Origin of the sequence: Cohnella caldifontis, assembly GCF_029360585.1 — a bacterium.
Classification (GTDB): Bacteria; Bacillota; Bacilli; order Paenibacillales; family Paenibacillaceae; genus Cohnella; species Cohnella caldifontis.
Genome location: NZ_JAQZSJ010000008.1, coordinates 115343 through 210294, shown reverse-complemented (window position 1 = coordinate 210294; position 94952 = coordinate 115343). Strand labels below are relative to the sequence as shown.

Annotated in this window: 92 protein-coding genes, 1 tRNA gene and 1 pseudogene (1 of these 94 cut by a window edge); 24 read left to right on the top strand and 70 right to left on the bottom strand. The window is 59.0% G+C overall.

The window, feature by feature from the left end; translation table 11 throughout:
* Positions 1 to 32: 32 nt before the first annotated feature.
* The 15 genes and pseudogenes from PTZ19_RS13890 to PTZ19_RS13820 form a co-directional block, all read right to left on the bottom strand.
* Complete coding sequence (locus PTZ19_RS13890; RefSeq protein ID WP_276355429.1) at positions 33 to 503, bottom strand: hypothetical protein; 471 nt, start codon at positions 501 to 503, stop codon at positions 33 to 35.
* Positions 504 to 518: 15 nt separating this feature from the next.
* On the bottom strand, positions 519 to 1094 hold the full coding sequence (locus PTZ19_RS13885; RefSeq protein WP_276355427.1) for a YmfQ family protein: 576 nt from the start codon (positions 1092 to 1094) through the stop codon (positions 519 to 521).
* Positions 1084 to 2196 (bottom strand): baseplate J/gp47 family protein, encoded by a 1113-nt coding sequence (locus PTZ19_RS13880; protein ID WP_276355425.1) that lies wholly within the window; start codon positions 2194 to 2196, stop codon positions 1084 to 1086. The genes PTZ19_RS13885 and PTZ19_RS13880 overlap by 11 nt, the downstream gene beginning before the upstream one ends.
* Positions 2196 to 2654 carry a DUF2634 domain-containing protein gene (locus PTZ19_RS13875; RefSeq protein ID WP_276355423.1) on the bottom strand — a complete coding sequence of 153 codons (459 nt, stop codon included), beginning with the start codon at positions 2652 to 2654 and terminating at the stop codon, positions 2196 to 2198. Before PTZ19_RS13875 ends, PTZ19_RS13880 begins: the two co-directional genes overlap by 1 nt.
* Positions 2647 to 3066, bottom strand: coding sequence for a hypothetical protein (locus PTZ19_RS13870; RefSeq protein ID WP_276355421.1), 420 nt, complete (start codon positions 3064 to 3066; stop codon positions 2647 to 2649). The genes PTZ19_RS13875 and PTZ19_RS13870 overlap by 8 nt, the downstream gene beginning before the upstream one ends.
* Positions 3059 to 4018 carry an XkdQ/YqbQ family protein gene (locus PTZ19_RS13865; protein WP_276355419.1) on the bottom strand — a complete coding sequence of 320 codons (960 nt, stop codon included), beginning with the start codon at positions 4016 to 4018 and terminating at the stop codon, positions 3059 to 3061. The genes PTZ19_RS13870 and PTZ19_RS13865 overlap by 8 nt, the downstream gene beginning before the upstream one ends.
* Positions 4015 to 4644: a LysM peptidoglycan-binding domain-containing protein gene (locus PTZ19_RS13860; protein WP_422615000.1), complete on the bottom strand. Its 630-nt coding sequence runs from the start codon at positions 4642 to 4644 to the stop codon at positions 4015 to 4017. The genes PTZ19_RS13865 and PTZ19_RS13860 overlap by 4 nt, the downstream gene beginning before the upstream one ends.
* Positions 4645 to 4660: 16 nt before the next feature.
* Positions 4661 to 5932: a hypothetical protein gene (locus PTZ19_RS13855; RefSeq protein ID WP_276355415.1), complete on the bottom strand. Its 1272-nt coding sequence runs from the start codon at positions 5930 to 5932 to the stop codon at positions 4661 to 4663.
* A 4-nt stretch (positions 5933 to 5936) separates the two neighbouring features.
* A complete protein-coding gene (locus PTZ19_RS13850) occupies positions 5937 to 6086 on the bottom strand; it encodes a hypothetical protein (RefSeq protein WP_276355413.1) in 150 nt (49 codons plus the stop codon).
* Positions 6087 to 6109: 23 nt separating this feature from the next.
* The gene (locus tag PTZ19_RS13845; RefSeq protein WP_276355451.1) at positions 6110 to 6508 is read right to left on the bottom strand and encodes a phage tail assembly chaperone; all 399 of its coding nucleotides are present in this window, start codon (positions 6506 to 6508) and stop codon (positions 6110 to 6112) included.
* 26 nt (positions 6509 to 6534) lie between these two features.
* Positions 6535 to 6942 (bottom strand): phage tail tube protein, encoded by a 408-nt coding sequence (locus PTZ19_RS13840; RefSeq protein WP_276355411.1) that lies wholly within the window; start codon positions 6940 to 6942, stop codon positions 6535 to 6537.
* A 13-nt stretch (positions 6943 to 6955) separates the two neighbouring features.
* Positions 6956 to 8379 (bottom strand): annotated as a pseudogene (locus PTZ19_RS13835) (phage tail sheath family protein).
* 1 nt (position 8380) lies between these two features.
* A complete protein-coding gene (locus tag PTZ19_RS13830; RefSeq protein ID WP_276355408.1) occupies positions 8381 to 8572 on the bottom strand; it encodes a YqzN/YkzM domain-containing protein in 192 nt (63 codons plus the stop codon).
* A gap of 8 nt (positions 8573 to 8580) precedes the next feature.
* Complete coding sequence (locus tag PTZ19_RS13825) at positions 8581 to 9432, bottom strand: hypothetical protein (protein ID WP_276355406.1); 852 nt, start codon at positions 9430 to 9432, stop codon at positions 8581 to 8583.
* A gap of 58 nt (positions 9433 to 9490) precedes the next feature.
* Positions 9491 to 10060, bottom strand: coding sequence for a sigma factor-like helix-turn-helix DNA-binding protein (locus PTZ19_RS13820; protein ID WP_276355404.1), 570 nt, complete (start codon positions 10058 to 10060; stop codon positions 9491 to 9493).
* A gap of 245 nt (positions 10061 to 10305) precedes the next feature.
* Here PTZ19_RS13820 and PTZ19_RS13815 point away from each other — a divergent pair, with 245 nt between their 5' ends.
* Both PTZ19_RS13815 and PTZ19_RS13810 read left to right on the top strand, forming a co-directional pair.
* Positions 10306 to 10698 carry a helix-turn-helix domain-containing protein gene (locus PTZ19_RS13815; RefSeq protein ID WP_276355401.1) on the top strand — a complete coding sequence of 131 codons (393 nt, stop codon included), beginning with the start codon at positions 10306 to 10308 and terminating at the stop codon, positions 10696 to 10698.
* A gap of 76 nt (positions 10699 to 10774) precedes the next feature.
* A complete protein-coding gene (locus PTZ19_RS13810) occupies positions 10775 to 11326 on the top strand; it encodes an ImmA/IrrE family metallo-endopeptidase (RefSeq protein ID WP_276355399.1) in 552 nt (183 codons plus the stop codon).
* A 78-nt stretch (positions 11327 to 11404) separates the two neighbouring features.
* Here the strand turns inward: PTZ19_RS13810 and PTZ19_RS13805 are convergent, their stop codons facing one another.
* Positions 11405 to 11893, bottom strand: a complete 489-nt coding sequence (locus PTZ19_RS13805; RefSeq protein ID WP_276355397.1) for a WGxxGxxG family protein — start codon at positions 11891 to 11893, stop codon at positions 11405 to 11407.
* A 206-nt stretch (positions 11894 to 12099) separates the two neighbouring features.
* Here PTZ19_RS13805 and PTZ19_RS13800 point away from each other — a divergent pair, with 206 nt between their 5' ends.
* Entirely contained in the window at positions 12100 to 12444 is a 345-nt protein-coding gene (locus PTZ19_RS13800; protein WP_276355395.1) for a DUF2512 family protein, read from the top strand.
* A 53-nt stretch (positions 12445 to 12497) separates the two neighbouring features.
* Here PTZ19_RS13800 and PTZ19_RS13795 read toward each other — a convergent pair whose 3' ends face one another.
* The 4 genes from PTZ19_RS13795 to PTZ19_RS13780 form a co-directional block, all read right to left on the bottom strand.
* Positions 12498 to 14333: a WG repeat-containing protein gene (locus PTZ19_RS13795; RefSeq protein ID WP_276355393.1), complete on the bottom strand. Its 1836-nt coding sequence runs from the start codon at positions 14331 to 14333 to the stop codon at positions 12498 to 12500.
* A gap of 5 nt (positions 14334 to 14338) precedes the next feature.
* Positions 14339 to 15874 carry a hypothetical protein gene (locus PTZ19_RS13790; protein ID WP_276355391.1) on the bottom strand — a complete coding sequence of 512 codons (1536 nt, stop codon included), beginning with the start codon at positions 15872 to 15874 and terminating at the stop codon, positions 14339 to 14341.
* Positions 15875 to 15983: 109 nt separating this feature from the next.
* A tRNA-Thr gene (locus tag PTZ19_RS13785) sits at positions 15984 to 16059 on the bottom strand.
* A gap of 71 nt (positions 16060 to 16130) precedes the next feature.
* On the bottom strand, positions 16131 to 17291 hold the full coding sequence (locus PTZ19_RS13780; protein ID WP_276355390.1) for an HD-GYP domain-containing protein: 1161 nt from the start codon (positions 17289 to 17291) through the stop codon (positions 16131 to 16133).
* A gap of 197 nt (positions 17292 to 17488) precedes the next feature.
* Here PTZ19_RS13780 and PTZ19_RS13775 point away from each other — a divergent pair, with 197 nt between their 5' ends.
* The 6 genes from PTZ19_RS13775 (at position 17489) to PTZ19_RS13750 (ending at position 27005) form a co-directional block, all read left to right on the top strand.
* A complete protein-coding gene (locus tag PTZ19_RS13775; RefSeq protein ID WP_276355388.1) occupies positions 17489 to 18151 on the top strand; it encodes a response regulator transcription factor in 663 nt (220 codons plus the stop codon).
* 78 nt (positions 18152 to 18229) lie between these two features.
* Positions 18230 to 20182 carry a sensor histidine kinase gene (locus tag PTZ19_RS13770; RefSeq protein WP_276355384.1) on the top strand — a complete coding sequence of 651 codons (1953 nt, stop codon included), beginning with the start codon at positions 18230 to 18232 and terminating at the stop codon, positions 20180 to 20182.
* 17 nt (positions 20183 to 20199) lie between these two features.
* Positions 20200 to 22113 carry a sensor histidine kinase gene (locus tag PTZ19_RS13765; protein WP_276355382.1) on the top strand — a complete coding sequence of 638 codons (1914 nt, stop codon included), beginning with the start codon at positions 20200 to 20202 and terminating at the stop codon, positions 22111 to 22113.
* Between the two features lie 202 nt (positions 22114 to 22315).
* Complete coding sequence (locus PTZ19_RS13760) at positions 22316 to 23263, top strand: SPL family radical SAM protein (protein WP_276355379.1); 948 nt, start codon at positions 22316 to 22318, stop codon at positions 23261 to 23263.
* Between the two features lie 273 nt (positions 23264 to 23536).
* Positions 23537 to 24763, top strand: a complete 1227-nt coding sequence (locus PTZ19_RS13755) for a nitrate/nitrite transporter (protein WP_276355376.1) — start codon at positions 23537 to 23539, stop codon at positions 24761 to 24763.
* Positions 24764 to 24833: 70 nt separating this feature from the next.
* Complete coding sequence (locus PTZ19_RS13750) at positions 24834 to 27005, top strand: molybdopterin oxidoreductase family protein (RefSeq protein WP_276355373.1); 2172 nt, start codon at positions 24834 to 24836, stop codon at positions 27003 to 27005.
* Here PTZ19_RS13750 and PTZ19_RS13745 read toward each other — a convergent pair.
* Both PTZ19_RS13745 and PTZ19_RS13740 read right to left on the bottom strand, forming a co-directional pair.
* Positions 26956 to 27909, bottom strand: a complete 954-nt coding sequence (locus PTZ19_RS13745; RefSeq protein ID WP_276355372.1) for an RNA polymerase sigma-70 factor — start codon at positions 27907 to 27909, stop codon at positions 26956 to 26958. The genes PTZ19_RS13750 and PTZ19_RS13745 overlap by 50 nt on opposite strands.
* Positions 27910 to 27912: 3 nt before the next feature.
* On the bottom strand, positions 27913 to 29211 hold the full coding sequence (locus PTZ19_RS13740; protein WP_276355370.1) for a phytoene desaturase family protein: 1299 nt from the start codon (positions 29209 to 29211) through the stop codon (positions 27913 to 27915).
* A gap of 212 nt (positions 29212 to 29423) precedes the next feature.
* On the opposite strand from PTZ19_RS13740, the gene PTZ19_RS13735 reads away from it, so the two are divergent.
* Positions 29424 to 34790 (top strand): S-layer homology domain-containing protein, encoded by a 5367-nt coding sequence (locus tag PTZ19_RS13735; protein ID WP_276355368.1) that lies wholly within the window; start codon positions 29424 to 29426, stop codon positions 34788 to 34790.
* Positions 34791 to 34840: 50 nt separating this feature from the next.
* Here PTZ19_RS13735 and PTZ19_RS13730 read toward each other — a convergent pair whose 3' ends face one another.
* The 30 genes from PTZ19_RS13730 to PTZ19_RS13585 all read right to left on the bottom strand — a co-directional run bounded on the left by PTZ19_RS13730 (position 34841) and on the right by PTZ19_RS13585 (position 59323).
* Positions 34841 to 35371, bottom strand: coding sequence for a GNAT family N-acetyltransferase (locus tag PTZ19_RS13730; protein ID WP_276355366.1), 531 nt, complete (start codon positions 35369 to 35371; stop codon positions 34841 to 34843).
* A gap of 16 nt (positions 35372 to 35387) precedes the next feature.
* Positions 35388 to 36008, bottom strand: a complete 621-nt coding sequence (locus PTZ19_RS13725) for a VC0807 family protein (RefSeq protein WP_276355363.1) — start codon at positions 36006 to 36008, stop codon at positions 35388 to 35390.
* A gap of 81 nt (positions 36009 to 36089) precedes the next feature.
* Entirely contained in the window at positions 36090 to 36677 is a 588-nt protein-coding gene (locus PTZ19_RS13720; protein ID WP_276355361.1) for a TetR/AcrR family transcriptional regulator, read from the bottom strand.
* A 243-nt stretch (positions 36678 to 36920) separates the two neighbouring features.
* A complete protein-coding gene (locus PTZ19_RS13715) occupies positions 36921 to 37223 on the bottom strand; it encodes a hypothetical protein (RefSeq protein ID WP_276355358.1) in 303 nt (100 codons plus the stop codon).
* A 572-nt stretch (positions 37224 to 37795) separates the two neighbouring features.
* Positions 37796 to 38368, bottom strand: a complete 573-nt coding sequence (locus PTZ19_RS13710; protein ID WP_276355355.1) for a dihydrofolate reductase family protein — start codon at positions 38366 to 38368, stop codon at positions 37796 to 37798.
* Between the two features lie 189 nt (positions 38369 to 38557).
* Positions 38558 to 38989, bottom strand: coding sequence for an aminoglycoside 6'-N-acetyltransferase (aac(6'), locus tag PTZ19_RS13705; protein WP_276355449.1), 432 nt, complete (start codon positions 38987 to 38989; stop codon positions 38558 to 38560).
* Between the two features lie 22 nt (positions 38990 to 39011).
* Positions 39012 to 39875: an ornithine carbamoyltransferase gene (locus PTZ19_RS13700; RefSeq protein ID WP_276355351.1), complete on the bottom strand. Its 864-nt coding sequence runs from the start codon at positions 39873 to 39875 to the stop codon at positions 39012 to 39014.
* 2 nt (positions 39876 to 39877) lie between these two features.
* The gene (locus PTZ19_RS13695; RefSeq protein ID WP_276355349.1) at positions 39878 to 40357 is read right to left on the bottom strand and encodes a DinB family protein; all 480 of its coding nucleotides are present in this window, start codon (positions 40355 to 40357) and stop codon (positions 39878 to 39880) included.
* 27 nt (positions 40358 to 40384) lie between these two features.
* Positions 40385 to 40771: a tautomerase family protein gene (locus PTZ19_RS13690; protein ID WP_276355346.1), complete on the bottom strand. Its 387-nt coding sequence runs from the start codon at positions 40769 to 40771 to the stop codon at positions 40385 to 40387.
* 14 nt (positions 40772 to 40785) lie between these two features.
* Positions 40786 to 41277: a cysteine hydrolase family protein gene (locus tag PTZ19_RS13685; protein ID WP_276355343.1), complete on the bottom strand. Its 492-nt coding sequence runs from the start codon at positions 41275 to 41277 to the stop codon at positions 40786 to 40788.
* A gap of 125 nt (positions 41278 to 41402) precedes the next feature.
* The gene (locus PTZ19_RS13680; RefSeq protein WP_276355340.1) at positions 41403 to 41912 is read right to left on the bottom strand and encodes a hypothetical protein; all 510 of its coding nucleotides are present in this window, start codon (positions 41910 to 41912) and stop codon (positions 41403 to 41405) included.
* 18 nt (positions 41913 to 41930) lie between these two features.
* The gene (locus tag PTZ19_RS13675; protein ID WP_276355337.1) at positions 41931 to 42329 is read right to left on the bottom strand and encodes an RDD family protein; all 399 of its coding nucleotides are present in this window, start codon (positions 42327 to 42329) and stop codon (positions 41931 to 41933) included.
* Between the two features lie 28 nt (positions 42330 to 42357).
* On the bottom strand, positions 42358 to 42816 hold the full coding sequence (locus tag PTZ19_RS13670) for an NUDIX domain-containing protein (protein ID WP_276355334.1): 459 nt from the start codon (positions 42814 to 42816) through the stop codon (positions 42358 to 42360).
* Positions 42817 to 42840: 24 nt separating this feature from the next.
* Positions 42841 to 43335: a GNAT family N-acetyltransferase gene (locus PTZ19_RS13665; protein ID WP_276355332.1), complete on the bottom strand. Its 495-nt coding sequence runs from the start codon at positions 43333 to 43335 to the stop codon at positions 42841 to 42843.
* Positions 43336 to 43366: 31 nt separating this feature from the next.
* Positions 43367 to 43735 (bottom strand): nuclear transport factor 2 family protein, encoded by a 369-nt coding sequence (locus PTZ19_RS13660; RefSeq protein WP_276355447.1) that lies wholly within the window; start codon positions 43733 to 43735, stop codon positions 43367 to 43369.
* A gap of 43 nt (positions 43736 to 43778) precedes the next feature.
* Entirely contained in the window at positions 43779 to 43967 is a 189-nt protein-coding gene (locus PTZ19_RS13655; RefSeq protein ID WP_276355330.1) for a hypothetical protein, read from the bottom strand.
* A gap of 188 nt (positions 43968 to 44155) precedes the next feature.
* Positions 44156 to 44806, bottom strand: a complete 651-nt coding sequence (locus PTZ19_RS13650; protein WP_276355327.1) for a ThuA domain-containing protein — start codon at positions 44804 to 44806, stop codon at positions 44156 to 44158.
* A 32-nt stretch (positions 44807 to 44838) separates the two neighbouring features.
* The gene (locus PTZ19_RS13645) at positions 44839 to 45291 is read right to left on the bottom strand and encodes a VOC family protein (RefSeq protein ID WP_276355325.1); all 453 of its coding nucleotides are present in this window, start codon (positions 45289 to 45291) and stop codon (positions 44839 to 44841) included.
* 104 nt (positions 45292 to 45395) lie between these two features.
* A complete protein-coding gene (locus PTZ19_RS13640; protein ID WP_276355322.1) occupies positions 45396 to 46541 on the bottom strand; it encodes a phosphodiester glycosidase family protein in 1146 nt (381 codons plus the stop codon).
* Between the two features lie 217 nt (positions 46542 to 46758).
* The gene (locus PTZ19_RS13635; protein ID WP_276355319.1) at positions 46759 to 47667 is read right to left on the bottom strand and encodes an N-acetylglucosamine kinase; all 909 of its coding nucleotides are present in this window, start codon (positions 47665 to 47667) and stop codon (positions 46759 to 46761) included.
* 15 nt (positions 47668 to 47682) lie between these two features.
* On the bottom strand, positions 47683 to 49242 hold the full coding sequence (locus PTZ19_RS13630) for a glycoside hydrolase family 3 protein (protein WP_276355316.1): 1560 nt from the start codon (positions 49240 to 49242) through the stop codon (positions 47683 to 47685).
* Between the two features lie 17 nt (positions 49243 to 49259).
* On the bottom strand, positions 49260 to 50399 hold the full coding sequence (locus PTZ19_RS13625; protein ID WP_276355445.1) for an exo-beta-N-acetylmuramidase NamZ family protein: 1140 nt from the start codon (positions 50397 to 50399) through the stop codon (positions 49260 to 49262).
* A 623-nt stretch (positions 50400 to 51022) separates the two neighbouring features.
* Entirely contained in the window at positions 51023 to 51727 is a 705-nt protein-coding gene (locus tag PTZ19_RS13620) for a PIG-L deacetylase family protein (protein WP_276355313.1), read from the bottom strand.
* On the bottom strand, positions 51724 to 52701 hold the full coding sequence (locus PTZ19_RS13615; protein WP_276355310.1) for a GNAT family N-acetyltransferase: 978 nt from the start codon (positions 52699 to 52701) through the stop codon (positions 51724 to 51726). The genes PTZ19_RS13620 and PTZ19_RS13615 overlap by 4 nt, the downstream gene beginning before the upstream one ends.
* Positions 52695 to 53927, bottom strand: a complete 1233-nt coding sequence (locus PTZ19_RS13610; RefSeq protein ID WP_276355308.1) for an anhydro-N-acetylmuramic acid kinase — start codon at positions 53925 to 53927, stop codon at positions 52695 to 52697. The genes PTZ19_RS13615 and PTZ19_RS13610 overlap by 7 nt, the downstream gene beginning before the upstream one ends.
* Position 53928: 1 nt before the next feature.
* The gene (locus PTZ19_RS13605; protein WP_276355305.1) at positions 53929 to 54789 is read right to left on the bottom strand and encodes a carbohydrate ABC transporter permease; all 861 of its coding nucleotides are present in this window, start codon (positions 54787 to 54789) and stop codon (positions 53929 to 53931) included.
* A gap of 21 nt (positions 54790 to 54810) precedes the next feature.
* Positions 54811 to 55713, bottom strand: a complete 903-nt coding sequence (locus tag PTZ19_RS13600) for a carbohydrate ABC transporter permease (protein WP_276355303.1) — start codon at positions 55711 to 55713, stop codon at positions 54811 to 54813.
* 106 nt (positions 55714 to 55819) lie between these two features.
* A complete protein-coding gene (locus PTZ19_RS13595; protein WP_276355301.1) occupies positions 55820 to 57268 on the bottom strand; it encodes an ABC transporter substrate-binding protein in 1449 nt (482 codons plus the stop codon).
* A 54-nt stretch (positions 57269 to 57322) separates the two neighbouring features.
* Positions 57323 to 58237, bottom strand: coding sequence for an N-acetylmuramic acid 6-phosphate etherase (gene murQ, locus PTZ19_RS13590; RefSeq protein WP_276355298.1), 915 nt, complete (start codon positions 58235 to 58237; stop codon positions 57323 to 57325).
* 222 nt (positions 58238 to 58459) lie between these two features.
* Positions 58460 to 59323, bottom strand: a complete 864-nt coding sequence (locus PTZ19_RS13585; protein ID WP_276355294.1) for a MurR/RpiR family transcriptional regulator — start codon at positions 59321 to 59323, stop codon at positions 58460 to 58462.
* A 244-nt stretch (positions 59324 to 59567) separates the two neighbouring features.
* Here PTZ19_RS13585 and PTZ19_RS13580 point away from each other — a divergent pair, with 244 nt between their 5' ends.
* Both PTZ19_RS13580 and PTZ19_RS13575 read left to right on the top strand, forming a co-directional pair.
* Positions 59568 to 60860 carry a 6-phospho-beta-glucosidase gene (locus PTZ19_RS13580; protein ID WP_276355292.1) on the top strand — a complete coding sequence of 431 codons (1293 nt, stop codon included), beginning with the start codon at positions 59568 to 59570 and terminating at the stop codon, positions 60858 to 60860.
* Positions 60857 to 61864, top strand: a complete 1008-nt coding sequence (locus PTZ19_RS13575) for an N-acetylglucosamine kinase (protein ID WP_276355290.1) — start codon at positions 60857 to 60859, stop codon at positions 61862 to 61864. Before PTZ19_RS13580 ends, PTZ19_RS13575 begins: the two co-directional genes overlap by 4 nt.
* 516 nt (positions 61865 to 62380) lie before the next feature.
* On the opposite strand, the gene PTZ19_RS13570 is transcribed toward PTZ19_RS13575, so the two are convergent.
* Both PTZ19_RS13570 and PTZ19_RS13565 read right to left on the bottom strand, forming a co-directional pair.
* Positions 62381 to 63646: an MFS transporter gene (locus PTZ19_RS13570; RefSeq protein ID WP_276355287.1), complete on the bottom strand. Its 1266-nt coding sequence runs from the start codon at positions 63644 to 63646 to the stop codon at positions 62381 to 62383.
* Complete coding sequence (locus PTZ19_RS13565; RefSeq protein ID WP_276355285.1) at positions 63643 to 64272, bottom strand: TetR/AcrR family transcriptional regulator; 630 nt, start codon at positions 64270 to 64272, stop codon at positions 63643 to 63645. Before PTZ19_RS13565 ends, PTZ19_RS13570 begins: the two co-directional genes overlap by 4 nt.
* Before the next feature lie 165 nt (positions 64273 to 64437).
* Here PTZ19_RS13565 and PTZ19_RS13560 point away from each other — a divergent pair, with 165 nt between their 5' ends.
* Positions 64438 to 65310 (top strand): aldose epimerase family protein, encoded by an 873-nt coding sequence (locus tag PTZ19_RS13560; RefSeq protein ID WP_276355443.1) that lies wholly within the window; start codon positions 64438 to 64440, stop codon positions 65308 to 65310.
* Between the two features lie 6 nt (positions 65311 to 65316).
* Here PTZ19_RS13560 and fdhD read toward each other — a convergent pair whose 3' ends face one another.
* The 3 genes from fdhD to PTZ19_RS13545 form a co-directional block, all read right to left on the bottom strand.
* Positions 65317 to 66096 carry a formate dehydrogenase accessory sulfurtransferase FdhD gene (fdhD, locus tag PTZ19_RS13555; RefSeq protein ID WP_276355283.1) on the bottom strand — a complete coding sequence of 260 codons (780 nt, stop codon included), beginning with the start codon at positions 66094 to 66096 and terminating at the stop codon, positions 65317 to 65319.
* 39 nt (positions 66097 to 66135) lie between these two features.
* Entirely contained in the window at positions 66136 to 68490 is a 2355-nt protein-coding gene (locus PTZ19_RS13550) for an FdhF/YdeP family oxidoreductase (RefSeq protein ID WP_276355281.1), read from the bottom strand.
* 145 nt (positions 68491 to 68635) lie between these two features.
* Positions 68636 to 69010, bottom strand: coding sequence for a Na-translocating system protein MpsC family protein (locus tag PTZ19_RS13545; RefSeq protein ID WP_276355279.1), 375 nt, complete (start codon positions 69008 to 69010; stop codon positions 68636 to 68638).
* A 215-nt stretch (positions 69011 to 69225) separates the two neighbouring features.
* Here PTZ19_RS13545 and PTZ19_RS13540 point away from each other — a divergent pair, with 215 nt between their 5' ends.
* From PTZ19_RS13540 to PTZ19_RS13530, 3 genes are read left to right on the top strand one after another with little or no spacing between them, the layout of a single operon-like run.
* Positions 69226 to 69627: a hypothetical protein gene (locus PTZ19_RS13540; protein WP_276355277.1), complete on the top strand. Its 402-nt coding sequence runs from the start codon at positions 69226 to 69228 to the stop codon at positions 69625 to 69627.
* Positions 69627 to 70610 carry an FAD:protein FMN transferase gene (locus tag PTZ19_RS13535; protein WP_276355275.1) on the top strand — a complete coding sequence of 328 codons (984 nt, stop codon included), beginning with the start codon at positions 69627 to 69629 and terminating at the stop codon, positions 70608 to 70610. Before PTZ19_RS13540 ends, PTZ19_RS13535 begins: the two co-directional genes overlap by 1 nt.
* Positions 70611 to 70616: 6 nt before the next feature.
* Positions 70617 to 71213 (top strand): ferric reductase-like transmembrane domain-containing protein, encoded by a 597-nt coding sequence (locus PTZ19_RS13530; protein ID WP_276355274.1) that lies wholly within the window; start codon positions 70617 to 70619, stop codon positions 71211 to 71213.
* Between the two features lie 200 nt (positions 71214 to 71413).
* Here PTZ19_RS13530 and PTZ19_RS13525 read toward each other — a convergent pair whose 3' ends face one another.
* From PTZ19_RS13525 to PTZ19_RS13500, 6 genes are all read right to left on the bottom strand, one after another.
* Positions 71414 to 72373 carry an ABC transporter ATP-binding protein gene (locus PTZ19_RS13525; RefSeq protein WP_276355272.1) on the bottom strand — a complete coding sequence of 320 codons (960 nt, stop codon included), beginning with the start codon at positions 72371 to 72373 and terminating at the stop codon, positions 71414 to 71416.
* Positions 72370 to 73386, bottom strand: coding sequence for an ABC transporter ATP-binding protein (locus PTZ19_RS13520; protein WP_276355271.1), 1017 nt, complete (start codon positions 73384 to 73386; stop codon positions 72370 to 72372). Before PTZ19_RS13520 ends, PTZ19_RS13525 begins: the two co-directional genes overlap by 4 nt.
* A gap of 27 nt (positions 73387 to 73413) precedes the next feature.
* On the bottom strand, positions 73414 to 74355 hold the full coding sequence (locus PTZ19_RS13515; RefSeq protein ID WP_276355268.1) for an ABC transporter permease: 942 nt from the start codon (positions 74353 to 74355) through the stop codon (positions 73414 to 73416).
* Between the two features lie 3 nt (positions 74356 to 74358).
* Positions 74359 to 75294, bottom strand: coding sequence for an ABC transporter permease (locus PTZ19_RS13510; RefSeq protein ID WP_276355266.1), 936 nt, complete (start codon positions 75292 to 75294; stop codon positions 74359 to 74361).
* A gap of 108 nt (positions 75295 to 75402) precedes the next feature.
* On the bottom strand, positions 75403 to 77091 hold the full coding sequence (locus PTZ19_RS13505; protein WP_276355264.1) for a peptide ABC transporter substrate-binding protein: 1689 nt from the start codon (positions 77089 to 77091) through the stop codon (positions 75403 to 75405).
* Positions 77092 to 77825: 734 nt separating this feature from the next.
* Positions 77826 to 79328, bottom strand: coding sequence for a DHA2 family efflux MFS transporter permease subunit (locus PTZ19_RS13500; RefSeq protein WP_276355262.1), 1503 nt, complete (start codon positions 79326 to 79328; stop codon positions 77826 to 77828).
* Between the two features lie 205 nt (positions 79329 to 79533).
* Here PTZ19_RS13500 and PTZ19_RS13495 point away from each other — a divergent pair, with 205 nt between their 5' ends.
* The gene (locus PTZ19_RS13495) at positions 79534 to 80166 is read left to right on the top strand and encodes a TetR/AcrR family transcriptional regulator (RefSeq protein ID WP_276355259.1); all 633 of its coding nucleotides are present in this window, start codon (positions 79534 to 79536) and stop codon (positions 80164 to 80166) included.
* A 75-nt stretch (positions 80167 to 80241) separates the two neighbouring features.
* On the opposite strand, the gene PTZ19_RS13490 is transcribed toward PTZ19_RS13495, so the two are convergent.
* Positions 80242 to 80907, bottom strand: a complete 666-nt coding sequence (locus tag PTZ19_RS13490) for a phosphatase PAP2 family protein (protein WP_276355256.1) — start codon at positions 80905 to 80907, stop codon at positions 80242 to 80244.
* A 36-nt stretch (positions 80908 to 80943) separates the two neighbouring features.
* Entirely contained in the window at positions 80944 to 82818 is a 1875-nt protein-coding gene (locus PTZ19_RS13485) for an LTA synthase family protein (RefSeq protein WP_276355255.1), read from the bottom strand.
* Between the two features lie 173 nt (positions 82819 to 82991).
* Between PTZ19_RS13485 and PTZ19_RS13480 the strand changes: the two genes are divergently transcribed.
* Positions 82992 to 83288, top strand: a complete 297-nt coding sequence (locus tag PTZ19_RS13480) for a hypothetical protein (protein ID WP_276355252.1) — start codon at positions 82992 to 82994, stop codon at positions 83286 to 83288.
* Between the two features lie 872 nt (positions 83289 to 84160).
* On the opposite strand, the gene PTZ19_RS13475 is transcribed toward PTZ19_RS13480, so the two are convergent.
* Positions 84161 to 84715: a guanylate kinase gene (locus PTZ19_RS13475; RefSeq protein WP_276355248.1), complete on the bottom strand. Its 555-nt coding sequence runs from the start codon at positions 84713 to 84715 to the stop codon at positions 84161 to 84163.
* 146 nt (positions 84716 to 84861) lie between these two features.
* Here PTZ19_RS13475 and PTZ19_RS13470 point away from each other — a divergent pair, with 146 nt between their 5' ends.
* Both PTZ19_RS13470 and PTZ19_RS13465 read left to right on the top strand, forming a co-directional pair.
* Positions 84862 to 85992, top strand: coding sequence for a permease (locus PTZ19_RS13470; protein WP_276355245.1), 1131 nt, complete (start codon positions 84862 to 84864; stop codon positions 85990 to 85992).
* A 14-nt stretch (positions 85993 to 86006) separates the two neighbouring features.
* Positions 86007 to 86471 (top strand): DUF1980 domain-containing protein, encoded by a 465-nt coding sequence (locus PTZ19_RS13465; RefSeq protein WP_276355243.1) that lies wholly within the window; start codon positions 86007 to 86009, stop codon positions 86469 to 86471.
* Here the strand turns inward: PTZ19_RS13465 and PTZ19_RS13460 are convergent.
* Both PTZ19_RS13460 and PTZ19_RS13455 read right to left on the bottom strand, forming a co-directional pair.
* Positions 86432 to 87223, bottom strand: coding sequence for a (2Fe-2S)-binding protein (locus PTZ19_RS13460; protein WP_276355241.1), 792 nt, complete (start codon positions 87221 to 87223; stop codon positions 86432 to 86434). The two genes, PTZ19_RS13465 and PTZ19_RS13460, sit on opposite strands and share 40 nt — an antisense overlap.
* Positions 87204 to 88055 carry an ABC transporter ATP-binding protein gene (locus tag PTZ19_RS13455; RefSeq protein WP_276355239.1) on the bottom strand — a complete coding sequence of 284 codons (852 nt, stop codon included), beginning with the start codon at positions 88053 to 88055 and terminating at the stop codon, positions 87204 to 87206. The genes PTZ19_RS13460 and PTZ19_RS13455 overlap by 20 nt, the downstream gene beginning before the upstream one ends.
* A gap of 258 nt (positions 88056 to 88313) precedes the next feature.
* On the opposite strand from PTZ19_RS13455, the gene PTZ19_RS13450 reads away from it, so the two are divergent.
* Genes PTZ19_RS13450 through PTZ19_RS13440 form a run of 3 tightly spaced genes read left to right on the top strand, consistent with a single transcriptional unit; the run spans position 88314 to position 91242 of the window.
* Positions 88314 to 89231 (top strand): iron-hydroxamate ABC transporter substrate-binding protein, encoded by a 918-nt coding sequence (locus PTZ19_RS13450; protein ID WP_276355236.1) that lies wholly within the window; start codon positions 88314 to 88316, stop codon positions 89229 to 89231.
* Positions 89228 to 90238, top strand: coding sequence for a FecCD family ABC transporter permease (locus PTZ19_RS13445; protein ID WP_276355232.1), 1011 nt, complete (start codon positions 89228 to 89230; stop codon positions 90236 to 90238). The genes PTZ19_RS13450 and PTZ19_RS13445 overlap by 4 nt, the downstream gene beginning before the upstream one ends.
* A complete protein-coding gene (locus PTZ19_RS13440; protein ID WP_276355231.1) occupies positions 90235 to 91242 on the top strand; it encodes a FecCD family ABC transporter permease in 1008 nt (335 codons plus the stop codon). Before PTZ19_RS13445 ends, PTZ19_RS13440 begins: the two co-directional genes overlap by 4 nt.
* A 15-nt stretch (positions 91243 to 91257) precedes the next feature.
* Here PTZ19_RS13440 and PTZ19_RS13435 read toward each other — a convergent pair whose 3' ends face one another.
* Together PTZ19_RS13435 and PTZ19_RS13430 are read right to left on the bottom strand one after the other, a co-directional pair.
* The gene (locus PTZ19_RS13435; RefSeq protein ID WP_276355229.1) at positions 91258 to 91650 is read right to left on the bottom strand and encodes a potassium channel family protein; all 393 of its coding nucleotides are present in this window, start codon (positions 91648 to 91650) and stop codon (positions 91258 to 91260) included.
* A 100-nt stretch (positions 91651 to 91750) separates the two neighbouring features.
* Positions 91751 to 94105 carry a type IA DNA topoisomerase gene (locus tag PTZ19_RS13430; RefSeq protein WP_276355227.1) on the bottom strand — a complete coding sequence of 785 codons (2355 nt, stop codon included), beginning with the start codon at positions 94103 to 94105 and terminating at the stop codon, positions 91751 to 91753.
* 177 nt (positions 94106 to 94282) lie between these two features.
* Between PTZ19_RS13430 and PTZ19_RS13425 the strand changes: the two genes are divergently transcribed.
* Positions 94283 to 94952: the 5' portion of a molybdopterin-containing oxidoreductase family protein gene (locus tag PTZ19_RS13425; protein WP_276355224.1), read on the top strand. The gene runs 1397 nt beyond the window's last position; the window shows 670 of its 2067 coding nt (coding positions 1–670); the start codon lies at positions 94283 to 94285; the stop codon falls past the right edge of the window.

Sequence of the window (94952 nt, the reverse complement as noted above, 5' to 3'; positions counted from 1 at the left end):
AAATCCTTGCTGCTACTGCATTTTTCAATTGTTCAGCAAGCCCTACCTATAAGGCCACCGATATTCACTTGCGAATTTGTGCCTAATCCATGCTTGATTTTTGCCGCAACAAGGTAATATTTGTTTTGTTCCGCGTACATTAGCTTCGACACGTATCCGTTTGTACTCGTCGTGGTGACGGATAGGCTACCCGTCGAATCGGTGCTAACAATTGCCCCAGTTAGTGTCCAACCTGTCACTGTCTTCGTCCGTCCCGCGTGGTTTACCAATGTCCGCCCCGTCATTTTCACGTTGCGGAGGCGGCCCTTGCGCGGGGAGTTAATAATCTGGGCGCCAGAAGTTAGAGATATGGCAGTCGAAGGCTTGTCGACTAATTCGCCGCCGACCTTCTCGTCAATAACATCCAACGGATCATTGATCTGCTCCTGGATGTTGAAATATTGATTTCCCTCCGTAACCGGATCACGCTTAAACAGCCCAAGGTTCGGCGTAGTTGACGGCATAAATCGGATCCCTCCCTAAATAACCGGAATAAACGGTGCGAAATCCGAAAGTCGATGGGATTGCACCTCGTTGAGAGTCATACCCTGTACCTGATCGATCAGCAAATATTTGTACTCGTATTTAACAGCAAGATGAGCCGGTTTAATTTCTTCTATTGCCGCTAAAAGATCACCCAGATTCGCGGGAACTCCAAGCGTATCAATGAATTTGACGGTAAAGCGATACTGCTCTGGCTGAGCGGTAACTTCCACCGTTCCTCCATCAAAAGCCTCAGCAACCGATTTAATTAAACTGACTGTAACGGTACCAATTCCGCGAATTTTGGATAGAACAACCGCCCGCCGCTGCTCCACCGGCTTCTCCTGATCCACGGGGATACCCAGCTCACGCTCCCAAATCTCGAGCCCCCAGCTAGCCGTCGAAACGAAGTATTGCGCCAAAATATCGTCGAGCGCGCTCCCCAACTTGTCCAGCTCGTCGCCTTGGGCGTCCATAACGGAGGTCATGATCCGGGACGTGGCGTAGAATCCGGGCAGATAGCCCATCATCTTCCGGCCGTGTTCGCTGTTCAAAGTGAGCTCAGCCAACATGCAAACTCACCGTCCCGAGTACCGCGACTTGGCCCAGCTGCATTTCCACGTTGCTTTCCCCGCCGTTGACCTTCAAATTGGCGTAATCGACGATCGGCGAGAGGTCCAGCAAAATCGCGGCGATCCGGCTGGTCCGGACCAACGAGTCGGCAAACGCCAACTGCTTGAGATATTCCTTCACGCCCGCCTCGAACAACGCCTGCACTTCGCTCAGGCTGGCCCCGCTGGCCAATGTCAGATCCACGCTGATGTCGATCGGCACTTCTACCGCAGCCGCTACGGTAACGTCCGCGCCGATCGGCGCTTTGCCTTCGCCGACGCCGGCAGCCGGTGCGATGTACGCTTGCACGGCATCTACAACTTCAACGCTTGGAGCCCGTTTCTCAGTATCCAGCAAATGAACCTTCACCGTCCCGGGACCGTTCCACAGCGGCTCAACCAGCGCTCCGCCGACACCAGGCACCTCTAGCGCCCATTGAAGATAATCCGCCTTGTTGCCGCTCGTGCCCGGCTGCCGCACTTTGACCAAATATCTCGCCAACAAAGCCTCGTCGCTCTCGGCTTCCGAACCTCCGCTAATAGCCGCCGCGTTCGTAACGCCGGTCACCCCGGCAACCGCATGGACCAGCACGTTGATCGCGCCAACCGCGACATTGCCGCTCAATCCCGCTTCCACCGCCGCGACCGGCACAACCGCCGTGCCCGATTCGCCGATCACTGCCGCTTCCGTGGTTTCGAACTCCACAGAAGGCGAAGCCGTCAGCGCATCCGCAGGCGTAGCTACCAGCGTCCCTTTCGGAATCGCCGAATCGGCTGCCCCGGCAAACGTAACCAATCCCGTCGCCTTCACCGCCGGCCGCCTCGAGATTCCTCGTTCCTCGCAGCGCAAATCCAAATACGGCCCGAACGTCGTGGATGCAAACCCGCGCCGAAGCACCTCTTGCGCCCATATCGACGCCCCATACAGCTCGAACGCGGCGGGGGACAATGCATCCCAAATCATCGAGCCCTCCGACTTGTCCACATCCGAAGGAACCCGCCCAAGCATGCGAGCGCGTATCGCCGCCTCCGTCACGTCCGCCAAATATTCCGGCAACGCCATTACCCGTTCACCACGCTTCCCGTAATCGTCCCGGATTCATCCCGGACGTTCGTAATCGTGCACGTAAAAGAACATCGCTCTCCATCCCACGCGAAAACGAATCCGTCCACGCTCGCGGTCCGCGGATCGGTCATCAGCGTCTCGACGGTGATCCTCCGAATCTCGCTTTCCACGGCCGGCCTGGACAGCCCGCCGCCGATCAGTCCTTCGTACTCCTGACCGTAATCGCGGGAGTAAATCAAATAGCGGTATCGCTCGGTCTGAAGCGCCTTCCGGCACCATTCGAGCCAGGCGTCCGTCTCTTCGGCAACGGCGATTTTGCCCGTCGGCGTCAGCACGAACTCCCCGGCATCGAAATCGAAAAGCCAACTTCGCCCGAACGCCACAGAAGCGTCATTTTCGGACGTCCCCGCTTCCGGATCCGCCGCAGCTGCCGTTCTCGGAAACAAATCAGCCACCCGAGCCCACCACCTTGCACAGAACGACGGCTTCCTGCCCGCCGTTAACCGGCACAGCCAGCACGCGATCCCCGGCCTTCAGCCCGGACCGCCAATCCAGCTGGACGTCCTCGATTTCCGCCTCCTCGAAATCGAAGCGAGCCCGAGGTCCCGGAACCGCCCCGCCCTGCGGATTACCCTCCTCATCAACCGGGGAAGTCATCATCCCGATCAAGGAAAATGCCGGAAAATGAAGCTTGGCCGACCAATCCGCCACGAGGAACTCCGGGATTTCGTGCGGGAACGAGTCGAGCTTCAGCCCCGATCCGGTAAACGTCCCCAGCTCCGAAGGCAGCCCGGACGCCGCTTTGGCGGCCATGCCGCTCAGACGGGTCTCGAGCACCGATGCGAACTTCTTGAAAGGATCAGGCAAAATAATCCCTCCTCACTTTTTCCGCTGCCGCCAGTTCCAAGTCCATATGCCCGGGCTCCCCCAGCCGATGCGTGACGCGCGTGACCAGCAGGGCGATCCCGTTCAATCGGACAAGGTCGCCCGCCCGGATGGTGCGGATGTCGGGAGCGGTGACCGCGAACGACTCCTGCAAGCCGAGCAGCAGCTTGTTAGCGGCGGCTTTGGCTTGGCCGGGCGTTTCGATTTTGCAGTCGTCTACGACTTTCTGCAGCGTGCCGTACTTGTCGGTGTCTTTCCGAACGATCGCCAGTACGGGAGACAGCTTGTTCTCGCCCGGAGAGGCACCCAATACTTTGACCTGCGTGACGGCGCCCTCCAACGTCCGCGTTTGCGACACCTGCTCGGGCGTTGCCAACTCCCACGTCTCGGCGTTCGAACCGAGCTTCACCAACCCTACGCCCTCCGGCGTCATACGTACCCGGAAAAGGCCCCCGCCCTTGTCCGCCGTCTCCCGCAAATCCTCCAAAATCATGGACATGATGGACTGCGCCCGTTTGATATTGCGAGAAAGCTTGATTTCGGTATCCGCGACGCTGCCGACCGGGATGTTCCATTCCTTCGCGTAAGCCCGAAGCCGCTGGGATGCGGTCTGACCCGCGGGCATCAACTTCTCGTCTTCGGACTTGGCCAAATAGATGCTCCGGTCATACGCCGTTACCTCCAGATGCTTGGTTCCTCCATTGTCGCTCCGGCATTCCCATACGACGCCGGGATGAAGCAAATGGTCCCGCTTCGAGCCTTGAAGATCCGAGAGGCGGATTTCTTGCCCCGGCGCGATCGACGGCAGACCATTCGCGGCCAGCAATCGGATATTGGCGCGGCAGGCGATTTCGTCGAGCGACTCTTCCAGCGTGATTTCTTCGACGAAATCGCTGATGTCGTGTTTGCCTGCAAGCACGATTTCCCAGCTCATGGCAGCACCAGCTTCTGTCCGGGGCGAATACGGTTCGGATCCGGTCCGATGACGGACTTGTTTTTTTCGTAAAGCGTCCGCCATTTGCCGCCGTCACCTAACAGCAGCTTGGCAATCGCCCACAGGGTATCCCCGGTTTTGACCGTATACACTTTCGGCACCGGTTTAGGGTCCGGCCGCGCGGACGGGCCCTGCGTTCCGGCAGTCTTCACTTTCATCTCGCGGTAGGTGCGGAAAGTCACGTCGAAATACGTATCCCCAGGTTCCCCGCCTTTAAAAGTGGAGTTGTGCGAGGTCAGAAACGTCAGTACGTTGACCGCCGTGTCGGAGATGATCAGCCGGACCGGCGTCTTGCTGTTCATGAGCGCCGTTAATCGGTTCATCGCGGCCTGCGGTTCCGGGTGGTTGCTTTCGCCGCCGCACTGGCAGTATCGGTCATCGTGGATTTTCGGAAAAAAAGAAGAGAAGGCGATTTCCCTCACCCTCTCTTGCTGCGGAACGTCCACCTCACCCAGCGGCAGCAGATTGAATGTCTCGAATTGTTTGTCCCGCCGGATCGAGATTTCCTCGGGATTGACCGGGAAGATGAATGCCTCACCGCTCGGGTATCGAAGCGAAATGTCCAACGCCATCACCTACTTTCTAGGGGCGATTCTCGTATGATTGTTGTAATTGCATCGTAAGATAATGAGTTACCCGAGCTGCGATGGCTTTATAATCTGGCTCTGAATCTTTAAAGTTTAATTGAACTGAATTTGGTGCAATTTGAATGTTTAGCGGTTGATTAACTGAAGGTGCCAGTGATGTTTGTGATTGTACACTCAAAGCAGGTGAATATTGCTTAGGCTTTGGTTCAAGTCCCGGAAAATTTTCATAAATTGTACTTAAAAAATGATCTTTCATATCACTGTACCAATATCGTTCGGGTCGGGGAGAAAGATAAGTATTTGGATAATATGTTGGATTTTCTAAGGAGTTCATAAACCTTTCTGCTCGAAGATTTTTAGCTCTTTCTTCGAGCATCGTCCATCCCCCCACAATAAACGGAATAGAAGCCAAAGCGTATGGAGTGACAGACGATGCGGCTTCAATAGAAGCAATTTCACCAGCAGTACTCGTAGCTGTACTTGTTTTTAAAGGCAAAGTATCCTTGACTACGAAATTCTTAAATCTTTTCATAAAAGTCTCATCGGAAAATAGTTTTTTTCCTTTTCCCCAGATTTCTTGCACTTTGGGCACTTTCAATAATTTTCCAAACAAGCCCTTAGCTGCATCGTAAATTGCATTTGTTCCAATGCTTGTCCAAAACTCATTATTAGCATTAGCTGTGTTCTCTACGTTTAGATTAATCGTTATGCCATTCAGTGAATTTTTAACTTTTTGAGTGAGCATAGAAGTATCGAATGCGTTTAAAAACGATTGGAGGAATGCTACCCCGGCAGTAGTACCAGCCTTATCGAAACCGTTCATTTTTGGTATCGTCTCTGCCACCTGACCGCCCTTTAACATAGATTTTCCTTCTTTTCGATCATTTGAACTGATGTCTGAGAATCCATAACCATTTGGAATATCAATTCTGCTAGTTGGCTCATTTGTTCCAGATGTTACTTTTGTCATTAGGTTGGTAATATCAAAGGCATTTGAAAATGCATCCGAAAATACCCTTCCCGAATTGGCACCTATTAATCTAAACTTTTCAACACTGGTGGTAAGTTTTAGGATTAATGTGTCGAAGGTTTGACTTGTTCTCTCACCGAACCATGTTATTGACCGAATCTGCATGAGTCCCAGTTGCTGATAACGCCGTTCTATTCTTGCCAGGTATCGTTCCAACGTCTGGAATGATTGTGTAGTATTTGATATTCCGTCGGCATCGATTACGAAATCCACGTGCGAAATGACTTCCCCCGCCACGTCCTCAACCTCCCTTCCGCCCGGCCTGCGCCCGTTCGGCTTCGGCCTCCCACTCGAGCTCCATGCTCGCCATCAGGAACAGCTGCTCCCCCCGGGGGAGCAGCCAGAACGCTCCGGGGCGCAGGTGATGGCGGACCCACATGGCATGCAGCATGCCGGCGAGCGCCCCGGATCGGATCAGTTTTTTACGTCTTCGAGCTCCGTATTGAAACCGGACAGATCGAGCACGACGTCGCCCATGGCCGACAGTTCGCCCGCCAGCAGCAGCCGCTTGATCACTTCCTCCGGCCCGCTCGCGCCGTACTTGGCCAGCAGCTTCGAATCCCCCCAGTTCGGGGTGACGGTCGAAGCCGCGATCAGCGACACGTTAAACAGCTCTTCGTCCAGGCGTTCCGTCACCTGGCCGCGCCGCTCTTTACGCTCCGTGCAGCGCTCCCGGATGCTGAACACCTGCTTGCCGGTCAGTCCGCGCAAGCGGACCGGGATGTTCAGGCGCTCCAGCCGGACCGTGCGCTCCGGCACGGCGTCCGCGTCCAGCAGCCGCTGCAGCACCTGCTCTTCGGTCAGAGACTCCATTTCCACGCGTGATCCCTCCTTCGTAATCAGCCGGCTACGATCGGATCGAGCAGCTCGTAGCCCTCGAACGTAAACGCCGTTTCTTCCGCCACTTCCTCGCCGGCCGTCCAGTTGGCCAGCTGGATTTTGTCGGCGACGCAGTTCATCAGGCGGATGCGTTCGAAGCCGTACGCTTCCGGATCGGACAGCTTATTGATGATTTCGAATTTGGCGAAGCCGCGCGAGATCATGTCGCTGGTCACCTTGTAGCCGCTCATCGTTCCCGTGCCTTTCTTCGCCCCCAGCTTATGCGTCGTCCACTCCCTGCCGGAGAGCTTCAGCTCCCGCTTCTCCACCTCGACGGACGCTTCGAGCTTGTTGATGTTCGTCTGCCATACCCCGTCGATGAACACTTGCCCGTAAGTCCCCAGAATCGCCCGGGTCGGATCCATCATGTCCTCGTCCTCCTTAACGCACCACGAAGGTGCTGAAAATTTGTTCCATGACATCCGTCAGCCGCGCTTCCCACCGGAGAAAAACCTGATCCGGCTCGGGCGTCTGATCGGGATCGACCGCTACGTCATAACCGTCCGCTTCGATCACGCCGGTCTGCGCCAACGTCGACATGTACTGCTTGCAGGCGCCGATGAGGGCGAGACGCCCCTCTTCCGTGTTGTTGACTTTGCCGATGTATTGTTCCTCCGCCGTTCGCTGCAAGTCGGCATTGATGCTGTCCATCACGCGGATGGTGCGGATCTTCTTCCAGGCGTTGTTCTGCTCGGCGCGGGGCCTGATCAAACTGTTGATTCCCCGCAGCGCTTTGACTTGACGGCCGTCATGGATGAGCAGGAAAACGCCGGAGCGAACGGCCTGCTCTTGTTCGGCGCGCGTCCAACGGCGGGTCACGTCGTCGAAGGGCGCGGAAGCATACGTAACCGATCCGTTCAGCCCTTTGCCGGCGATCAGACCGGCCACGTAGGCGGCCAATTGCGCGGAGCTGAAGCTTGTCCCGTCCAGGATCGCCCCGGTGCCCACGTTTACGATGCCTTCATGGTCGAAGCCCGCGCTTCGCGATACGGCTTTGCTCACGGCATCGGCCGCCGTATCGTCGGCGGCGCTTCCGCCGACGACGGCGATGACGCCTTTGCCTTCGTCGCGGATTCTCGCGATCCATGCCGCCAGGCTGGTCTGCAACGGCGCGTCCGACAGACCGTCAAGCGCGAACGCGTCGAATTCCCGCGTCTCGAAAGCGGAGAATGCTTCGACGTAATCGGCGTTCGTCAGCCCGGAGATGCCCGATTGGCCGCCGGCCAACGCGGTTCCCGCCGCGTTGGCGAGCGCTCCGTTTCCTTCCGCCAGCTTGACGGCTTCGATCCATACGTTGCCGGAATCGCCGTTCACCGCATCGGCGGCTTGTTGGATCGATCCGCCCGGGAACGTGAACGTACGAAGCAGCGTCGTGCCTTCGTACAGCTTCAAGTCTTTTTTCGCCGCGTCTGGAATGCGTTGCCCCGCTCGCCAGGGTATTTGGCCGTAATCTTCAGCACTTCAGCCGGAGACTCGGCGGTATCCTGCAGCGTGCCGATCGCCGCCGCTTCGCTTCCGTCCGCGAGACGGTATGCCAGCACCTTCCTGGCCCCGCCGAGCAAAGCCAATCTCACGGCCGTGTATGCCGAAGCCCCTCCTCCGCCTTCTTGCGTATAAGCATCGATCAAACCCGCTTCGTCCGCGATTTCGGCGAATTGCCGGACCGGCCCCCAGTGCGCCCTTACCGGAATCGCTACCGTTCCTCTCGCTCCCGGCTGCACGGCCGCCGCGGCCGCCGCTTGAAACGCCATGTAAAAGCCGGGCAATACCGGCTTGTCCGTCTGGCTCCAGGTTCCTCCCGCCATGTCACATCACCTTCCGTTTCATGAATTGGGACACGAAGCTCCGGGCTTCGTCCAAAGTGAATTCCGCGCCATGCCGATCGTGCAGCGCTCCGGCCGCCGTTTCCGGCTTCACGCCGAACAGCGCCTCCGCTTGGCCGACCAACAGCTCCCGTCCGTATTTCTCGGATCGGCTTTCCTTCTTTTTGCCCGCCATCCGAACGATCACCTCTCGATTTCTTCGGGATAAATGCTCACTTGCCGCATCAGCGGCGCCGTCTCCGACGCCCGACGCATCCGCCGCGACAGCGTGACCGCGGCTTGCCCGGCCGTCAGTCCGTCAACGGACAGATCCGCTTGAAAATTCTCCACGGTCAGATACACGCCGGGCTCGGAAGCCAACGGGATCTTTCGCTCGGCTTGCAGCCGTTCCGCGACCTCGCAGACGGCAGCCGCCTCTTCGGCTGGCGTGTCAGCCGCGAAATGGCCGATCACCCTTTTCTTCAGTTCATAGAAAGAGGAGTTCGCCGCTCCCGTTTCCACGTTCTGAATCCTCCATAGAACCGACGGCCTGGCGAGATCGGCGGACCACGTCCCGAGCCGAACTTGCCACCCGCTTCCCAGCCAAGCCGCCGACCGATCGCCTAACGCGGCCAGCCAACTGTCGCCGGCGTGAGCCGTCGATTCTCCGGGCTTCGGGAGTCCCCATACCGAGAACCGCAGCCCTCTCGCCACGGCTGCCCGGACTTCATTCCGCCTGTCCCCGTGGACCGATCGGTCGTACCGGCATACGAATGCGGTCCCCGTCGATTCCTCCTGTAAGGTGCATCCGTCCAGCGCTTGGACGACCGACTCGGCCAACAGGTCCACTTCGCCGAATCCGGCGTCGTAACCGGCGTAAATCCAAACCTCGTACTTCCTTCGAATCCCGAGCCAGCCGTATCCCTGCGTATCCGAGCCTTGAATGAGCAACAGATAAGGCTTCGCGGCCGCCTCCGGTTCATGGGAGAGATCGAGCACTTGCCCGTTTACCGAAGGGATCGATTGAATCAAACGCTGCCGAATCGCCTCGCGCATCCTTTCACCTCCCAGTCCCCGAAAGTGCCTTGCATCCTTAAGTGGCAACCGTATGACATCACCCTGCCCGTTTCCCCGCACGCCCGACGTACAAAGCGATTTTCCGGCTCGCCCGGGTCATGTAAGTGCCGACGCTGGATTTGCTGATCCCCAGAAAATCGGCGATTTCGGCGAACGTGAACCCTTCCCCATGAGCGAGAACGAAGCAATCCCGCTCCCGCTCGGTCAGGATCCGAAGCACCCGGTCCACTTGACTCCGGGTTTCCTCGCCGCAAGACGGACTCGAACCGGCCTTCCCGGCGGATTCCCTAAGAACTGCGATCCGATCCGCATCCATGAGCACCTCGCGCTGATAACCCGCCCTTCTCTCAATGCCCCTTCGGTTTCCCGGCATCTTTCCCTTTTCCAACCACTCGATAACGTAAGAGCAGCTCGAAATCATTTCGATGACGATCCGGCGTTCCTGTTCCAGAGCCAAGAGGCGGTTCAGCTGCTCCATCGTCCGCGCCGGCTCGAGGGACGCGATCCGCACCGTCAAATCGTCGGCCGTCCGCAAGAGCGATCTGCGCGTCGCTGCGTAATTGTCCAATGTGGCTTCCCCCAAATCCGTGATGCGATAACCGTTCAACTTCCCCATCTCCCCTCCAACAATTTTGCCAATTTGGTAAACAATCTGCAGAATCCTATTCAGACAGCCCGCTTTTCTACGTGCTGAACCACTGATTGAATTACCGAATTGGCAATTTGTTACTCTATCTTAAGCCGACATAGGCACCTAGTCAACAAGAATTTTTCCGTTTTGGCAAACTATGCTTTTACCGTTTCGTCAATTGTGGTATACTAAGGACAACCATAATACGAAGGAAGATCCCCATGACGCTTGGCGATCGCCTCCGCGAGCGGAGGGAGAAATTCGGCAAAACCCAGTTGGACGCCGCCAGAGAACTCGGGATCAGCAATGTCCAACTCTCGAGATACGAATCCGGCGACCGCAAGCCGGATCCGGGCATGCTGAGCCGATTTGCCGAGTACTACCATACGACTGCCGATTATTTGTTAGGCCGATCGGACGATGCTTCGGCGAACCGCGACCAATCCGCGCACTCGGCTTTCGAAGCATTCATCCAGAATCCGGAACATGGCGTGTTTTTCAAAGAGTACTTGGCTGCTCCGGAAGCCCGCAAAGAGGAGATGCGGCGGTTCTGGGCGTTTATTCAGGAGAAGGAACAAGGCCGGAAGCCGGGCGACCGGCAGGGAGAATCTTGAAATACGGCGGGGCCCGGGCGGGCCTTTCTTTTTCGCCTCTCATGCGAACATATATTCCCCTAGGCGGGTGAATGAATTGATTCTGAATTATGTACCGACGGCACTTGAACAGTGGACGGACCAATTGTGGAGAAAAGCCGGCATACGCGAACCCTCCCAACTGAACGTTGACGAAGTGGCTTCCAGGTTGAACGTATGGGTTCACTACTTGGACGAGACCAGCCGGGCGCTCGAATACATGGGCATGCGTTCCGTCTTGATCGACAAGCGGCTGAACGCCAGGGAACAGTGGGAAGATTTCCTCCACGAACTCTGCCATGTTCTGCGCCATGCCGGAAACCAGACGCTGATGCCGAAATCGTTCTGCGAAGTCCAGGAGGCCGAAGCCAACCGGTTCGTCCTTTACGGGGCGATCCCGGCCTCCATGTTGATGGGGATGGCGATTCCGGACCATTTGGAAGAAGGAGCCGAGCTGTTGGCCGAGCGGTTCGGCGTTACGATTCCGCTGGCGCTCCGGCGATTGGAACAGATCCGCCGCCGGATCTTCGCCCAAATCCTATGGGAAGAGGCCCTCAAATTCAGCCCCGGGAGAAGCGCGTCCAAAATGGCCATGAGCCCGGAATCCTAAACCGCGCATAAGAGCGCCCTCCTTCGTGCCATATCCGGCCGGTTGGAGGGCGCCTTTATTCCCTGACGCGAATTGGAATTAACGGTTATTCTGCGGGTTGCGGTTGCGGGCCATGCCGGCGAGTCCGATCAGGCCGAGCAGACCCAACCAGCCCCAGTCATAGTCGTTGTTGTTCGCCGCCGCGGTGCGGTAGTTGCCGTTCGTGTTGTTCGTGTTGTAACCCGTGTAGTTGTTCGTGCCGTAACGGGTACCGCCCATCAGCCCGTTATTGTTATTGTTGAACGCGCGAGCCCCGAACGTTCCGGTGCCGACCCCGGTCGTGCCGGTCCCCGTCGTGGTGCCGGTGCCGGCATACGTGCTGTAGGTGTTCGTGCCGAAAGTGCCGGTTCCGTACGTCCCCGTATTCGTGGCGGTCGTTCCGACGCCAGTCGCATTATAAGTTCCCGCGCCGGTCGTCCCGTTCGCGCCCGTCGTCCCCATTCCCGTCGTTCCCTGTGCAAAGGCCGGCACCGACAACATCAGAGATACGCTTGCGACCAATAAACCGCTGCTGATCCGCTTTTTCACTGTTGTACCCACCTTTTGAACGATTTTTTGATCCTCGCTTAAGGTTCCCCCGTCAGGGTCAACTATGCGATCTCCCCGTCGGCAAAACTCGGAAAGGACATACCATAACCGGAACCACATACGGCGCCGAATAACGCGGCACGTCCGTGGCTATCATAAGTTCGACAAGCTGCAGCGAGAATCCGACTTCAAAGGAGACCTGGGACATGATCCTGAAATTTCTCGCCAAATTGGTGATGACCGGCGCGGTTCTGTCCTTACTGCTGTACTGGTATTCCAACATCTCGTTAACGAACGCCGTCATCGTCTCGCTGCTGTTCGCGGTCGTATCCTGGTTTGCCGGAGACCAGCTCATCCTTCGGCTCTCCAACAACGCCACGGCGACGGTCGCGGACGCGTTAATGTCGGCCGTGTACTTGTGGATCGTCGGCTCCATTCTTAACTTGACTCTGAATTTCTGGGAAATCGTGCTGATCTCGGCGATCGTGGGCATCGCGGAATGGTTGTTCCACCGCTACATGCTCCGCCCGGACCGCGTTATGTCGGTTTAAGCAGCCATAAGGAAAAAGGCCGGACCCGTTGTTCACGGATCCGGCCCTTGTCGTTAATCCCCGTATTCCTCGTATTGGAATTCGGACAGCCCGTCGAATTGCGGAGGAACGACGAGCGTCCCATCCAGCGCGGCATAGCCGTATTTCTGGGACTCGTACGACTTGCCTTCGCCAATGGCGACCAAGCCGTCGTTTACGTTGGACACGCTCCCGTATTTCGGATTCAACGCGTACTTGCCGGTTTTGTCGATCAGGCCGTATTTACCCCCGACCGCTACGACCGCATAGCCGCCCGAAAAATCCGCTCCGTACTCGAATTGGGGCTCGATCGCCCATTTCCCCTGCTTATCGATATATCCGATCAGCCAACGGTCGCCGCGCTGGATGGCGGCCGAAGCCAATCCCTCGGAGAATAAATAGGCGGACGCAAACTGGGCTTTGATGACTTCCTGCCCGTTCGGATCCAGAAATCCGTACCGGTATTGGTCGCCGTCGGCGATCGCGTATGATGCCAAGCCTTCCTTATACATTCCGATGGCGCGATACTGCGGGTTCACGATATATCGTCCTTGCTTGTCGATCACGCCGTATACGGGAAATCCGTCGTCGCTTTCGAGTCCGACCGACGCCAGTCCCTCGGAGAAATCGTTAGCCGCCGCGAATTGCGGTTCGATGGCCCATTGGCCTTGCTTGTCGATATATCCCCAGTGCCCCGTTTCGCCGTTTTCTCCCGGTTCGTAAGCCAGCGCCAGTTCTTCGGAAAATTCCGAAAGATAGCCGAATTTCGGGTTGATGACGTATTTTCCGGCAGGATCGATGAAGCCGTATCTGGCTTCATCCCCGATTCCGACCTGCACGAAGGAAATTCCGTCTTTAAAACCGCCGGCCCAGTCGAATTGCGGGTTGATGACGAATTTGCCGTTCTTGTCCACGAAGCCGTATTTATAAGTACCGTCGGAATCGCCGATCGCCGCGAGCGCGAGTCCGTTCTCGAATTCCCCGGCATAGCTGAACTGGGGATTGATGACGTACTTGCCCTCCCGGTCGATGAACCCCCATTGGGGGTCATCCGTTCCGGTGCCGACGGGGGCCAAATTTTCCTGAAACGAGCCGACCCACTGAAACTGGGGGTTGATGACGATCGTCCCATCCAGCGCGGCGAATCCCCATTTGGACCCGACCTTTACCGCTTTGAGGTTGGAGATCATACCGTTCTCGTACAGGACGTACCCTTGGCGTCCTTCCCACAGCTTGCCTGCTTTCCACGTTCCCTCGGCGTCGACACCGCCGTCCGGTTTGTACGTAGTGCCTTTCCCTTCATATTGATCCTGATGCCACAGGCCGTCATATGCGAGGCGACCTTCCTTGTCGAACGACTTGCCGCTCCCTTCCCGAACGGAATTCGCGAATTGACCCTCGTAGACCAGCTGTCCGCCGACGCTCAGCTTGCCCGTTCCGGCGTATTGGCCGTTTTGAAGCCCGCCCTCGTAGACCGTTGTGCCCGCCTCGACTTTTCCTTTGCCGGTCCAGGGCTTTCCTTCCTTGAACACGCCCTGGAACCGAACGTTGCCGGATGAGTCGTAAAGGATGCCCTCGCCCTCGTATTTCCCCGACTTCCAGAGACCGTCATATTCCCGTTTGCCGGCCGGGTCGTACGACTTGCCTTTGCCGTCCTGCGAACCTTCCTTCAACTGGCCTTCATATTGAACGGCTCCGTTGGGGTAATATAACCGGGAAGGCCCTTGCGGCCGAAGCCAGAAGAACGCCGCGGCTGCCAGCAGGATGATCAGCACGCCGGCCGTTATCGCCATGATCGCGCGTTTGCCCGGCTTCCGGCCTTGCGCTTGCGGAGCCGCCGGTTGGGCGGCCGATTCCAAACCTTCCGTCATAGGCTTCACTCCGTCCCTGACCGTTTGAAATGCCAGTTGCCTTCCGGATCCTGCGCGTATTGCACGGTATAGGTTTCATCGTCTAGCGTCAATTGAAGCTTGCCGGTACCGATCTGGCGCAATCCGATGTCGAACGCCCCTTCTTCTCCCAATTCCAACCCTTCGATCTCCGGCAAAATGTCGTGCACATCGTCTCTGTCGCCGGTTACGCGGATCAAATCGACCGTGCCGCCGAATGCCGAAGCCGCCAGCAGCGTGTCGTCCGACAACCAGAAAAAGTCGCCGTACCCTCCGCCAACGTAGAGATCCTGCCGGCTGTTGTCCAGCGTGCGAATCGTGAAATATTGGGAATCGCTGTTGATCCAGTCATACAAAGCGCTGTACGTTCCTTTAGGCGACTCGAGCCCCTCTTTCGCGAAGCGGTCGTTCAGATCTTCATGGCCCAGCAAACTCCAATACATGCCGGAAATGACGTAGTCCTCGTCGAGAAATTCAACCTTGTATTTCGACTGGGCCGTCGAGGCATACAGATGACCGGCGTAATTGTTGTAAACGGTAATCGTAAGGTCATCGAACTGTTCGACGTAGAGCCCTGCCGGATTCATCCCGTAGCTGCCTCCGCCGTGGATGAAGCCGGGATCTCCGAACAGCGCGTGTCCGAACGGATCGTCGAACAAGTAGTCGTTCAGATCCGGCGTCCGGTTCACGCCTTCGATCAGCTTCTTCAGCGCGTCCGGATCGGACGGCTGAACGGGAGGCAGCGCCAGGATGAAGGCCTCGATCGCGTCGCTGCCCTGAATCCCGATGTACAGATCCGGCGTCCTGTAGAACATTTCGTCGGTATCGGAAAAGTAGAAGCTGGGGTCTCCAAGCTCTTCGTAAACCCGATCCATGGAGTCTCCTAGCTTCAAACCGCCGACCGCCGGCCCGTCGAATCGATCGGATACGATAATTTCCCCGTAACCCCCCGGAAAAAGGCCGTTTTGCCAATCCGCATCGCCATAGTCCTCCGGGTGCGCGAGCAATTCCAGCACCCGTCCGGCGACGGCGGGGTCGATCTCGCGGACCGGCACGGGATGCAGGCCGGCCGCCGATGCGGTCGCAGGCGTGGCGTAGACCGCCTTGAAGTACGTGCCCATATTGGCGTAAGCGATAGCTTTGACCTTCTTGCCGGCCTTGTCGGTCGTGACCTTCACGCTTTTCGCCCCGTCCCACATTTCGAACGGATTGTAGGCGTTCGCTTTGGCCATCTTGCCGATGAAGGCTTCGAATTTGCTTTTCTCTTGCAGAGGCGAAGGGTTCGGCAGCGTGACGTAGTACATGAGATAACTTCCGTTCACTTGCTTCAGCTGCTTGAGTTTGACTTTATTCGCCGACAGAACGGCTTTCGTCGGGTGATTCCATTTGGCGATGTCGATGAATTTGGAAGCCGCGGCCGCATTCGCGGCTGCCGGCAACAGAGCTAGTATCGCGAGCAGGACAAGCACGAAAACGGAAACTTTGCGAGGCATGGAAGTAAGGCGCGGGGAAGCTAAGCGCATGGGGGACATCCTCTCGAATTTTGTCGAATGCAGATTACCATTTTTTTCGCCTTATGGAAACAACAAAAAAACGCGACCCGAGGATCGCGTTGTTCAGTATTGTATAAAGTGGTGCTGATGAAGGGACTCGAACCCCCGACCCACGCATTACGAATGCGTTGCTCTACCAGCTGAGCTACATCAGCAAGACACTTTTATAGAATAATGATTTCGCGATAAAAAGTCAAGAACAAAACGGCTGGTTTTTTCTGGATGATCAGACCACGTGGAACACTTGATTGCTGCGGCTTTCCCGGGCTTCGCCTTGGCTCGGGGGCAGCATCCCGCCGTCCGCCGGCCTCGATCCGCCGAAGCCGCTGATCATCAAGTGAAGCTGGCGCTTGAGGTCGACCTCGTACGGACGGTCCAGAACCGCTCCATGCTCGTTGCGGATGACCCGCACGATCGGGCGCTGCTTGCTGTCCTCATGGAAACCGGACACGACGCCGATCTCCCCGGAGCTGAGCTGGACGGTGGTGCCCCTCGGGAAGAGCGCCAGGCTGTCCCGCAGCCGGCATATCTTTTCCATGTCGAACAAGGTTCCGGCATAGCCGTACAGGTATTCCAAGGCTTCATGCGGCAGCATCGAAGCCCGGCCGTTGCGCCCGTTGACAAGCGTATCGAACAAATCGAAAATGCTGACCCACTGGATCAGGGAATGGATCCGGTTGCCCTTGAGCCCGAACGGGTATCCGCTGCCGTCTACCCGTTCGTGGTGGAGCAGCGCGCATTGGGACGTCAGCGTCGGAAATCCGCTGTCCCTCAGCAGGCGGAATCCCATTTCGGCATGGTTTCCGGCTTCCCCTGGCCCGTTCTCGTCCGGATCGCCCAGGCCTCCGGGAACCAGCAGGCGCCCGACGTCATGCAGCATGGCCCCCATGGCGAACGCTTGAAGCTCTTCCCCGGCGAGTCCTTCCTCGAGTCCCAGCTTCGTCGCGCATACGCCTACGTTCAAGGCGTGCTCCAGAAAATGCTGCTTGTCCCCGTCCGTCACCATGGTGCTGAGATGAACGGGCAGGCAAAGATGGTTGCGCCGCATGCGCAGGTCGTCGATCATCATTTTGGCGGAATCGTAGCAGAACCGAACGACCGTCGGCGACAACGTTTCCTTCGGTCCGTCCGCCAGCTCGTCCATGACGTGCGTCAGCGCTCCGTGCAAAACGATCAGCGTCTCGTCGCGGATCGCTTGATCCGGCGCGATATCCTCCGTTCCCTGCTCTTCGATATGCAGGAACGGCAGCCCCATCTGGTGAAGCTTTTGGATGGCGTGATCCGTCAAAGTGAACCCCCGGCCCGCCAGCACGTGTCCTTGTTCCGTATAAATGGAGCGGCCCAGCTTCATTCCCGGTCTGCACTCGCTCGTTCTCATGATAATCATGTTCCCGGCACTTCCTTTCCGAATCTGCGGAGACCGGCGTTGCGGCCTCGTAACTAGTCCTATCGTAAGGGAGTCCCGCGTCATATGACCAGTGACACGCGTCAGGCAGGAAGTCACGAATATTCACAGAATCCGTCGAAAGCTTCATGCCTCGATGGGACCAATGCCTTATAATGGATAGAAAAGGGGGGACGCTCATGCTTCGGGTATTGATTGCCGACGACCAAACGTTAATGAGGGACGGTCTGCAGACGATTCTCCAGCTGGAGGACGACATCGAAGTCGTGGCGGCGGCCGAGAACGGCGAAGAAGCCTGCCGCCTCGCCTGGGAGCACCGTCCCGATCTCGTGCTGATGGACATCCGGATGCCGGTCATGAACGGAATCGAAGCGGTCAAGCAGATCCGGGAGAAGCTGCCGGACGCGAAGGTTCTGGTTCTGACGACCTTCGACGAGGACGAATACATCCTGGAAGCGCTGATGAACGGCGCCGTCGGCTTTCTGCTCAAGGACATCCCGACGGACAAGCTCCTCCAAGCGATCCGCGACGCGGCCCGGGGGGAGATCATGCTTCCTTCTTCCATCGCGGTCAAGCTGGCGGCCCGACTCTCCTCCCATGCCGAGCCCGCCTCCAGGCCCAGGTTCGCCGGCGACGGCAGGGCGTCCGAGCTGAAGTTCACCGAGCGGGAGATGAGCATCATCTCCCTCATGGTAGAGGGCCGGACCAACCGGGAGATCGCGCAGGTGCTGTTCATGAGCGAAGGCACGGTCAAAAACTACATCAGCGCCATCTACGACAAAATCGGAACGAACGACCGCACCCAGGCGGTCATCTGGCTCAAAGACATGACAGTCATATGACGGCAGTCACTGTGAACCCGCCGACATCCCCGGTACAATGGAAAGACGAAGTTTGTCGAACTCCGGGGAGGAACCGCAGTGGATCGCAGAGGCTGGCTCGCCCATTGGCCGTTGATACGGACGATCGCCCTCCTGACCGCGCTCGTCGCGCTGATCGGCTGGGGGCTTTCTTCGCTTAACCGAGGCTTCCCGGTCCAAGAGCCGGACCGTTCCGGCTGGCAATGGGCTCCCGCCGCGTCTTTCGAAGAATCCGCTCCCCCTTCCTCCGGATGGACTCCCTATTCTTCCTCCGAAGATCTGCATAATCGGTCCCGCTACTTTTGGCTGCGGATTCCGCTGCCGACCGACCCTCCGCGGGACGCCCAACTATGGATCATGAACATGGTGTCCGTCCAGGTGCGGGATCAACACCGTCTGCTCTACTCGTACGATCCCGCGGCCACGGGACAGCGATTGAACCTGTTTACCCATTGGAACCTGGCGCCGCTTCCGGATCCCGTTCCGCGGGAAGTGTATCTGCTCGCGGACAACCGCGGGTCTCCGCGGGCCGCTCCATGGATCCGCACGGTAAGCAAGAGCGACTTCTATATCGAGCTGCTTCGCAAAGACCTGTACAGCTTCGTGCTGGCCGCCTTATTCCTGCTGACCGCCTGCACCGCGTTGGGACTGTACCTCAAGCGGCGAAGCCGGCTCCAGCTGTATTTCGCCCTTCTGTCGTTCAGCGGCTTCTACGCTTCCTTGGTGCGGAATTACCTGCTTCAGGTCGTATGGGACCAGCCTTGGCTCGGTTATTTGGATTTCGCGGCTTTCCCGTTCGGCGTCTACGCATTCGTCGGCATGCTGGACGGGGTGTTCCCGTCCCCGAACGCGAGAATGCTGACGTTGATCCGACGCACGCTGCTCGCGGCGTCCGGGGTATTGCTCCTCGTCTCGCTCCTGCTGGACCCCTCCCGTTTCGGGTGGCTGTTCGGATATCCGCTGTTCTTGCTGTTTCTCGTGACGGCCGGCGTCATGTTCCAGACGCTCAGAAGCGCCTACCGCAAAAGCCGGGAGCCGGATTCCGTCTGGATGCTCTCCGGCTTCGTCATCGTCGTGTTTTTCGCCTTGCTTCACGTGATCCGGACCTATCTTCCCTCCTGGTTCGAAAGCATGCGGCAGATCTTTCCGGCGCTCGGCCGGTTTCCTTTCGACCTGCTCTCGGTCGGCCTGTTCCTGTTCTTGATCTGCCTGATCCGGGTCATCCTGTACCGGTTCGGCGTCATGGAGAAGCGGCTGCGGCACATCGGGGAATTTCTCGAAAACAGCGTGCGTTTGCGCACCTCCGAACTTGAGGAAAGGACGCGTCAACTGCAGGAATCCAGATCCCGGCTGGAGGAATCGACGCGGGAGACGGCGGAGACGATCGCGTCGTCGATGGTGCTGGAAGAGCGGAACCGGATCACGGGCAACATTCACGATACGGTCGGGCATGCGCTGACCGCGACGATCGTCCAGTTGGAAGCCGCCAAACGGTTGCTGGACCGGGACCCCCGGCTCGCGATGGACAAGCTGACCGCTTCCCAGGAGTTGATCCGGCGGGGGCTGGAGGAAATCCGCCAGTCCGTCCGCCTGCTGCGGCACGATACGCCCCGTTACGATTTGGCGGATGCCATGATCGGCTTGATCGGCGAGACCGAGCGGACCACCGAAGCCAAGTTCGTTGTCCGGATCGATCCGTTGCCGGAGACTCTCTCCACCTTGCAGAAACGCGTACTGTATCAAGCGCTGCAGGAAGGAATCACGAACGCGCTGCGTCATGGCGGCAGCACCAGGTTCTCGTTCTCCCTGACCGTCAGCAGCCCGATTCTTCTGTTCCGGCTGGAGTCCGACGGGGTAACCTATGCGCCTTCCTCGTTCGGCTTCGGGCTGAAAGCCATGTCCGAACGGGTTGCCCAGTTGGGCGGCGTCATGTCCGTCGAGCCGGGCCACCCCGGCTGCGTGCTCCTGCTGTCGCTGCCGTACGATGAACCGAGAATCCGAGTCTTGCCTTAGGGAGAGAGAAATTTTCGATGAGTTTTCTGAATCGGCATGGTCCTTTCATCCGCATATTCACCGTTATCCTGCTGCTATTGCTGGCGGCCGGATGGGCTATCGGCTCGGGCGAACGCGAGAGCGAAGCCGAGGTTCTGGACACCGCCGGGTGGCAGTGGGCCCCGGCCGCGTCCTGGGACGAACCGGCGCCGCCGGCGGAAGGCTGGAGCGCGTATTCGGCGCCGGTGGGCACCGAATACCCCTTCTTTTGGCTGCGCGTCCCCCTTCCCGGAACCGATTGGAAGGACCCCGTCCTTTTCATGCTGCATGCCGGCGGCAACCGCGTCATGCTGGACGACGGCAAGGTACTCTTCGAGAACGATCCCGCCCGCAAAGGGATCCGCGTCAACAACGGATTTTACTGGTACATGGCCCCTCTGCCGTCGCCCGTTCCCGCTCAAGTCGATATCCTGATGCGGAACGGGTTGTACAATCCCGCTGCGCCGGAGCTCGAGCTCGGGGAGAAATCCTCCTTCGTCAGCCGGATTCTGTTCAAGGACCTGGACAACGTCATCCTCGGCCTGCTGCTGATTTTCGGCGGGCTGGTCTCCCTTGGGCTGTTCGCGTCCCAACGGGATCGGATCTACTTGTATTTCTCTCTGCTGGCCGTTTCCGGCGGATACGGATCGCTCGCGGGAAATCAGGTGATCGGATTCCTGTGGGACAATCCCTGGGCAAGCTCCCTGCAGGAAACCGCCATGCCTTGGGGGACCCTGGCGGTCATCGGCGCGCTGGAGCAGGTATTCATCGGCATCGGCGGGCGATCCGTACGCTGGATGCGGAGATTCGTCTTCGTCTTCTGCGTCATGGCCACGATCGGAGCGGTGGCCAGCCAGCAATTCTATACGTTCTGGATTTCATATTTATACACGCCCGTCTTCCTCGCGGTTTTCGTCCAGTCCTACTGGGTCATCTGGAAAGCCTACCGGACCCGCAACGATCTGGAATCCATATGGGTCATGGCCGGATTCACCTCCCTGGTGGCCATCGGCTTCGTGCACGTCATCCGTTACTGGCTCCCGCCCGGCGTCTATGAAGGCTGGCCCGCGCTGCGCGCCTTCCTCGATCGGCTTCCCGAGGATTTGATCTATTTGGGATTGTTCGCGTTCGCCGTCTGTTTAATCCGGATCATCATCCACCGCTACACCGCCATGCACCGGCAATTGAACGAAGTCAACCGTTCCTTGGAGCGGCTGGTGGAAAAGAGAACGGCGGAAATCATCGCCAGCAACCGGCAGCTGGAGGCCGCCAACGAGCATCTCGCCGCGTCCCAGCGGGAATCCGCGGAAGCGATGGCGGAAGCCTTGATGCTGGAAGAACGGCACCGCGTCACCGGCGCCATCCACGACGCGGTCGGCCATACGCTGTCGGCGGCGATTATCCAGTTGGAGGCGGCCCGCCGGCTGCTGCCGCTGGATCGTCCGCAAGCCGAGGAGAAGCTCGCGGCATCCCAGGAACTGGCCCGGCAAGGTTTGGAGGATATCCGGCATTCCGTGCGGCTGCTGCGCGAAGACTCCGGCCATTTCGACCTTCACGGCGCCCTGGGCGCGCTGATCCGCGAAACCGAGCAAACGACGGGCTGCATCGTGGAGAGCCGGATCGAAGCGCTCCCCGATTCGCTGTCGGCCGCGCAGAAGCGAATCCTGTTCCGGACGCTGCAGGAGGGATTGACCAACGGAATCAAACTCGGCTCGGCGCGCCGTTTCCGGTTCCAGCTGAGCGCCGGGTCCGGCACCGTTCGCTTGCGCTTGTCGAGCGACGCCAAGCTGCCCTCCAGCGAACCCGGCCTCAGCCTCAGCGCCGTAATGGACCGGGTGTCCAGACTCGGCGGCGAGCTGCGCCTCGACACGACTCCCGCCGGTTGCGTGCTGACGTTGTCCCTGCCGGCTTAGAATCAGCCCCTGCGGTGATGCGGGGGCTGATTTTCGTATCCCGTTCCTCCGCCGAAATAACAGATCTCATCCACTATTCCGCACAATCCCGCTTCCATAACCCCCTGCCTCCACCCGTTTCCATTGCGGCTTCTCCGGATCAAGCATATAATAAAGGGAACAAACGTTCCCGTTATATCACATCCCAACCCGGAGGAATCCGATGAATCCGACGACCTATGAACCGATCCGCCCCAAAACGGTGCTGAATCCCGTCAAAGCCCCCTCCATGCCGTTCGACTGGTCGATCAACCCTTACCGGGGCTGCCAGCATGGCTGCAGTTTTTGCTACGCCCGGAGCACGCACGCTTACATGGGCGAATCGGCGGATGACGCGTTCCAGAAGCATATCTTCTGGAAGCAGGACGCCCCGGACGTGCTGCGCGCGCAATTGCGGCGAATGCGGGGGCGACTGCCGGCTTACGTGGCGATCGGCACCGCGACAGATCCGTACCAACAGCTCGAAGGCAAAGCCCGGCTCACCCGCGGCTGCCTGGAGACGCTGGCGGAATTCGGCGTTCCGGCCAGCATTACGACGCGGTCCCCGCTCGTGCTCCGCGACCTGGACTTGCTGCAGCGGATCCCCGGTTCGTCGGTCAACATCAGCTTGCATATGCTGGACCCCGACGTCTGGCGAAATTTCGAACCCTCCACCCCGGCTCCCCGACTCCGCCTGGACGCGGTGAGGAGATTGAACGAGGCCGGAATCAAAGCCGGCGTCTTCATGGCGCCGATCCTTCCCTATATCTCGGATGGAGAAGAAGCCGTCGAGGGCTTGCTGGACGCATGCCAGCAGGCGGACGCCGCATTCGTCAGCCCCTCCTATCTCCGCCTCTCCACCCCGGAGGTCAAAAGCTGGTTTTTCCAAACGCTCCAAGAGGCGTACCCCGAGCACGTCAAAGCATATGGACGGTTGTATTGGCGGGCGGCTTACGTTCCCGAAGCGTACCGAAAACCCAAGCTCGAATGGATCCGCCGGCAAATCCAAGCCCGAGGCCTGCGCTCCCAAGAACTCGCCGCGATCCGCTCGCCGAAACCCGCAGCCGACGTTCCGAACGCCTCGGCCCTCTCTCCAGCGGATGACGGCCCCGTTCAACTGACGCTTTTCTGAAAATTTTGTAAGAATACATTACACAAATAACAACAAAAATTCTGGTTGCACATTTTTGTGTAATGTATATTGACGCATCCATGACTTCCCGATATAATCGCTTTACAAGCACAAGGACACTCGCTCGCACAACCGCATACGTTTGGAGCACAATGGAGTGCCCCCTTGGCAACGAAGCCGGAAGCCGTCGACCCGTTCGACCGCTCCGGCTTTTTCGATTGCAGAAAACCGTTTTCAAACCCCGCACCGCCACAAAGGGAGAGGAGAATCGCCATGCATGGAAAAGGATTTTGGCAAGCCGGGCACAAGCCTTCTTTGATCAGCGCGTTCCTGTACTTCGACGTCAGCTTCATGGTTTGGGTCATGCTCGGTCCGCTCGCCGTCATCATCATGAACGACTTCGACATGACCGCATCGCAGAAAGCCAACTTGGTCGCGCTGCCTACGCTCGGAGGATCGATTCTGCGACTCGTGTTAGGTTACTTAACGGACAAAATCGGTCCGAAACGCACCGGCCAAATCGGCATGTTGCTCACGATCGCCACCTTGATCTGGGCCTGGCAGTTCTCCCATAGCCTGAACAACCTCTACCTCGTCGCGCTGCTGCTCGGCATCGCTGGAGCCAGCTTCGCGGCCGCGCTGCCGCTGGCCAGCCGCTGGTATCCCCCGCAATATCAAGGCCTGGCGATGGGCATCGCCGGCGCCGGCAACAGCGGCACGGTATTCGCGACGCTGTTCGCGAACCGCATCGCCACCTATTACGGAGATTGGCACGTCGTCTTCGGCTTCGCTCTGATCCCGATCTCGATCGTTTTCGTCCTGTTCACGATTTTCGCCAAGGACAGCCCGACCCAGCCCGCTCCCGCTACCTTGACCGATTACGGCCGACTGCTCGGCAAACGCGACACCTGGCTGTTCTGCCTGTTTTACAGCGTCACCTTCGGGGGGTTCGTCGGCATGTCGACCTACTTGACCATTTTCTTCAACACGCAATACGGCCTCACCGCGGTCCGTGCGGCGGATTTCACGACGATCTGCGTTATCGCCGGCAGCTTCTTCCGCCCGATCGGCGGTTGGCTGGCCGACCGGCTGGGCGGCATCCGCATGCTCATCCTGCTGTACTCCGGCGTCGCCGTCTTGATGGCCTGCGTCTCGACGCTCCCGCCGCTTGCGCTCGTCACCGTGTTGCTGTTCGCCATGATGATGATGCTCGGCATGGGCAACGGCGCCGTTTTTCAGCTCGTACCGCAGCGTTTCCAGAAAGAGATCGGCATCATTACCGGCATCGTCGGCGCGGCCGGCGGCCTGGGCGGCTATTTCCTGCCCAAAATCCTGGGAAATATCAAGGAATCCGCCGGCAGCTACACTCCGGGCTTCCTGATCCTGGCCGCCATCGCCCTGATCTGCATCCTGGCGATCCTGGCCGTGCAGAAAAACTGGAAGGCGTCCTTCCTCGGCCAAGGCGGAAGGGCGCAGCAGGCGGAAGAACTCACCGCGTAATCGCCGCGAAACGGCTGCGCGAAGACCGGCCGTCCGCCGCAACAAGACTCTAGAGGAGGCATCCGATCCGATGGCAACCGTCCAATCCGCACCGGCTCCCGCACCGGCTTCCGCAGCCGCCGACCAGGCGGGCACCCGTTTTCCCATGCGCTCCCATTGCTGCTATTGCAGCATGCAGTGCGGCCTCGAATTGACTCCGGACGCGGACGGGGCCGGCTGGACCGTCAAACCGAGCTCGGACTTCCCCGTCGCGACCGGCCGTCTCTGCCAGAAAGGCTACAACTCCACGGCGCACGCCTTCCATCCCGAGCGGCTCCGCCTGCCGCTCTTCCGAAACCGCGACGCGGACGGAGCGTTGCAATCCGGCTGGACCCCCTCCTTCTGGGACGAAGCGCTGGATGCCATCGCCGCCAAGCTGAAAGGCTTGCGCGAACGGCACGGTCCCGATTCCGTCGCCGTGTTCGGCGGAGGTTCCCTCACGAACGAGATGAGCTACTTGCTCGGCAAATTCGCCCGGGTCGCGCTCGGCACGCGTTATATCGATTACAACGGCCGCTACTGCATGTCCTCGGCCGCAGCGGCCCAGCAGCTCGCGTTCGGGATCGACCGGGGGCTGAATTTCCCGCTGGACGATATCCCGCTGGCGCGTTACATCATCCTGGCCGGAACGAATATCGCCGAATGCCAGCCGACGATGATGCCGTACTTGCTGGCGGCCAAGAAAGCGGGGGCCGTGATCGTCACGATCGACCCGCGCAACACGATGACGTCCAAAACCGCGGACATCCACATCCGGCTGCAGCCGGGATTCGACTCCGTGCTCGTCAACTCGCTGCTGCACGTTATTCTGGAAGAGAAGCTGTACGACGCACGGTTCGTCGAAACCCGCACGCACGGCCTGGAGGAAGTCAGGGCCGCCGTTCGGGACTTTCCGCCGGACGTGGTGGAGCGTTACACCGGCATTCCCGAAGAAGTGATCCGCGTCGTGGCCCGCGGCTTCGCCCAAGCCGAGACCGGCATCGTGCTGACGGCCCGGGGGCTGGAGCAGCAGACGAACGGGGTCGAGCACGCGCTGAACTACATCAACCTGTGCCTGTTGACCGGCAAAGTCGGCCGTCCCGGCTGCGGATACGGGGCGGTGACGGGGCAAGCGAACGGCCAAGGCGGACGCGAGCATGGGCAAAAAGCGGATCAGCTGCCCGGTTACCGTTCGATCGAGGACCCGGCGGCGCGGGAATACGTAGCCGGCGTATGGGGAGTCGATCCGGATTCGCTGCCCGGCAAAGGGGTATCGGCGTACGAATTGTTTCAGAAAATGGAGACCGGGGAGATCAAAGCGCTCCTCGTGCTCGGCTCCAACCCGGTCGTGTCCAGCCCGAACGCGACCCGGGTGCTTTCGGCCTTGCAAAAGCTGGAACTGTGCGTCGTCGTCGACCTGTTCGAGACGGAAACGGCGGCTTGCGCGGACTGGCTGCTGCCCGGCTCCTCCTTCTTGGAGACGGAAGGCACGCTCACGAACCTGGAAGGCCGCGTGTTCCACCGGCCGCGCGTGATGGAGAAACCGCCGGGCGGATTGGAGGATTACGAAATCCTGTCCGCTCTGGCCGATCGGTTGGGGGCGGGGGCTTATTTTCGGTACCGGACGAACGAAGAAATTTTCGACGAAATGTGCCGGGCAACGAAAGGCGGCAAAGCGGATTATTCCGGCTTGACGTACGAAAGGCTGCGGAGGGAAAAAGGGGTGTTCTGGCCCTGCCCTTCTCCCGAGCACGGAGGAACCCCGAGGATGTTCCAATCGACTTTCCATCATGCGGACGGCAAAGCCAGAATGCACGGCATCAAGCCCGGCAAGCCGGCGGAGACGACCGACCGGGCGTACCCGTACCTGCTGACGACCGGCCGGGTCGGCACCCACTATCTGAGCGGCGCCCAAACCCGGCGGACGGAAGCGCTGATGAAGAAAACGCCGGTTCCGACGGCGGAGATCCATCCTTCGCTCGCCGAGAAGCTGAAGCTTCGGGCGGGCGACCGGATCCGCCTGGAGTCCCGGCGCGGCAGCGCGGTATTCGATTGCAAAATCACGTCGGAGATCCACCCGACGACGATCTTCGTGCCCTTTCACTGGGGCGGCAGCCAATCGGTGAACGTCCTGACCTCCGACGCCCTCCATCCGATCAGCCGCATGCCCGAATTCAAGATCGCGGCGGTCCGGGCGGAGCGTTATCCGGCTTCGGCGCCGTAACGGAGGGCAGACGCTCCAGCTTCGCGGGGTTGCGGACGCCGTAGATGCGCCGCAGCCGGCCTTCCCGCCATTCGAAGGCGAGAACGGTCGTCCAAACGCCCTGTTCCCGGAAAAGCACCCCGGTATGACCGTTGATGTCGGCTGGCACGACCTCCGCGCCATCCCGGATGAACTTGGCCGCGAGTCCGAGCAGGAACGCGCTCGTCTTCTCCGGTCCGTAGATCGGCCGAGGCGCCGCGGTGACGACCCCTCCTCCGTCCGTGAACATCGCGATGTCCTCCCGGAGCAGCTCAAGCAAACTCTCCATCCGCCCGCTGGCGCAGGCTTGGAGGAAGCGGAGCGTAAGTTCGTTTTCCTCCGGCTTGGATACCGGCTCCGGCAATTCCCGGTTCAGCTTGCGCCGTACCCGGCTCATCAATTGGCGGCAAGCGGCCTCGGATTTGCCCAGCGCTTCCGCCGTCTCCGCGTAGCCGTAACCGAACGCCTCGTGCAGGAGAAAAACGGCCCGTTCTCCCGGCGTGAGCCTTTCCAGCACGACGAGAAGCGCATAAGCCACGCTTTCCTCCAGCAAGATCCCGCCTGCCGTCTCCTCCCCCCGCAACCTGACGTCCGGCTCGGGCAGCCAAGGTCCGACGTACGTTTCCCTTTTTCTCCTCGCCGACTTCAGGACGTCCAGAGATCGCCTGACGACCATTTTGGTCAAAAACGGCCGCGCATCCCGAATCCGTTCCGAATCCACAAGCTGCAGATGCAGGAAAACGTCCTGTACGACGTCTTCCGCGTCCGCGAACGTTCCCAGCATCCGGTAGGCCACCGACAGCAAATACCGCCGATGCTCCAGATACCACTCCGCCGTCCCCGGCTGATGCTTTTCCGTATTCCCGCTCCCCCGACTTACCGGCATCCTTCATGACCTCTCCGCAGTCCGATTTTGAACAGCCAACCTCGCCGCCTCTTCCGCGCTGGCCAAGGAGGCTTCGAACAGAATGCCTTCAGGTCCGGCCCAATCGCCGGCGACGTAGACCCCGCCGATTCCGGTATCCACGGCCGGTCTCCCTTCGACGCCTCTCATGCCCGCGTCCGGCAAACCGTGCATCACGGTCACGTGCGGCAAATACCGCGCCCGTTCCGTCAACTCGCGCCAGCCCGGCTGCAGCCGGTCGAGGAACCGTTCCAGCTCGCCCCTGGATGCTTCCGGATCGTCTTTTCTCTCCCCATCATACCGCATGACATGGACGACGGCATGCTCCGGATCGTCGCATAGCCGGGACCAATGCGAATGGACCGAGAAATACAGCGGCCTATCCAAGCCCAGCGCGAACAGGCGGTTACGCTGGGGGAGCCGGCGAAGATGCAGATCGAGCGTCGAGGCGTAAACGGGTGTCTGACGCCGCAAGGCGGCTTCATAGGAGGTTGGCAGCCACGTCCCGAACCAACGCGCGACAAGTGCCGGCTCCACGGCGGCGATGACGTTGCCTGCTCGGATCCGCTCCCCGTCCGACAGCAGGATCGCCCAGCCTCCGCCGGTTTCTCCCGCCCGTTCCGCTCCGGTCACGTTCGCGGACGTCCGGCATACCGCGCCCGCTTCGGCCGCCCGGGCGGCCAATCCGTCCACGATCGTCTGCCAGCCTCCGTGCGGATAGACGACCGACCTCCGCAGTTGGCGGAGCACGACGCCGGCGTCCAACCGGTCATTGTCGCCGACGTAGGTGGACAACCGGGCAAGCGCCGACGCCACGTCGGCCGCACGGCCCGACAACCCGTTCGAGGCCATCCAATCGTTCCAATTGACGCCCGTGGCCGAATGCGGATCCAGCTTCCGCAGTCCCAGGTAAAATCGCAGAAACCTCCGCTTCTCCACCCCGTTCAACGTTCGGCCGAGCAGCAGTCCCGGCGTGGAGACCGTCTCGCCCTTGCCCGGAACCCAATGCACCAGGGGCCCCGGGCTCCCTCCCGGCGCCGACACGTTCAGCCGCGCCAGCACGCGTTCCGCAGCCCCGCCGCGATACAAGGCGTGGGCGCCCAAGTTCCACACGGCGCCGTTTCCCCGCCGGGACGCCGAACGCCCGCCGAGCGACGGCGCTTTTTCCAGCACCACGACCGATTTCCCCGACCTTGCCGCCAGCGCCGCCGCCGCCAATCCGGCCGCTCCGCCTCCGATGACCGCGATATCCCAAACTTGATCTTGTTTCATGGTTTCCGACATGAAAAAATCGCCTCCATTGCTGCCTGTTGCACGCATTCCAGCGCGCATATCCGGCGTTTGCGAAGAAGACGACGTTCCCTTCGGTTTTGTGACGGCCCTGCTCTATTTTCTCCCTTAAACGGGAACGCCGGCGGGAGGTTGTTAAGCTTTTGTTAAGCTGCTTCCCTGTACAATAATGGGGAAATTTGTCTAACGAAGGAGAGATCGACCCCATGCGCGCAATCGCCTCAAGGCGGAAAGGAAATCGATGGAATCGTCCGGCCTTCCGTTTGTTCCTCGGGTTCCTCCTCATGCTGCAGCCGTCGCTCCTGCTGGCCCCGGCCGTTTTGCGAGCCGCGGCTCCGGACGGTACGGAATCGAATCCGTACATCGTGACCACGGCAGAGCAACTGAAACAAATCCGGAACGATATGGATGCTTATTACCGTTTGGAGGCGGATATCGATTTGACCGCCGAGGGGAACTGGACCCCCTTGATCGGAGTTTGGTTCGAATCTTTTACCGGCCACCTGGACGGGCAGAATCATACGATTTCCAATCTCACAGTCTCCTCGTCCGGCTTCTATCTTGGGTTATTCGAGACCGTCGGGACAGGCGGCGTCATCGAGAATCTGAAGTTGCAAAAACCCAAAGTGACGGGCAGCGGATTCTCGTATGCCGGGGCTCTGGCGGGCGTTTTCGGCGGAACGGCGGAGAACGTGCACGTATCCGGCGGAACCGTATCGAGCGGCAGCGACGCCGGCGGGCTTTTCGGCCAGGTTCAGTCGGGAGCCTCTATTCAGAACAGCGGCAGTAACACGACTGTCGAAGGCACGTATTATGCCGGCGGAATCGCCGGAAGCATGAGCGGCGGTACGATCGAAAACAGCACGTCCGAAGGCACCGTGAAAAGCACAAATGCGGGCGGAATCGTCGGATCGGCTCAATCGACGGCCATTCTCGGCAGCAGCAGCCACGCCAACGTGCAGGGCGTGAATTTCTCGAATTCCGCAGGGGGCATTGCCGGCAGCATGACCGGGGGCAGCGTCTCCGAAAGCTTCGCCGACGGCGAGGTCAGCGGGCTCTTCAACGTCGGCGGACTGGTCGGAGTCGCCGACTCCGTGACGATTCGCAACAGCTTCGCGAAAGGCGCGGCGACAGCCGATCCCGACAATGGCTTCGGCACCGGCGGGTTAGTCGGCAAGCTTGCCGGCAGCACGGTGCAAGCCAGTTACGCCAGCGGAGCGGTGAGCGGAAGTTCTTCCGTAGGCGGCCTTACAGGCTTGGTCAACAACAGTACCATAAGCGACAGCTATGCGACGGGAACGGTCAGTGGAGTGATGGGCGTCGGGGGCTTGATCGGCGGGAGCGAATTCATGTCCTCCCCCACCGCCGTCAACCGCAGTTACGCTTCCGGAAAGGTCTCGGGTGACCCCTTATGGGGAACGACCGGAGGACTGATCGGAGACAGGAACCAACCTTTCACCATCTCTTCCAGTTACTACGATAAAGACAGGACGAAACAATCCGACACGGGTCCCTATTCGGGCACGCCCAAAACGAAAAACGAGATGATCGACGAAAGTAAGTTCACGGGCTGGGACTTCCACGATCCCTGGCATCTGGATGTCCGCGACGGAGCCCCGACTTTTATTCGGTACGACAACGTCAAGCCGATCATGAGCGGCGCGATCGTTCGCGACGACACGCCGGATCAAGTCACGGTCGCGTTTCCGGAAAAAATCAAGGCTGACTCGTCCGCGCTTTCCCAGTTCGAAGTGTCGGTCGACGGCCAACCGGCGGCCATCTTGTCGGCCGACCTGAGCGGCAAAACGCTGACGCTCGCCTTGGATCAATCGATCATGAACGGACAAACGGTCAGCGTCATCTACTCCGACGCGGCGCCGATTACCGACAAGGCCGGCAACCGCATGGACGGCGCCTCCATCACGGCCGTGAACGAGGTGGAGCCACATGTCGCCGTTACGTCCTATTCGCCGGCCGACAATTCGGAGAATGTCCCCGTCGGCGCGAATCTGGTTCTCACGTTTAACGAGACCGTCACGGCGATGCCCGGCAAAAACATTTTCATCCGCAACGCGGCCGGAACCGCCGTCGCCGCGATCCCCGCGAACTCGGCCGGCGTCAAAGTGGAAGGGAACGTCGTCACGATCGACCCGCCGGCAAACCTGTCGCCTCTGTCGGGCTATTCCGTACGCATCGAGTCGGGTGCTTTCCAGCATGCGTCGGATGATGTCTATGGGGGGATCGCGAAAGACACAACTTGGAATTTCATGACCGAAGCGGACGCCACCGCCCGGTGGGTGCAGGTCGGACAAGCCGGATTTTCCCCGGGAACCGCGGAAGAACCCGTGCTGCAATCCGACGGAAGCGGAGGGTTGTACACGGCCTTCCGGGACAAAGCGCACGGAAACAAAATCACGGTCATGAAACTGGATTCGGCCCTCAACCGATGGGTCGGCGTAGGGACCGCGGGATTTTCGGAAGGCCCGGTCCATTCCCCGTCGCTTGCGGCAGTTGGCGGCAGGTTGTATGCGGCGTTCGAGGAAACGATAGGCGACCGGAAATTCGTGAACGTAATGAAATACGAGGAGACCGGCGACGCCGATTGGGAGCAGGTGGGCAGCCCTCTTCCATCCGGCACGGTCAGCGAGGTGCTGGATGGCGCGGACAGCGCGCCATTCATTCTCGAGGATCAGGGGACGCTTTACCTGGCCTATCGGGACGGGGCTCGGGACGACAAGGCCACGGTCATGCAATATAACGGCAGCGGCGATTGGCAAACGGTCGGGACGCCGGGCTTCTCGGTCGGCGATGTCCGGGATCCGTCGTTGGCCGTTGCCGAGGGAACGTTGTATATCGCTTTCGAAGATTACGTGTTCGACGCCGATTTCGGCGCGACGGTGATGAAATACGACGCCTTGTCTCACGCTTGGGAGAGCGTCGGCGGACGGGGATTCACGTCCGGCCTGGCGTTCGGTCCGATCTTGAAAAGCGATCTTGACGCGCTGTACGTCGGGTATGCGAACGATTCGTATCAAGCCTCAGTCATGCAATACGACGTCAACGCGGATCGATGGAACCCCGTCGGCAGCCCCGGTTTTTCGCCGGATCAAGCCTACGGTTTGACGTTCTACGCGGACAACGGGGAGTTGTATGCCGCTTACGAGGATTGGTCCCATCACAACCGTCTCACCTTGATGAAATACGCGGGAATCCGTTGGGTCGAAGTCGGCCAAGCGGGCTTTACGGCGGATGAAGCCTACGAACCGTCGATCGTCGTGAGCGGCGGCGTGCCTTATGCCGCCTACGTGGATCTAGCCAACCAACGAAAGCTTTCCGTCATGAAATACGTGCCGGTCTTGAACGAAGCGCCGACGGTCGGCCAAATGAACATCGAAGGGAATTTGCTCGTCGGCGAAACGGTAACGGGCCGATACGTTTACCACGACGTGGAGCGCGATCCGGAAGGTACTTCGATTTACCGGTGGTACGCGGCCGACAACGCGGCCGGGAAGAACAAAAAGGAAATTCCGGGAGCGACGGAAGCCGAGCTAATCCTGTCGGCCGATCTGAAAGGCAAATATTTGATCTTCGAGGTGACGCCGGCCGCGACCGCCGGCACGGCGCTGGGCACGCCGACGCCCAGCGCCGCGGCAGGGCCGGTTGCGGATCCCGGCGGCGCCCCTCTTGCGCCGACGAACGTCGCCGCGTTTGCCGGCGACGAGTCTGTCTCTCTGACCTGGGATCCCGTCCCGGAAGCGGACCGCTACGAAATATACATGGGCACGGAAACCCGCGCCTACGGCAGTTCCTCCGCCGCGACCGTTACCGGGGCGACGTATGAAATGACGGGACTAACCAACGGGACGACTTACTACTTCGCCGTCAAGTCCGTCCGCGGAGACCGGAGCAGCGATTTCTCCGAAGAAGTCTCCGCCGTGCCGGGGACCTTGGAGAGCAGGAACGCGGATTTGAGCGCGCTGGCGGTATCCGGCGTCGCGCTAAGCCCCGCGTTCCGTCCGGAAGTCACCTCCTATCTCGCCTCCGTTTCCTACGGAGTCGGCAGCGTGACGGTAACCGCCTCGGTTTACGATTCCGGAGCCGAACTGCGGATTAACGGCTTGGACGCAGTCAGCGGGCATCCGACCGATCCGATCGCCCTGCATACGGGCAGCAATCGGATTCGGATCGAAGTCACCGCTCCGGACGAACGTACGCATAAGACGTATTCCGTTACCATCGTCCGGCAGGAAGACGATTCCTCCACGGACGACGAACCGGAACCGGATTCGCCTAATGAGGAACCGGATAACGGCCTGCCCGTCGTGGTCAACGGCCAAACGTACAGCCAAATCGCCAAGGGAACGTCCCGCACGGAGAATGGACGGGTGATCTTTACCGCCGCCGTGGATACGTCCCGCCTGTCCGACCAATTGGACCGTTCGGGCGAGAAGCCCGTCATCGTCGTTCCCATCGCGATGGAAGCCGACGAATTTTCCGTGGCGCTGACCGGCGAAGCCGTGAAAAAGCTGGAGAACAAGCAGGCGGTCCTGGAAATCCGAACGTCCGCGGGAAATTACCGGATTCCCGCGGCGGAGATGGTCATCGAACAGTTGGCCCTCCGTCTGGATCCGAACGCGAAGCTGTCGGATATCGAAGTCCGGATCTCGATCGGCGTAAGCCCCGACGCGAAAACGCAACAAGTGCAAGCCCTTGCCGGGAAATCGAATTTCTCGGTCGTCGCGCCTCCCGTCGATTTCTCGGTGACGGCCTCTTACGGCGGCCGAACGGTCGAGGCCGACCGCTTCCAGTCTTATGTCGCGAGGGAAATTCCGTTGCCCGCGGGCACGGATCCGAGCAAGATCACGACTGCGATCGTCGTCGGGGAAGACGGTTCGCTCCGCCACGTGCCGACTTACATCGCCAAGCGCGGCGACCAATGGTACGCCGTCGTCAACAGCCTGACCAACAGCACGTATACCCTGATTTGGCATCCCACGTCTTTCGCGGACATGGAGAAGCATTGGGCGAAAACGGCCGTTCACGACCTGGCTTCCCGCATGATCGTCAGCGGTATGGACGGGACCCGTTTTGAGCCGGACCGGCCGATTACCCGGGCGGAATTCGCGGCCATCGCGATTCGCGCGCTGGGACTCGGCGACCGCGGGGACGCGGCGCCGCCGTTCGCGGACATGCCGGCGGGATCCTGGTACGCCGGCGTTTTGGCCCAGGCATACGAATACGGCCTGTTCCGCGGATACCCGGACGGCACGTTCGGCCCGGATCGGACCATTACCCGGGAAGAAGCGGTAACGGCGGCGGTCCGCGCCATGAAGCTGGCCGGACTGAAAGAGGCCGCCGAAGGCGCGGCGCCGGACGATACGCTGGAACGTTTCTCGGATGGTGCTATGGTAGCCTCCTGGGCGAAAGAAGCGATGGCCGCCGCGGTGCGCGGCGGTTTGGTCAACGGCGGCGCGGACTCGCGATTGTCCCCCGGCCAACCGATCACGAGAGCCGAAACCTCGGTGCTCTTCCGGCAACTGCTCATCAAATCGGGACTGATTAACGGCAATTAATTCTGTCCGTTCCTCCGGAGCGGCAAAAAACAAGCCCTTCCGATATCCCATCAGGTATCGGAAGGGCTTGTTTCTTCGTGCAACAATTTTTCGTAACAGAAGTAGGGGTGCTTCCGCATCGGGTAGCGGGTTTCCCCGACCCGGCCATAGCCGGCCCGTTCGTACATCCCGATGGCGCCCGGGTTGGCCGCGTACACCTCCAGCCGGATGCTCGTGCCGCCGGACGCGCGGATCCGATCTTCGCCGAACCTGAGCAGCCGGCCGCCAAGGCCCTGCCCTTGCCGTTCGGGGTGAACGGCCAGCCGATGGATGGACCAAGCTTCGTCTTTCCGGCCCGTCCAAGGATACGAGGCTGTCGCTTCCCGAATGTCCTTGTCCATCGCGATCGCCCCGACGACCCGCCCTTGGTCCACGATGCCGTAGACCGTTCCTTTCCGGATGTCGCCGCCGATCGTAAACCGGTTCGGGTAAATCCAGCGGTCCCACTGATCGTTGCCCTGGCGCTTCAGGACGGCCGTTACCGCCCGGTACAGCGCGATCAGGCTTTTGCGGTGTTCTTTGCCCAGAGGAATGATCTCCATAGACGGTCTCCTCTCATTAAGCCGCAGCTTGCGCCTGCAGTTTCAACTGCGCGAGTTTGGCGGAGGAGCGGCGGCGGTAAGCGAGCGTCCATAGGATCGCCGCGCCGATGAAGCCGTACAGCACGAAGTTGGACAGCGCCAAATAATGCGCGGTGGACAGCGAATACACCATCGTGACCCGCACCGCCGCTTCGGCCGTCAGCATGATCCCCCAGACGAACGACATCAGCCGCATGACGAACCGGAAGTAAGGATAGTTCCAGTTGGCTGCGAAATCGCCTTTGGAGATGAACCGGACCGCCAGATGGAACATCAGCGGCTTGCCGAACGGCAAGGAGCCGAGAAACAGGATGCCGACCGCCGCCGTCACGAGGGATTCCCGGATCAGCAGCATTTTCTCATTGCCGCCTAAGAGCACCAAGAGCAGCGTCAGCACGAACGTGAACAGCATCAGACCTCCGAAAGCGTCCAGTCTGCGATGCTTGGCCAAATGAACGAGATTGTCGGCCAGCGGGACGAGCGTCGCGATCGTCAGCGCCGCGAGAGAGCTCATGTAGTCTTGCAACCAGACGTACAGCAGCCAAGGGACGACTCCGTTCACCAGCAAAGTAAAGATCACATAGTTGCGTTTGGACATGGGGGATGATTCCTTTCTCCGGTTGGAATTTATGTAAGAGGCAAGAGCATCTTGACGGCTGCCTCTCCTTAAGGTTGATGATTACTGCAAGGCTTTCGCCATGAACCCGATGATCTCTTCCAGCTTCATGCCGGAGGAATCCTGCCGCACCGTGTTTTTGACGCGGATGCCGTACATGAACGTCACGAGCATGTCCGCGACTCGGTGCTTGTCCAAGTCTGCGGGGATCACGCCGTGGTGTTGGCCGACTTCGATCCACTTGACGCTGGTCTGCACCATGTAGTCATACACTTCCCGCATCGTAGCGGCCACCGTCGGGTTGTCCATCTGGGTGAGAAGGTACAGGAAAATTTGATTGGTCACGTCCTCGTGGCTCGTGTTCTTCATCATGCCCTCCGCGATCATTTGCAGCGGATTGCGGATGCCTTGGGTCTGCGGAGAGCTGACGGCTTCCGTAAACCGCCGGTGAACCTGCTCGATTCGCGATTTCATGACGAGGCCGAGAAGCTCGTCCTTGCTCGACACGTAGTGGTAGATCGCTCCTTTGGACAGGCCCGATTCCCGGATGATGTCCTGCAGCGTCGTCTGGCGGCAGCCTTTCTGCTGGATGAGCGCCTCTGCCGTATCCAAAATGAGCTGGAAGCTGGATTTGCCTGCCGGCGGGGTCATCTCGCTTCACTCCCTTCTTTCCTTTGTGCCGACCGACCGTCGGTTTGTCGATGTCTATATTCTACAGACCGACCGTCGGTCTGTCAACAGGGCACGAACATTTTTTTGAAATAGCGGGAAACCCGAACTCAGCCGATGGGCACCGCTTGGATCACCAATCTGGAGACCAGTCGTTATCCTCTATGTGAGCTCGGGATTACTTTCCCGTGTCGGCCCTGTCAATCGGGTTCCTTCCCCAGCCTCTTAATCCCGCAGCTTAAATCCGCAATCCGAACAATACGCGTCGCTGACGCGAACCCGGTTGCCGCAGCCCGGACAAGTTTCCGTCAGATCCTCCGATTCCGGGTCGGCCGATTCCCCGCCAGTCGCCGGACGAGCGGAAAGGTCGCCATTCAGGTTCACATTGTATAAACGCTCTTTGAGTTCCCGAACTTCCCGGGTTAAATCGGATTGATCGACGGCCGACCGTATGACGGCGTGCAGGATGAAGAAAAAGACGGCCATCAGGATCAGCCAAATCACGAATCCTACCCCGAAACCACCCATTCCGCGTTCCCCTTTCTCCCCGCATAGGTCGATCATAGCATGCTTGGATCGGAGAACACATCCCCACTTCATGACGCGAAGCCCGGCAGTTGAAAAAATGTCGAGCACCGTATCGCCTTCCGGCGTGCGGATGACGGCAATCTCGACCGACCCCCCTTTACGCGCAAACGGTGAAGCTCCAAAATCCGGGCAGGAGTCACTCCCCCCCACCGATTCTCGTGGAACACGAGGTGAACCTGAGCCTGAACCTGAACCTAACGGACGCCACGGCCGCTATTTGACCCAATATCGTCATTCTCCAAACGTAACGGACAGCAAAGCCCTTATCGGCAAAGAGTCGCGGCTTAACAGGGGGGTTATCCCTAAATAAGCGCGTCTGTGTCCATTAGAACGCGAAAGGTCAAGAAATCGGCCTCCATAGCGGCCGCTGTGTCCGTTAGACCGATTGACTTTCAGTTTCCCGGACGAATGCAGGCGAATGGGACAGGGGCAGGAGCAGAAAAAAAATCGCCCTTCGGATTCACCGGCCGCCCAGGCCGCGTTTTCCGAAGAGCGACTTCCTTATCCCCGAATCAGTCCGCCAAGTGGTAGATCAAGCCCGCCACGCCCGATTGGAACGTCCGGTTGGCTACCAGCTTCAGCTTGATGCGATCCGTCAAATTGTCGAACAGCGCCAGGCCGTCGCCCAGGACCACCGGGTTCACGTTGATCCGGTACTCATCCACCAACCCGAGCCGGATGACGCTTTGCGCGAACCTCGGGCTGCCGAGGATCACGATGTCTCCGCCCGGCTGCGATTTGATTCGTTTAATTTCTTCGCCGATGTTATCTTTCACGAGAATGGAGTTGTTCCAAGCCGCGTTCTCCAGCGTGGTGGAGAATACGTATTTGGTCGCTTTGTCGATCCACTCGGCGTGCTCCTTGTCATAATCCGACGCGTCCGGGTTCCCGGGCACCGAGGTCCAATATTGCTGCATGCCCAGATACGTTCCCCGTCCCCACATGACCGTGTCCACCGTCTTCAGCGTCTCCCTGGAGTATTGGCCGATTTCGTCATCGAACGCGATCCAGTTGATGTCCCAATCGTGGACACCCTGCACGAAGCCGTCCAGCGATACGTGCATGTACAAAATCACTTTTCTCATGATTCATTCTCCTTTACATCGGATTTTCGGCGTCGTTTTGCTTCACATCCATAATATACTCCATTAGGAATATTCCTGTCAAGGAATATTTTGAACTTTTTTGCACCTGCCCCGATCAAACGGTCCCCCTTGCAAAATAAAACGGCCGATCCCCCGCTTCGAGCAAGAGATCGGCCGAACCGCCGGGCTTCATAGATCCTTGATAAAATGGATCAATCGTCCCGCTTCCTTGAATCCTACGGAAAGGTGGAAATCATAGCTCGTCCGGTTATCGAGATAGATGTCCGACCCGATTTGCTTGCAGCCCATCGACCGGACCCATTGCTCCCCTTGGTCGACCAACTTCCTCGAGATCCCTTTCCTCCGAAAATCGGGCTTCACGTAAATTCCCTCGACGAACCCGGTCGGGCTCGAATCGGAGCCCTCCACATAGTCCGTACGGATAGCCAGGTGTATGAATGCGACATAGCGGTCCTGAGCGGCGAACAGCAGAACCTTATGACGATCCGAACGCAGCAAATCGGCATAGGTCTGCCTAAGGTCATCCTCACCCGCTTCCGGCCATAAATCCAAGGCCAGCTCCACCAGATCCTCCAAATGCTCTTCCCGGGCTTCGACGATGGTTTCCGTTTCGATCCCCTCCTTAGGCTTCTAAATCAAGACACCCAGCCAAAATCGCCTGCTGGACGTACAGTAAGTTCTTCTTAAACCCATAGCCGACGAAATGCTCCGACTCCATCGCATCTTCGCTTACTTCTTGGCCTCGGAAGAAGGGCGGGCATGGATTCAACAGCGCGCCTGGGTTGGCCCATTTCATTCTTTCCAACGTGATTGGGTACTTGGAGACATACTCGTCGTGTAAATAGAGGGGCGGCAACGAATCGGTCAAAATGACGTCGCTTCCCGTTAACGCTTCTTCCAAGTCGGACGCGAATCGGTAATGCGGACCGTCGTCCGCGAGCCGATTGCCGGGCGCGCACACATGCTTGAATTTCAAATGCATGACGCTTGCCAATTGCATCCACGATCTCGAAATATTGCCGGCAGGCCCTGCGAAGACGTAAGTTAACTCGCGATAGTCCTTCCTGATTTCGGCTATGGAAAACAAGTCGGACAGCACTTCGCAAGGATGGTTCTCCGAGGTCATCGCGTTGACGACCGGAACCGTACCGTGCCGGGCGAGCTCTTTCAGCTTGGATAAGCTTGGATGCCGGATCACGCAAGCGTCTGCCCAGTTGCCGGCGTAGCCCATCACATCCTCCGGCGCTTCTTCCTTATCCAGCGTCTCCGGAGGAAAGAGAACGCACGCTCCTCCTAAATCCCGGATTCCTTTCTCGAAAGAAATCCGTGTCCGCAGACTGGAATCGGGAAAGAACAACAAGAACGTTTTGCCGGCGAATAAACGGTGAGGCGGATCGGCTTTCATTCGCCTTGAGCGATCGAAGATCCCCAGAACCTGCTTTTCCGAAAGTTCGGTCAGGTCGATCAGATGCAGGAATGGCGGCATGCTTACTTCCTCAAATAAGCAATGTAATCCGTCTGGACGCCGGTGTGACCCAATGCCCTCAAAATGGTCGAGACGTTGCCCCGATGGTAAGTCCCATGGTTTACCACGTGCCGCGCGATCTCGGAGATCGAATTCCGGAATTCGTCCCCCTTCGTGTTCCGATAGATCACGGGTTGTTCCATATCGTCAACCGACGATAGGATTTGGCGAATCCGGGACTGAATCCGATGCATCGAACGCTCGGCTTCCTCCACGTTCGCGAACGGCTTGGAGGCGAGGGACGAGGGACTGCTGCCCTCTAGCCGGGTCAGCCAAACCTCATCCGCGGCTGCGATGTGGCCGATCACGTCGGCAACGGATTTGAAGCCCAGATTCACTTCCCGGTGAAATACGTCCTCCGGCAATGTTTTCAGATGACCCAATATCCTTCCGTTCGCCCAAATATTATAGTCGTACAATTCAACGATATCGTCGCGGTTCATTTCCATCACTCCTCGTCGTTGGCGTTTTTATACCTCTACTTTATAATTCAGCGATAATTCGTCGCCCGGCAATCCCCGAATCCCCCAATTGTGTTTCGGCGTCTCGAAAACGGTGATTTCGATATCGCGGGGAGGGATTCCAAGCGCGGAAATCCTCTCGAATATGAGGCGGATCAGCTGCTTTTTGGCTTCCGTTGACCGGCCTTCGAACATGCTGATTTCGATGATCGTGTACTTCCCGGAACGGTCGGAAGGAAAGAGGAAGTCCTCCGGCTCGAAAAAGAAAAACCGATGGAACCTCTTTTCCGGGGGCAGCTGGAGCGCATCGACCAGACAAGAGTGAAGGACATCCGAAAATGAGGCCTGAATCGGTTTTAAAGCCTCACTCGTTCCGAAAATTTTGACCTGCGCCATAACCGGCCTCCTGATTAACGGTTGACTAAATATTCGATGGCGGGATACGAGATCAGGTTTCGTTCCCTGGAAGTCGAAACGACCGACTCCGGATTGGAACTGAGAATTCCGTTTTGCAGGATGACCGTTTTGAAGCCCCGTTCTCTCGCCCCGTTATAGGTAAAGAGGACGCAATGCTGCGCTTCGAGGCCCGAAATGACCACCAACTCAACGTCATGGCTCCGCAAGAGGGACTCCAGCTCGGTTTTCCAAAACGCGTTGGAATACTCTTTCGTTACTTTCAAATCCTGCTCCCGGATCTGAACCTCCGGAATAAAACCGAATTTCTCTTTATTCGACTCCTCCATGCCTTCGACGTCTTGAATATGCACGACGACATGGTCTTTCGACCGAAGCAGGTCGGACACGTAGTTGATGTATTCGCAGGCGTTCGCTACGGCTTTCTCTTCGATTCGGCCTTGAATATGTACGGTTTGCATATCGATGATCAAGAACGCGATTTTCATGGCGGCCGTTCCTCCTGCAACCGACGAGAGCCGGCCTTAGATCGCTCTGTCTTGGCCGGCTCCTATATCGTCTGAGCTTCTTTCCTGATTATACATCGGGCGGCCCGGGGCCGTAACCCTGAAGTTCACTCGGAACGGCTCAAGAGATTGCGGACTCTCCGCATAAAATCGTTCCAGTCCGAAGAGAAGCCGATATTGGCTCCCCAACCGTTCTCTCTCAGCTTTGCTCTTAACCGTTCGAAGCTCTTCCTATCGTCTTCGTTTAACGTCAAGTCATGCGTCGCTTTGTTTTCGGCGAAGGCATACAGGTATTGATGCAATTCCCACAATGATGCACGGTCGGATTCCGTTAAAGTCCCCGTATACTGCGCTGCCTCATAGGTGATCCCGATCGCATCCATGACGTCTTGAATGTCGTGGATGATTTGTCCCGCGGAATCCCAATGGTGTTGCTGTTGATACGATATCTCCATCTCGAGTTGTACGAGCCCGTGTTGTATCGATCTGGAAACGGTCGGGTTCACCATTTCGATTTGATCTTTTAATCTCACGATGGAATAAGTTTGATAAACAGCCAGTGCGCACAGTGCGAGAATCGAAAGGCCAAGCGAGATCCGCTTGCCCTGCCCTTTCATATCGGCCGCCTCAATGGGTCATGAATCATAAACGACTTCCGTTCCGGCAATGAAATCATGAATGGATCGTTTATCCTCTCTAAGCCCCACCATGAATGCACTTACGATGACGCCGATACCAAAGGTAAAAACGTATACCAATCCCGCAACCAAGTGGCGTAATAGCATGGTTCCAATGCCCGGCGCGGAATGATCATGCACTTTTCTGATTTTGATTCCGCAGATCCGTTTCCCGATCGTATACCCGTCCCAAAAAACGGGCAGCAGCATCGAATACAAAGCGAATGGAATATTCCGGATATATTCTTCGTTGCTGCCACCGCCCGCAACGATCGTGGCAATGATGGCTAAAGGAATCCCCACGATGATGCTATCCAAGAGCAGCGCTCCCAGCCTGATCCAAAATCCCGCTTCCATGGGTCGGCTCACCTTCCTTCCCGAAATCTTAATTGATATCTCCCAAATAAACGTTCATTCGGATTTCTTCCGCGATGATTTTCCCTAACGTCTTGGGATAAAGCCGGATTCGATGGAGCTCGTCAATATCGATCCATTCCACGGCGACCTGGTTGGCGTCCGGATTCGTTCCGTCGGTGATTGTAGCATGAGGGTCCCGCAAATGGCAGCGGAAATAAAATTCGACCTGGTGGACATCGGCGTCCCATTGCGCGAATTCATGGTTTTTCCCTATGTACTCGCGGATGTGGATCAAGTCCACGACTTGGATTTCGGCCCCGACTTCCTCCATGCATTCGCGGGCCAGCGCCTCGGTCAACGTTTCTCCGGGTTCCTGGCCGCCCCCGGGGAACAAATGGAAAAATCCGAAATCATCCCGGTTTTTCGTGAGCAAAACTTTGCGATCCTGAACGATGACGGCTTTACAAGAATTTCGAACGGGTTTCATGGGATCTCCTTTGCGGATCGAGCTTTATGATGAAGTCCGCTTCCGATCGCATAAAACGACGGAGGTTTCGATTTGCCTTTCCGGCACATTCCAATACTTCTGCAATAATCTAACCTTCTCGTCGGGCGACACAAGAGAAAAGCCGTTCTTCAAATAAAATCGGATGGCCCAATCCGCCGATTCCCACGTTCCGATCAAGATGGGTTTCTCCGTTGATGCCGTCAAATGGGACAGAAGCCGGGTACCGATTCCGCTTTTCCGCTGGTTGGTTCGTACGTAGGCATGCCTGATCAGGGAAACGTCTCCCTTATCTTGGATCCCCATAACTCCCGATAATGTACCGTTTTCTTCATAACCCCAAAATACGACGCCGTCGTCGATTTCATGATTCAGTTCTTCCATGGACATATACGGTTCATGATACCTGTCGCCAGGGATGACGCCTTTATAGGCTTGTGCCGCATCGTTGATGATCAGATAGATTTCTTCCACGTCCATACGATTGCATAATCTAATCATGAGAACAGAATACCTCCGTTTGATGATTTCCTTAACTATAATCTTCGATCAGGATGAGTTTCCCCTCTTTCATTCGAAACACCGATTTTCCTTGAAGTTTGATGGTTTCTCCGGCTTTCAGCCCGTTAGGCAAGTCCGTTGCCAATGTTCCTTCATAATCAACCTCGATTTCTGCCTGATCGTCATGGAGCGTAATCCGCTTCATCGTCTGACGCCTGTGCGAAAAAATCACCGCCGATCGTTCAGCCAATGCACGAAATCGATCCATGCCCTTTATTTCCGTATCCAACACGCCGCCGGAAAAGTTTCGGAATTCGATATTTTCATGCAACAGTTTCGTCATCCCGTCAACATCGAAAGCGTTGTACGCATGGATGTAGTTCCGAATCAGCGTTTCCATGTCGTTCAACGGGCATTCCCCTCTCCCTTGTTTTCTCCTTTCACTACAACCGCCGATTCCGCTTCTCGTCCAAATAGATGTCCAAAGCCTGAATCGCCAGCGAGGCCAGCTTAATGAACATATACAGGCTGTAAACGCCAAGCAGAAGAAGCAGTCCGTACAAGATCATGACGAATGCGGAGAACCATTGAGAAGCCGAAATGATCGCGGCGGTCGACGATTCCATTGACATTCCCGACACTTCCTTCCGGATCATATAGCCGAGCCCGACGAGAAGATTTTACCATATTTATCCGAAACCTGGTCGATGTTTCACGCCGTTAACGGTTTGCCTCCTTAACCGAAGCAGATATGCAAAGGAGCCTCCTCTCCCGAGGAAGCCCCCACCTTATCCTATCAAAATGACCCGCTTCGCAACCGTTAGGCCCCGCAGCACCAACGAACCGCCTGGCCGAGGAGGCGCAGGAACGCGGGATCGGTCAGTCCTTCCCGCCGATGCGCCGGCGTCAGGCAGCAGACCCGGCCCGACCCGTACCCGTGGCGCCAGCCGGCGATGGACTGTCCGTCGACGGACTCCGATCGCAGAAACACTTCGGTCTCCTCCGTCTTACACTCCACGAAATAGTGCTCGTCGAGCACCTCGAATTCCGCCGGATCGGCGAAGCCTCGCCCGGGCTCCGGAACGTACCGGACCGGCCGGTTCTCGGCCGGATGGTGCAGGAAGCGGCCTTTCGTCATGGCGACGTAGGACCCCGACGGCTCATAGCCCGCCAGGCCGGAGTGCCAGGCCAGCCAACCGCCGCCTCCCTCTACGTACCGGGATATCGCTGCTCCCGTCTCGTCGGTCATCCATCGGGCGTTCTCGTCTTCCTGCGGCGCGACCCGATCTTCCTTGAATAGGACCACCGCGTCCGGCGCCTCTTCCAACGCCTCGATTAACCGAGTCGCTTCGATAAAGCGAAGGCTGACGTCTCCGGCTCCCGCCCAGGTGAGCAGCGCCTGCTGGAGCGCCCCGCCCGCGTCTTCCGGCCGATGATAAAAATCCCCCACCACCGCGAAAATCCGTTTCACGTCGCTTCGTCTCCTTTACATGTTGACGTTAATCAGTCGTTTTCCAGCAGCTCGACCAGAACCTTCAGATCCTTGAAGGTGTCCATGTAAGCGTAACGGCCGCCCGTGTATTCGCCCTTCTGGAGCAGCGGCATTCCGTTCCGCTCGAGTAAGGTGATTTTCTCTTTCATCCCTTTGATGACGAAAGCGATATGATGGACGCCTTCCCCGTCGCGGTCCAGCGATTCCCGCCACGTGCTGGGCTCGCGGTCCGGCTCGATCAACTCCAGCTGCAGCGAACCCATATCGAAAAACGCCAGCTTCGCCCGGGCTTCCGAACGGCTGCCGCGGTACTCGGTCAACGCCTTGTCGGCGGGATCGGTCCAAGACCACTTCGGCTTCTCCACCCCGAAAAAGTCGGCGTACGTTTGAGACGTTTTTTCGATGTCATGCACCAGAATTCCGATTTGCGCGATCGCGCGGGTGCCCAGCAGGTCGGTCGACATGGCGGATCTCTCCCTTACATTGGTTAGTGTACGCGCGTACATCCGTACGCTCCTATCCTACTCAGGGAACGCCCAGCCGTCAATCGAAAAAACGAAACCCCGGCTTACCATTTACCGGGGTCGATGTCCGAAGGCTTCAAGCCCGCCCAAATATTCGGAACCTGCACGGAAGAAGGGTCGTCGAAAACGAGGAAAGCGGTCGGCAAATACCGTTCTCCATGCGCGGACGAAGGCTTGTTGACGACTTCGCCGTCCCCGTTCACCAGTACGGTCGAGGAACCGCCGTCCAGGTTGGCGGCGATCACCGCTCCATGCTCGAGCAAAATCTCCTGCGCGTCGTACAAGGTCGCGCCGATGCTGTAGCCCGGCTGGCGCCCGTCGATCAGCAGGAACATCACCGTGCCGTCCTCTTTCTGCGCCATGACGGATCGCGGCGCGATTCCCCAGCCTTCGCCGCGGTTCTTGATCAATCCTTTGCCGTTGACGATAATACGCGGCGAGAAGGTGACGCCCTCCGAAATGCCGAGGTCCATCAGCTCTTTCAGCGTATAGCGGCCGGCGACCATTTTGCCGTTCCTGTCGAGCCCGACGATTTGCGTGCTCTTGTTGCTGCCGAGCCCGTCGTAATACACTTGCCCCTGGCAAATGACGACGCCGATCGGTTGGAAACCGTTGCCCTTCCAGTTCGGGTCGGCGAAACCGCCGGCATTGACTCCGTAGAGGGCGCCCGTCCGTTTGACCATGCTGCTGACTTTCTCGCCGCGCCCGCGTTTCTGGGGAACGACGAGGCGGATTTTTTTCGGGTCCCGGACGGACAGCAAATAGCCGTGGTATCCTTTGCCGCTCACTTCCTCCACTGAAGTCAGCGGCAAATCGGCCTTCACCGGACCCGATTGTTCCGTGACGACGATCCGATGCGTGTCCCTCTCTTCGCCCATTTGATCGAATCGGGATTGATAGGCCGCCACGCGTTCCCTTAAGTTTTTCTCGCCGATGATATATTTCGCCCATTCCCGGTGTTGCGTCGTGATAATCGTATCGGCGACCATGTCGCGGAACGTCTTGCCGGAGGGGGTTAAATAAAACCATCCCGCGAAAAGTACGCAGGCGAGCACACCCGTCCAAAACAATCGGCGAACGAACCGCAAAAAGCCGGATTTGCGGCGCTTGCGCGCGTTTCTCGGCGGCAAAGGCGGGGAACTTCTCTTTCTGGCCGGGGCGCTGCGGGTCTGAGCGGTGGATGTCGGCATCGGGGCACGCTCCCTTATGATCGCGATTCTCCCTATATACGATGGCGACCCTCAACTTGTTGCGGAAGAATTCGGCTTTTCGTCAAAGGTTCCGGCGTTCCGACGGAATTTCCCAGGAAATACGCAAAACCGACTGCGGCGGTACGTCCGAACAAGAAAACCGCCCTGCGTGAGGGCGGTTCGAGCGATTCTTGTTACGCAATCGGCTGCGGCGGAATTAAAGTCGGCTTAACGCCATTAAGGCGGCGCCCGCCGAAGCGTCCCGTTTCGGTAAGATGCATTCCATTTTCGAGTATCGGACCGCCAGTTTCGCCTGAAACGCTTCCCGCACGTAGCGGTTCTTCAGCAGCACGCTTCCGGTCATCGCCATCGTTCCTTGCTGGAGGGAAAGCTTCTCCGCTGCCGGGACGACCAGCTCGACCAGCGACTCCGCGCTTCGTTCCGCGATGCGAAGGGCGGCCGGATCTCCACGATCGCACGCCGCGGACAAGATCGGGGCCAGCGCCGCGATCTCCTTCTTGTTCCGATTCCGGTCATACACGAAGCCGATGAGCTGCCCCACCGTCTCGATCCGGAGCTGGTCGAACACTAGTCCGGTGATCACCGTCTCCGGCTCCCGACCGTCATGAGCGCGAACGACAGCGGCCAGAAGGTCCCGCCCGATGCTGTACCCGCTGCCTTCGTCATCGATCAGATGACCGAAGCCGCCGGATCGATGGGACAAGCCCGATTCGTTCTTCCCGTAGCAAATGGACCCCGTTCCGGCGATGACGATCAACCCGATGTCCCGCTCCAAAGCGCCGTACAGCGCCGTCTCATGATCGCCTACGATCGTAAGGCCGCCCGAATAGCCGCATGCCCGAATCGCATCGGTCATCCGGGCCGGCACCGTCGGATTGCTCACGCCCGCAGCCCCGATTCCGACGTGCCCGCAGCCGTCCAAACCGCCGCACACCCGGGCCAGCTCGGCGAAAATCTCCCGAAACGTCCCGCGGATGCTGTCCTCGTCCAGCCCGTTGTAGTTGATGGCGCCGGAGTCGAACCGAAACACGGTCCGTCCTTCCCCGTCCACAACCGTGACGGCGGTTTTCGTGCCTCCCCCGTCCAATCCGGCTGCGTATCTCATGTTCTCCTCACGTCCTTATCCCAAATGCGACAAAGGAATTTTGCCGGTCGGCACCGCTTCTCCACTTAGAATCCGCACGAGAGAACCGACGGCCAACGTCGTATATTCGAATGCGGCGAGCGCGTTGATCTTTTCATCCAATCGTCCAAGATCATAAGGCTTGCCCAGCGCGACGGCCGTGACCCGATGCCCGTCCGCCGCCAGGCGGTTCGCCAGCTCCAGCTGTCCCGGGTGATCCACTCCATTATACAATCCGACGACGATTCTGGGGTATTCCCGCAGATCGGCCAATACGCTGTCGATCTCCTCCGCGTCGGGATCCGCGCCGATCAGCCGATGAGCCGTTTCGAAAGCGAAGCCCATCGCTTCCGGGAAATTGAACCCCGGCTTCACGCGGTTGGAAGCCAAATCCGCCCGGAACGGGCCGCATCCAATGAACGCCGTTCCCGAATCCCGCGGCGCGATCGCCTCCACGTTCCCGCGAATTAAGCAAACGCTCTCCAAGCTGATCTGCTCGGCGGTTCGCCGGTGGGCGTCGCTTCCCGCCAGCGGGAGATCGTTCCGCTCCACATTGGCGTATTTGCGCTTGTAGAACAACACCTTTTCCACCGCTTCGTCCAGCACGGCTTCCGGCAGTTCGCCGGATCGCACCGCGCGCTCCACCGTTTCGACTGTTTCCTTGACCAGCGAAGCCGTATGGCTGATGAACACCAGATGCACGCCGGCTTTCAGGGCGCCGAGCGCTCCTTGCGCCGTGCCGTAATATTGGCGAATCGCATCCATTTCGAGACAATCGGATACGACGAGGCCGCCAAATCCGAGCTTGCGCTTGAGCAGATCCGTCAGGATCGCGCGCGACATCGTGCCCGGCACCCCGTCCTTCTCGATCGCCGGGAAAAGAATGTGCGAGCTCATCACCGCTTCCGCTCCTCCGGCAATCGCCCGGCGGAACGGCTTCAGTTCCAGCTCCTCCAATTGTTCCAGCGTCTTCTCGATGACCGGCAAGCCCAGATGGGAGTCCACCGCCGTATCCCCATGGCCCGGAAAATGCTTCACCGCCGCGAGTACGCCGCCGTCCTGCAGCCCCCTCAGCATTTGGAGGCCGAACGTTTCCACCGTCTCCGCGGTGTCGCCGTAAGAACGGACATTGATCACCGGGTTGTCCGGATTGTTGTTGATGTCCAGCACCGGGGCCAAATTGAAATTGATGCCGAACGACAGCAGCTCCCGTGCCGTGATCCGACCGGCCGCATAGGCGAGCTCCGGGCGCCCTGTGGCGGCGATCGCCATCGCGCCCGGTATGTTCACGGAGTCGGAAGGCAGGCGGGTCACCCTTCCGCCTTCCTGATCGATCGACAGGAACGCCGGATGGCCCGTTCCTTCCGCGATCAGGCGCTGCAGCTCATCGCACAGCCCGCGAAGCTGGTCTGCGCTCTCCACGTTGTGGGAGAACAAAATGATATTCCCGATTTTATAATCCGCGATCAGCTCCCGCAGCTCGTCCGTGACGCGGGGCTCCGGAAATCCGGTGACGATCAGCTGGCCGATTTTTTCTCTTAAGGTCATTGTACTCATCGATTTCGCCTTCTCCGTTAATAGAGGTGATAAGACCGCTTGCGCTCTTCGAACGCCCGGCTTTCTTGCCGGAATTGCTCCAGCGCGGCCGGAAGATCGAACGCCTCGTCCCGGTAAAGCCGGTCGCCGCAGAGCAGGTCGATGAACGGCCGCGAGCCTTCCTTGATCGGGGGCAGGAACGCGAACTCCGGGAACATCCGCCGGATCGTATCCAGCAGCGTAACGCCCGTCTCGAGCGGCTTAAGCTCGCGGACGTCCGTCACGTACAGCTGCACGCCACCGCAGCGCTCGCCTTGATGCTTCGAGGCCGTCGGTTTGAAATAGACCGGCCGGAACCGGACGCCGGGCAGCTGCCTGCGGTTCATGGCGTCCGCCAGCTTCTCCGGCTCGATATACGGAGCGCCGATCATTTCGAACGGGAACGTCGTGCCCCGGCCTTCCGACAAGTTGGTGCCTTCGAACAGGCAGGTCCCGGGATACAGGAGCGCCGTCTCGAAACGCGGGATCCCCATGGAAGGATGCACCCACGTCCGCCCGGTGTCCGGGAACAGCATGCCGCGCTCCCACCCTGCACAGCGGACCACGTGCAGCTCGGCGTTCCAGCCCATTTCGCCGTTCGCCATCGCGGCCACTTCCCCGGCCGTCAGTCCGTAGCGCACCGCCAGCGGGTAATTTCCGACGAAGGAGAGGTACCCCGGCTTCAGCACGTTGCCTTCCACCGTCACGCCGTCCAGCGGATCGACCCGGTCGAGCACGACGAACGGCTTGCCGGCTTTCGCGCAATCCTCGAGCGCGTACAGCATCGTATAAATGAACGTATAATACCGCGTGCCTACGTCCTGGATGTCGTACACGACCATGTCGACCTGGTCGAGCATCTCGGGCGTCAGCCGTTTGGAGTCTTTGCGGTACAGGCTGTAGACCGGAACGCCCGTGATCGGGTCCACGTAAGCGTCGACGAGGCCGCCTGCGTCCTGATCCCCCCGCACCCCGTGCTCGGGCGAGAACATGGCGGCAAGATGGAACCGCTCGTGCAGGATTTCGATGGTGGAGACGAAGTCGTGCGTCAGTCCCGTCGGGGACGTGATCAGGCCCAGCCGCTTGCCTTTCAGCAAATGGGCATAAGGCTCCAGGTTGTCGATGCCGTTGCGGACCATGACCATTTCGATTGCGGCCTCCTTGGGCGGTAGAGGTTCTGGAATTCTTTTCAGACGTTGTATCTTCCGATTCTAGTGAGTTCCTATCCGGCATCGGACAGAAATGCCGTACGGCGTGCGGAACGCGATCGGCGTGCGTACGCGGTCAGTGTACGGAACGCGATCAACGTGCCGAACCTGATTCGGTGTGCGGTACGCAGTCGGCGTGATTCCGATTTATTGCTTTCGCGCAATAAATCGGAGGCGCCTGCTTCAAACACCCCGTTTTTATTGCTTTCGCGCAATAAATCGGGGCAAATTCTTCACGTCGCCGGCTCATATCGGGGATTTATTGCTCTAGCGCAATAAATAGCCGTTCATCCGACGCGCGGCTGAGCTTTTATTGCCGAAAAGCAATAACTCGAACGCGACACCGACGCAGGGTCGACGCGGCACCGACACGGCACCGACACGGCACCAACGCCGCACAGGCGCGGCAAGCGCCGTTCGGGCACCACGCAGGAACGAGAAAAGCGTCTCGCGTTCGTCACCTGAGCAAAAACCGGCAGAAGAAGCCCCCCTCTGAATAAAAAGGCTGTCCGCAGCAGCGCTCACCCGCCTTGGGACAGCCTCGTGGAACCGGCTTACAGCTCGGACTGGCGGAGCCGCATCGTTTCCTCCGGAATCATGAAGGTTTCGGCGTACTGTTTCCGCGCCTCGATGCCGCGAACCCGCGCCAAGTGTTTATAGTACTCCAGGTACGGGAACGACTTGCTTCCCGTGACGAACCAGTGCTGCGACACCGCCTTCACCCACAGGTCGTAAGCCTCCTGGGAGAAGTCCACGTATACGTACGGCTTGTAGTCCACCGCGTCTTCCCAGTTTTCCGCGTAGTACAGCTTGGACGCGAAATGGGCGGGCAGCTCGCGCTGGAACGAAGCCAACCCCGCGTAAAATCGGGCGTCGTTCACGATCCGGTGCGTCGTCATGTGGTCCTTGTGCATGCTGTTCTTGAAATGGGTGATGATGACGTTCGGCTTCACGCGGCGGATCACGTCGCACACCCGCAGGCGCATGTCCGTATTGTCTTCCAGCTCCCCGTCGGGAATATCGAACACGATCGCTTCCCCGCCCAGCATGCCGGCGAACGCTTCCGCCTCACGGACCTTCTGCTTGCGGTAGTCTTCCATGTCCTGGCCGGCGGGTACGCCCCGCTCCCCCGCGGTCAGCGCCAGCGTGACGATGCGGTCGCCCTTCAACGAATGGCTAGCCAGCACGCCGCCGGCCGTGAGCTCCATGTCGCCGACATGGCCTCCGATGCCCAAGATGGTCAATTTCCCTTCGCTCATCCTTCAAGCTCCTTCCTCATGATGGCAAATTCCCGGACGGTCCGGAAACCGGCTTTTTCGTAGATGCGCTTGGCCGGATTCGATTTGCCGGTGTATAGCGACATGTAATCCGTCCCGATGTCCCGGAACGCTTCGCAAAGCTTGAAAAACAGCAAGGTCCCCAGTCCGTGCCCCTCGTGCTCCGGATGAACGCCGATGCCGGCGAAATACCCGCGTCCGTTCTCCTGGCGGATGACCGGACCGGCAAAACCGGCGGCCACCCCCCGGCAAGCGGCCAGAACGACCGGCACCCCGTCCCGGAGACACTGCGGGATCTCCTTGGACCACAAAGGATTGTTCAACTTCTCCAGCATGTCCGGCACGCCGTGGACGGAGTCCGGGTCGAGCACCCCTACGGCGTAACCGTCGGCCAACGCCGACGCTTCCTTCGTCCGGATTTCCTCCGGGATGGCAAAGCCCGCCAGCGGCAAATACATCGCCTCTTCCCGGGTGCGTTCGGCATATCCCCGGCTGAGCAGGAATGGATACAGCGCGCCGTCGACCGGCAGGCCGGGCGCGTTGTTATGCTCGTGCTTCGGCGTGTCCGGGATATACCAGGGCAGCATCATCGGGTTGAAAAACAGCACGTCGGCCTGTTTCTTGCCGAGCGCCCGGAAGCGCTTTTCCAACGCGTCCAGCATCGTCCCGAAATGGACATCCGAACGGATCTCCTCCGCCAGCATGATGCAGGTGATGTACCCCGCGGCGTCCCCCAGCGGCAGATCGTCTCCCGTGCATCCGCACGCGAAGCCTTTGACGCTTCCGCCGTCCAGCAGAACGAACGTATTCTCCGGATCGAAATAACGATTGGTACGGAAAATCTCGCCAAAGCTCCGGTCGGTCAGCTCCTTGTACCCCTCGCGAACCGCTTCCGCGTTCCACAATGCGATCACGTCTTGCGTAAACCGGTCGTCCCAAACCGAGAGCGTCAGCATCGTTCTCCCCCTCTCTCGCCAATCGTTGCCGAATACGAGATTTTCCCCAAAACCGCGGCCCGCGCCGCGCCCGTCGCGGAGGGAAGATTGTTCGGCACGCCGGCCATCGCGCAATCGGCCAGCAAGGCGAACGCGACCGCCTCCTTGGCGTCGCTGTTGCCCCCCGCTTCCTCCTGGGTCAGCACGCGGACGCCTCTTGCGCCCATCTCTTCCTTCAGCGCTTCCATCAGCACCGGGTTGTAGCTTCCGCCTCCGCCGACCAGCATCGCGTCCGCCGGATGGCGGGCGCGAACGAACCGGTCGTACGCATCCGCGATCGACCAGGCGGTGAGCCGGGTGACGGTCGCGACCAAATCCTCCGGCAACAGCCCGTGCTCCTCCCGATACCGCATCAGTTCGTCCACGTAGGCGGAGCCGAACCGCTCCCGGCCCGTCGACTTGGGCAGCGGAAGCGCATAATATTCCTCTTGTTGCAGCCGCCGGAGCAAGCCGGCGTCCACCCGGCCTTGACGGGCGATCGCCCCGCCGGCGTCCATCGACTGCCGCCCGTTCGTCAACCGGGACACGACTCCGTCGATGAGCATATTGCCCGGCCCGGTGTCGAACGCGTACACCTCGTCCGGCCCGCAGCCCGCGGGTAGCACGGTCACGTTGCCGATGCCGCCGATGTTCTGCAGCAGCAGCGTCCGGTCCGGCTCCCGATAGAGCAGGTATTCCGTAAACGGAACGAGCGGCGCGCCCTGTCCGCCGACCGCCATGTCGGCGGGGCGGAAGTCGGACACGCAGGGAATGCCCGTCCGCGCCGCGATCACCGAGCCTTCGCCGATCTGCACGGTATAGCCTTCATCCGGGGCGTGATAGATCGTCTGGCCGTGGGATCCGATGAACGCGATATCCGCAGGCGTCAATCCCGCCTTCGCGGTGACGGACAGCGCCGCATCCGCGTAAAGCCCGCCCAGCGCCATGTTCATCCGTCCAACCCGATCGACCGTCGCGTATGCCGGATCGAACAGCGCGAAAATCTCCTTGCGCACGTCCGCCGGAAAAGGCGTGTTCTCGAACGCGACCAACCGAACCTGAACCTGCCGGCCCGGATCGCCCGCGATTTCGACGAGCGCGGCGTCGATCCCGTCGACCGAGGTGCCGGACATCAGCCCGACGGCATAACGGCTGCCGCGCTGAGCCGTTTCATTCGCCGAACCCACGTCTAGACCCGCGCCGCCCATGTCAACCCTTCACCGCGCCGACGGTGACGCCTTCCAGGAAGTAACGCTGCAGGCTGAAGAACAGGATGAACATCGGCAGCGCCGAGATCGTCGCCCCGGCCATCATCGGCGCGAGATAGGTCGTATTGGCGAACCGGAAGTTCTTCAAGCCGACCTGAATCGTCTGCATGTCCATCGTATTCGTGACCAGCAGCGGCCAGAAGAACGTGTTCCAGCTGTCCATGAACGTCAGGATCGCCATGACGGCGAGCACGGTTTTCGAAAGCGGAAGGATGATCCTCCAATAAATTTGCCATGGATTGCAGCCTTCGACTTTGGCGCTCTCCAGAATTTCCGTCGGGATGGAACCCATGAACTGCTTGGCGAGAAAGATGTTGTACACCGTCACCAAGCTGGGCATGATCAGGGCCGTGTACGTATTTTGCAAATGGAAAACGTTCACGACCAGGATATACAGCGGCACCTGCGTGACCTGATAAGGAATCATCATCGCGCAGAGCAAAACCGTGAACAACACGGAGCGTCCTTTGAACCGAAGCTTGGAGAACGCGAATCCGGCCGCGCTCGCGAAGAGCACGTTGGTGATCATGATGGAGCCCGCGACGATCAGCGAGTTGAGTATCCACCGGTACGAATATTCGCTGTAGTCGAAGAAAAATTTGAAAGACGCGAGCGTGATCTTGCTCGGCCACAGCTGATAGCTGACCGCCCCCGCCTCGACGGGATCCCCGAACGAGGAGATCACCATGAAGTAAATCGGAAACAACGTGGCGAGAGCGAACAAGACCAATAAGACGATGATGGCCGTATTGCGGACGTTCCGTGCCGCAGGACGGCGGGTATGATTGCTGTACAATGCCATGTTTGCCGTATCCCCCTCTCCTTAATATTCCACGTCTTTGCCCAGGAATTTGAACTGGAATAAGGAGATCACGGCGATGATAAGCGCCAGGATCAAAGATTGGGCAGCCGCTTTGCCGAATTCGAAATATTTGAACGCGTTGTCGAAGATGAGCAGGCCGACCATCGTGGTCGCGTGGTCCGGACCGCCGCCCGTCATCAGGTACGCGTTCTGGAACACCTGGAAGGAACCGATCACGCTCGTCACGAGCAGGAACAGCGTTGTCGGCTTAAGGCTCGGAACGACGATGTGCCACAGCTTCTGCAGAAAACCCGCGCCGTCTAGATCCGCGGCCTCGTAATAGCTCTCGTCGATGCCGAGCAGCGCCGCCAAGTAGATGATGATGGCCGCGCCATGGCTCGAAAGCCAAGCCATGATGACCAGGGAGAGCATCGAATAGGTGGTCGTCCCCAGCCAGTTCTGGTTATGCGCGCCGAACAAGCCGATCAGCTTGTTGAAAATCCCTTCCGGCATCGGATCGTAAATCCACAGCCAGACGACCGATAAGGCAACGCCGGAAGCGACGACCGGCAAATAATAAATCGCCTTGAACGCCGTCTGCATCCATTTCTTGAGCGGGAGAATCAGGATCGCCACCGAAAACGAGAGGAACAGCGCGACGGGAACGGTCAGAACCGTATACACGACGGTGTTGCGAATCGATTTCCAGAACAGTTCGCTGTGGAACGTGGAGACGTAGTTGTCGAAGCCGATGAACGTGGAACCGAGCGGTTTGTAATCCTGAAAACTGATGATAAACGCGCTGACGACCGGATAGGCCGTAAACAAAGCGTATACGACCAGAGCGACGGCGATGAATAAGTATCCCCAAGCTCCGTCGTCCTGCAACCTGCGCTTCTTGATTTTAGCTGCCTGCTGAGCCATCCTGCCGGCCTCCTTTCCCCGACGCATCGCGATCCCATAAAGATTTTCGGATAGCCGGCCACGGAGAACCGGCTATCCGATTTTCAGATGCTATCGTCTTTCCGCTTTAGTCTTGTACGATTCCGTCTTCGCCGAAGGCTTCGATTGCGGCCTTCTTAACTGCATCATACATCTCTTCGGGTTTGATTTCATTGGCAAGTAATGCTTGCATTTTCGGCACGATGACTTCGTTCTCGATCTTGATCGCTTTGGCGCCGAGGTCGACCGGGATATCCGGACGGGCCGGGGCCGCATGGGAGAGCATCGTTTCGACGGCTGCCACGTTGTCCGGGTTGCGGTTCACCGTCATGCTCTTCGCTGCTTCGCGGGCGGTCTTCGTGATATGGGCCGCGAACAGGTCGTTGTTCGTCGTAGCCGCGACTTTGCCGCTGGCCAGGAAATATGCGGCTTTGACGACGTTGGCTTTATGCTCGGCCGTCGGCTCTTTCTTGCCGCGGAACGTGACGTAGCCGTCGACGACGGTGCTCGATACCGGCGGTTGACCTGCGAAAGACGGAACCGGAAGCACGATATAGTCGACTTTGATGCTGTCTTTCACCGCGCTGCCGTCGTTCGCGTCGATTTTCGCGTTGTTCTTGTTGGCGGAATTTTCGAAGGTCGCCAAGCCTTTGCCGGTGATCATCGTCTGGCCGGTCAAGAACATGTTCCAGCGTTTGCCGGCGTCGACGGAGCTCAGCTCTTTCGGCATGGAGCCGTCGTCGATCATTTGGCGTACGTCTTTCAGCACTTCCAAGTAGTTCTTGCTGGTGTAGGCGTATTTCAGGTCTTTCGTGAAGGCGGCCGGCATGCCCGCGCTTTTCACCAGGATGCCCAGGTAATCTTTGGCCGCGACGCCGGAGGTCGCGAATACGAAGCCGTAACGCTTCGTCGTGTCGCCTTCCTTCACGACGCCTTTCTTGATCGCCTCGCGGAACTCGTCATACGTCCAGCCGTCTTTTTGGACCTTCTTCCAGTCGATGCCCGCTTCTTCAAGAAACTGCTTGTTGCCGCCAAGGGCGTGGACTTCCATGTAGGCCGGGAAACCGTATAGGCCGTTGCCGTTCTTCATATATTCCAGCGGAGCCGAATCGTAGTCGGAGATCATGTCCGGCGTGGCGGTGTCGGTGATGTCCATCAGCATGCCTTGCTGCGCGTACTTGGAAATGCCGTCGGATCCGATGAAGGCGATGTCGGGCGGGCTGCCCGCGTTCACTTGCGTATCCAGCTTCTGCGTCATGTCTTCCCAGCTGGCCGGTTCGATCTTCAGCGTCAAGTTCGGATACAGGGCGTTGAAGTCTTTTTCCATTTGCGCGAAATTGTCTTGGTACGTCGGCGAAACCGGCGGCAGAAGCGCCGTGATGGTGTCTTTCGCGCCCGTCGCCGCCGAACTGGAAGGCGCGGAGCCGGACGGAGACGCCGCGCCGGAGTCGTCGTTCTTCGACGAGCACGCGGCGAGCGAGGAGACGGACAAAGTTAAAGCCAACACGACGGATCCGATGCGCAATTGCTTTTTCATGGTGATCCTCCCTTATAAATGATGAACTTTTTGTATAAGCAGCGCGCTACCCGGTCAACCGACTTTCGAGTATGCGCGGATTGCCGCTTTGAGATTGCCTCCGCTGCGGTCGAGCGCCGCTTGAGCCTCCGGAGCGGGAAGTCCGGTTTCGATCATCATGATCGCAAGCTTGCAATTCATGGAAGCCTTCTCCAGTACCGCCTTCGCGCTTTCGGCGTCGATGCCGGTCGCGATTTGCAGGATCCGGATCGTGCGGTCCTCCAGCTTCTGGTTGCTGGCTTTCAAATCCACCATCAGGTTATTGTACACTTTGCCGAGCTTCACCATCGTGGCGGTCGACAGCATGTTCAGAACCAGCTTTTGCGCGGTGCCCGCCTTCAGTCTCGTGGAACCCATGATCACCTCGGGTCCGACGACGGGGGCGATGCAGATGTCGCAGACGGCTTCCAGCTTGGATCGTTTATTATTGACCACGCCGATCGTCGCCGCGCCGATTTCCCTTGCTTTCTGGAGCGCCGCGATGACGAAAGCCGCGCTGCCGCTGGCCGAGATGCCGATAACGGCGTCGTCCGCCGTCACGCCGCACCGCTCGATAAGCGCCATCCCCTCCTCCGCGTTGTCTTCGAATCCTTCGACGGCCGTCCTAAGCGCGGTATCGCCGCCGGCGATGTGCCCTTGCACCAGATCGGGATCTACTCCGAAGGTCGGCGGGCATTCCGAAGCATCCAGCACGCCCAATCTTCCGGACGTCCCCGCGCCGACATAGAACATTCGCCCGCCGTTTTTGAGCGTACGGTACAGAAGTTCAACCGCTTTCACGATTTGCGGAATTTCTTCCGCCACCGCAGCCGGGACCTTGGCGTCCTCTTGGCTTAGCAGCCGCAGCATCTGCTCCGTCGAACATTCGTCGATCGCCAGGGTATCCGGGTTCGTCTGCTCCGTCGTCAGCCCCGCAAGGTATTCGTTCATATCCATTCTCCTACCCTGTTTGTTGTCGATCATTCCTTTGGCTTGATGATCTTTTCTCTATAACCTTGCCGTGTTGCTTGAGACCATCTTAAGGTCTGATGACGTCTTACGTCAATAGATTTTGAAATTATTTTTCAGTATAAAACTTATAACTGATGTAATATTTCAGAAAACGCTACAAAAAAACGCCGCTTGAAAGCGGCGCCATAGCCGTGACAGCGCTTATTTCCGGTGCTTTCCGGCCAGAATGTTGTGGGTTTTCGACAAATATTTTTTCACCTTCTGATACTCCGCGCTGGCCACTCCGGCAAACAGAATGTCGATGACCGTCAGCATGGCGATGCGCGAGCCCATGGCCCCGCTGCGCATCGTGATTTCGGGCGTGGAAATGCTGAGCACGATATTCGATTTATCCGCCAGCTCGCTCTTGTTATACTTGGTTAAGGCGATCGTCGTGGCTCCGTTCTTCCGGGCGATCTCCAGCGTGTCCAGAATTTCCACGGTATCGCCGGAATTCGACACGAAGAACGCCACGTCGCCTTTGCCGAGCAGCGTCGCGGCCGTCAGCTGGCTGTGGCCGTCGGTGTAGGCGTGGCACATCTTGTTAATGCGCGAAAATTTCTGCTCCCCGTCCATGCAGACGAGCCCGGAGGCGCCGATTCCGAAAAATACGATGCGGGTACTCTCGCGAAGCACCTTCACCGCGCGGGCGATTTCGTTCCAGTTGATGACGCTCAGCGTGTCTTCGATCGATTTAATATTATTGCGGGATATGTTGGCGATGATGACCGAAAGATCGTCCCCCGGCTGGATGTCGGTATACTGATCCTTCTGGTCTTCATCCATGGAGCCGAGCGAAGCCGAAATGCTGACGATGAAGCTGCGGTAGCCGCTGTATCCCATCGTCTTGCAGAAGCGGAGCACCGAGGCGTCGCTCGTCTTGCTGAGTTGGGCCAGGCTTTTGATGGAGAGGTGGGGGATCTCCTCGGTGTTGGCGAGAATGTATTCGGCCACCATTTTTTCGACCGGCGTCAGGCTGTCTTTCATCTCTCGGATCTTGATCAGGATATTGTCGTGAATCGCCATCGCATCTCCCTACTCGCCCTGTTGGATTCTAGCTAAATAGTAAGCTTGCCGTCGACAAATTACAAGAAAAACCAACGGAAGAAGAATCACGCAAAGCTTTAATTAAAAATTTTATTTCGAAATAATTATATCACATTGAAATTTAATTTCTATATTTTATTGTGGCATTTTCTGTCGGCATGCTATAATCATACGTAACAAGGTTCGATTTTTATATGCGATGCATCGAAAGGAAGGGAACCCGTTGAAAATCGCCATTATCGGATCCGGAAGCACGTATACGCCGGAGTTGATCGAAGGAATCATCAAACGGAAAGACGTCCTGCCCATCCGCGAACTCGTCCTAATGGACATCGACCAGCGGAAGCTCGATATCGTCGGCAGCTTGTGCGAGCGGATGATTGGGGCCGCCGGCATGTCCTGCCGCGTCATTCGGACGATGGATCAGGACGAGGCGCTGAAAGGCGCTGATTTCGTGCTCGCGCAAATCCGCGTCGGCAAGCTGCCGGCCCGGGTGCTGGACGAGAAAATCCCGCTCAAATACGGCCTGATCGGCCAGGAAACGTGCGGAATCGGCGGCTTCTTCAAGGCAATGCGGACGATTCCCGTCATGCTGCGGATCGCCCGCCGCATGGAAGAGCTTTGTCCGGACGCGTGGCTGATCAACTTCTCGAATCCCGCAGGCATCATCACGGAGGCCGTCCTAAACCACACGAAAATCAAAATGCTCGGCCTCTGCAACGTGCCTTTCAATATGTTCAAGAGCATCCGCGAGAAGCTGGAGCTGCCCCGCGCCAATTTCACCTATGTCGGCCTTAACCATCTCAGCTGGATTACTTCGATCGAGCAGGACGGCAAAGATTACGTGCGCGACGCGCTGGAAATGGGCCTGAACAGCGAAGCAATGAAAAACATCCCGTCCAGCGGCTTCAGCAAGGAAGTCGTCCGGATGGCGGGCGCCATTCCTTCCTCCTATTTGGAATATTACTATTTCCATGAGAAGAAGCTGAAGCTCCTGCAGGAAAGCGAAATGTCCCGCGGCGAGAAATGCATGCAGATCGAAGAGGATCTGCTCCAGATTTACTCGGATTCGGAGCTTCATACGAAGCCCGAGCTGCTCTCCTCCCGCGGCGGCGCCAACTATTCCGAGGTGGCGATCAGCCTGGTGGACGCCATCTATAACGACAAGCAGGAATTCCATGTCGTCAATCTGCTGAACCAAGGCGCTCTGCCGTTCATGGAAGATCGCGACGCCGTGGAAGTCGGCGCCGTCATCGGCAAGGACGGCGCGAAGCCGGTGCAGATCCGGGATTTCGACAACCGCCACATCATCGATTATATGCGCATGGTGAAAGCCTACGAGCGCGAGACCGTCGCCGCCGCCGTTACGGGAAGCGAGGACGCCGCCATGCGCGCGCTGCTGATGAACCCGCTCGTCGGCGATTACGACGCGGCCCGCGCCTGCTTCGACGAGCTGAAGGAAGCCCACAAGGAATACCTGCCCCAATTCTACGGAGAACTTCAAACCCGGGCATGAGCGCCTCTTATGTCATTGGCGTAGACGGCGGCAACAGCAAGACCGATTATTTCCTCTTTGACGTCCAGGGAAATTTCGTGGATCACGTCCGGGACGGCACGTGCAGCCACGAGCAGTTCCGCGACGCCTACGACAGCACCTATCGGATCATGAACGAGCAGATCGGGCAGCTGCTCGCGCGGAGCGGCCTGACGTTGGACGACGTCTCGGCCGGCGCTTTCGGATTGGCGGGCGCGGACCTTCCTTCGCAGAAGGAACGGCTGAACGAAGTGATCGAACGGATCGGGTTCCGCCGCTACGCTATGGACAACGATTCGTTCCTGGGCATCAAGGCGGGGAGCGAGCGGGGCTTCGGCATTTGTTCGATCAACGGATCGGGGACCTCGACGGGCGGCATCTCCCCTTCCGGCCGCCGGCTTCTGGTCGGAGGTCTGGGCAGCGAGCTGTCCGGCGACGAAGCCGGCGGTTATTTCCTGGCCCGGAAGGTGCTGCGCGCGGTGTACGATTCCTTCTACCGCATGGGGCCCGTAACCCGGATGGCCGAGCCGGCCATGCGGCTGCTGGGGGTTGCCGGGAAAGAGCGCTTCATGGAGCAGGCCGTGAGCCGGATGCTGGGGCGCGCGCTTCCGAATACCGAGCTGATGCGGATCCTGTTCGCGGCGGCCGACGAGGGCGATGCCGCCGCGCACGGCATCGTGGACAACACGGCACGGCAGCTCGCTTGCTCCGCGGTCGGCTGTTTGGAGAACCTGGATTTCGACGGCGTGGAGGAAGTGGACGTCATCCTGGCCGGATCGGTCTGGGTGAAGGCGGAAAGCCCGCTGATGTTCGAGTTGTTCCGGCAGCACTTCGTCAGCCTGACGGACCGCCGGTGCCGGTACATCCTGCTGGACGTACCGCCCGCCACGGGCGCGGTCCTCTGGGCGCTGGAGCTGGCAGGCGGACAGCCAGTTGACGCGGAGACGCGCCGGAAAGTGATCGAGAACGTGAAAGCGCGGATGTGAAGCGTCGCGATTCAGGGTAACGCAAAGAAGCGGCTCCTTCGGTTCGGCTAGAACCGGCAGGAGCCGCTTTCTTCTTTCTCCTTCTCTTTCTCCACCTGTTTCTCCATCTGTTTCGATGTCTGTTTCGACATCTGCTTCCCCGTCTGTTTATCCTTCTGTTTCTCCGTCTGCTTCTCCGTCTGCTTCTCCGTCTGCTTCTCCGTCTGTTTTTCCGTCTGCTTCTCCGTCTGTTTCCCCGTCTGCCCGCACCCATCCGCATCCGCAAGTCGCGTTCCCCGTAAAATTCCGACGGTCTTACGCGATACATGGGCTAGCTCGCCGTTTTATTTGTTGAGATAAGAAACTTTCTTCCTCAATTCCACCGTTATCGCCGGGTTTGTGGTCGAGTTAAGAAACAACCTTACTTAACTCATGCATAAATACGGGTTTTCCGCTGAGTTAAGAAACTTTCTTCTTTATCTCCATTACTTCCGCTGGGCGCGTGGGTGAGTTAAGAAACTTTCTTTCTTAACCGCCCTACGTGGCCGTCTCCTGCCGCCCCAGAGCGGCGGCGTGCCTGCGCTGATAACGCGGCAGCGTGAACAGATAGAACGCGAACGCCGCCGCCAGAATGACCGAAATCGAGACGTAGATCGCCTCCAGCGACAAGGCGCCTGGGTACAACATGGCGATCAGGCCGAGCGCGACGGACTGGCCGAGCATGAGCAGCGGATCGTTCCAGGCGCTGACCCGGCCCATCTGGCGGGCGTCCACCAAGGCGGGGAGCCAGCCGCCGATCGCGATGTTGAGCGGGGCCAGCAAAGCCCCGATGACCAGCACGACGGACAGGTACACCCAAGGTTGATCTTCCTCGATCAAAGCCACGCTTGCCAGACCGGTCCCCAGCAGGGATGCGATGATGACCCGATAAGGCTGGAACCGATTCACGAGCGCGGGGCCGATCATGCTTCCGATCAAGAATCCTATCCCTAGAAAAACGGCGAACATCGAGGAAAAGAACGCATAGCGGTCCGGCGCCAGCTTGTATTTCATCGTGTACAGCGGCAGCACGGCGAATCCGCCGTTCAGCAGCCCGAACAGCAAGAACCCGCCGAGCAGCGCCGTCAACAAGCGGAATCCCCGGATATACCGCAGCCCTTCCGCGAACTCGCCCGCCATGGACGTCCACCGGATGGACCGCCAGGAGGCGCGGCCGTTCGGCAGCGCGATACCCGCCGGAATCGGGCAAGACCGAACGAGCAGCGCCACCGCGATTAAGCAGATCCCGTCGAGCGCGACGGCGCCGGAGATGCCGAATCCATGGTACATCAACGCGCCGAGGGAGACGCCGAACATCATGAACACGCCCATGACGGTCTGGTTCAAGCCCGATGCCGCGACGTATTGCTCGGGAGCCAGGATCCCCTGCAGCAGGGCCGTCTCCGCCGGCGCATAGAACTTCGATACCGCGCTGCGCAGGAACAAAACCGCGAAGGCGGCCGGGAGCCATCCTCCGTTCAACGCTAGCAGCAGCAGAACGGTCAATCCGACGCGGATCCAGGCGGAATACTCCGCGATGCGCCGCCGGTCGAACCGGTCCGCGGCCACGCCGACGACCCAGAATACGAGCAAGGTCGGCAGCGAATACATCAATTCCGCCAAGGAAGCGTAACCCGGCTGGGCGGCATACCGATCCAACAGATAGAAGGCGAAAGCCGTATTGCCGACGATCGTCCCCAGTTGGGACGCGATCGTAGCCAGAAACAGCCCCACGAAAGTACGGTTGCCAAAGACGCTTTTCATGGCTGCTCCTCCTTGTCTTGAACCCCGAGCAAATGCCTGAGCGCTGCGAGCATGCCTTCGGTCTGCCCCCGGGTATCCGTCCGCCGGTCGCCGAACTGGATGGCGTGGATCTGCATGCCGTCGTGAAACGAGAAAAGCATCCGGGCAATCGTCTCCAAAGAAACCCGCGGTTGAAATTCCCCCCGTCTCGCGCCCTCCTCCAAGAGACGGACGACCGCCGAGACGTTCTGGTCGTATCTGCTTTCCATCAACGTTTCGTAGGTTCGCTTCCTCCAGGCCGTAATGAAAAATTCGTAAAAGACCGGAGCCATGCCCGCGGCACCCTTCGTTACTCCCCCCGCCAAATGGCGCATCAGCTGCTCGATCGTCTCCCATACGGGCCGATCCGGACGCGCCAGCTTCGGCATGCCGGCAACCTCTTCGTCCGTCTCGCCGATCAAGTCCAGCATCATTCGCTCCGTGCTCCCGTAATACAGATACACGCCGCCGCGGCTCATCCCGCTTTCCTCCACGACGTCCTTCATCGTCGCAGCCTGGTAGCCCAGCCGCGTGAACACCCGAACCGCCGCCGCCAGAATCTGCTTCCTTCTCGCTTCCTTATGTTCGTCCGCCACCTTGGGAGACATCAAGGCACCCTCCATTCAGCCGTAAATCAAAAAAATAATAACGACACTGATGTCGTTATTATAAGCGACACGTGTGTCGCTGTAAATGGCTTTTTCGCCGCAGGTTGCTATAATGAGGAAAAGCTACATAAAGACCCTTAAATGCAGGAGGAATCCGCTTTGAACGTGTTGAACCCGTACGAAATTTCCCGCGTCACGGATCAGTATCCCCTGATCGACTTGATCGACCATGCGACGAACTCCCGGGTTCGCATCTGTCCGGAGAGAGGCGGCATCGTCATCGGTGCCGAACTCGGCGGTCGGCAGCTTCTGTATCTCGATCCGGACACGTTTTACGACCCCGAAGCCAACATCCGCGGCGGAATCCCCGTGCTGTTTCCCATCTGCGGGCAGCTCCGCGGCGGCGAATACGAATGGGAAGGCCGGACCTATAAAATGAAAAACCACGGCGTCGCGCGCAACCGCCCCTGGACCGAAGCCGCAACGGGCGCGGACGGCTCCGCCTGGGTCCAATTGACGCTGCGCAGCACCCCCGACACGCTGGCCTCCTATCCGTTCGAGTTCGAGCTTCGGTTCACTTACCGCCTCCGCGAAGGAGCGCTGACGATCGAACAGGAGTATCGGAACTTGTCCGACCGCCCCATGCCGATGGTCGCCGGCTTCCACCCCTACTTCGCGACGGAAGGCAAGAACCTGCCGTACGTCACGGACGCGCAGCGTTATCTCGACTATAACGACGGCGCCGTCAAACCTTTCGAGGGCACGCTCGATTTGACCGGGATGAAGGAATCCGCGGCTCTGCTGGACGCGGCCCGGCCCGAAATCGCGTTCCCGCTGTCGACCGAGGCGATGGTAAAAATGACGTACGGCGAGGAGTTCCGCTACGTCGTGCTTTGGTCGGTGGAAGGCAAGCCGTTCGTCTGCGTGGAGCCTTGGACGGCGCTGAACGAAGCGCTGAACGACAAAAAAGGCCTCCTCCAGGTCCAACCTGGGGAGACCTTCCGTGCCGAGCTCCGGATCGCCTGCGAAGAAGCCTGAGCCTGGCTATTCCGTCAAAATCCGCTGGGAATGCGTGTACACGTTCATGGCGTCCCCGCGGATAAATCCGGCGCAGGTGAGTCCCAAATCCTCCGCCAGCTGAAGTGCCAGATCGGTCGGCGCCGACTTGGAGAGCAGGATCGGGCAGCCGATTTTGGCCGCCTTCAGCACGACCTCGGAGGACAGCCGGCCGCTGAAGGCGATAACGCGGCGTTTCGCGTCGACGCGGTTGCGGATGCAATGCCCGAACAGCTTGTCGAGCGCGTTATGCCGCCCGATGTCCGTCCGCGCCTCCACGAGCCCGGACTCGTCGCACAGCGCGGCATTATGCACGCCGCCCGTGGAGCGGAATTCCGCCGAGCCCGCCTGCAGCTGCTCCATGAAGGCGAAGCAGCGGTCCGCCGGCAGGCGGATGCCGCCCGTCACCGTCTTCGCCGTCCTCGCGTCGTTGTGGAAGTAAAATTGCCGGCTCTTGCCGCAGCAGGAGCCGATCAGCCGTTTCGAATAGAAATCTTTGCCCGTCGACTGCGGACGCACCAGCTCCGCATAAGCGAAGCCTCTTTCCTCGTCGATCGACAACGCCTTGATGTCCTCCATCCTGCGGATCACGCCTTCGGAGGCGAGGAATCCGACGACGAGATCCGTCAAGTCGGACGGAGAGCACACCAGCGTGGCGAATTCTTCCCCGTCCAGCCGAATCGTGAGCGGGTACTCCGCCGCGATTTCATCCTCCTTCTCCACGCGCTCCGCGCCGGCGATCCGGATCGTGCGCCATGTCGTGCTCATCGGCCGTTCCCCCCTCTCCATTGTGTGAATCCATCCCCGTCACCCGGGCAGGTCAACTTCCAGCTCCTCGACTCGGCGCTCTACGTAGCGCGTGTCCTTCAGAGCGTGGTAAGTCTCCGCCTTCTCCACGATGACCGCCGCGTTGTATTCCGGGATCCCCGCATGGGACTCGTAGACCCCTTTCGGGAACAGCATGTTGCCCTCCGGCCAATAAAGCTCGATATTGCCGGGCGCGACCGCTTCCCGTTTGGCCCGGCCATGGAACACGCCGTGCCGGTTGTACGCGACGACCGCGTCCCCGTCCCGCAAACCGAGCGCGGCCGCGTCCTCCGGACTGATCAGGACGTCGAAGCGGCCAGCCCCGTTAAAGGGATCGGTCTCTCCGTACACCATGGAATTGAATTGCTTGCCCCGCCGGGTCGTGGCATAGAAATGCCCCTCCGGCTTGCGCAGCTCCGGCAGCTCGATCGGCAGCAGCCGTCCCCGGCCGTCGGGCGTCGGGCACACCCCGCCTTCGCAGAGCCAGGCGCCTCCCCATTGGAACACGTCCCCTTGCTGCTTCAGATGCTGAATGCCGTCGTAATTCGGCGCCGCGCGCGCAATCTCCGCCCGGATCGCCGCGGCGTCCCGGAACCGGACCGCTTCGCTGCCCTCCGGCTTCACCCTGGCCGCCAGTTCTCCGTAAATCGCCCATTCCGGGCGAGCCTCCGCGATGCGCGGTCCTTTGATTTCCGGCGAGAAATAAACCATCCGCTCCGTCGAAGTGGACGTGCCGCCGCCAGGTTGCTCGTACCGCGTCATGGCGGGCAGCACCCACACCTCATCCCTCGCGTCCGCCAGCGTTGAGGTGTTGAGCACGATGTCCTGGTGCACGCGGACCTCCACGTTTTCCAGGCAGCTCCGCACGAAATCCGGATCCGGCATCGTCTCGAGGAAATTGCCTCCCGACGTATAGAACACCTTCAGCTTGCGCTCATGATCGTCCGGCAGCAAGGCATTTTCCAGCGATACGCCGACGATGTCCCCCTGCCATTTCGGAAGCTCGAAGCCCCACAGCCGTTCGATCCGGGCGATGTCCTTCTCCGCGAATTCCCCGCCCGGCAGGCTGAACGGATCCGCCCCCATCTCCCCGGAGCCCTGGACGCCGCTATGGCCGCGGATCGGCATGACGCCGCAATGCTCCCGGCCGATAAAACCCCGCAGCAGCGCCAGGTTCGCCACCTGCGAAATGTTGTCCGTCCCGAACCGATGCTGCGTCAGCCCCATGCTCCAGACGAACACGCCGGAGCGGGAACGGGCTAGCAGCTCCGCGAACTCCCGCATCCGTTCCCGGCTGAGGCCCGAGGAATGCTCGAGCGCCTCCCAGTCGAGCCGCGTGACGAAAGCCTTCAGCTCCTTGAAGCCGTTCGCGTGCTCGCGGACGAAGGCATGGTCGATCGCCGAACCTGGTGACACCTCCTCCATTTCGAACCACGTTTTCATAACCCCGTTCATGAACGCGATATCGCCGCCGATGTTCACCTGATAGAAATCGTCCGCCAGCTTGGTGCCGAACAACGCGGATTCGGGGATCGACGGAATCCAATACCCTTCCATGGCCGGTTCGCGGTACGGGTTGATGACGATGATCTTCGTTCCTTCGCGTTTGGCGGCGTACATGTATTTGGTCGACACCGGCTGGTTGTTCGCGGCCACGCTGCCCCAGAACACCAGCACGTCCGTGCCGATCCAGTCCTTGTAATTGCAGCTGGAAGCCCCGATGCCCAGAGACCGCTTCAGCGCCGTCTTGGACGGGGAATGGCAGATCCGCGAGGCGTTGTCGATGTTGTTCGTGCCGATGAATCGGGCCGCCTTGGCCGCGGCGTAGTAGGATTCGTTGGTGATGCCCCGCGCCGTCAAATAAAAGGCCAGCTGCTTCGGGTCGATCCCGCGGATTTTCGCCGCGATGCGGTCCAGCGCTTCCTCCCAGCTTGCCCGGCGGAACGACCGCTCCCCCTTGGCGCGGACGAGCGGATACGGAATGCGCCCGAGATCCCGCAGTTCCGTGCTGTTCCGCTTGCGCAACTCGTCGATGTCGGCATGCAGGATATCGGGCTTGATCGCCGGCATCGTGTTCAGCCGGAGAACGTTCAATCTCGTCGTGCACAGGTGCGGCCCGTCCAGCGTCCGGTCCCGCAGCCCGGCCACGCCCAGCGCGCAGCCGTCGCAGACCCCCTGGGTGAGAATCCGGTAGGCATACGGCAGGCTGTCCCGGTTTTTCCAGGCGACCTTGATCGTATCGCGGATATGCTTCGGCTTGACCTTGCCCAAGCCGAACGGAATTTTGCTGACCCACAGCTTCGGATCCGGCCGTCCGGGCAGCTTGATCGGGCCGGAATGTTTCGTCGCTCCCATTGTGTCTCTGCTTCCTCCCATCGATAAACCATCCGATATCGAATGCCAAAAAAACCGCGAGACGATGAACTCTTCGGGAGAAGAAATCATGCCTGGCGGTTAGTCCCTTGCAGGTGCGCTGCGGGGTATCCAATCCTGACTGGCTCTATGATTCATCGTTGCCGCTGCCGAACTTGCGCTGCAAGTCCTGGTCAAAGACGAATACGGACATTCCGAAATCTTTGTCCACGTCGATGTCGACGAACAGATCGAGGAATTTCGCTCCGAGCAGTTCTTCCATTTCGACCGGATGGTTTTTGCGGTACATCTCCTTGACCCACTGAGTCCGGGCTTCCCTCACCAAGTGTTTCCCGTCATCCGCGTTCGCCATGAATTTCTCTACGGGAGACAGGTTGCCTTCCATCTCGCAAATCGCCCAGTTCTTGCAGAAGGTCGTCGTGATGCGGCTCGGCCCTTTGCCCATGTGGCGTTTGCGGAAGGCTTTCACCAGGTTGCTGAATTCGGCCTCGTATCGGTTCATGAGCGTTCCCTCGTAGCCGTTCCCAAGCCGGCGGCAGGTTCGCTGCTCCGCGCCTGAGACGTATTGTTTTCATTTTAATGCGTGAAGGTCTCAGCGTAAAGAGAAAACGCTTAAGAATTCCCGGCGGCTTTCAACGAACATTCAGATTGGGTTCAGGTTCATTTCAGGCTTCTCCTATATCCTGTGGTTGCACCGAATGAGAGGAGGTGAGCCCCATGCGGGCACCGATACGAAAATCCCTTCGCAAATGGATGGTCGGCGCCGGATGCACGTTATCCGTCGCTTTGCTGCTCCAGCATGCGAAGAACAGCGAAGCTTATCAAGCTTATGCGAGTTCGGCAGTCGATTCCGGCGCGACACGGCAGCAAGAGGACCCGTCCGCGCAGGACCCGGTTTTCCGGGAGTGGCAGGACCAGAATGGACAAGACTCCGGTTCCGGTACGGATGACGGATCCTCCGGCACCGGCGGAAGGTTCGAGCGCCACGGGCGCTTCGGCGGCGAATCCGACGGCGGCACCGGCGACGGCTCGGGCGGCAGCTTTGGCGGTTCCGGAAGCCTCGGCGGTTCCGACAGTTCGGGCAGCAGCGGCTTCGGCTCCCGATCGGGGCATTCCTGATGGATACCTTAACGCTGACGACGGACCGTTTTCGGGCCATGAATACCGATATCATCGTGTCCTTGACCGTAGAGCCGCACCCGGCCGGCCTTCATCCCGCCTTTCGGGATGCCCGGAGCTGGTTCGCCTATTCCGAGCGGACGTTCAGCCGCTTCCGTCCGGACAGCGAGCTGTCCGGACTCAACCTCGCCTCCGGCCTGCCGGTGAAGATTTCCCGGACGATGGAGGAAGTGCTGCTCCTGGCCCGGCATTATCAGAGGTGGACCGGCGGATTGTTCAACCCCGGCATCCTGCCCCAGCTGATTCAAGCCGGATATTCGCTAAGCTTCGAGCGGCTGCCGAAAGCACCCGCGGGCGGGCCCGGCAAAGCCGACTTCGAATCGGCGTCCGGGGAGCGGGAGGAACCGGGTCCCGGCAGCTGGAAGCTGTTCGGGCCGCTGCAAGCGGTACGGCTGGACAAAGAGACGCAAATCGATCTGGGCGGCATCGTCAAAGGCTGGACGGTGGACCGGTTGACCGGGTGGATGACAAGCAAAGGGATAACCGCAGGCCTGATCAACGCGGGGGGCGATCTCCGGGTATGGGGAGACGCGGATACCCCGGAATGGGAAATCGAAATCGACGATTCCCGCCAGCCTGGCGAAACGATATCGGCGGTCTCGTTGCGCAACGGAGCCGTCGCCACGTCGAGCGTGCTGGGACGCCGTTGGATGACCAAGCAGGGTCCGCGGCACCATCTGATCGACCCGCGGACCGGCAAGCCGGCGGAGACCGACGTCCTGCAATGCACGGTGGCCGGGCGATGGGCCGCGGAATGCGAGATCGCCGCCAAAACCGTGTGCCTGCTCGGCAGCCAAGAAGGCTTGCGCTGGCTGGCCCATGCCAGTCCGGACAGCGACGCGCTGGTGATGACCCGGGACGGCGGGCTGAAGCTCCATCGGAGCGCCTCGCCCGGCAGCGGGCGGGTATGGAAAGGAGCGTGATGCACGATGTCGGAATGGCTGGTACATTTGCCGACCTGGATGATCGCCAGAACGACCGGCCTGATCGCCTACTATTTGCTGTTCGCCGGCATGTTCCTCGGTATCCTGTACGGGACGCCCTCCCTCAAAGGGACCTGGAAAGCCCGGATCTATACTTGGCATACGCGGACCCAAGGGGCCGGAATGATTTTCGCGCTCGCGCACGTTCTCGTATTGGTCATCGACCATTACAGCCCGTTTTCCTGGTCGGAGCTGCTCGTTCCCTTCTCCCATCCGGAGCATCCGATCACGTACGGCTTAGGCTCGCTCGCGTTTTACGGCCTGCTCCTGGTCCTGCTGACGTCCGATTTCCGGACGACCCTGCCCAAGAAGCTGTGGCTGGCGCTGCACATGCTGTCGTACCCGATCTATTTCATGGCGCTGATTCACGGCATCTACAACGGCACCGACACGCAAACCCCGGCCGTGTTCGGCGGGTATATCGCCACTGCCGCGGCGCTGCTCATCGTCACGTTCTACCGCGCTTCCGCCGAAAGCCGGGCCCGTGCATCGCGTCCGCTCGTCGCGAAGACGGAGCATGCCCGGGAAGTCCGGCACCCGTAATCTGAACGGCGAAAGAAGCCCTCCCTTGCAGATCACCGCTCACGTCCCGCGCACGCTGCAGAGGGAGATACTCCCTCTGCAGCTCACCATCCAAGCCCCAAGCTTGCTGCCAGAGGCTAGTGTGCACCCCCCAACCGAGTCGACGAGCAAGCGCAAAAAGCCCCATCCCGCGTACTCCCGCGAGATGGGGCTTCTTCGACTCAGTTATGCAAATGGCAAGCGACGCCGTGTCCCGGTTTCGTTTCCTTGAACTCCGGCATCTTCTCCGCGCATTGCGGCATGGCGGCCGGACAGCGGGTCCGGAACGGACAGCCGCTCGGCGGATTCAGCGGGCTCGGCAGATCCCCGCTCAGGACGATCCGCTCCTTCTTCGCCTCCAGGTCCGGATCCGGAACCGGAATGGCGGACAGCAGCGCCTGGGTGTAAGGATGCTGCGGATTGGCGTACAATTCCTCGCTGGGCGCCATTTCGACGATTTTGCCCAAATACATGACGGCGACGCGGTCGCTCATGTACTTGACCATCGACAGATCGTGCGCCACGAACAGATAGGTCAAGTTCATCTTCTTCTGAAGGTCGATCATCAAGTTGATGATCTGCGCCTGGATCGACACGTCCAGCGCGGAGATCGGCTCGTCCAGGATCAGAAACTCGGGCTTGACCGCGAGCGCGCGCGTGATGCCGATGCGCTGGCGCTGGCCGCCCGAGAATTCATGGGGATACCGCGAGGCATGCTCGGCGTTCAGGCCGACCATTTCCAGCAGCTCTTCCACCTTGCGTTTCCTTTCGGTCAGGCTCCCCGCCAAGCCGTGAATATCGAGCGCTTCGCCGACGATGTCCAGGATCGTCATTCTCGGATTGAGCGAGGCGTACGGGTCTTGGAAAATCATCTGCATTTTGCGCCGGTACGCCTTCATCTTGGCTTTGGACAGCTTCGTCACGTCGGTGCCGTCCAGGAGAACTTGGCCCGCCGTCGGCTCGTACAACCGGATGATCGTGCGGCTGGCCGTCGATTTCCCGCAGCCGGATTCGCCGACGAGACCCAGCGTTTCCCCTTTGCGGATCGAGAAGCTGATATCGTTAACCGCTTTTAACACGCGTTTGTTTCCAAGGTCGAAAAATTTACGAAGTCCCTGAACCTCCACGAATGCTTGGCTCATACGCTCGCCCCCTTGCCTTCAGCCATGTTCGGCGATTTCGCCAGCGGATGCTGCAGCCAGCAGCGCACCGTCTGCGTATCGCTCAAGGAGGTCGGTGCCGGAACGTCGGTCTCGCAAATCCGCATCGCCTCGTCGCAACGGCTGCAGAAACCGCAGCCCTTCGGAGGCTGGATCAGATCGGGCGGCGTCCCGAAAATCGGAACGAGCGGCTCGCCTTTCCTTTGGTCCAAGCGCGGCAGCGAACGAAGCAGCCCTTTCGTGTAAGGGTGCTGCGGATTGCGGAAAATTTCCCATTTCGTGCCCGTCTCCACGATCTGCCCCGCGTACATGACGATGACGCGGTCGCACACGTCGGCGACGATACCCAGGTCGTGGGTGATCAGAATAATCGAAGTTTTCGTTTTTTGCTGAAGATCTTTCATGAGGCGCAGAATCTGCGCTTGAATCGTAACGTCCAGCGCGGTCGTCGGTTCGTCCGCGATGAGCAGCGACGGATTGCAAGCCAGCGCGATCGCGATCATGACCCGCTGGCGCATGCCGCCGGAAAAATGGTGCGGATACTGCTTGATCCTCGATTCCGGATTCGGAATTCCGACCATGGAAAGCAGCTCGATCGCTCTTGTTCTCGCCGCGGAGCGGCTGAGCTTCTCGTGTTTCATCAGGCCTTCGATGATTTGCGCGCCGACCGTCATGGTCGGATTGAGCGAGGTCATCGGATCCTGGAAAATCATCCCGATCTTGTTGCCCCGCACCTTCTGCATTTCCCTCTCGGACAGCGACAGCAAATCCTGACCGTCGAACAGGACGGAGCCGCTCTTGATGTTGCCGGGCGGCGTGGGAATCAGTCTCATGATCGTCTGGGCCGTCACGCTCTTGCCGGAACCGGACTCCCCGACGATCGCGACCGCTTCTCCTTCTCCGACCGAGAAGTTTACGCCCCGGACCGCCTGCACTTCTCCTCCATATACCTCGAAAGAAACGTTCAAATCTTTGACTTCAAGGATCGGTTTCACTTCAGCATACCTCCTTCCCGACGTCGGTTATTGTTTCAGCTTCGGATCGAATGCGTCGCGCAATCCGTCTCCGAACACGTTAAAGGCGAACATGGTCAAGCTGAGGAACAGCGCGGGGAACAGCACCCGCCAGGGATAAACGGTCATCGCTTTGACCCCGTCGTTGATCATCGTCCCCCAGGAAGCGACCGGGGATTGGACGCCCAAGCCGAGGAAGCTGAGGAACGCCTCGGTGAACATCGCGCTGGGAACGGTCAGCGTGAGCGTGACCAGAATCGGACCCATCGCGTTCGGAATCAGGTGGCGGAAAATGATCCGCATCGAACCTGCCCCCAGCGCTTTGGAAGCAAGAGCGTACTCTTGATTCTTCAGCCGCATGATTTCGCCGCGCACGATCCACGCCATGTTGATCCAACCGGTAATCGACATCGCCACGATAATCGTGGTCAGGCTGGGCGGCATGATGACGAGCAGCAGGATGACGACGAGCAGGTACGGAATCGCGTACAGGATTTCCGCGAACCGGTTCATGATCTCGTCCACTTTGCCGCCGAAATAGCCCATGATGCCGCCGTAGACGATCCCGATGACGAGGTCGATCAGCGCGGCCACCAAACCGACGAACAAGGAGACCTGCGCCCCTTTCCACGTGCGCACGTACATGTCGCGCCCCAGGTCGTCGGTGCCGAACCAATGCGTGAAGCTCGGCGCGGCGCTGACATTGTCCAAATCGTTCGCGAAGTAATTGTAATGCGAGAACAGCGGGGCGAAAATGGCGAACAGCGCGATCACGACCATCAGGATCAGACCGAACATCGCCAGCTTGTTCGTCGTCAGCCGATGGCGGATGTCTTGCCACGCGGTGCGGCTTTTGCGCACGACTTTCTCGGAGCCGGCCGAATTCCGCTTCAGCGGCTCGAACCGTTCGGGACCCACGCCGGAGACGTTCGCTTGGATTTCTTGTTGCATCGCTTATTTCACCGCCTTCCCGGCTGATGCCCTCATCCGCGGATCGACCAGCACGTAGATGATGTCGGCCAGGAACCGGGACGCCACCAGAAGGACGGCATAGAAAATCGTGGTTCCCATGATCATCGGATAATCGCGGTCGATGACGCACGATACGAAAAATTGGCCCATGCCCGGAATGCCGAAAATCTGCTCGATAATGACCGATCCGGTGATGACGTTGGCAATCAGATAACCGAGGTAGGTGACGACCGGCAGGATCGAGTTGCGCAGCGCGTGCTTCCATACGATCACGTGTCCGGCCAAACCTTTGGACTTGGCCGTCTTGATGTACTCCGCATTCAGCGATTCGATCATGCTCGAACGGATCAACCGGGCGATAAACGCGATCGATACCGAAGAGAGCGCGATCGTCGGCAACACGTAATCGATCGGGTGCGTTAAACCCGTAACGGGAAACCATCGGACTTTCACGGAAAACAAATATTGCAGCAATGGCGCCAGAACGACGCTGGGAACGGCAAGCCCTAGAACCGCGAGGATCATCGCCAGGTTATCCAGGAACTTCCGATGGTACAATGCCGCGATTATGCCGAGCACGCAACCGGCCACCACCGAAGTAATGATGGACACGATGCCGAGTCGGAACGAATAGCCGAAGGATCGGGTAATGGCTTTATTGACGGATTGAAACCGCTTCTTCATCGAAATGCCCAGATCGAAATGGGCCAGCTTTTTCAAATAAACGCCGTATTGCACGATTACCGGTTTATCCAAACCGTAATATTCTTTCATGTTTTGCTGGATTTGCTCGGTCGTCGCTTTCTCGGATTGCAGCGGGCTCCCGGGAACCGCGTTCATCAGGGCGAAAGTCGCGGTGATCAGCAGGAACAGCGACAGGAACATGAAAATGAACTTGTTCAGGATATAGCGAACCAATCGATCTCACCGCCCGTTCTGGCTGGAATTACAGGAAGAAAGGGCATATATAGGGATGCTATATATACCCTTCTCCTTAGATGTTAAGACCGTATTCAAATCGTCGGATTACTGTTTGTCGCCGAATACCCAGTACAAGTTGCCCGCGTAGTCGGATTGCACGCCGGTGAAGCCGGGCTTGAGCGTCGTGACCGCGGTATAGTAGTAGATCGGCAATTCGGCCATTTCGTCGGCCATCGCGATTTTCTCCGCTTGCGCGATCTTATCGAGACGATCCTTCTCCGATGCGGCGTTCAGAGAGTCGTCCAGCAGCTTGTCGACTTGGGCGTTGCTGTACTTGCCGTCGTTGTTGCCGGATTTCGAGTGGATCAGGTCGTACGTGAAGTTGATCGCGTGGTTGAAGTCGGCTCCCCACCCGGCCCGAGCGACGTCATACTGCTGGGCGGAACGGGTGTTCAGGAACGTACCCCATTCTTGGTTCGTTACCTTCACTTGCACGCCCAGGTTTTTGCGCCACATGTCGGCAATGGCTTCCGCGATCGCTTTGTGTCCTTCGTTCGTGTTATACAGCAGCGTAAATTCCGGCATCTTGCTGAGGCCTTCCTCTTGGAGGCCTTCCGCCAGCAGCTTCTTCGCTTCGTCCACGTTCTCCGTGAAGAAGCCGTTGTCCGGATACAACTCGCGGAACTTCTTCCCGTCGACACCGGCGATTTTCGGCGGTACGAGGGCGAACGCCGGCTGCTGGTGACCTTTCGTCACATTGTCGATGATGGCTTGACGGTTGATGGCCATCGAGAACGCTTTACGGATCTTGATGTTGCTGAACGGCTTTTTCGTCGTATTGAATTCGTAGTAGTAGGTTCCGGCGATCGGTTCGACTTTCGCCGTGCCGTCCTTCAGCATTTGCGGGATATGGTCGGACGGAATGGAGCCCGCTTGCGCGCCGATCCAGTCGATTTTGTCCGTCTGGTACAGATTGTAGATGGTCGAATCTTCCTCCAGCAAGGACACGGACACTTTGGTGAAGTGGACTTTGTCCTTGTCGTAGTAGTTCGGGTTCTTCTCCATCACGATATTGCTGTTATGCTCCCACTTCTTCAGCAGGAACGGACCGTTCGTGACGATCGTGTCCGCTTCGGATGCCCAGTCCGGCTTCGCTTCCACGACCTTCTGGTTCTCCGGATAATAGGAGTTGTGCGCGACCAGGCTGATGAAGTACGGAGTCGCCTTGGTCAGCTTCGCTTCCAGCGTGTAGTCGTCGAGCGCCTTGACGCCGACTTGATCGGCCGTCGCATTGCCCGCGTTGTATTCTTCGCCGTTCTCCAGGTAGAACAGGAAGTATGCGTAATCGGAAGCCGTATCCTTGGCAAGCGTACGCTTCCAGGCGAATTCGAAATCGTGCGCGGTTACGGGATCCCCGTTGCTCCACTTCATGTCTTTGCGAAGGTGGAACGTATACGTTTTCCCATCTTCGGAAATGTCCCACTTCTCGGCAACGGCGGGCTGCGGCTCGCCGTCGGCGCTCAACCGGGTCAACCCTTCGAACAGACCGTAGTCGACGATAATGGATTGCGCGTCCTTCAGCAGGGAAGGATCCAAGGTCGGCGGTTCGACCAGGGCGAACCGGAATTCTTTCGACTGCTCCGGCGCGGCCGAACTTGCGCTTGCCGAAGAGCTTGGGGAGCTTGCGCTCGGGCTGCTGGAGCCCTCGTCGCTGCCCTTGCTGTTGCAGGCGGCAAGCGATATGCCCACGAGCGATACCGTCAGCGCCGTGGTCAAGATTTTCTTCATCTTCATCCCAACAAACCCCTCCTACGAAATTTCGCTCGAAATGCTTTGCGGTTTAGCTCGATGTCTCGTTGCGCCCGCTTCTAGGTGCTTTCGAACAGTTAAATAGTACTATCATTGTTCGGGTTCTGCAACGAAATCTTTTGGAAATGTTATATATCCTAACATTTCCAAGTTAACATTTGTCACCGACACATGACCGGAAGCGATTACAAAAAAGAAACTTTATAAACGTTCCCGTATACGCCTGAACTTTATTTTCGTTCCATGAATCAATTATTGCAACTTTCTTTCGCATGACAACAATCCCCAAACAACAAAAGCGTGCATAAAAATACGCCATTTAAAAAATTTTAGCCAAATTTGCAAAGCCGCATCGTCTGCTGCGATTCCCCAGCTTTACGCGCTTCGGAGTGAGGTTGGAGCCGCCGAAGATGTCAGATGATTTGACGCATTCGCCTCCTTACAATATAATGGGAGTACGCAGTAAGTAACCCACGGATTTTTCCTCATGGGGAACGCTTCCTCCACCCCCATACCACATTCCTTAAAATCATCGGCTGCTGGAAGGAAACACGGACTCACCTCTGGAGCGGTCAAGGAGCCGCAAGTGCGATGGAGAGGCAGGGCCATCGTTGGTTTCGTGCAAGTGAAGGATGGAAAAGTCAGCGGTTGCGCTGCCAACATACAAAGACCCCCGCTGGGCTAAGGCCCGCGGGGGTCGTCCATTTGATGCGGCAATCTCAATGCATGACGGGCAATTCCACGGCCTGGCCGCCTTCGGACGTCTGCTGCTTGGGCCGGGTGAGCAGGAGGCCCAGAACGCCTCCGATAATCGCGACGTAGATCAGGATGCCGAACGTGTAGCCGAACGCGTCCGCTTGGTACGCCACGGCCGTCGCTTCCGTCGGCGGACCTTTCTGGATCACCAGGTCGTTGAACCGCGAAGCGGAGAGGGTCGTAAGACCGGCGACCGCGAACGACATGACGACTTGCTGGGTCGCGTTCGTCAAGGAAGTGACCCGGCCGACCAGGTTCTGCGGAGCGGACTGGATGAGATGCGTGTTGAGCGGCATCATGAACAGTCCCATGCCTGCCCCCAGCATCGCCAGCGGGATCATGATCGCCAGGTCCGAAGAATCCGCGGAAATGTTCGAGAGCAAAGCCGCGGCCACGGTCGTGATGGCCATGCCGGCGATGACGAGCGGACGGGCGCCGAATTTGTCGGACAATTTGCCGCCGATCGGCATGAAGAGGCCCGATGCGATCGCTTGGGGCAGCATGAGAAGCCCCGTCTTGATCGGCGTGTAGCCTTGCGCCTGCTGCAGGAAGATCGGAACGAGGAACATCGTGCCGAACATGGCGACTTGGGAAATCCATTGCACGACGATGCCCCTGCTGAAGTTGCCGGATCCGAAGACGCGAAGCTCGAGCAGCGGGTTCCGCCGCCGCAGTTCCACGAGAATGAAGAGAACCAGCAGGACGGCCCCGCCGATCATGCCGACCAGCGCTTCGGTCGACGTCCATTGCGCCTTATGGGTGACCGCGTCCACGGTGCCGCCTTTGGTGACGCCGTACACGAGAGCCGCGAACGCGATAGGCGCCAGGATGATGCCCAGGACGTCAAGACCGGGTACGGATTGCCGCTCGATATTGGGAAGCGTCCGGATCCCGAGCAGGATGCCGATTACGCCGATGGGCAGGTTCAGCAGGAAAATCCAATGCCAGGACGCGTCCTGCACGAGCCATCCGCCCAAGACCGGACCCAGCGCGGGAGCCAGCAGGATCGGAATGCCCATCATGCCCATGATTTGGCCGACTTTGTCAGGCGGCGCGAGCCGGTACGTGAACGCCATGGCGATCGGAGCCACCACGCCGCCGCCCAGCCCTTGAATCACGCGGAAGGCGATCAGCGCTTCGACCGACGAAGCCATTGCGCACAAGCCGGATCCGATCGTGAAGAGGGCGATGGAAATCAGGAAAATCCGTTTCGCTCCGAAACGGTCCGACAGCCAGCCCGCCAGCGGAATGACCGCGGCTTGGGCCAGCGCGTAGCCCGTAACCGTCCATTGGACGAGGGACAAATCCTTCAGCTTGAAGTCGATCATAAGCTGCGGCAACGCGACGTTGACGGCGGTACCGTCCAGAATGACCATGAAAATGCCGATGATGATCGCCACGAGCGGCGCCAGCACGGCCCGCATGGACGTATCCGCCGCGGGAGTGTTGCTGGAAACAGATGACATGAAGATCCTCCTATCCGGGTAAGGTCTTCTCCCGCGCCCGGCTTCTCTATCCTCTCATTGACCCCCGCCGATCGAAACGGGTACAATAAGAAAATCCCGGGTTCTACGAAAGAAAGCCATAAACGGACATCTGTCCGTTTTCATTTCGATTCTAAAGGACAATTGTCCGGATGTCAACCGGATTTTTCCAAAAGGAGTGAGGGGGATGCAGACCCGGCCGGAGCGCAAAGACGCGGCCGAGCACCGCCGATTGATTCTCCGCACCGCCGAATCACTATTCAGCGAATACGGGGTCGGCGAAGTCAGCATGCACCAGATCGCCAAATCGGCAGGCATCGGCCAAGGAACGCTGTACCGCAAGTACGCCCACAAGGGCGAGCTCTGCCTGGAAATTCTGATCGAATACAGCCGCGACTTCCTGGATTCCGTGCGGGAATATCTCGCGGAACACCGGGAGGAGCCCGCCGAACAACGCCTTGGGTGGCTGCTGGACAGCTGGATCGAGCTCATCGAGACCCATTCCGAATTGATCTTGTCGATCCAGTCGCACCTTCATCAGGAGAAGGTCACCGCGAAATCGGGGAATTTTTTCGATTCCGAGCTTTTCCGCTGCTTCCGGGAGCAAATCTCCTCCCTGCTGGCCGAAATCTCGGCAAGGGAGCCCGGCTTGCGCCAAGACCCCCAGCTGGCCGCCCATTCCTTGATTTGCGCCATGTTGCCGCTGGGCTATTATCACCTGAAGAAGGAATTCGGCCGAACGACCCGCCAAATGAAAAACCATTTTCGCCTGATGTGCCGCCTGCCGGCGCTCGATGAAGATCTTACGCCGCTGGGGTGAATAAACGGATACGCGGCGATTGCATAAAAACGGGCTGTCCCCGAATAGGGGACAACCCGTTTTTCGTTGCTTGACTTACGCGCCGAAAGTCCGTTTCTGGCGCTGGCGTTGGCGCGATTCCTTCAGCTGCGTCTCGACGATCGTCATGCCCGCCAGCACGAATTCGACCAGCAGCACGCCCGCGAGCGCGTCCAGGATGACGTGCTGTTTAATGAACAACGTAGAGAGGATAATGGTCGAGGACATGCCCGTGATCAAGATCATGTTCCAGCGGTTCTTGAACGAACTGCCCCAAAGCAGGCGCATCACCATGTAACTGGAGAAGCAGTGGATGCTCGGGAAGCAGTTGAAGGGGCGATCCCGTTCATAAATGAAGTTCATCAGCAAGGAGAACGGATCGCCGCCCGTAATCTCCGGACGCGGGACCGTCGTCTGGAAGACCATATAAACCAGGTAGCAGGTCAGGGCGCAGATCGTGTAGATCGCCAAACCCTTATAGTAGAGATTCACGTCTTTCTTGAAAAAATAGACCAAGCAGGCGTAAATGTAGAAAATCCATACGGAATAAGGAAGCGCGAAATATTTGATGAACGGCGTCGCCCGGTCGAAGTCCGTCACGAGCGAGTACACGTCGGCGGTCGGCCGGGTGTTGGTCCACCCGTACAACATGCCGAGGACCGGGAAAACCAACATCAGCGCGAGCGGAGCGTACTTTCTCCACTCGAATCGGCGCCAATACATTCCATCAACCCCTTTTTTCTCTCTAGATGGATGCGTTCAATCGAGCTTGGGCAAGCTTTTGACATAACGGTCGGACATGTCGAGCAGCTTGAGCGCGCGGCGGTACTGATCCTCCGTGGCGTCGGACTTCGTGCCCGCTTGGCCGCCGAGGCCATAGAACGTGCCGTCCGAGAAGGACGCCCCCGGCACGAAAATCCCTTTGTCGTTGATGAAAGATCCAGATGGCAGGTAATAGCGCTCCGGCAACAGATTGCTCGGATGGTTGAGCAGATCCTGTCCGAAGATGACCTGGTCCCCCATCGGGACGCCCAGCAGATTGGCCACGGTCGGGAATACGTCCGCTTGGCCGCCGAGTTCTTCGATCGTTTTCGGCCCCTGAATGCCCGGAACCGACAGGATCAGCGGGATGTTCATCATCTCGGAGGAACGGTAATCGCGGCCGAAAATTTCTTTCATGAGGTCCTTTTCATGATCGCTCAGCGAATAAATCGGCAGTCCCATATGGTCGCCGTAAATGACGATGACGCTGTCGTCCCATAAGCCGTCCTGCTTTAACCTCGAAATGAACTGCCCGATCGCGTAATCCGCGTAATTCTGCGCTTCGATATAGTCGCCGACCAGCGTCCCCCGATAGCGGTCCGGAAGCTTGAAGCGGATTTTGCGGTCCGGGATGTTGAACGGATGGTGGCCGGACATCGTGATGATCTGGGCATAGAACGGCTTGCCCGCTTTATCCATCTCTTCCAGCTTGCCGGCCGTCTTGTCGTAGAGCACTTCGTCGGAAGCCCCGAAAAATACCGGATCGTCCGTTCCATAGAATTGCTTGTCGTAGTAACGGCCGAAGCCGAGCGCCCGGTACAGCTCCTTGCGGTTCCAGAATTTCACGTCGTTCGTATGGAACGTCGCCGTGTCGTACCCGTTCGCGGCCAGAAGCCGCGGCATGCTGGGTAACTGCCGGTCTCCGAAATCCTGCGAAGCCGCGCCATGCTGCGGAACGTACAGCGAGGTGTTCACCACGAACTCCGCGTCGGAAGTGTTGCCTTGGCCGACCATCTGGAAGAAATGCGGGAAGTAGACGGTGCCGCCGAGAAGGGCGTTCAAATTCGGCGTCACTTCCATGCCGTCGATTTTCGCGTTCAGCAGGAAGTTCTGGAAGGCCTCCATCTGGATGATGATCAAGTTTTTTCCCTTCGCGATCCCCTGGTATTGGGGCGAAACGGGCTCGGTAATCCCTTTTAATTCGGCGATCGCGGGGCGGGTGACGTCCGTAGGCTCCTCGGGCTCCGACACCATGGCGGCGACGGCGTCCTTCGCGCCTGCCGCGATTTCCACCGTTTCGTAGGGAAGAATCCCCATGTTCGCCGACTTCTTCAGTTCATTCATGCTGGCGCGGCTTTGCCACACGTTCGTCAGGCAAATCGCCAGCGCGGCGACGAGCACGCCGACGACGGCCGCTCTCGGTTCGCGTCCCGACAATCCTTTGCGCCACTTCCGGAATCGGCGGCTTGCGGCCAGCAGGATCCAGAACAAAACGATGTCCGTGAAAATCAGCAGGAAATAAGGATGGAGCAGGGACATGACGCTCCCCTGCACTTCCGTCACCTGGCCCACCTGCTGCAGCGCATGGTAGGTCACGACGACTCCAAAGTATTTATAATACATGATGACCGCGAAATAGACGCAAGTCATCACCAAATCCGCGGCCAGGTAAATGCCGAATTTGCGCTTCGGCGCCGCCCACTCGATCAGGCTGAAAATGGCCAGCACGGCGGGAAAGTCCGTCAGCAGGGGAAGCCAGCCGGGACTGCCTTCGAACAATACGAACCGGGCCAAATAAATCTTGCACAGCATGATGAGGGAAAAAAACACGAACGGCTTGGCGAGCCATCGGATTCCTTGCCGACTCTGCATTCCGGCGCCCCCCTTTCGTTTCGCGATTCGCAATGATCGATTTCCGCTTGCCATACGCGAATTTTTTACATCATAGTCGCAACCTTATATATTATAAAGGAAGAGCAGGGAACAAGAAAGCGAAACCGCCTGGATGGCCTGCTAACGGCTGGCTGAAGAAAGGAAACGATTCCATGGGCATCCCGTACACCCGGGACTACGACGAAATCCTCGACGACCTGTCGGCCGCGATCTCGTCGATCCCCCGTTTCTACGTCACTTTCGAAATGGACGACCACGACTGGTCCAGCCTGGAAGACAATGAAAAAGCCGTTTGCTTGCGCACGCTGGCCGATGATATTTTCTACGTGCTCGGATCGCTGCCCGAGGCGGACGTGGGCCCCGGACACGCCGAATACGACGCCGGACGAGGCATCATCAAGATTACGGCCGGCCCGCAGCTCGTCCACGTCGTTTCGCTTCGCGATTGACCGCCCCCTCAAAAGCGACGCGAAGCTCTGCAGCGTATTCCGATTGATTGGGGGTCCCCACAAAGTAATCGGAATACGCTTCGAAGTCCATCTTCACTTTTTGGGGAGAAAGTAAGGGAGAGCCCCCGGAAAGGCTATATACGACAAAGGGGGGGCCTGCATTACGGCCCCCTTTCAGCTTGTTGAAGCACCCGACGTCAGGGTCGTCTGGCGTGTTTTCAAACAGAATCATGATACTGCGATGCTATATGTAACTTTTTTACATAATTCCGCCGAAATCCCGTCACCGCGACGATTTTATGTAACTTTTTTACATAACTCCCCCAAAATCCTGTCACCGCGACGCTTTTATGTAACTTCTTTACATAACTCTGCCGAAATCCCGTTGCCACGACGCCTTTATGTAACTTTTTTACATAACTTTGCCGAAATCCCGTTGACGCGAGGCTTTTATGTAACTTCTTTACATAACTCTGCCGAAATCCCGTTGCCACGACGCCTTTATGTAACTTTTTTACATAACTTTGCCGAAATCCCGTTGTCGCGAGGCTTTTATGTAACTTCTTTACATAACTCTGCCGAAATCCCGTTGCCACGACGCCTTTATGTAACTTTTTTACATAACTTTGCCGAAATCCCGTTGACGCGAGGCTTTTATGTAACTTCTTTACATAACTCTGCCGAAATCCCGTTGCCGCGACGCCTTTATGTAACTTTTTTACATAACTCTGCCGAAATCCCGTTAACACGAAGCTTTTATAATCTTTCTACACAACGTTCGAATCCCTGGAATGGGTACCCAATCCCGGTTTCGGCTTCATCAACAGTGACAAAGGGGGCCCATTTCGGCCCCCTTTGTCATGGCGTTTCGATTAGGCTTTCAGCATCTCCGCGATCCGCTCGACCGTTCGGTCCAAATCGACGTTCTCCACGACCAGCTCGCATTTTTTCCGGTACGTCACTTCATCGGTATAGTGATCGAGATACGATTCGATCACGTCGTACCGGGCCCCCTTGCTTTCCAGCCGTTCCCTGACGGTGTTCTTGTCCACGTAGACGAACACCCGGACGACCCGGTCGCCGTACAGCTCCTTCACCGCTTCCGCTCCCTCCCGGTTCAGGACCAGGCTGACGGAATGGCCGCCTTCCAGCGCCTCCTCGAGCTCCCGCTTCAGTACCCCGTACTTGTGATGGTCGATCGCCGCCGTTTGGACGAACGCTCCCCCGCGTTCCAGCTCCTCGAACCTTTCCTTGCTGACGTAATGGTAGTCCGCATCGGGCATCTCCGGATTCCGGGGCGCGCGGGTCGTCGCGGACAAAATCCGGCGCAGTCCCAGCGCTTGCGAAACCCGGCCCGCGATCGTCTTGCGGCCGGCTCCGCTCGTCCCCGTGAATACGATGATTTTCCCTGCATTCGATCCGCCCATCCCGATCTCCCCCTTCGCCCGTCTCTACCTTCTTTATCGGCGCAAAGGAAACAAAACGAGAGAACCCGGGAAAACCGGCTGTCTATCCTCGTCCATCCCGGAATATCCATAAGGTAACGAAGCATGGATCCGAAAGGAGAAGCAACGTGTCGCAAACTTTGTACCGATGGACGCTGTTCTCGCTGACTTCGGCTTGCCTGGCCATGCTCGGCCTGATCGCCGCCAGCCGGCAGTTCCCTTGGCCCGCAAGCTCGGAGATTTTGCAAGCCGAGCCTTGGCAACGCATCGGGAAGCTGTTCTACGGCATTTTCCTGGAAGCACTGCCCTTCATCCTGCTCGGCGTGCTGGTCTCGTCCGTCCTTCATTTATTCGTCCCGGACAACGCGCTGCGCCGGATTCTCCCGTCCCATCCGGTACCGGGAGTGCTGCTGGCCTGCCTGCTCGGCATTGTCCTGCCCGTCTGCGAATGCGGTATGATCCCGATCGTGCGGAGCCTTATCCGCAAAGGAATGCCGGCCTACGTCGGCATCACCTACGTGCTGGCCGCGCCGATCCTCAATCCGGTCACGTACACCTCGACGTATCTTGCCTTCCGGGAGCAGCCGGAAATCGCCGCGTACCGCATGGGTTTGGCTTTCGTCTCGGCCGCGGCGATCGGCTGGCTGCTGTACGCGTTTTCCAAGAGAAACCCGCTCCGGTCCGATACTAGGGAAGGCGGCTTCTCGCACGTTCACAATCATGCTTATGGGCACGATCATGGGCATGATCACGAACACGCGCATGTTCACGCACATAGGCACGATCACGAACACGCGCATGAGCACGAGCATGAACACGCCCGGCATTCCCACGGGTCAAGCCTGCTTGTGGAGGGCCGATGGTTTCAGACGGTTGCCCACGCATCGGACGAATTTTTCGAAATGGGCAAATTCCTGCTGCTCGGGGCGTTTCTCACCGCGGTCATCCAGACGTTCGCGGGAGAGCGGCTGCTGCTGTCCCTGGATTCCGGTCCTTTCGTCTCCCACCTGCTGATGATGGGATTCGCTTACGCGATTTCGCTTTGTTCGACTTCCGACGCCTTTGTGGCGGCGTCGTTCTCCGGCACGTTCCACCCGGGTGCGCTGCTCAGCTTCCTGGTATTCGGGCCGATGCTCGATTTCAAAAACACGCTGATGATGCTCGCCGTGTTCCGCCGCGGGTTCGTGGCCAAGTTATCGCTGCTGATTGCCGCGGTGGTGCTCGGATTTTCCCTGTTGCTCGAAAACACCTTGCTTTAGAGGAGGCCGTGGAGATGGATCGATACCGGATCCGGATGGCGCATCATGCGATCCGCGCGCTGATCTTAGGCGGATTGTCCTTCTATCTTATCCGCCTTGCGCGAACCGGCGGGTTGCCGAGTTATGTAGAGCCGGGCATGGTGCCGTACGTCAAGCTGGCTGCGTTGGGATTCGTCGTAATGGCCGTCGTGCAGGCGGCCCAGGCCATGTTCGTCCGCGGCGAGCGGAGGGATACGTTGGCGTGCGGCTGCCCGCTTCCGCGGGAGACGTCCTCCTGGAAAGGGTTCGCGCCGTACGGTCTGTTTCTCCTCCCGCTGCTTTGGGGGTTGCTAAACTTGCCTTCCTCCTCCCCGCCCATCCCCGTGAACGAACATCGACCTGCCGAAACGGAAGACGGCCTTTGGGACTTGGACCCTGCCGGATGGGCTCCGGCATTCGGCTATGCGGAGCCGGACGCGGATTTCGGGTTCGGGGAATAGGCGGCTTCGCCCATCTTCGGGGCAACGCGCGGACAGGTCAAGCAATACCCGTACTCGCCGATCTTGTATGCCAGGCAGCATGCCGCGCGCTGCCGGTAGGAACGTCCCGGATGTTCCGGATCCTCCACCATGCGGAATTCGAAAGCGAAAGGATTGTTTTTCAGCCCGAATACGCCGGGCGGAACTTCCTCGCGCAGCAGGGTGAAATGGCTTTTCAGCCGATTGGCCGGCTCCGGATCCGCCATCCCGACCAACCGATCCTCCAGGGCGACCAGACGCGAAACGAGCAGCAGCCACAAGTTCCGCACGCGCTCCCCGCTCTCCCTGGAAGCGGATTCCAGGATGGGGCGGATCGTTTCGCCGTAAAACCTTTCCAACCGATCCCGTTCGGCGTTCGAATCCTCGTTTTCGGGTATCGGCCGGCGCGAACGATCCGATACCGCCGCAAGCATCGGCAACGGCGCCCCGCCGCCGAACAGCTGCAGGACGTCCGCTCCCTCGCCGAACCGCAGCTCCGTCCGCTCCAGAACCAGCGAATAATGGAAGCCCGCGCACAAGCTGCCAAGCAAGGAAGCGAAGTAGGTCGCCGCTACGTCGGGCGTAGGCGCCCCGATGATGTCCCGGTACGTATCCAAGAAGCGCCGCATGGCCTCCGGATCGGAAAGCATGTTCCAGTCGAGCTCCAGCACGGGCTCCTCCCGCCGCGTTTCGCCGACGTAGAAAAAGGCGGCTTTATCCGACGGACTGATCATAGACGATCCTCCCGTCCTTATGCGGGGCCGCTTCCTTCCGGCCCGCCTGCGCCAGCGCATAGGGCATGCATACGGGCAAGCCCAACCGGGGATCGGTCACGATGACGGCTTCCACTCCGAACACCGCGCGCAGCATATCTTCCGTGACGACTTCCTCCGGCGTCCCTTGCCGAACCGCGCGGCCCTGACGAATCGCGACCACATGGTCCGCGTATTGGGCGGCATGGTTGAGATCGTGCACGACCATGACGATCGTGCGCCCCTCTTCGCGGTTCAAGCGGAGCAGCAGCTGAAGCACCTCCAATTGGTGCGCGATATCCAGGAACGTCGTCGGTTCGTCCAGGAGGAGGATCTCCGTATCCTGCGCGAGCGCCATGGCGATCCAAGCCCGTTGGCGCTGTCCGCCCGACAGTTGGTCGACCGGACGATCCCGGAAGTCCGCCGTTCCCGTGACTTGCAGCGCCCAATCCACGGCTTTCCGGTCCTCCCCGGTCAGCGTCCCCATTCCCCGCTGATGCGGATAACGGCCGAAGGCGACCAGTTCCTCCACGGTCAACCCGTCCGGCGCGGACGGATTTTGCGGCAGGATCGCCAGCTGTTTGGCGACCTCCCGGGTCGATTGGCGCTGAATGGATTTGCCGTCCAACAACACTTGGCCCGAAGCGGGCTTCAAGATGCGGGCCAACGCCTTCAGGATCGTCGATTTGCCGCTGCCATTGGCTCCGACCAGCGCCGTGATCTGACCGTCCGGGATCCGGAGGCTCAAATCCTCGACGATAGAACGCCTGCCGTACCCGATATGCAACTGGTCTGTCCGCAGTCTTCCGCTCAAAGTCGCTCTCTCCTCGGACCAAATTGTTGATAGTGAGAATCATTATCAACAGCATCATAAAATGTTCGGGTTCGAATGTCAACCTCCGCGCGCTGCGAATGTTTGGCACTTCGTACGCAACCCCGTTTTTTTGCATGAGATATGGGAATTGGGAAACGGTAGAAAAAACGGTTGACAACCGAAGGCCCCTTTTCTAAGATGGTGATTGTGATACTGATAATCATTATCAATTGCGATTCGAAAAGGAGAAGTTATTTGATGAAAAAAGTTTGGCTGCCTCTGACCGTTGCCCTTCTGATGCTCATCACCGCGTGCGGAAACGGGAAATCGGGATCGAAACCGAACGGCGCGAAGTCGGAGACCTTTACATACGAGAGCCAGAACGGCCCCGTGGAAGTGCCCGCCGATCCGAAGCGGGTCGTCGTGCTCTCTTCGTTCGCGGGCAACGTCATGGCGCTCGGCGTGAACCTGGTCGGCGTCGACTCCTGGTCCAAAATGAACCCTCAGTTCGAGTCCAAGCTGAAGGACGTCGCGGAAGTCAGCGACGAGAACATCGAGAAAATCATCGAGCTGAACCCGGATTTGATCATCGGCTTGGACAACGTCAAGAACGTCGACAAGCTCAAGCGGATCGCTCCTACGGTCGTTTACACGTACGGCAAGGTCGATTATTTGACCCAGCAAATCGAGATCGGCAAGCTCCTGAACAAAGAGAAAGAAGCCCGGGCATGGGTGGACGATTTCCGCAGCCGCGCCGGCAAAGCCGGGGACGAAATCCGCGCCAAAATCGGCGAGGACGCCACCGTATCGGTCGTCGAGTCCTTCGAGAAGCAGCTTTACGTGTACGGCGACCATTGGGCGCGCGGCACGGAAATCCTGTATCAGGAAATGAAGCTGAAAATGCCCGAAAAGGTCAAGGAAATGGTGGAGAAGGACGGTTATTACGCCTTGTCCTCGGAGGTATTGCCGGAGTACGCCGGCGACTACCTGATCGTTTGCAAAAACCCGGACGCGGACAATTCGTTCATGTCGACGGAAACGTACAAGAACATCCCCGCCGTCAAAAACAACCGGGTATTCGAAGTCAACGCCAAAGCGTTTTATTTCAATGATCCGTTGACGTTGGAGTACCAGCTTGAGGTCTTGACCGACAAATTCCTGGGCAAGGCGTCATGAGCGAATCGAATCGGCGCCGGTCGGTTTTCGCGTTGCGGTTTGCGGCGGCCGGCATCGTCTGCGCCGCGTTTTTCGTTCTCGCCCTCGCGTTCGGAGCCGCGAAGACCTCGTTCCATGAAATTTGGCTGGCCTTGTTCTCGTCAAGTTCCGAAGGCAATCTGGAGATGATCCGGGAAATCCGGCTGCCCCGCGTCGCGGGAGCGATGCTCATCGGAGCGGCGCTGGCCGTCGCGGGAGCCGCCATGCAAGGAATGACGAGGAATCCGCTGGCGGACCCGGGATTGCTCGGATTGACGGCGGGGGCCAACGCGGCCCTTACGCTCGCGATGGCTTTGTTTCCGGGGGCGGGTTATTCCGCCTTCATGCTGGCGTGTCTGGCCGGCGCGGCGGCCGGTTCTTTCCTGGCGTTCGGGCTGGCTTCCCTGAAAAAGGGAAACGTCTCTCCCGGCCGCATGGTGCTGGCCGGCGCCGCCGTCTCCGCCTTCCTGTACGCGGTATCCGACGGGGTCGCCTTGCGTTTTAAAATCGCCAGGGAAACCTCCCTGTGGAAATCGGGAGGTTTGGTCGGCGCGGACTGGAGCCAAGTCCGCGCCGTCCTGCCGCTGATCGCCGCGGGCCTCGTCTTCGCGATGCTGCTTTCGCGGCCGCTGAACGTGCTCAGCCTGAACGAGGAGACGGCCGTAGGCTTGGGGCAAAAAACCGCCATGATCCGGTGGGCCCTCTTCTTCGTCATCGTCCTGCTGTCGGGAGCGTCCGTCGCGCTCGCGGGCAATCTGGCCTTCATCGGGCTGATGGTTCCCCATGTCGCCCGCTCGTTCGTCGGTACGGATTACCGCCATATTCTGCCGATTTCGGCGATCGGGGGCGCATCCTTCATGATGGCGGCCGATTTGCTGGCCCGGACCGTCAACGCCCCTTATGAAACGCCGGTCATGGCGATCGCCGCCGTCGTCGGGCTGCCGTTCTTCCTGCTCATCGTCCGGCGGAAAGGACGGGTGCTTCCATGAGCCGTCCGATCTTCTCGAAACGCACGGGCGCGCTGATCTTCCTGTTGGCGCTGCTCATCCTGATCACGCTGATCGTCGGGGCGGGTCTCGGCGCCTCTTCCGTCTCTTACGATCGATTGATTCCGACTCTGTTGGGACAAGGCACGTTCAAAGAGGAGTTCGTCCTGTTCTCGGTCCGGCTGCCCCGCATGATCGTGACGCTTCTGGCCGGCATGGCCCTTGCCGCCTCCGGCTCGATCCTGCAGGGCGTGATGCGCAACGACTTGGCCGATCCCGGCTTGATCGGCATCAACGCCGGGGCGGGCGTCGGCGTAGCCTTGTTCTACCTGTTCCTTCCGATCGAAGCCGGCGCTTTCGCCTACTTGCTTCCCCTGGCGGCTTTCGGAGGCGCGATGCTGACTGCGGTATTGATTTTCCTGTTCGCGTACGAGCGGCGTTCCGGCATACGGCCTTCGGCCGTCGTGCTGTCGGGGGTCGGGTTCTCCATGGCGATGTCCGGGATGATGGTCATCCTCATCTCGTCCGCGGATCGGGTGAAGGTCGACTTTATTGCCAAATGGCTGGCGGGGAACGTCTGGGGGACGGATTGGACGTTTATCGGGGCTTTGCTCCCTTGGGCGGCGGTGCTGCTTCCGCTGACCCTGTTCAAAGCCCGCGCGCTGAACCTGCTGGCCTTCTCGGAAGCGGTCGCGGTCGGAACGGGCGTATCCGTCGCGAAGGAGCGGGCCCTGCTGCTCATCGTCGCGGTCGGGCTGGCCGGATCGGCCGTTTCCGTGGCCGGGGGCATCTCGTTCATCGGGCTGATGGCGCCGCATATCGCGAAAGCTTTGACCGGGCCCCGCCATCAAGCGTCGCTGCCCGCGTCGATGCTGACCGGCGGCTGGCTGCTGCTGCTGGCGGACACGATCGGGCGTAACCTCGCGGACCCCGACGGCGTGCCCGCCGGCATCATGGCCGCGCTGATCGGCGCCCCTTATTTCCTCTATTTGCTGTGGAAAAAGTAGGTCCTCGAGGTTCGTTCAACGCCTTCTTCCCGCGGATTTCCCGTCGGGAGAAGGCGTTTTCGCCGTATCCTCCCGAACGACGTTCGGTTCCCGCGTGCCCAGGATGTGTTTGGCGAGATCGAACAGCAGGCCGAAAAACAGCCCCGTTCCCGCCGCGATGTAGATCATCGTGAACGCTTTCCCGAGCGGGGACTTCGGTTCGAAATCCGGGTGGCCGACCGTGCTTAACGTCGTCACGCAAAAATAGAGGGCGTCCAGCACGGACAGCCCTTCCTCTTTCACGTAAAACAGCGTACCGGACAAAAGCATCAAAGCCACGAGCAGGAAGAGGACCTGGAATTCCTTCTCCCGGAACGCCTTGACGATCCCTTTCAACAGACGTCCAAGCGTGATCGCGAACGAGATCATTGCTGACCTTTCCTTTCCTCCTGGGATCGGCAATCCTATTCTTAGCCAATTACAGGATGTGAACGGAAAGGGCTCTTTATCCCTCGCGAATCCCCGCCTCTCAAATCCGCTCCAGCGCCAACTCGCCCGTCGCCGGGTTTTTCAGGAGCAGCCGGCCTTCGAAGTCCGCGCCGTCCCCGCCTTTGAATTTCAGCTTGGACGTCTTGCCCTTCTCGATCAAGCTGCGGACCATGGCGTCGCTGAGTTCCTTGCCCATGCTGCTCTTCCAGATCACGAAGCCGCAGCCGGAGCGGTACTCGCTGCAGCCGTAGCCTTTGCGGCCCATGAAAATATGGCCTTGGCAGCCCGGCCGGGGACAACGCGCGACCGTGCCGGGCGGCACGCCCGCGGCAGCTGCGGCCGGCGCGGCGCGCTCTGTCCCGGCGACTGCCGCCGTTGCCGAACGTGCCCCTGCGTCGCCGGACCGCCCTCCCTCGGCGCCCGCTGCCCGGCTCGGCGCCGACGCACCCGTTCGCCGGGCTCGCGAGGCGCTTTTGCCTTTCGCGCCGCGAGCCGGCGCGTCGGATTCGAAAGCGGCGCGGGACGCCTGCTGTTGGCCGCGCACCCGCTCCACGATCAGAGCGGCGAACTTCTTCACGTTCTCCATGAATTTGTCCGCCGAGGCTTGCCCCCGCGAGATTTCCGTCAGCCGGCGTTCCCACTGCCCCGTCATTTCCGGGGAAGTGAGCAGCTCCACGCCGGCGCCGCGGATCAGCTCGACGGCGGTCCGGCCTTTGCGGGAGATCATCAGCCGCTTTCCCTGCATCTCGATATAGCCGACCTGCTTGAGGCGCTCGATCGTGGCTGCCCGGGTCGCCGGAGTGCCGAGCCCGGAGTCCTTCATCGCGTCGCGCAGCTCCTCGTCCTCGATCTGCTTGCCCGCGCTCTCCATCGCCTTCAGCAGCGTGCCTTCCGTATACGGCTTGGGAGGCTGCGTTTCCTTTTCCTTCACTTCCGCGTCCGTACAGGCGACCGGCAGAGCCGGGTTCAAGACGAACGGCGTTTCGGTCTCTTCGGCCTCTTCCTCCCGATCCGCCCCCGCTCCTCCTTCGTCCGAATTTTCCTTTTTGCCGCCGCGTTTCCCTTTCCCGTTGCCGCTCCCGTTTTCCGAAGCTTGTCCCGCGTACACGACCTTCCAGCCGTCCGACAGCTTCTCCTTGATCGTCGTTTTGAAGCGCTCGTCCGCCGCCTCCGTGAGAACCGTATGTACCTTGTACTCGGCAGCCGGATAATAGTGGGACAGAAAGCGCCGCACGATCAGATCGTACAGCTTCCGCTCCTCCGGGCTTAACGATCCGGGCTTTTTGAACGTCGGCAGGATGGCGTGGTGGTCTTCGACCTTGGCGGGATTGCATACGTTCCGGTTGCCGGGATGGACGAGGTTCCGGTTCGCCCCCTGCGCCAGCTCGTCGTACTCGGTGCCCCGAAGCGTGCCCAGCACGCGGTGCATTTCGGGGATGTTCTGCTCCGTGACGTAGTTGGAGTTGGTCCGCGGGTAGCTGATGACCTTGTGCTTCTCGTAGAGCGCCTGGGCGAGATCCAGCGTTTTCTTGGCCGAGAAGCCGAACTTGGCGTTGGCGTCCCGCTGCAGCAGCGTGAGGTCGTACAGCTTCCAGGGATACTCCTTCGTATCCTTGACCTCGTAGGACTCGACTTTAGCTGGCGCGCCTTTCGTCTTGTCGGCGATACGCTTCGCTTTCTCCGGGTCGTTCAAGCGGTCGCCTTGCCAGATTCCCCGGTAGACGGTCGCGTCTTGCGCGAAGACGCCGTATACCTCGTAATATTTCTGCGAATCGAAAGATTCGATCTGTTTCTGCCGATCGTAGAGCAGCGCCAACACCGGCGTCTGCACGCGGCCGACGGAGAGCAGCTCCCCGTGTTTCGTCGTGAAGGCGCGGGAGCCGTTCATGCCGATCAGCCAGTCGGCTTCGCTGCGGGAACGGGCCGCGATCGTGAGGTTCGCGTACTCCGCGTCGTCCTTGAGCTGCTCGAAACCTTTGCGGATCGTCTCCGGCGTCAGGTCGGAAATCCACAAGCGTTTGACCGGATGGTTCAGGCGGAGATAGCGCTTGATCAGCGAGAAAATATGCTGCCCTTCGCGCCCGGCGTCGCAAGCGTTCACCAGCTCGCCGCAGCGGGCGGCCAGCTCTTTGATGACGGCGAGCTGATCCTTCGTGCGGGGATTGGGGAGCAGGCGGAAATCGTCCGGGATGATGGGCAGATCGTGCAGGCGCCATTTTTTGTATTTCTCGTCGTAATGGTCCGGTTCGGCCAGCCCGATCAAATGCCCGATCGCCCACGTGACGATATACCGTTCCCCTTCCAGGTAGGAACGTTTATTGACGGCTTTCGGCTCGATGACGGCCGCGATGTTGCGGCCCATGTCCGGTTTTTCGGCGATGACCAATGTTTTCAAATCCCGATTCCTCTCCGATAGGGGGTGCGGATCGTCCGTACGTGTGATACTTTGATTATACTATAACCTCCGGGATTAACGGCGGGAACCTTTAAGAGGGTTAAAGATATGCGCATATAAATATATGCGAATGAATAAGCCCGTCAGAAGGCGGAAAAGCGGGAGAGGGTGCGGAAAATGGCAGAGTCGCCGCGGGAGGAAGTCAGATTCGCGAGGTCGGTGTGTCCTTTGGATTGCCCGGACACCTGCGCGTTGAAAGTGAAAATCGAGGGAGAACGGATCGTCTCCGTGGACGGACACCCGGACCACCCGGTGACGAGAGGCTCGATCTGCAACAAGGTGCGCAACATGCCGGACCGAGTGCATCATCCGGAACGGTTGATGTATCCGTTGCGCCGCGTCGGTCCGAAGGGCTCCGCCGAGCGATCGGCGTTCGAGCGGATCAGCTGGGAGGAAGCATACGGCGAAATCGTCGGCCGGATGAACGAGGCGATCGCGGAATACGGGCCGGAGGCTATCCTACCGTACAGCTTCTATGGAAACATGGGGATCATCAACGCCGAAGGCATGGACCGACGGTTCTTCCACCGCCTGGGGGCGACGCGGCTGGAACGGACGATCTGCAGCGTGGCGGGGGACGTCGGGTACAAGTACACGATGGGCGTCAACACGGGCATCGATCCGGAAAACACGGTGCATGCCAAGCTGATCCTGATCTGGGGCTGCAATATGGTCTCCACCAACATGCATCAGGTCATGTACGCGACGGAGGCCCGCAAGCGGGGCGCGAGAATCGTCCATATCGACGTGCACCGCAACCGGACGTCCGCCTGGGCGGACGAGTTCA

What these genes read in the sequence shown, in the direction of transcription:
- PTZ19_RS13680 (WP_276355340.1), bottom strand. Translation starts at nt 41,912, where the DNA reads ATGAAAGGGCAGGGCAAGCGGATCTCGCTTGGCCTTTCGATTCTCGCA.
- PTZ19_RS13760 (WP_276355379.1), top strand. Translation starts at nt 22,316, where the DNA reads ATGAATCCGACGACCTATGAACCGATCCGCCCCAAAACGGTGCTGAAT.
- PTZ19_RS13695 (WP_276355349.1), bottom strand. Translation starts at nt 40,357, where the DNA reads ATGAACCGCGACGATATCGTTGAATTGTACGACTATAATATTTGGGCG.
- PTZ19_RS13530 (WP_276355274.1), top strand. Translation starts at nt 70,617, where the DNA reads ATGTCGGAATGGCTGGTACATTTGCCGACCTGGATGATCGCCAGAACG.
- PTZ19_RS13610 (WP_276355308.1), bottom strand. Translation starts at nt 53,927, where the DNA reads ATGGGCGGCGCGGGTCTAGACGTGGGTTCGGCGAATGAAACGGCTCAG.
- PTZ19_RS13765 (WP_276355382.1), top strand. Translation starts at nt 20,200, where the DNA reads ATGAGTTTTCTGAATCGGCATGGTCCTTTCATCCGCATATTCACCGTT.
- PTZ19_RS13655 (WP_276355330.1), bottom strand. Translation starts at nt 43,967, where the DNA reads ATGTCAATGGAATCGTCGACCGCCGCGATCATTTCGGCTTCTCAATGG.
- PTZ19_RS13625 (WP_276355445.1), bottom strand. Translation starts at nt 50,399, where the DNA reads ATGGTCCGCAACGGCATCGACAACCTGGAGCCTTATGCCCATTTGCTG.
- PTZ19_RS13725 (WP_276355363.1), bottom strand. Translation starts at nt 36,008, where the DNA reads ATGTCCAAACGCAACTATGTGATCTTTACTTTGCTGGTGAACGGAGTC.
- PTZ19_RS13550 (WP_276355281.1), bottom strand. Translation starts at nt 68,490, where the DNA reads ATGGGAGCGACGAAACATTCCGGCCCGATCAAGCTGCCCGGACGGCCG.
- PTZ19_RS13585 (WP_276355294.1), bottom strand. Translation starts at nt 59,323, where the DNA reads ATGGCGATTCACGACAATATCCTGATCAAGATCCGAGAGATGAAAGAC.
- PTZ19_RS13565 (WP_276355285.1), bottom strand. Translation starts at nt 64,272, where the DNA reads ATGTCTCCCAAGGTGGCGGACGAACATAAGGAAGCGAGAAGGAAGCAG.
- PTZ19_RS13750 (WP_276355373.1), top strand. Translation starts at nt 24,834, where the DNA reads ATGGCAACCGTCCAATCCGCACCGGCTCCCGCACCGGCTTCCGCAGCC.
- PTZ19_RS13485 (WP_276355255.1), bottom strand. Translation starts at nt 82,818, where the DNA reads ATGCAGAGTCGGCAAGGAATCCGATGGCTCGCCAAGCCGTTCGTGTTT.
- PTZ19_RS13850 (WP_276355413.1), bottom strand. Translation starts at nt 6,086, where the DNA reads ATGCTGCATGCCATGTGGGTCCGCCATCACCTGCGCCCCGGAGCGTTC.
- PTZ19_RS13830 (WP_276355408.1), bottom strand. Translation starts at nt 8,572, where the DNA reads ATGGCGGGCAAAAAGAAGGAAAGCCGATCCGAGAAATACGGACGGGAG.
- PTZ19_RS13600 (WP_276355303.1), bottom strand. Translation starts at nt 55,713, where the DNA reads ATGGCTCAGCAGGCAGCTAAAATCAAGAAGCGCAGGTTGCAGGACGAC.
- PTZ19_RS13815 (WP_276355401.1), top strand. Translation starts at nt 10,306, where the DNA reads ATGACGCTTGGCGATCGCCTCCGCGAGCGGAGGGAGAAATTCGGCAAA.
- PTZ19_RS13635 (WP_276355319.1), bottom strand. Translation starts at nt 47,667, where the DNA reads ATGAGATACGCAGCCGGATTGGACGGGGGAGGCACGAAAACCGCCGTC.
- PTZ19_RS13525 (WP_276355272.1), bottom strand. Translation starts at nt 72,373, where the DNA reads ATGAGCCAAGCATTCGTGGAGGTTCAGGGACTTCGTAAATTTTTCGAC.
- PTZ19_RS13730 (WP_276355366.1), bottom strand. Translation starts at nt 35,371, where the DNA reads ATGGAGATCATTCCTCTGGGCAAAGAACACCGCAAAAGCCTGATCGCG.
- PTZ19_RS13465 (WP_276355243.1), top strand. Translation starts at nt 86,007, where the DNA reads ATGGATCGATACCGGATCCGGATGGCGCATCATGCGATCCGCGCGCTG.
- PTZ19_RS13495 (WP_276355259.1), top strand. Translation starts at nt 79,534, where the DNA reads ATGCAGACCCGGCCGGAGCGCAAAGACGCGGCCGAGCACCGCCGATTG.
- PTZ19_RS13615 (WP_276355310.1), bottom strand. Translation starts at nt 52,701, where the DNA reads ATGCTGACGCTCTCGGTTTGGGACGACCGGTTTACGCAAGACGTGATC.
- PTZ19_RS13480 (WP_276355252.1), top strand. Translation starts at nt 82,992, where the DNA reads ATGGGCATCCCGTACACCCGGGACTACGACGAAATCCTCGACGACCTG.
- fdhD (WP_276355283.1), bottom strand. Translation starts at nt 66,096, where the DNA reads ATGAGCACGACATGGCGCACGATCCGGATCGCCGGCGCGGAGCGCGTG.
- PTZ19_RS13740 (WP_276355370.1), bottom strand. Translation starts at nt 29,211, where the DNA reads ATGTCGGAAACCATGAAACAAGATCAAGTTTGGGATATCGCGGTCATC.
- PTZ19_RS13880 (WP_276355425.1), bottom strand. Translation starts at nt 2,196, where the DNA reads ATGGCGTTGCCGGAATATTTGGCGGACGTGACGGAGGCGGCGATACGC.
- PTZ19_RS13735 (WP_276355368.1), top strand. Translation starts at nt 29,424, where the DNA reads ATGCGCGCAATCGCCTCAAGGCGGAAAGGAAATCGATGGAATCGTCCG.
- PTZ19_RS13515 (WP_276355268.1), bottom strand. Translation starts at nt 74,355, where the DNA reads ATGCAACAAGAAATCCAAGCGAACGTCTCCGGCGTGGGTCCCGAACGG.
- PTZ19_RS13660 (WP_276355447.1), bottom strand. Translation starts at nt 43,735, where the DNA reads ATGGAAACGCTGATTCGGAACTACATCCATGCGTACAACGCTTTCGAT.
- PTZ19_RS13645 (WP_276355325.1), bottom strand. Translation starts at nt 45,291, where the DNA reads ATGTCGACCGACCTGCTGGGCACCCGCGCGATCGCGCAAATCGGAATT.
- PTZ19_RS13440 (WP_276355231.1), top strand. Translation starts at nt 90,235, where the DNA reads ATGAGCCGTCCGATCTTCTCGAAACGCACGGGCGCGCTGATCTTCCTG.
- PTZ19_RS13620 (WP_276355313.1), bottom strand. Translation starts at nt 51,727, where the DNA reads ATGAGCGAAGGGAAATTGACCATCTTGGGCATCGGAGGCCATGTCGGC.
- PTZ19_RS13490 (WP_276355256.1), bottom strand. Translation starts at nt 80,907, where the DNA reads ATGTATTGGCGCCGATTCGAGTGGAGAAAGTACGCTCCGCTCGCGCTG.
- PTZ19_RS13670 (WP_276355334.1), bottom strand. Translation starts at nt 42,816, where the DNA reads ATGAAACCCGTTCGAAATTCTTGTAAAGCCGTCATCGTTCAGGATCGC.
- PTZ19_RS13780 (WP_276355390.1), bottom strand. Translation starts at nt 17,291, where the DNA reads ATGATTATCATGAGAACGAGCGAGTGCAGACCGGGAATGAAGCTGGGC.
- PTZ19_RS13755 (WP_276355376.1), top strand. Translation starts at nt 23,537, where the DNA reads ATGCATGGAAAAGGATTTTGGCAAGCCGGGCACAAGCCTTCTTTGATC.
- PTZ19_RS13665 (WP_276355332.1), bottom strand. Translation starts at nt 43,335, where the DNA reads ATGATTAGATTATGCAATCGTATGGACGTGGAAGAAATCTATCTGATC.
- PTZ19_RS13825 (WP_276355406.1), bottom strand. Translation starts at nt 9,432, where the DNA reads ATGCGCGAGGCGATTCGGCAGCGTTTGATTCAATCGATCCCTTCGGTA.
- PTZ19_RS13435 (WP_276355229.1), bottom strand. Translation starts at nt 91,650, where the DNA reads ATGATCTCGTTCGCGATCACGCTTGGACGTCTGTTGAAAGGGATCGTC.
- PTZ19_RS13710 (WP_276355355.1), bottom strand. Translation starts at nt 38,368, where the DNA reads ATGAGAAAAGTGATTTTGTACATGCACGTATCGCTGGACGGCTTCGTG.
- PTZ19_RS13630 (WP_276355316.1), bottom strand. Translation starts at nt 49,242, where the DNA reads ATGAGTACAATGACCTTAAGAGAAAAAATCGGCCAGCTGATCGTCACC.
- PTZ19_RS13475 (WP_276355248.1), bottom strand. Translation starts at nt 84,715, where the DNA reads ATGGGCGGATCGAATGCAGGGAAAATCATCGTATTCACGGGGACGAGC.
- PTZ19_RS13570 (WP_276355287.1), bottom strand. Translation starts at nt 63,646, where the DNA reads ATGAAAAGCGTCTTTGGCAACCGTACTTTCGTGGGGCTGTTTCTGGCT.
- PTZ19_RS13865 (WP_276355419.1), bottom strand. Translation starts at nt 4,018, where the DNA reads ATGAGCTGGGAAATCGTGCTTGCAGGCAAACACGACATCAGCGATTTC.
- PTZ19_RS13595 (WP_276355301.1), bottom strand. Translation starts at nt 57,268, where the DNA reads ATGAAAAAGCAATTGCGCATCGGATCCGTCGTGTTGGCTTTAACTTTG.
- PTZ19_RS13745 (WP_276355372.1), bottom strand. Translation starts at nt 27,909, where the DNA reads ATGCCGGTAAGTCGGGGGAGCGGGAATACGGAAAAGCATCAGCCGGGG.
- PTZ19_RS13685 (WP_276355343.1), bottom strand. Translation starts at nt 41,277, where the DNA reads ATGAAAATCGCGTTCTTGATCATCGATATGCAAACCGTACATATTCAA.
- PTZ19_RS13715 (WP_276355358.1), bottom strand. Translation starts at nt 37,223, where the DNA reads ATGGGTGGTTTCGGGGTAGGATTCGTGATTTGGCTGATCCTGATGGCC.
- PTZ19_RS13800 (WP_276355395.1), top strand. Translation starts at nt 12,100, where the DNA reads ATGATCCTGAAATTTCTCGCCAAATTGGTGATGACCGGCGCGGTTCTG.
- PTZ19_RS13790 (WP_276355391.1), bottom strand. Translation starts at nt 15,874, where the DNA reads ATGCGCTTAGCTTCCCCGCGCCTTACTTCCATGCCTCGCAAAGTTTCC.
- PTZ19_RS13505 (WP_276355264.1), bottom strand. Translation starts at nt 77,091, where the DNA reads ATGAAGATGAAGAAAATCTTGACCACGGCGCTGACGGTATCGCTCGTG.
- PTZ19_RS13575 (WP_276355290.1), top strand. Translation starts at nt 60,857, where the DNA reads ATGAGCGCCTCTTATGTCATTGGCGTAGACGGCGGCAACAGCAAGACC.
- PTZ19_RS13690 (WP_276355346.1), bottom strand. Translation starts at nt 40,771, where the DNA reads ATGGCGCAGGTCAAAATTTTCGGAACGAGTGAGGCTTTAAAACCGATT.
- murQ (WP_276355298.1), bottom strand. Translation starts at nt 58,237, where the DNA reads ATGAACGAATACCTTGCGGGGCTGACGACGGAGCAGACGAACCCGGAT.
- PTZ19_RS13545 (WP_276355279.1), bottom strand. Translation starts at nt 69,010, where the DNA reads ATGAACCGATACGAGGCCGAATTCAGCAACCTGGTGAAAGCCTTCCGC.
- PTZ19_RS13775 (WP_276355388.1), top strand. Translation starts at nt 17,489, where the DNA reads ATGCTTCGGGTATTGATTGCCGACGACCAAACGTTAATGAGGGACGGT.
- PTZ19_RS13640 (WP_276355322.1), bottom strand. Translation starts at nt 46,541, where the DNA reads ATGCCGACATCCACCGCTCAGACCCGCAGCGCCCCGGCCAGAAAGAGA.
- PTZ19_RS13795 (WP_276355393.1), bottom strand. Translation starts at nt 14,333, where the DNA reads ATGACGGAAGGTTTGGAATCGGCCGCCCAACCGGCGGCTCCGCAAGCG.
- PTZ19_RS13885 (WP_276355427.1), bottom strand. Translation starts at nt 1,094, where the DNA reads ATGTTGGCTGAGCTCACTTTGAACAGCGAACACGGCCGGAAGATGATG.
- PTZ19_RS13720 (WP_276355361.1), bottom strand. Translation starts at nt 36,677, where the DNA reads ATGACCCCGCCGGCAGGCAAATCCAGCTTCCAGCTCATTTTGGATACG.
- PTZ19_RS13890 (WP_276355429.1), bottom strand. Translation starts at nt 503, where the DNA reads ATGCCGTCAACTACGCCGAACCTTGGGCTGTTTAAGCGTGATCCGGTT.
- PTZ19_RS13445 (WP_276355232.1), top strand. Translation starts at nt 89,228, where the DNA reads ATGAGCGAATCGAATCGGCGCCGGTCGGTTTTCGCGTTGCGGTTTGCG.
- PTZ19_RS13605 (WP_276355305.1), bottom strand. Translation starts at nt 54,789, where the DNA reads ATGGCATTGTACAGCAATCATACCCGCCGTCCTGCGGCACGGAACGTC.
- PTZ19_RS13500 (WP_276355262.1), bottom strand. Translation starts at nt 79,328, where the DNA reads ATGTCATCTGTTTCCAGCAACACTCCCGCGGCGGATACGTCCATGCGG.
- PTZ19_RS13450 (WP_276355236.1), top strand. Translation starts at nt 88,314, where the DNA reads ATGAAAAAAGTTTGGCTGCCTCTGACCGTTGCCCTTCTGATGCTCATC.
- PTZ19_RS13845 (WP_276355451.1), bottom strand. Translation starts at nt 6,508, where the DNA reads ATGGAGTCTCTGACCGAAGAGCAGGTGCTGCAGCGGCTGCTGGACGCG.
- PTZ19_RS13840 (WP_276355411.1), bottom strand. Translation starts at nt 6,942, where the DNA reads ATGATGGATCCGACCCGGGCGATTCTGGGGACTTACGGGCAAGTGTTC.
- PTZ19_RS13700 (WP_276355351.1), bottom strand. Translation starts at nt 39,875, where the DNA reads ATGCCGCCATTCCTGCATCTGATCGACCTGACCGAACTTTCGGAAAAG.
- PTZ19_RS13540 (WP_276355277.1), top strand. Translation starts at nt 69,226, where the DNA reads ATGCGGGCACCGATACGAAAATCCCTTCGCAAATGGATGGTCGGCGCC.
- PTZ19_RS13675 (WP_276355337.1), bottom strand. Translation starts at nt 42,329, where the DNA reads ATGGAAGCGGGATTTTGGATCAGGCTGGGAGCGCTGCTCTTGGATAGC.
- PTZ19_RS13535 (WP_276355275.1), top strand. Translation starts at nt 69,627, where the DNA reads ATGGATACCTTAACGCTGACGACGGACCGTTTTCGGGCCATGAATACC.
- PTZ19_RS13460 (WP_276355241.1), bottom strand. Translation starts at nt 87,223, where the DNA reads ATGATCAGTCCGTCGGATAAAGCCGCCTTTTTCTACGTCGGCGAAACG.